This window comes from Candidatus Defluviilinea gracilis (assembly GCA_016716235.1).
GTDB lineage: Bacteria > Chloroflexota > Anaerolineae > Anaerolineales > Villigracilaceae > Defluviilinea > Defluviilinea gracilis.
In genome coordinates this window covers 57,672-173,014 of record JADJWS010000005.1, presented here as the reverse complement: position 1 = coordinate 173,014, position 115,343 = coordinate 57,672, and the positions used below count along the sequence as shown (strand labels likewise).

Sequence of the window (115,343 nt, the reverse complement as noted above, 5' to 3'; positions counted from 1 at the left end):
GCAGGACATTTGGAGATATATCAGCGACGGGTATCTCAAGCAAAAAGCCGTCGAAGGCGAGGTCGGCTCTTCGACGATGCCGCAGAAGATCAACCCGATTGACTTTGAAAATGCGGAAGGAAATCTCGGCGTGGCGAACGCGCTCCTCACCCACTACTCGCAGAAGTTATCCATCTCAAGATTACAGCGCGATCTATCCGACTCAACCGTGCGCAGAACTTTCGGCGTAGCGCTGGGGCATACGCTTCTCGCGTGGAATAACATTATTCGCGGCATGAGTCGCGTGGAGGCGGATGAGGAGAGAATCAAATCGGAGTTGAACGCGCATTGGGAAGTCGTCGGCGAGGGGGCGCAGACGATCCTCCGCGCGGCGGGACGAAGCGACGCGTACGAGTCGCTCAAATCGCAGACGCGAGGACGCGTCATGGATAGAAACAGTTATAAATCGTGGGTCGAAGCGTTAGACGTCCCCGAAGTAACGCGCGCGAAGTTGATGAGTCTAACGCCAGAGTCGTATATCGGCTTGGCGATCGAAATAACAGATAGTGCAATTCGTATTAGCGACTTCAGTCGCTGAATATTGGGACGACTGAAGTCGTCACTACAGTGGAGGCATAATGAGCGTAACAGCAGTGATCGGTTCGCAATGGGGCGATGAGGGAAAAGGGAAGGTGGTTGATTATCTCGCCGAGCGCGCGGACTATGTGGCGCGATTCAACGGCGGGAACAACGCGGGGCATACGGTGATCAACGAATTCGGGACGTTCAAAATTCATCTCGTGCCTTCGGGAATTTTTGCGCGCAACACAACGGCGTTGATCGGCGGCGGCGTGGTGATCGATCCCGCTGTGTTGATCGAAGAAATTGATTTGTTGAACAAAGCCGGCGTCGGCGTGGATGGACGGCTATGGGTCTCGCCGCGTTCGCATTTGATCATGCCGTATCACAAAATCTTAGACGGGCTGTATGAGGAAGCAAAAGGCGCGGGCGCGACGGGAACCACGCGGCGCGGCATCGGTCCTGTGTTTGCGGATAAGGTCAGTTACAACGGAATCCGCTGGACGGATTTTGCGAGCGACGCGTTTGAGTCGCGTTTGCAAATGCAATTGACTTTGAAGAACAAGATCATCACCGCATTGGGCGGCGAAGCGTTGAAGTATGAAGACGTGCGCGAAATGTATCGCGGGTTTTATTTGAAACTGAAACCCTACATCAAAGAGTTATTTCCATTAGTGCAAGACGGTTTGAAAGGGAACAAACATTTTTTGCTCGAACAAGCGATGGGAACTTTTCTGGATACCGATTGGGGAACGTACCCGTTCGTGACGGCTTCGACGACGATTCCCTCCGCCGCTTCGGCTGGACTCGGCATTCCGCCGCGCTACATTACCGACGTGGTCGGCGTGACGAAAGCGTACACCACGCGCGTCGGCGCAGGACCGTTGCCAACGGAAATCCACGACGTTGAATCGGACGTGTACAAAAAGTTTGCCGAAGTCGCCGCGACGACGGGACGCACGCGCCGAGTCGGCTGGCTGGATTTGGAGATCGTGCGCACTGCGGCGCAACTCAGCGGCGTGATCGAACTATGCCTCACGAAGTTGGATGTGTTGAGCGGGTTGAATGAGATTCAAGTTTGCATTGGTTATAAATTAAACGGGAAAGATGTAACATATGCCGATGTGGACGCGTACGGATTGGGCGAAGTCGAATGTGTGTATCAAACGTTCAAAGGCTGGAACGAAGATATCAGCAAGGCGAAATCGTTTGACGAGTTGCCTGCGAACGCGCAGACGTATGTGACGATGATCGAAGACGCGGCGGGAGTTCCTGTCAAGTGGATCGGCACAGGTCCCGAGCGCGAAGCAACCATACGAAGATAAACTCACAATGGAGGCAGGCATGAACAAAAAATTACAGCAGGAATTAGATTTTCAAGTGAAAGAGTTTAGAAAGCTGATCGCGGAATATTGCCGCTTTGAAAGCGTCGCGGCGCAGAACCGCATGATGAAGGAAACCCCTGACTGGGTGGAGAAACTGCTCAAAGACACGGGCTTTGAAACCCGTCAATTGGAAGTGGAAGGTGCGCCGAATTACGTCTATGGAACGCTCAAAGGGAAAAGCGACTTCACCCTCCTGCTGTATAACCATTACGATGTTCAGCCCGAAGCGCCGCTAGAACTCTGGAACAGCCCGCCGTTTGAAACAACCGAAGTGGACGGCAAACTCGTCGCGCGCGGCATCTGCGACAATAAAGCGGAACTGATCTCACGCATCTGCGCCATCCGCGCGTTGCTTGCGGTGAACGGCGAACTGCCCATCAACGTCAAATGGATCGTCGAAGGCGAAGAGGAGATCGGCAGCGTACACTTCGATGCGATGACGCGCCAGTATGGCGACCTGCTCAAAGCCGACGGCACGTTATGGGAAGGCGGCGGCTTCAACGAGAAAGGTCAGGCGGCGATCGCGCTTGGCTTCCGCGGGTTGTTGTATGTGGAATACAGCGTGGAGCAGATGAACGTAGACGCGCATTCGGGCGGCGCGCACGCCCTCCCGAGCGCGGCATGGCGCTTGGTCAAAGCGCTTGCCAGCTTGAAAGACGCAAACGGCAAAGTGTCGATCCCCGGCTTTTACGATGACGCGCGCGAACCGACAAAGATGGAAAAACAGGCATCCAGGGATAACGTTGACCTTGAACAGGAAGCCAGAACCAAAGCCATGTATGGAATCGAGTCGTTCCTCCGCGACCGAAGCGGATACGATTTGGAGATATCCGTCTTTGAGCCGACGGCGAATATCGCCGGTTTCTTAACCGGCTACACGGATCCGGGGATCAAAACCGTCCTGCCTGCAAAAGCCATGGCGAAGATGGATTTTCGTCTCGTGCCAAATCAACGCCCGGACGATATTCTGCAAAAGTTGAGGGCTTATCTCACAGCGCAAGGCTTCGACGATGTGCGGGTCAAGAAATTGGGCGACGGCGATCCGGTGGTCACGCCAATCGAAGACGAGTTCGTCCAACGGATGATCCAAATTGGCAGGGCGTTCACCGAACAGGAACCGGAGATCACGCCGCTGGTTGGCGGAACACTGCCCTTGCTCGGCGCGATGAAAAATAATGTGGGCGTGCTAGGCATCTCTACTTCGGGAAACCCGGCGTACTATGGCAGCGGGGCGCATGCCCCGAACGAACACATCCGCGTGAAAGATATTCCAAGAGCCATCGAGTTCAACGCTTTCATGCTCACTCAACTTGGCGGCATGTAAGCAAAAATACATCACCGGGCATCGCGCGGCTGTTCGTTAAAAATTTTTGCCTGCGGAGCGAGGTCGAGCCGCCGATCTATCGAGTTGATTTTGAACGAGGATATGAACAAGAAACTATGACCGTCACTTTCGCTCACATTCAGCAAGCCGCGGAACGGATCAAACCGTACGCGCATCGCACGCCTGTGTTGACGAATGAAAGCCTCAACGCGCGAGTCGGCGCGCAGGTGTTTCTCAAGTGCGAGAATTTTCAAAAGGTGGGCGCGTTTAAATTTCGCGGCGCGTGCAATGCGGTCTTTTCATTGAGCGACGAGGAAGCGAAGCATGGGGTCTGCACACACTCGTCGGGGAATCATGCGCAGGCGTTGGCGCTCGCGGCGCGGATGCGCGGTATCGCGGCGCACATCGTCATGCCTGAGAACGCTCCGCAGGTGAAGAAGGACGCGGTGGCTGGGTATGGAGGAAAAATTTCCTACTGCGAATCAACTGTACAGGCGCGCGAAGCGACTCTCCGTCGTGTGGCGGAAGCGACCGGCGCGGCGGTCATCCACCCGTTTGACAACGAGCGCGTCATCGCTGGACAGGGAACTGCCACGCTCGAGTTGCTTGATTCGATCCCCGACCTCGACGCCATCATCGCGCCCGTCGGCGGCGGCGGATTGTTGAGCGGAACGTCCATCGCGGCGACGGAAACCAAAAAGGGAATCCGCGTGCTGGGCGGCGAACCCGAAATGGCAGACGATGCGTTTCGCTCATTACACTCGGGGAACGTGTTGCCGTCGGAACATCCGAAAACAATCGCGGATGGTCTGCTCACGTCGCTGAGCGAACGAACATTTGCGATCATTCAATCGCGCGTGGAACGAATCGTCACTGTGAGCGAGCAGGGAATTGTGGAGGCGATGAAATTTATCTGGGAGCGAGCGAAGATCGTCATCGAGCCATCGTCGGCAGTGGCGGTGGCTGTGTTGTGGGAAAAGAAAGTTGATCTCGCGGGGTTGAAGGTGGGAGTAATCTTGAGTGGCGGGAATGTGGATTTGGGCAAGTTACCGTGGGGAAGCCAATCAAATATGCAGGTATAATTTGTGAAAAGCGAGGCACACATGCAACGCACGTATTACACAAAAACTACCATTACAAAAAAGGGACGCATTTCCATCAAAGACCTGCCGTTCAAACCAGGGCAAACGGTGGAGGTCGTAGTACGCAAAGGAAAAAAATCTGCGCGCAAATATCCGTTGCGCGGAAAACCCGTCGTTTATCGTGAGCCGTTTCAAGGCGCGGCAGTAAACGATTGGGAAGCGATGAAATGATCGTTCTGGATACACACGTATGGGTTTGGTGGGTCCACGGGGGAGAACAGCTCACGAAAAATCAAATTAGCGCGATCCAAGCCAACGAAGATGATGTGATCGGAATCAGCGCAATCACCTGCTGGGAAGTTGCCAAACTGGTTGAACTTGGTCGGCTAGAACTGTCCACTCCTGTTGAAAAATGGATCGAGGAGGCTTTGAATTATCCAGGTATCCGATTCTTGGAACTTTCTCCTGAAATCTCGGTAGAGTCGACCCGCCTGCCCGGAGAATTTCATCGCGACCCAGCCGATCAAATCATCGTAGCCACTGCAAGAATTCATAATTGTCCGCTCGTCACTTCGGATGAACGGATTATCGGATATTCGCACATCAAAACAATCTCATAAAATCGTGGAGGCACACATGATCACTTTCATCGCATGGTTAATTTTTGGGGCATTGGCGGGATGGGTTGCCAGCATTCTCACGGGCAAGAACCGCAGGATGGGACCGGTGGCGAACATCGTCGTCGGTATCCTCGGGGCGTTCATCGGCGCGGGGATCATGAACACGTTGGGGATGGCTGTCCCTGTGGGGTTTAGTGTGATGGGATTTTTAGTCGCGGTAGGCGGCGCGGTCGTGATGATCGGGGCGATGGGGTTGATACGGCGCGGATGAGTTGCGCGAAGTGACTGTCATCTTCAAGATGACAGTCACTTTTTTCATCTGCGACAATCGGAGCGATGGGATTAATTCGACGCGGGCGAGTTGCGCCAAGTATAATTCGCCGAAAGAACTCATCCGCTTAAGGAAACTACATGCGCATCCCACAAACAGGATTATCGAAGCAAGAGATACTCTCCACACTGCAAGCCTTCAAAGCGCGAGACATGGATTGGAAAGGCGGGAAGGTTTGGTGTTATGTCTACGACGCGGGGGAAGACCCGAGCGAAGTCACGAAAGAGGCGTACGCGTCCTTCCTGAGCGAAAACGGACTTGACCCGTCGGTGTTTCCGTCCATCTTGAAATTGGAAACCGATGTCGCGCGAATGGTCATCAATTTGCTGCGCGGCGATGCCAACGCGGTCGGTCACCTGACGAGCGGCGGAACCGAATCGATCATGTTGGCGGTCAAATCGGCGCGCGACAAGGCGCGGGTTGAAAAGCCGCAGATCACACATCCTGAAATGATCGTGCCAAGGAACGCTCATGCCGCCTTCCATAAAGCCGCGCACTATTTGTGCGTAAAGCCTGTGGTCGTCGATCTTGATCCAAAAACGCTTACGGTGCAAGCCAGCGACATGGAAGGAGCGGTCAATGAAAATACCATCTTATTGGTTGCTTCCGCGCCGAGTTATTCGCAAGGGATGATCGACCCGATCGCGGAGATCGGCGCCATCGCAAAAAAACACAATCTGTTATTTCACGTGGATGGATGCGTCGGCGGACTGCACCTTTCGTTCATGCGGAAATTGGGCTACGACATTCCCGATTTTGATTTCACGGTGGATGGCGTCACGTCCATTTCGACGGATTTGCATAAATACGGGTATGCCGCCAAGGGTTGTTCGGTCATCATGTACCGCGACAGGTCCATCCGCAAATACCAGATCTTCGCGTGCACCGATACGACTGGATACACGTTGATCAACCCGACCGTGTTGAGTTCCAAGTCTGGCGGACCGATGGCGGGGGCTTGGGCGGTTCTGAATTTTCTGGGCGAAGACGGTTATAAAAAGATCATTCAAAAAGTTCAGGATGCCGCAAAAAAGTTAATGGACGGGATCGACGCCATGGACGAGTTGTACGTCTTGGGCAAACCCGCCATGAGCATGTTTTCCTTCGCCTCCGATTCGCTGAACGTCTATCAACTGGCGGATGAGATGGGCAAACGCGGCTGGTACTTGCAGGGACAGTTCTCCACGCCCGCGATTCCCCGCAACTTGCACATCTCGGTCAGCCAAGGGAACGCGGATAACGCCGAGCTGCTGCTCAAGGATTTGAAAGCATGCGTTGAGATCGTGAAGTCCAAGCCGCCGATCGATTCAGAGATGATCAAAAGCATGATCGCCGCGACACTGCAAAGCCCAGACCCCGAGGCGGCATTCGGTCAACTCGCCGCCAGCGCGGGACTCTCCGGCGCGGAGCTCCCGACTGAGATGGCGTTCATCAATGAAGTCTTGGACAATCTACCCGACGAGTTATGTAACGTGTTTTTGGTCAATTACTTTAATGACCTGTATGTGTAGCCGACACTCTCGCGCTGGGAATGCGGTTCGATTTGCCCGGCAAACCGCGTCGCCTACCTTGACGCAGCGCGACTGCGTCGAGAACTTATTTCTGCGGTCCACCGACGATCATCGCCAAAAAAGGAGTATGTCATGAGCAAGCACAGACGACAGGCAGTCAAACGAACAGGAACGGCGCAAATCGAATGGCTGAAACACCGCGCAGGGTATCCATCACCGGAAGAGCGGGAGCAGATCATCCTCCTGCGAAAAGAACTTATGTTGGAACTCGTCAAACTCATGGCGATGGGCGAAAAGCCCGACAAACACCGGGTCCATCGGCTGGCGGATAAATATGGCGCGCAGGAAGTGGAGCGAGCCACAAAAACGATCGGCGAGATTTTGAATCTGTCGACGCTCATCGCCGACGACGCAAAAAGTTATCGGGACTATCGCCACCGTTATGCGCGTTTCGGCGCAGGGTTGAGGTATTATACGAACAGGGAGAAAGACGAGTTATACGAATCGCACGTCAAAGCCCTCAGAGAGGCAGGCAAGCCGGGTGAAACGAACGAGCTGGACAAACTGCTCTTGTACGGCTGGCGCGATTGGGAAGATATCACGCCGCCCGCCGTTCCGCCGCGCCCGGAGGATTTCAACGCGCCCCAGCCGGCCGCTTATCCAGCGCCGATCAACGAACTGCTCGAATGGGGCGCTGATTTGCACAGATCGCACAAATTCACAGACGAGGCGGATTTCGCGCATTGGAGAAAACATATTCCCGCGCTCACGCGTATGGCGCTGGACCCCGGTCTACTGAACGGTTGGCCCGCAGAGAGGGAAAGCTGGGCGCCCTGGCATGCCATCCATGCGCTCGGCGCGCTGCAAGCATGGGAATCCGCTCCCGCGCTCGCGCCTCTCGCCGACCTTGAGGATGACTGGCTCTCCGATCATCTTCCGCATATCTGGGCAGACATGGGCAGAGAAGTCGAACCGTCGCTCTGGATGATCCTCGAAAATCCTTCCGCCTCAATCAAGCAACGCGGATTGGCGGCAGACAGTCTGCATCAATTGGCTGAAGACAACAACGCAATGGGATATAAAATTGTCAGAGGCTTCGAAAAAATACTCGGAAATACAAAAACGTTCGATCCATCTGTGAACGCGTATTTGATCCACTTTCTGATGAAGATGGGCATGGAGGAAGAGATCAAGCATACGCTCGATGCGGCGTTCGACGAAGGGCGCGTCAACCTCGACATCATCACACCGGAAGACCTTTACGAGGACGACGAAGACATGTAATTCGGATTTGTCGGGCGTCTGAGTTGATTACCGCCAACGCCTATCGATCAAAATGCAAAATCGCCAGATTGCCTTCAAACGAGGCGGCGAGTTGTTCGGGGAGGTTGCCCAGCGTGTCCGCAACTCGTTTGCGCGAGCCGAATCCCGGCACGACGATGAAACTGCTGACGCTTTCCTGTTCGAGCGCGGCAGGTTTGAGTTGGTCTTTCAACGGTTCAACGCTGACGGGATAGTCTGTCTCCATGGCGACGCGCAACGCCTCGATGGATTGCAGGTAACTCGCGTCGGCGCGGATGATCAGAGGGACATTGAGCGCCTGCGCGATTAAAAGATTCGCTTCGATCATACGGCGCAGGGCAATGTGCGGAATGGATTTGCGAGGCAAGACGAACGCGACGCGTTGAGTTCCGTTCAATGGCATCGGTAGTTTGCCGACGATCACGGGCGCATCCGATCCCCAGACGACCTCATCCAAGACGGAGCCGAGGAGCGATTCGCGCAGAGTCCGTTTGCCGCGCCAGCCCATGACGATGAGCGAGGCGTTCTGTTCGGACGCGGTGTATAAGATTCCCTGCGCGTGCGTGGCGGCGAGACGCGGAATCAACTCGATCTCGCTTTCGGGATCTTGCAACGCATCGTGGACGCGCCCGAGCATTTCGCGGTGAAGCATCAAACTATTTTCCTGCGCGCCGCGGTCTTTCGCCACGCTGACGGCGATCACTTTCCCATCGTGGACTTTTGCCAACAATGTCGCCAACCCGACCAACTGCCCCTCCGTTTTGGGATTACTGACGGGAACGAGAATCCGCCCGAAGAGGGGCGAAGGCTGGTCGTCAGCCGAATCAGTTTGAAGTCCCGGAGCGAAGCGTTGCACAAGGAGCGGCGAGGTGATCGAGGTGAGGAGAATCATCAAGATGGCGGCGTTGAAGAGAGTCGAGTCGAAGAGTTGCGTTTGCAGACCGATGACGAGAGTCGGGATGGTGACGGCGGCTTGCGCGTGCGAGAGTCCGTATGCCGTCCAGAATTCGGCTTTGGTGTATTTGAAAATTCGCGCGGTGAGCCATGCCGCGAGAAATTTTGAAACGTATGCGACGATCGTGACGCCGAGCGCGACGACGATGGTTTTTGAGTCGTCGAGGAACGAAAGCGGATCGGTGATCATGCCGCTGTACAAAAGGAACACGGGGATGAAAAATGATTCGCCCATGAACAGCACATGCCCCGTGACGGAACTATGGCGCGGCAATGTGGCGTTGACCGCCAGCCCCGCGAGAAACGCGCCGACGACTTCATGCACGCCGATGAGTTCCGCGCCGAACGCGGCGACGAACAACGCGACGATGATGAATTGAAATTCAACCGCGCGTTCGCTGAAACGTTGGAGGAAAAATTTGCTCAAGCGCGGCAAACCGAAAATGATGAGCGCGGCGAAGATGGCAAGCAGGATGAATAACTCGATGAAGTAACCGACCGTGATGCCGCCGTTCGACGCGCCCAACACAATTGCCAGCACGATGAACGCGCCGATGTCGGTGAGGACGGTCGCGCCTGCCGTCACTGCCACGGCTTCGTTGCGCGTCACGCCGAGGCGCGTGAGGATGGGAAACGCGATCAGCGTGTGCGAGGCAAACGCTGAGCCGAGCAGGATCATGCCGAGCCAGTTCAAGCCGAGCAAATATCCCAGCCCCATGCCCATCAGTTGCGGAAATATAAAAGTGATGACGCCAAACACGACCGCGCGTCCGCGCACGCGCATGAAGGTGTTGATGTCCACTTCCAGTCCCGCGCTGAACATCAAGTACACCAGCCCGATCGTGGACAGGAATTGCATTCGGTCGCCGTCTTCGATGAGTCCAAGTCCGTGGGGACCGATGAGCATCCCGCCGAGGATGATGCCGACGATGCCCGGCAAACGCACGCGCTCTGAAAGCAGAGGCGTGACGAGGATGATCGTCATGATGAGGAGGAAGAATCCTACGGGCTTGTTGAATAGTTCGATCATGGAGTCTCTCCGCGGTTCATATCAATATCACCTCGACCAGTTCGCCCGCGCTCAACCCCGTCGCGTCCGGCGGGATCCGCAACAAGCCGTCGGCGTTTGCCAGCGTGAAGATCAAATTCGATTTTCCGAAGACGGGGTCAGCCTCGTAATTGACGATTGACGATTGACGATTGACGATCAAATTCACGGGACACCAATCTTCACGGCCTGCTTGCGACGGCAAATTTACTGTGAGGCGCGCAGGCACAGTTGGTTTTGGTCTTGGCAACGCGCCCAATAATTTTTCGATCACCGGCAGGACGAATAAATAGCCGTTCACCAACGCGCTGACGGGATTGCCGGGCAGTCCGATCACGGCTTTGCCGTCGCACACGCCTAAAATAGTCGGTTTGCCGGGGCGGGTGTTGATCCCATGAACGAGCGCGCCGGGTTCGCCCAACGAGCGGATGACGTCGGCGGTCATGTCGCGCGTGGAGGCGGACGACCCCGCGGTGATGACGACCATGTCGCATTCGGATAACGCCCGCGCCGCCGCGTCTTTCAACGCCTCGAACTGGTCGCGGATAATCCCGAAGCGTTTTGCCACGCCCCCGCTTTTTTCGATCAGCGCGGACAATGTATACGAGTTGACGTCGCGCACTTGTCCCGCGTGTGGATGTTGACTCGGATCAACAATTTCATCTCCTGTTGAGATCAACCCAACCCGTACTAATCTGCCTACGCGCGCGGAGGTGATCCCCAGCGCGAGCAGTCCGCCAATTTCGGCGGGACGCATCACCCGCCCTTTCGGCAGGATCGCCTGACCCGCAACCACGTCCTCGCCCACGCGGATGACGTTCTCCCCCTCCGCCACCGCGCGGAAGATTTCGATTTCTTGCGATAGACCCGCGAGGTCTTTGGAGACCTCACGGGTCTTTTGCGAATATTCCAACATCGCCACCGCGTCTGCGCCGCCTGGCAACATGCCGCCGGTGTGGATCAACGCGCACTGACCCGGCTCGATCTCAAAGGCGGGCGCGACGCCCATCGGCGCTTCGCCGATGAGCGTCAAATATGCGGGCTGTGAATCGGACGCGCCGAAGGTGTCTCGCGCGCGGACGGCGTAGCCGTCAACGGTTGAGCGTTCAAACTCCGGCAGTGAATGCGGCGCGTGGATGTCTTCCGCGAGAACGCGGCCCACCGATGCGATAACGTTGACGGGTTCCGAATCAACTGTCCCTGCGGGGAGATGCGAGAGGAGGCGGGCGCGGGCTTCATCGGGCGGGAGGAGAGTCAGGAATTCGGGCATGGGGAGGCAAGTCGCGAGATACAAGATACGAGTTACAAGTCAGCGGAGCCAGAAGGTGAGAGTCAGAAAGTAGGTGGCGAGTCCGAAGACGGCGAGCGCGGCGGCGTGGAGGAGAGTCCAGTTGGGTTTGGCGCCGAGGCTGATGTTGCGCAGGAGGAAAATTTGAAAGAGGGCAAAGGGGAACGTGAGGAACACAGACCAGATCAATGAAAGCGAGATGCCGAAGAGCGGCGACATGGTAAAGAGAAAATACGCGAGCAAGACGAAGAGATGATGCAGAGGCACAACGCGCTCCCAGCCGAGGCGCGTGAGGAAAGTGACGCGGTTGTATTTTTGATCTTGCGCAAAGGATTGAAAGTTTCGCGCAATGAAATAGGAAAAGGCAAGGAGGGTCAGTGGAATGGCGAGGACGAGGAAGCGATGAGTTTTGTCCGCTTGAAGCGTGAAGGCGATGGAGGGAATCACATAAGCGAGTTGAATGGCGAGGAGAAATTCCCCCGCGCCGCGATTGACGAAGCGGAAGGGAGGGAGGGAGTGTGTGAAGACGATGGCGAGGGAGAGGAGAAGAAAGAAGAAAGTGGAAAGTGGGAGGGCGTTATTGGCAAAGAGGATGTACGCGGTTAGGGCAATGATGACGATACATGCCAATGATGTGTAAAGATGATTATTGCGGAGGATCTGTCGCTTGGAGCGAGTCTCGTTTTCGAGCAGAGGTTCCGCGTCCAAGCGAAAGACTTCGGGCAAGAGACTCATTGTCGTTTGCGCGAGGAGGACGACCAGCAGTCCTAACCAGAACGGAGCGGCGAGGAATGGTTTGCCGAGGTAGTCGGCGATGCTTGCGCCGAAGGTGTAGGTGAGGGCGGTGAGGAGGAGGTGGAGGGGCATGAGGGGGGAAGTGGTGGGGATTAGAGAATTGGAGAATTAGAGATTGGAGACTGGAGATTGGAGACTGACGATTTACGATTTTGGATTTACGATTTTCGATTGGACATTGGAGAAACGAAGGTGAATGGCAATGAGCGCAGGGTGAATGGAACAAAAGAAAAACTTCGCGGTCTTTGCGGACTTGGCGGTTAATTGTTGTTCAAGAATTGATCCAGCCGCTCCACTGCTTGCGGGAGGTTTTTTCGTCCCAGCCCGATGCGGAAGTGGTTTTTTGAGTCGTCGTAGGCTGAGCCGGGCAGGAGGAGAACGCCGGCTTGTTTCACCAGAGTATCGCAAAAATCTTCTGTGTTGCCCGTCAACAGTTTCGGGAATCCCATTGAGCCAGCGGCGGGACGAACCCATGCAAACAGATTTGAATGACGAGCAAAAAGATCGTCAACGATCTCGAGATTGCTTTTGATGATGCCGACATTCCGCGCAACGAGTTTTTGGCGATTCCGCAGCGCGACCTCGGCAAGAAATTCGCTCGGCGCGGAGTTGCAGATGGTGGTGTAATCTTTCAGCCCAGCCATTTTTTCGTAAATTGACTTGTTCTTCGCCGCGATCCAGCCGATCCGCAAGCCAGCCAAGCCGTAGGTTTTGGACGTGACGCCCAGCGAGACGGCGTGCGCGCCCATGTCCGCGCCGGCAGGGAGTCGAAGCGACGGGTCGTATTCCGATTCGCGGTAGACCTCGTCGCTGAACAATAGCAGATTCTTTTCCTGCGCGAATCTGTTCACCGCTTCAAAATCCGACTTCGACATGAGATAACCCGTCGGGTTGTGCGGCGTGTTGATGACGATCGCCTTCGTCGAAGAGCGGACGAGATGACGCAGTTCGTCCAGGTCCAGCGACCAGTTATTTTCCTCGCGCGCCCGCCATGGGCTGACCATGCACCCCATCCCTTTTGCCACTTCGCTCAGCGATTGATAATGCGGCGCATGGACGATGATGTGGTCGTTCTCTTTCAACGCGGCAAGCATGAACAGGAAGATCGCCTCGCCCGCGCCGGTGTGAACCAAAATTTCTTCGGGCTGGATCGTTTCGTAAATTTTAGCGATCTCTTTTCGCAAAGCAGGATGCCCAAGCGACTCGGTGTATCCCAGCCATGTTTGTTGAAATTTTTCCGCCGCGCCTGCTTCCATGGCAAGCAAATCCGCGATGGGCATGGCTTCGCAGTCCGATGAACAAAGTAAAAATTCCGTATTGAATTCGTACTTGGCGAAATAACGTTCGAGTTTGAAAGGGGAAAGATTCATTTTTTACCACGAAGGACACAAAGGTCACTAAGGTTGGGCAAATCGCGAGCGAATCGCCTTTCCTTAGATTTTCCCTTCGATAAACTCAGGGCAAGCCTTTGTGCTCGTCGTGTCCTTTGTGTTTAAGGTTTTAGAACTTTCTTCATATCACGATAATGATTCTGGTTGTGGATGTACAACATCTTGATCATATCGCGGATCTTGGTCATGCCTAAAAACGGATGTCGTCCTTCGATCTCAAGTTCTTCCTCATTCAACCCCGCCACCCACGCGACAGAGTTCGAGCGGACTTCTTTATATTGTTCCAGCAGTTCGCGCGGCGGCAGGTCTCTTGTCCGTTCTTGTTGCGTTGCGTTATAGCGGTCAATCGAAAAATCATCCGAGGCGCCCTCGCCAGTCGTACGGATGCGCTCGAAGAGTTTGACCAGTCCGCGCTCGGAGGTGACGAAGTGCGAAAGCACATTGCGGACGCTCCACGTCGCGCCTTCGGTGTAGACCTCCGCCTGCCATTGCTCGTCGCTCAAGCCCGCGAAGATGGAATAAAACTTTTCGCCCTCGGATTTTAATTTGTCGGCAAGTTCGTTTATTTCGGACATGATGATTTCTCCTATACAAACGTTTCCGTCCTGAGCGGAGTGAGGAGTGGCGCTGCGGCGCCACGTCGAACGCAGTCGAAGGACGCTCAGCGCGGATCACACCAACGAATAACCACCATCCACAACAATGGTCTGACCGGTAATATACTCGTTCTTGACTAAAAATTCGAGAGCGGATGCAACTTCTTCGGTTCTTGCGGGACGTTTGAGCGGGACTCGGCTGATTAACTTTTCCCACACGTCGGCAGAAACAATGTCCGATTGCAGGACGAAGCCTGGCGCAATGGCGTTGACGCGAATCTTCGGCGCGAGCGCGCGCGCAAGAATTTTGGTCAACGATTCAAGCGCGGCTTTGCTAACGGTGTACGATGGATACCGGCTCCACGCTTTTTGCGCGCCCACATCCGTGATGTTGACGATGAGACCGCCATCGGTCATTTTTTTAGCGCACTCTTGCGCGAGCAAAAACGGAGCGCGGAGATTGAGGTCGAGAGTCGAGTCCCAGGTTTCGAGCGAAAGCGATTCGACATTTCCGCTGGGCATGAAGGCGGCGGAGTTGACGAGAATATTCAGAGATTGGAGACTAGAGACTAGAGATTGAATTTGTTGAGGGTCGGTGAGGTCGGCTGGGGCTAGGGTAACGCGGACGTTGAGCGACTCAAGCATCCCCTGCGTTTGAATCGCTTCCTCCACAGCCGAATGATAATGAAGGACGATGTCGTATCCGAGGCGGGCAAGAGTCAGCACGAAGGATTTCCCCAAACGATGCGCGCCGCCGGTGACGAGTGCAAGTTTTTCCATGGATACGTGTCTACTTGTTTACCTGTTTCCGTGTTTACTTCCTGAAATAGTTTGACACAAAGAACCAAATATTTGCGGGGCGTTCAGCGAGACGGCGCATGAAATACGGATACCATTGCGCCCCGAACGGGACATACACGCGGACGGGATAACCGTCTTTCACCAATCGCTCCTGCAGATCGCGGCGGATGCCGTACAACATTTGAAACTCGATGGCGTTTTTCGGCAAGTTCATTTTTTCGGCGTGCTTCTTCGCAAAGTCAATGCGCTTGTCGTCGTGCGAGGCAATGGCAATGAACGGCGGCGTGCGTCCATCGGCGCTGACGGAATTATTTTCTTTCGCGGTCGTCGCGTCGATCATCACTTTGGCAAGCAAGTCGTAGTTCGCGTCGGTGTCGGCTTTTTTCGGGAAGGCTTTTTCGGGCGGCTCGTTGTACGCGCCCTTGACGAGACGGAGTCGCGCGCCGCTGTTGAGCAGTTCGCGGACTTCGGCTTCTGTGCGAAACAGATACGCTTGTTGAACCAACCCAACTTGATTCGAAGTGAAGCCTCGCTCCAACATGGAACGATACATCGCAAGCGTAATGTCGGTATAGGGCGTGTCTTCCATGTCAATGCGGATGAAGTTATTGCTTTTCTTTGCCTGTTCAAGGATCTTCACGAGATTCTGGCGGCAGGTTTCTTCGTCCAGCCCCATGCCGATCTGAGTCAATTTAATGGAGACGTTGGCTTTAACCCCCGCTTTATCTATTTCCTGTAAAACTTGCACAATGGAGTCTGCCGAGGCGTTCGCTTCTTCGGCGGTGGAGGTGTGCTCGCCCAACTGGTCGAGCGTGGCGTTGATGCCCCTTGCGTTCAATTCGCGCACCACGCGAATCGCGTCATTGGCTGTGTCGCCCGCCACAAAACGCGAAGCGGCTCTCCAGGCAAAGCCCCAACTCGTGATCATTTTTTGCGCCCAGGCGGCTTTGGAAAGATAGATCAAAAAATTTCGCAGCATCGTCCCATCCTGCAAGTGGTTTAAATCTGCGCGAGGTGAATAGAGCGATGCGCAAGATGCGCCGCTATTCTAGCATAAAGATAATTTTGGGTGTGTTATACTTTTTTTCGCACACCGGAGGTAATGTGAGAAACAGAAGTTCGATACCGGTCTTGCGCGGCGTTTCCATCGGATTGTTATCCGTCGCGTTGGTCCTGGTGGTGATTGGCTTGATCGGATACAGTCGCCAGCGGAATAACTATCCCGCCGGTATGACGATCGCAGGCGTGCCCGTTGGCGGCGTGACGCCGCAAATTGCATCGGAACGCGTATTGCAAGTATACTCATCGCCCATCGAAGTTACTTACAATAATTCGAGCATTCAAATTGCGCCCTCGGTGGTCGGCTTCGAACTCGACATGGATTCGATGATCGCCGCCGCCGACCTGGGGCGCACGGGCGGTTCCTTCTGGGGTGGGTTTTGGAACTACCTGTGGCAGCGCCAGCCCGCCCCGGTCGATATCCCCTTAAGCGCCACCATCGACGAAGTTCAACTCACTGCGTATCTACAAAATGAAATTTCCGCGCGCTACGATCAACCACCGACGCCGCCTCAGCCTGTTCCTGGAACTACAACATTCCTGCCCGGCGAACCCGGAACCATTCTCGACATCGACCGCGCTGTGCGCCTGATCGAGGATATCCTGCGTTCGCCTTCCAACCGAAAAGTATCCCTCTCGTTTCAAAAAAGCGTTGCCGCCAGGCCCACCTTTCAAAACCTCGAAATCCTGCTTCAACAAAATATCGACGTCGCGGAATTCGACGGCGTGATCGGTCTATATCTCTTCGACCTGCAAAATGGACAGGAAATCCACTTTGCCATGGACAAGGGTCAAGTCATCTCTACCAATCCCGATGTGCCCTTCACGGCGTCGAGTACTGTAAAAATCCCGATCATGGTTTCGTATTTCATCAAGAACGGGAGCGCGGCGCTGGAGCCAGCCTCCTCCGAACTCATTCTCGACATGATTCGCAAATCCGAAAACCCGCCTGCCGATCGGCTAATGGAAAGCCTCGACGAGTTCCGCGGTCCGCTCATCGTCACCGACGATATGCGCAAAATTGGCTTGGAAAACACCTTCCTCGCCGGGTTCTTTTGCAGCGCCCAGTTTCCCTGCCCACTCCTTGAAAGAATCAGCACACCCGCGAACCAACGCGCCGATGTGGTCACGGATCCCGATTCCTTCAACCAGACCACCCCGTCAGACGCGGGTATGTTACTCACCGACATCTATCAATGCGCCACAGAAAATGGGGGCGCGCTCGTTGCGGCATTCCCCGATAAGATCAACAGCCAGATCTGCCAGCAGATGATCAATTTTCTCGTCTTGGACAAGATCGGCGTGCTCATCGAAGCCGGCGTGCCGGAAGGCACCCAGGTGGCGCACAAACACGGCTGGATCACCGAACCCAGCACAGGCGTTATTAAAAACATCAGCGACGCCGCCATCGTGTACACGCCCGGCGGAAATTACGTCCTCGTCATTTACGCCTATCATCCGGAGCAAACTATTTGGGAGCCGGTCTCCGGGCTCTTCGCTCAATTATCACAAACAGTTTACAACTTTTACAACCTGCCCACCCAGTAGGCGACTTCGTATATAATCCAAACATGAGCGCCGCGCTTGGTCTTTTTCGCCTGCAACAAGTGGATAGCCAGATGGATCAGATCCGCGGGCGACTCAAAGCGATTCAAGAAACGCTTCAAAACGACGGCGAACTGCGCGCCGCCATGGACGCCTTTTCCGCCTCCGAAAACGGATTCAAAACCGCCGAGCGCGCCTTCCAATCGACAGAAGCCGACGTTGAAAAACAGCGCATCAAGATCGAACAGGCAGAATCCAGCTTATATGGCGGACAGGTGCGCAATCCCAAAGAGTTGCAAGACCTGCAATTGGATGTTGCCTCGCTCAAAAAACATCTGGCGACCCTCGAAAACCTCGAACTCAACGCGATGGACACCCTGGAGAATGCAGACCAAGCCATGCAAGCCAGCAAAGCCCAACTCGAACGCGTGCGGGCTGACAAGTCGATTCAATACAACGACTTGACAAAAGAAAGCGAGACGCTCCAAAAAGAGATCGAACGGCTTGATGCCGAACGCAAGGCAGTCACGAGCGGAATTCCTCAACCAGCCATGCTCACCTATGATTCGCTCCGCGCGCAGAAACGCGGAGTCGCCATTACCACCGTCACCGATTCATCGTGCGCGGCGTGCGGCACAACGCTTACGCCTTCCCAGCGCCAGAGCGCCCGCTCCGCCTCGCAATTTTTTACCTGCCCTACCTGCGGGCGTATTTTGTACGCCACTTAGCCCCCATGCCTATTCCGCACATCGACCCTCTATCTTTTGTTATCGGTATGGTGATTGGGATCATACTCTTCAATTTGGCTGGCCGCGCCAAGCCGCTCCTCAACCAAGTTCGAGACAACTTTAAAGAAAACCGCGAAACCGCCAAAGTCCGCCGCACAAGCGGGTTAGAAGACAACCACCGGCGCATCACCTTGCGCCGCGCCCAAGGGATGCATCTCGCCGCGTCGATGTTTGCTCTCGACGAAATTCTCCAGGAGCCTCGTCTCGTCGCGCCACCGGCGCGCGTGGAGCCGGGCATAATCCCTTTGCAGGACGATATTATTTCGCAAACCCTGCCCTACATGCCAGATTGGACCCAACTCGCCGGCGTATACGGCGCGCCAACACTCACACTAGCCGAAAGCGTTGCAGGCGGGTCGAACATTGTCATCGTAGGCGCGGCGGGAGCGGGCAAAACAGTCGCGCTGGCGCGCCTTGCGTCCCTGGCGGCAAACCTCAGGGTTAGAATCGACCCGAAATCTGAAGAAGAAGCGGTTCCTTATCTATATCATGTTGCAGATTTGGCGCTCCCGTTCGATTCAACAAAAGATCCGCTTACCGTTCTCATAAATGTTGTAACAGAATTTGCCCCGATCTTTGATCTCAGCCGCTTGCCTGCCTTTGTCCAGCAAACATTTCAGGGTGGGCGCGCCTTGTTATTGATCGATGGCTTCGACGAACTGGATACGGAGAGCCAAAAACATGTGACGGCATGGTTCAAGGCGCTGACGCACGCCTACCCCAAAGTTCGCATCGTAACGACAGGTTCCACCCATCAACTGAATGGTCTGATCAGCCTGGGTTTCAACCCACTGGCGCTGATTGCCTGGGATCAAAAAGCCGCTTCGAAATTCATCCAACAATGGGGCGAACGCTGGTCGCAGACTATCGCGCTGGAGTCGCGCGCGCAAACGGGACCCGAGCCAGTGGATGCCCTCCTGCTCAACGCCTGGGTAGCCACCGACAATCACAGTCTCACCCCCTTCGAACTGACTCTCAAAGTGTGGGGCGCATACGCCGGTGACAGTTTGGGTCCGGGCGTGCTCGACGCGATCGCCACACACATCCGCCGCGTGGCGCCCGCCGGAACCCCGGTGGCTGCGCTCGAACTGCTCGCCATGCAGGTTGCGCTCACCGCGCAACCGGTGTTCGATCCGCATTCGGCGCGCGCCTGGGTGAAACAATACGACATCGTCGATGACAAACCGATGGAACACGCGGAAACCGTCACAAAAAGCGACAAGGACGAAAAAGCCGCGCTCACCGAATCGCAAAAAATTCGCATCAAGAAATCGAAAGCGGGCAATGCGCCGACCCATGGCTTGCTAAGCAAAATGGTGGACAGCGGTTTGCTGATCTCACACGCCGGTAACAAGATGCGTTTCCTGCATTCGGTGTTGAATGGCTATCTCGCCGGGCAAGCGATCGGCGACAACGAAGCGTATCAAACATTACTCACCCAGCCGGTATGGAATGGCAGGACTGTCACCATGCATTACTTTGCGGCGCGCGGCGACGCTTCCTCACTGGCAGATTCGATGATGAAAGATTCCAGTCTGCCACTGCACGTGCAGTTATTCACTGTGGCTCACTGGTTGCGTGATGCGCCCCGCGAAGCGGCTTGGCGCGGCAAGGTATTTTCCGCGTTGTTGAACATCCTGCAAAGCGAAGGACAGCCACTTGGCTTGCGCGGGCAGGCAATGGCGGCGTTTGTTGCCAGCGGTGACCCCGGCGCCGCCGCGCTCTTTAGGCAGTTACTCAACTCACGCTCGTTTGAAGTGATCCCGCTTGCCGCGCTTGGTTGCGGAGGCATCCGCGATACCAAAGCAATCGAGGCGCTCGAAAACGCGTTACAAGCGCCGGTTGGCGCGGTTCGGCGCGCCGCCTGCCTAGCATTGGTTGCCATCGGCACCGAAAAATCGCTGGAGGCGGTTGCGCGGGCATTATTGCAAGGCGACGAAGAACTCCGCAAAGCCGCGGCGGAAGCGCTGGCGAACGACGCGACAGAGGGGCACGCCGTTCTGCGCGAAGGCGTTACCCTGTCAGACATCATGGTGCGGCGAGCGGTCGTGCACGGACTGGCGCGAATCGAACAACCCTGGGCGATCGAACTCTTGCAAAAAATGCAGGTGGAAGACGATCAATGGGTCGTGCGAAACCTCGCCACACAATATCTCGAACAAGGGAGCAAGCCTGATCCGCGCGTCCCGCAGAAATTGCCCAACCCATCAGACACTCCATGGCTGATCGAATTTGCCGGCAAACAAGGCATGGGCATTTCAAAAAGCGGACCCGCCACCGACGCGCTATTGAGCGCTTTCAAATTTGGGAGCACCGAAGAACGGCTTGCCGCCCTGCCCTATCTCAAGCCGATTGCAAATGAAGGGATTGTCGGCGCGTTATACAACGGCATGTATGGCGAAGACATCGAAGTGCGCGAAGCCGCCTATCTTGCCGCGCAGGAAATTGGCGCGAACGGCATGCGGCTTCCGCATCCCAATCAATTTGGTCTCGGATGATATGCTGATCACAAACGCAAAACTCGTCACATGGGAAAAAGAAAATCGCATCCTCGATGACCATGCCATTCTCATCGAGAACGACCGCATCAAAGAGATCGGCAAAAGCGCCGACCTCGTAAAAAAATATCCGAGCGAAGAAAAACTGGACGCGCGCGGACAATATGTGATGCCGGGCAACATCTGCGCGCACACGCATTTTTACGGCGCATTCTCACGCGGCATGGCGATCCCCGGACCCGCGCCGAAAGATTTCCCTGAGATTCTGCAAAAGTTGTGGTGGCCCCTCGACCGTTCGCTCGACGCGGACAGCATCGAATATTCCGCGCTCCCCTGCCTCGCGGACGCGATCAAACACGGCACGACCACCCTCATTGACCATCACGCCTCGCCCAACGCGATTGACGGCTCGCTCGACATCATCAGCGAGGCAGTCGAAAAGTCTGGACTGCGAGCGGTGCTATGCTACGAAGTGACCGACCGCGACGGCGAATCGAAAATGAAAGCGGGGATTAACGAAAACATCCGCTTCATCAAGAAGACGAAAAGCCCGCTTCTCGCCGCGACGTTCGGTCTGCACGCCAGCCTGACGCTTTCGGACGCCTCTTTAGCCTTGTGCCGCCAAGCCCTCCCCAGCGGATTCGGCTTTCACGTCCACACCGCCGAACACGAGTCGGATGAGTACGACAGTTTGAATAAATCTGGGATGCGAGTAGTTGACCGTTTGCAAAAGCACGGTATCCTCGGAGCGAACACCATCACCGCGCATGGAGTCCACTTCGACGCGCGCGAAATGGAAATCCTCGCCGAAACAAGGACATGGCTTTCGCACCAGCCGCGCTCGAACATGAACAACGGCGTTGGCGTCGCGCAGATCGAGTCGATGATGCGCGCGGGAATCAAAGTTTGTTTGGGCAACGACGGCTTCACGAACGCGATGTGGGAGGAGTGGAAAGCCGCGTATCTCCTGCACAAAGTCCATCACCGCGACCCGCGCCGCATGGGCGGATACGATGTGCAACAAATGGCGGTCTACAACAATGCCGCGCTGGCGAACGTCTTCTTCCCCTCTGCGACCATTGGGCAATTGAGCGCAGGCGCATTTGCAGATATTATTTTTGTAGAGTACCATCCGAACACGCCCATGACCGCGGGCAACATCCCGTGGCACATCGTTTTCGGTTTTCAGCAAAGTATGGTCACGACCACCATCGTCGCGGGCAGAATCCTGATGAAGGATCGCCAACTGCTTACTTTGGACGAAGCGGAAATCTCGGCGAAAGCGCAAGAACTCGCTCCCGCAGTCTGGGAGCGTTATCAAAAAGAAGTTGCAAAGGGATTGTGATATGGACGCATTTCAGGAAAAAGAACCGCTACTCTTAACGATCGCAGTGTTAGGCGGAACAGGCAAAGAAGGCAAAGGACTTGCCTATCGCTGGGCGGCGGCTGGCTACAAAGTGCTGATCGGTTCCCGCTCGTCGGAAAAAGCCGTCACCGCCGCTTCGGAGATCATGCAACTGATGGAAGGTTCGACCTCCATTGTAGGCACATCTAACCTCGAAGCCGCGCAACTGGCAGATATTGTTGTCCTCTCTGTGCCGTACGCGGCGCATCGCGAAACGCTCGAAGGCGTGAAAAATGCGCTCAAAGGGAAAATCCTGATTGATGTAACCGTCCCGCTTGTGCCGCCAAAAGTGACCAAAGTGCAAATGCCGCCCGCCGGGTCTGCCGCGCAAGAGGCAAAGGAAATCCTTGGCGAAGGGGTAGAAGTGGTCGCCGCTTTTCAAAACATCTCGCACGAACATTTGCTCAAAGATGAAGGCGCGGACTGCGACGTATTGGTGACCGGCACCAGCAAGGACGCGCGCGCCGAGGCGCTCAAACTCGTGTCTGCCGCCGGGCTTACAGGGTGGGACGCCGGTCCCATCGAGAATTCGGTGGTGCTTGAAGGCTTGACCAGCGTGTTGATCTACATCAACAAACAATACGGTTCCACTCATGCCGGGATCCGTATCACGGGAGCGAGTCACAAATAACCACTGCGCATATCGCACACCGCAGTTCACAGCATGTCTCTCCGTCTTACCCCCCTCCCCGGCATTCCCCTCATCCGCCACGGCGACAACCTGGCGGATATTGTTGTCGATGCAACACAACGGATCGGGATCAACTTGCAAGATGACGATATCTTTGTGTTCGCCCAAAAAGTGATCTCCAAAGCCGAAGGGCGGACGGTGAATCTGGCAACAGTCACACCGTCGCAACGCGCCATCGAACTCGCCAAACAGACCGAGAAAGACCCGCGCGTCGTTGAGTTGATCCTACAAGAAAGCAACGAAGTCTTGCGCTCCCGCGTCGGCGCGATCATCGTCGAACACAAACTCGGCTTCGTCTGCGCCAACGCGGGGATCGATCACTCGAACGTAGATAACCGTAGTGACGACTTTAGTCGTCAAATACACGATGACTGGGTACTCCTCCTTCCCGCCGACCCAGACCGAAGCGCGGAAACGATGCGAAGCGACATCCAATCCAAAAGCGGAAAACGAATCGGCTGTCTCATCATTGATTCACACGGACGCGCGTGGCGTAACGGCACAGTCGGCGTCGCAATTGGCGTCGCGGGAATCCCTGGGCTGGAAGATCTGCGCGGCAAACCTGATCTGTTTGGATTCAAATTACAAGTGACAACAGTCGGCGTAGCAGACGAACTCGCCGCCGCCGCGTCGCTGATGATGGGGCAAGCCGCAGAGGGAACGCCTGTTGTGCATGTGCGCGGATTTCCATATCCAATGCGCGAAGCATCGCTGAAAGAATTGATCCGCCCGAAAGATCAGGATTTGTTTCGATGATAACCCGTTCGTTCGGCAGTTGAACTGCCGAACGAACAATGAACTTTATAACGCTAACAAGATTCTTATTCACACTTGATAACATTGCCGCATCACAACAAGCAAGGACAACCCATGACAATCCAAACCAAATATCAAGACCTCATCAGCGCCGACTCGAAAGCATTTCTCTATCTCGCCACGCTCATGCCCGACGGGGCGCCACAAGTGACGCCTGTGTGGTTCAGCGCGGACGGAGACTTCATTCTTATCAACACGAACGAGGGTCGCTTAAAAGATAAAAACATGAAGGCGCGCAACCAGGTGGCGATGACCATTCAAGACCCCAACGACCGTTATCGCTACATCGGCATACGCGGCGAAGTTATCGGCTCCACCAAAGAAGGCGCGGATGAACATATCGACATGTTGTCCATGCGCTATGACAATAAACCATGGGGAAAACGCGAAGGGCAAAAGCGGATCATCTACAAGATCAAGCCGACTCATGTCCACGACCACAACTGAACTTCACAACTTCCTGCGGAGTCGCCGCTCGATCCGCCGCTTCACATCGGACCCTGTGCCTGATTCAGTCATCGAGACGATTCTCACCACGGCAACCTTCGCCCCCTCCGCGCACAACCGCCAACCCTGGCGATTCGTCGTAGTGGCGGATTCATCCGCCCGAAAAAAACTCGCCGAAGCGATGGCTGATGATTTCCAACACGATCTCGAAAGCGACGGCATTCCCCCTGAAAAAATTCAAGCGCAACTCAAGCGATCGAAAGACCGCATCATCTCCGCGCCTGTTGCCATTCTCCTCTGCCTCGACATGAGCGAAATGGACTCGTATCCCGACAAACGACGCATCAAAGCCGAATTTCGGATGACTGTCCAATCCGTCGCCGCGGCGGGGATGCAATTGTTATTAGCCGCGCACGCCGAGGGGCTTGGGGGAGTGTGGGCATGTTGGCCTCTTTTCGCGGTAGAGACAATCCAAAAAACTTTAAATTTACCCGAGAATTGGGAGCCGCAAGGGATGTTTTTTGTTGGGTATCCAGAGATAATTCCTGAAGTAAGAAAAAGAAAGCCTCTCAATACGATTATCCAATATCTTTGAGCGAAAGACGTAACGCGACATTTTGAACATTAACAAATTACTCTGACATAAGGCCGGTATAGCGTAAGAGCGGTTCAGAACCGTGAGAGAAACGGTCGAGAAAAGCAAGGACCTGAAATCGCAATTGGTTCACTTGGTCTGCCCAGCGATGGAGTGTAACACTTCCTGCTTCAGCCATTTCCATAATTTTTCAATGGGATTGAGCCAGGAGGCGTAAGTCGGGAACAACAGGGGTGTAAGTTGCTGAGCATGCAAGGCTTCAGAACTGCGGGCAGTTTGTGAACTGGCATCTTGAGCCAGATAGATGCGTGCGCCTGCGGAAAGCGCCCGCAAGCGGAAGTTCCTTTTGCCGATCTTGGTGCGTGCAAATAAGTCCCCGCCCGTGATCCCGTTCAAAACAGCGACCACCTGGTTTTTTCTTGGGGGGGGGGGGCCCCCGCGCCCCCGGTTTTGTTTTGCCATGCGCTGATAGGTTGGCGCTTTTGCGGGACGACGAAAGTAAGTCGTTCATCCATGAACAAGATCACCGCTCGGGTGGTACGTGCTTCTTCAAACGCCTGCAAAATCCTTCCATTGGCTTGGTACGCTGGATGGTGTGGATGAATCCCAAAGCTTGTTTGCGGCTAAAGCCCAGACGTTTCAAAACTTTGTAAATGCCAGGTACACTACAGCCTTGCAAGCGCGCCCCCCCTGCACCCCCGCGCCCCCCCCCCCCCCCCCCCCCCCCCCCCCCCCCGGCCGGCCCCCCCCCCCCCCCCCCCCCCCCCCCCCCCGCCCCCCCCCCCCCCCCCCCCCCCCCCCCCCCCCGAAAAGATTGGCTTTCGACCTCGACCTGTTTTGATTTTCAACCCCCCGCCCCAACGCCCCCCCCCCTGCCAGGGTCAGATGGCTCGCTCCCCTGTGTTGATGACCCCCCCCCCTTCGCTTAGTAAGCAAAAGTTAATGTTCAATATGTCGCCCGTAGGATTTTCATGCCCGACATTCGTTACAAGCGCAACCTGCCGCACATCCATCCCGAAGGCTATCCGTTATTCGTCACAATCCGCCTTGCCGATTCTCTTCCGCTTGAAGTCCTTGCCGAACTCAAAGAACAACGTGAACGCGAATTGAATTCAAGACCAAACATATCTGCATCAGATCGCTACGACATCGAGAAAAGATATTTTGGTCGCTTTGATAAATACCTTGATCGTTGTGAACATGGTCCGCGATGGCTCGAACGGGAAGAAATTGCCAGAATTGTTATGGACAAAATCCTAGACTTGGACAAGAGCCGTTACGATCTTTATACCTGTTCCATCATGCCGAATCATGCACACTTGCTTTTTGATTCTCTCGTAGCGGATCAAAGTAAGCATAAAGGCATGAGCGCAAAATATCCCGTCACTGAAACCCTGCGCTTATTGAAAGGAAGTACTGCAAGATCTTGTAATCTAAGCCTGAAGCGCAATGGTCGGTTTTGGCACCACGAAAGTTACGACCGTTTTGTCAGGGACGAGCAGGAATTGGAACGGATCATCAAGTACATATTGAACAATCCAGTGAAAGCAGGTTTGGTAAAGAAATGGACAGATTGGAAATTTACCTACATCAATCCCGAACTTGGGTCGTGGTAAAACGCGACATAAATGTCGCGTTACGCGTACCGCAACATTTATGTCGCTCGTGCCGAGGGCTGGCATGAAAATCGTTGCTCTCGCGGGCGGAGTCGGTGGCGCGAAATTGGCGCATGGACTCGCCCAGATACTCAAACCTGAAGACCTCACGATCATCGTCAACACAGGCGATGACTTTGAGCATTACGGTTTGTACATTTGTCCCGATTTGGATACGGTCTGCTACACGCTGGCGGGATTGGCAAATCCTGAAACGGGATGGGGGCGCGTGGATGAAACGTGGAATGCGATTGCGAACGCATCCAAACTTGGAGGGTTGGATTGGTTCAAACTTGGCGACCGCGATTTGGGCACGCACCTCGAACGAACGCGGCGATTGAAAGCGGGCGAATCGCTCAGCCAGATCACGCGAGATTTTTGCAAGGCATGGGGTATTGAACACACCGTCCTGCCGATGTGCGACCAGCCAGTGCGGACGATGGTGAACACAGAAGAAGGCGAACTCGCTTTCCAGGAGTACTTCGTTCATCGCAGATGTGAGCCGAAGGTCAAAGGCTTCAGGTTCGAGGGGGCTGACGAGGCTGAACCAGCCGAAAGGGCGAGAGAGGCGGTTGAGTCGGCTGACGCGATCGTTATCTGCCCGTCGAATCCGTGGGTGAGCGTGGATCCGATTCTTGCGACCCTCACCCCGTCCCTCTCCCTAAAAGGGAGAGGGGGCATTGTAGCCGTCTCCCCCATCATCGGAGGGGAAACGGTGAAGGGACCTGCGGCGAAGATGTATCGCGAGTTGGGGATCGAGCCATCGGCGCTGGCGGTGGCAAATCATTACCAAGGAGTGGCAACACATTTCGTCATGGATACCGTCGATTCGCAACTAACAGAAAGCGTAAGGGGTTTGAATATGCGGACTCTTGTAACGAATACGCTGATGAAAAGTCATGAAGATAGAAGGCAATTAGCGCAAGCCATACTCCAGTTTACCGGAAGTGACTCATGACCCTTTGGGCAATCGTCCCTGTAAAGCCTTTACGGCGCGGCAAATCACGTTTAGCGGGCACATTGAATGAAAATGAGCGAACGGAATTAAATCGGGCTTTGTTACAACACTCACTTGAGACGTTGTCCGGTGTTTCCGGCGTGGCTGAGGTGCTGGTGGTCAGCCGCGACCCTAACGCGCTGGCTATTGCCCGCGAACACGGCGCCCGCACGGTGCAGGAAGACGGCGCTCCGCACTTGAACACTGCTTTAAAGAGGGCGACGGTTGTGGCGCAGGTTTATGCCACGCAAGGCGTGCTGATCTTGCCAGCCGACCTGCCGTTAGTGACCCGCGAAGATATCCAGACCTTGCTCGACCGCGCTGTGAAACCCCCGGTGGTGGTGATCGCGCCGGACCGTCACGGCAAGGGAACCAACGCTCTCGTGATTGCTCCGGCGGGACTCATCGAGTATGATTTCGGTGAGAATTCCTTCCAGCGGCATTGCGAACAAGCCAAACAGGCTGGCGCGCGCCTCGAGGTAGTGGAACTTCCTTCGCTGGGGCTCGATCTGGATGAGCCTGAGGATTTTGAACTGGTTAAAAATCTCGAAAGTTCGATCACTTTCTAATTCTGAGGAGACTGCCATGGCTGAACGGGTTGCATTGTATTTGCAGGATTCGCACGATTTGCGCGATGGGTTGGATTACGTCCGCTACGCGGAGGAGAAGGGATTTGAAGCCGTCTGGCAGGCAGAATCCCGGCTGGTGCGCGACGCGATCGTGCCAATGGCGGCGTATGCCGCGGTGACGAACAAACTCAAAGTTGGTTCCGGCGTCATCAACAACTGGACGCGCAACATCGGTCTGCTCGCCGCCACCTTGCTCACCCTTGACGATCTGGCGCCGAACCGGATCATTTGCGGCATCGGCGCGTGGTGGGATCCGTTGGCGAAGAACGTGGGTATCGAGCGCAAGAAACCCCTCCTTGCCATGCGCGAGACCGTGGAGGTGCTCCGCCGCCTGCTCAACATGGAGCGGGTCACCTTTCATGGGGAATTCCATCATGTGGATGGGATCGAGCTGGATGTGGTGCATGGCCGCCGCGAGCCGCGTAACATTCCAATCATGATCGGCGCGACGGGCGATGTAATGATGGAGTTGACCGGCGAAATCGCCGACGGAGCCGTATTGAATTATTGCGTGCCGCCGGAATATAACGATAAAGCAATGGAGCAATTGGAAAAGGGTTTGAAGAAATCGGGGCGAAAAATGGAAGAGTTTGACCGCCCGCAACTTGTCGTTTGCTCGGTGGATGAAGACCACGATAAAGCCATCGATTACACCAAGGAACTACTTTGCCAATATCTCGCCCAACAGCCGCATATCGCAAAGGCGTCGCAAGTTTCGCAGGATGTGATCGCCAATATCCAGTCTATTTTGGGGTGGCCCGCCACCAAGGAACAGATCAACAAAGCCAAGCATCTTGTGCCCGACGAACTTGTGCGCCGCATCACCGCCTCCGGCACGCCGGCGGAGGCAAAAGCCAAGGTGGAGGAATACAAAAAGCGCGGGTGCACCTGCCCGATCCTTTACCCCGTTGGCGGAAATTTCAAATTGTTGATCGATACGTTCGCGCAAGCGTAAGACCAGATCAATCTTGTCCTACATGTTCCCCATCAAATAATCCAGCACAAATTGCAAAGCCGCGTCAGCCGATGCGGCTTTGATTTGTTTTCGGTCTCCAGAAAAACGCCGAGAGCGCGTCCACTCGCCCTGTGGAGCGGCAAGCGCCAGCCACACTGCGCCCACAGGCTTGGATTCTGTCCCACCGCCTGGACCCGCTATCCCTGAGATCGACACGGCGATATCCGCGTCGAGAACCGACCGCGCGCCGCGCGCCATCTCCAGCACTGTTTGTTCGCTGACCGCGCCGAATCGGTTGAGCGTATCCCATGAAACATGCAGGATGGATACCTTCGCTTCGTAGGCATACACAACCACCCCGCCGCGAAAGTACTCCGACGAGCCGGGGATGTTCGTGATGCGGTCGCTGACCAAGCCGCCCGTGCACGATTCTGCGAGAGCGAGAGTTAGCCCGCGTTCACGCAGGAGTATGCCTATTCGATCTTCGGGAAGGGTTTGAATCATAAGACACCGCGCCAAGATGATAAAGTCGTGCCATTATACAGGAGGCGCGCTCGTTCTAGGTTATAATTTTGCGCATGGCTGATTGGGCTGGCAAAACGCTCGGTAGTGTCCATATTGAAAATCTCGTAGCCCGCGGGGGAATGGCGGAAGTATACAAAGGCACGCACAAATCTTATGGGGTGGTAGCCATCAAGGTGATGCGAGGCTTGTTGGAACGAGATTCAGAGCAACTCAGTCGCTTTCAGCGCGAAGCCGAGGTGATTGGGGAATTAAAGCACCCCAATATCGTTCAACTGCTGGATTACAAGGTGGAGGATGAAACCCCGTGCATTGTCATGGAGTATGTGCCGGGCCCGTCTCTCGCCGCGTACATGAAAGCCCTGCATGAACAAAAAAAACGCATCCCCATCGGCATTGTTGCCAAAATCCTGAAGGCGGTCGCTTCGGCTCTCGATTATGCTCACGCAAAAGGAATTATCCATCGCGATATCAAGCCCGCCAACGTCCTGCTCCGTTCGCAAGAAAATTCAGTCGAGCTCAACGACACCCTGCCGATCGACGTGGAACCGGTTCTCACCGATTTCGGACTGGTCCGCCTCCTCGACTCGACCACACACACGACCACCGGCTCCGTTTCAGGCACGCCCGCGTACATGAGCCCGGAGCAATCGCGCGGCGATAAAGTGGACAAGCGCACCGATATCTACTCGCTTGGCGTCATGCTGTATGAAATGCTGGCAGGCGCGGTGCCGTTCCAGTCCGATACCACATTTGGCATGTTGATGAAACACATCAATGAGCCGCCCCCGGTGATCGAGGGTATCTCTTCCGATTTGCAAACTATCCTCGATCGAGCGCTGGCAAAAGACCCATCCATGCGGTATGAAAGCGCGGGCGAATTTGCTCAAGAATTTCTGGCTGTGTTCAACGGGCAAACAATCTCCCCGGGGACGATCCATATGGCGCAAATGGCGCGTCAAATCGCGGCGGAGGCAAAAAAGAAAAAGCAGGCTCCGGCAGAGCGACCGCTCATCCGCTGGCTTCGCATTGGCGCCGAGATCGTCATAGCGGCTGGGTTGGCTTTTGCCCTGTTCCAGTTCATCAATCCACCTACTGTGCCTGCCACCCCCACTCCGGAGCCTGTAGATCTGAATATCCCTGTTGGTCGGATGCGTTTCACCGATTTCAACGGCGTGATGGATCGAGTGACGCTTGTATTTAATAGCGCAGAGCCGCCTGCCGCTGGAACCCGGTACGAGGCATGGCTTAGAAACAACGCGAACGGGAGAGTGCGAAATCTCGGGTCAATCCGTTTTAATACATCAAACATCGGCCAACTCGAATTTACCGATCCCAACAGGCAAAACTTACTGGAGTTGTATGATGAAATATTGGTGACGATCGAGCAGAACAATGGCGTTGCATTAAAACCCTCGACGAACGTTGCGTATTCATCGATATTCCCGGCCGAGGCGCTCGACGCCGCGCGCAACCTGCTGGCTTCCCATTCCAATACCCCCAATCAATACGCCCCCATGCAAGGGCTATATTATTACAGCGGAAGTTATATCACCGGCGCGATCAATGGAGACCCGATCACCCCCGATTTTGTCGGCTTGGTTGAAGCATATCAAAACGGAGACGAAGCAACCGCGCGTTTACGCGCGGAGGATGTGATCAATCTGATCGTGGGCGATGAGAGCGAGCAATATCAGGATTACAACAAGAACGGCATTCTCAACAATAACGATGGCGACGGGTTCGGAAGTTTGCCAAACGGCAACCATCCCGGCTACCTTCAACTTGCCGCGCTGGGGGCGAAAGACGTTGGAGACGCAAGCGATTCCACGCCGAACATGAGGATTTATAGCGATAATATTCAAGTCTGCATCCAAAACATGGAAGGGTGGACCAATCAGTTGCTGCCGCTTGCCCTTCAATTAACAACCACGACGTTCGGACCGGAGATGGAACCCATCATCAACGAAATGTCGTCCTTGGGCAATTATTTATTGCAGGGATTCGATGCCAATCAAAATGGGCTGGTTGAGCCGGTGGAGGGAGAATGCGGCGTAACTCTGGCGTACGAATACGGCTGGAATCTCGTGGAAATGCCGATCTTCATCGGTCCCAATCGCGTTCCCCCAAGCGGAAAGTAAAAAGCCTCCCAAGCGCGGGAGGCTTTTTACTTATTCCTGATGGTGTACGCAGTCGGAGTCAATTCGGCTTTCGTAATGCGATATTTATGTCGCTCTTGCGCAAGAACAGCCTAAACCGCGAGACGCTTGGCAGTCTCACGTTACGACCTTTGCTGTGTAAGGCGAGTTATATCGATCTTTACAGCCCTTGTAAAAGTCGTTTAATTTCGAGAGTATGATTCATTGCGAAGGTGGCGCAGGTAAGCAGGATACTAATGGTCGACAAAGCCATGCCCACGGTCGCCAGATTCTCCTGTGAGGCATCGTTCATAGCCAAATATCCGAGCACAGCGCCTGCAACACACAAAGGCACGCTACAGATCGGTAAAAACCAGCCGCAAAGGCTCATCACGCCAAGAATCAACGACGCGATCGCCAATATGCGCCCGCCACTCCCTCCAGCGGGCGGGAGGAAGATAGGCGCATTCGATTGTTCGTCCATGCGTACTCCACAGAATAAGATTTTGTCGATTATTGCATAGAATTAGCTTGCTTACAACCGCCAAAACTCCCATTCAATGAACCGGCAGTTGATGAAGTAAAATACATCGATGGATATTTCAGAAAAACTACAGGGTATTCTCGATACTCTGCCTGCAAAGCCCGGCTGTTACCTGATGAAAAACGCGGACGGGGCGATTATTTACGTTGGCAAGGCGATCAGTCTCAAGAACCGCGTGCGCTCATACTTTCACGCGGACGCGAGTCATGACGCAAAGACGCGACGGCTGGCGCGCGATATCGTCGACATTGAATGGATTGTCGTCGGATCCGAACTTGAGGCGCTCATCCTCGAGATGAACCTCATCAAGAAACACCGCCCGCGTTACAACATTCGCCTCAAGGACGATAAACGTTACCCGTATATCAAAGTACGCTGGGCGGAGCCATATCCCAAGGTCACTGTGACGCGGCAGATGGTGGAGGATGGTTCGCGCTATTTCGGTCCGTATACCTCGGCGTGGGCTGTGTACCAAACGCTGGATATCCTGCGGAAAATCTTCCCATACCTGACATGCGACCGCGAGATTACCGGGCAGGATAAACGGGCGTGTCTATACTACGACATCAAACTGTGCATCGCCCCGTGTATCGGCGCGGCGTCCCAGGCTTCGTACCGCCAAATGATCTCCGATCTGATGGATTTTCTGAGCGGACACAGCGAGGATATCGTCGCGCGCTTGCAAACAGAAATGGAAAAAGCGGCGACCGAGATGCGCTATGAAAAAGCGGCGGCAATCCGCAACCAACTCAAGGCGATCCAGTCCATCATCGAACGACAGAAGATCGTCTTTGCAACCGATTATAAAGATTCGGATGTGCTCGCCATGGCGCGCAGTGACGGAGAAGCCTGCGTGCAGGTTTTCTTCATCCGCAGCGGCAAGTTGATCGGGCGCGAATACTTTATCCTCGAGGGCACGGAAGATTCCGCCGACGCGCAGATCATGGAGCAATTCGTCACCCAGTTCTATACCGAAGCCGCCAATATCCCACAGCAGGTGATGTTGCCGCAAGAGATCGAAGAGGCGAAGATCATCGGAGAATGGTTGAGGTCAAAACGAGGCGGCGGAAAAGTTGAATTCATCGTCCCGAAAGATGGGCAGCCGAGCGAGCTGGTGAAGATGGCGGCGGAAAACGCCACCGAAACTTTAACCGCCTTGCGCGCGCAATGGCAGGCAGACGCGCACAAACAGGAACAGGCTCTGGCAGAATTACAACAGGCGTTGAATTTGAAAGAGCCGCCCAACCGCATTGAATGCTATGACATTTCCAACACGCAAGGGACGGCGATCATCGGGGCGATGGTTGTATTTACCCAGGGCGTGGCGGACAAAAAGTTGTACCGCAAGTTCAATATCGAGAGTGTCGTCGGCGCGCCGGATGATTTCGCCTCGATGGAGGAAATGTTGACGCGGCGCTTCCGAAGGTGGCGGTCGGCTGAAGAGTCGGCGAGTCAGGTTGGGGCGAAGAAAGACGCGTCGTTTTCCTTCCTGCCGGACCTTGTCATCATCGATGGCGGCAAGGGCCAGCTTGGGCGCGCGGTGGAAGTCCTCGAGAAGTACGAGCTGATGGAGAAAATCCCGATCGTGGGGTTGGCGAAGCAACAAGAGGAAATATTCTTCCCGCACAAATCTGACTCGTTGATGTTGCCGCGTCATTCTCAAGCGTTATATTTGGTGCAACGGATTCGAGACGAGGCGCATCGGTACGGGATCACCGCGCACCGCAAGAAGCGACAAAAAATCGGCATGGCTTCGATCCTGGACGCAATCCCCGAGATTGGACCTGCGCGACGCAAGTCCCTCTTGAAACATTTCGGTTCTGTGGATAAGATTAGAGCCGCCTCGTTGGAGGAACTCTGTAGTATCGTGCCAGAAAGCGCGGCACAATCGATAAAGGCGCATTTGGAATGAGAGAAATATGGGTTGTGGACGACGACGATGAGATGAGTCGCGCGATCGGGCTGATGCTCGAGGTGCTCGATTGCAAGGTGACCGTGTTTAACAACGCGCGCGGCGCGGCGCAGTTGATCGTTTCGGGGAAAAAACCCGACTTGATCATCCTCGATGTGAACATGCCAGAGGTCTCCGGTTTGGACATGCTCGAATTTTTACGACGACGCGCCGATACGGTAAAACTGCCCATCGTGATGCTTTCCTCCGAAGCGGACGACACCGTTGTGGACCACGCGCTTTCGCTTGGTGCTGATGCCTTTGCGTTGAAACCAGTAACTCTCGAAGAACTTGAGAAGGCAATGGCGCGTTCGTTTTATAAAAATCTAGATTTGCGAGTTAATGATGGCTGAAAAGAAACCTAATCGCAGGCAGGAAAAATCGCGCAAGGCGTTGCAAATCGTCTTTGCAGTCTTTACGATCGTTTTGATTCTTTCCATGTTGCTCTCCGCATTTATCGCGCCTCGGTAACATCGTTTTTATGTTGGAAAAGTTCTATGGTCGCGGCAGGATTTGCCGCGAATTATTTTGATTACGGAGCGCGTATGGTTTGCTCCACTCAAGGATGATATGCTCGATAAACTCAAAGGCATCGAAGACCGATACGCGCAAATTGGAAACGAACTGCTCGAAGTCGGCACAAATTATCAACGCGCCGCGGAACTGAACAAAGAGCGCGTGGATTTGGAACCCATCGTCGAAAAGGCGCGCGAGTACCGCCAGGCGGCGAAAAGTTTGGAGGAGGCGAAGGCGATCCTCGAGTCTGAAAAAGACGCGGAGTTGGTCGCGTTGGCAGAGTCTGACATTGCGGAGTTAACTCCGAAAATCGAAATCCTTGAAAAAGAGATCAAGGCGATGCTCGTGCCGAAAGATCCGCGCGACGACAAGAACGTGATCGTCGAAATTCGCGCGGGCGCGGGCGGCGATGAAGCCGCCATCTTCGCGGCAGACTTGTTCCGCATGTACACGCGCTATGCGGACGGCAAACGTTGGAAGAACGAGATCATGTCGGAGAACGCGATCGGCGTGGGCGGATTCAAAGAGGTGATCTTCGAGATCAAGGGCAAGGGCGCGTACTCGAAATTGAAATATGAGTCGGGTGTGCATCGCGTACAGCGCGTGCCAGCGACCGAGGCACAGGGACGCATCCACACATCCACTGCGACCGTCGCGGTGATGGCGGAAGTGGACGAAGTTGAAATTGAGATTCCCGAATCGGATATCGAAATCGAAGTGTATCGTTCCTCGGGCGCGGGCGGACAAAACGTACAGAAGAACTCAACCGCTGTGCGCTTGACACACAAACCGACGGGAATCGTCGTTACGTGTCAGGACGAACGCTCGCAGTTGCAAAATAAATTACGCGCGTTGAGCATCCTTCGCGCGCGGTTGTACGAACTGGCAGAAGAGAAACGCCGCGCCGAAATTGAGTCAGATCGCCGCTCGCAGGTGGGAAGCGGTGACCGCTCGGAGAAAATCCGCACGTACAATTATCCGCAGAACCGCGTCACGGATCATCGCATTGGATTCTCGAACTACAACTTGCCCGCCGTGATGGATGGCGCGATTGATCAGTTCATCGAGGAGTTGTCCACGCGGGATGAAGCGGATCGGTTGGCGGCTTCGGGCGTGGATGAGGATGAATAATTTTCTTACCACGAAGGACACGAAGTACACGAAGGAAAGTGGAAAGTAGATCATGAACAATAACCCCGCGTTCGGCGCAGGCTTGCAACCCTTCATGGGCATTCCATCTTTTATGCGCCTGCCTGTGACGCGCGAGTTGAAAGATGTGGATGTGGCGGTGATGGGCGTGCCGTTCGACAGCGGGACTTCGTATCGCACAGGGACACGATTCGGTCCGCGCAAAATCCGCGAGGCATCGTTGATGATCTGGGGGCATAACTCGACTCTCAATGTCAGTCCGTTGAAAAAATTAAACGTGGTGGATTATGGCGATGTGTCAGTCGTGCCGACTTCCATCGAACACACCATGACCGCCATCACGAACACCGCCAGCGACATCATCAACACAGGCACAACGCTCATCACGCTCGGCGGCGACCATTCGATCGCGCTCCCCCTCTTGCGCGCTCACGCGAAGAAACACGGTCCCGTCTCGCTCGTCCACATCGACGCGCACATTGACACATGGGAATCCGAATTCGAAGAAGTGAAATACAGTCACGGCACGCCGTTTCGCTACGCGCTTCAAGAGGGATTGATCCGCGCAGGCGAATATATGCAGATCGGGATTCGCGGCCCGCTCAGCGGCGAGAACGATTATGCCGACGCGAAGAAACTCGGCGCGCGCACGGTCACGATCCACGAGGTGATGGAAAAAGGCATCCCTGAAATCCTCAAAGAAGTTCACCAGCGGATGAAGGGACCGGTCTACGTCACCGTGGATATTGATTCGGCTGACCCAGCCTTCGCCCCCGGGACAGGGACTCCCGAAGTCGGCGGGCTGACCAGTTATCAACTCCTCCAACTCGTGCGCGGACTGCACGGCTTGAACCTCATTGGCTTCGACCTGGTTGAAGTCTCGCCGCCGTTCGATCACGGCGACATCACGGCGATACTCGCGTCGAATGTTGTGTTTGAGTATTTGTCGTTGATGGCGATAAAGAGCAGGTGATACAACTTTCTTTCTTCTTTCATCTTTCCTCGTTTGAATGAAAGAAGAAAGAGGAAAGATTTCACGGCATGATGGATTCCCCTTCGCTTCTCTCCGACATTTCAGCCCGTCTCGCCTCACTCAGCGACACGCCCACCCTCGACGCGTCTGTTCTGCTGGCTCGCATCGTCGAGCATCCGCGCTCGTGGATTTTGGCTCATCCTGAATTGACTCTCACAAACGAACAACAAAAAGGACTTGATACTTCGCTCTCGCGATTGCAAAATGGCGAACCTTTTCCGTACGTGTTAGGTCGCTGGGAATTTCTTGGATTGGAGTTTGACGTCACGCCTGATGTTTTGATTCCACGACCAGAGACCGAACTGCTCGTTGAGGAAGCCATCGCGTGGTTGCAAAAGAATCCAACAAAACCAAAGGTTGCCGATGTCGGCACAGGCTCAGGCGCGATCGCGGTTTCGATTGCGGTGAATGTTCCAAAGGCAAACATCCTTGCAACCGATATTTCAGCGAACGCATTGCTGGTTGCAAAACGGAACGCGGAAAAACACGGGGTGAACGGGAGGATTGAGTTTGCGGAGTGCGATCTACTTCCCGAGTCGAAAGTCGAAAGTCGAAAGTCCGACCTGCGACCTTTGACCTTTGACTTGATCTGCTCCAATCTGCCTTACATTCCGACAAACACGCTCAAGCATCTTCCTGTTTATCAGCGCGAACCGACTCTCGCGCTGGATGGCGGCGAAGATGGACTTGATAGTTTTCGCAAACTGCTGAACATCGTCCCTGATTGGCTCACGCCGAACGCGTTGATGTTGCTGGAGATCGAGTCCACGCTTGGCGAGCAAACGACGCAACTCGCTCGCCAATATTTTCCAAACGCGCACATCAAACTTCATCAAGACCTCACAGGTCGTGATCGTCTGCTCGAAATTCAATTATGAAAACGAAAATCGTCTCAGCGAATTCACCCGATGCAATTAATCTGGCGCTCGATATTTTGAAGGACGGCGGCTTGGTCGCCTTCCCCACCGACACGGTCTACGGCGTTGGCGCACTCGTCTTTGATGGAAAAGCAATTGAGTCAATTTATACGGCGAAGAATCGTCCCATTGAAAAAGCGATTCCCGTTTTGATCGCGGACGCAGACGACATGGACAAAGTTGGAATGGACATTCCTGACATCGCGCGACGAATTGCCGCCCGCTTCTTCCCCGGACCTTTGACCTGCATCATCCCCAAACAGCCGACTCTCCCCTCAGCCGTCTCTGCCACCGCCACCGTCGGCGTGCGCGCGCCAGACCATGAAGTGGCGCGGTCATTGCTCCGCGCGGCGGGACCGATGGCGGTGACTTCGGCAAATATTTCGGGACAACCGAGTCCCTCCACAGCGGAGGAAGTGTTCGCGCAACTCAACGGACGGATTCCATTGATCATTGATGGGGGAAAAACCCCGGGCGGAGTTCCGTCCACTGTTGTAGATTGCGCAAGCGATGAAATTAAAATTTTACGCGAGGGACCGATTTCTCTCGAAGAGATCAAATCAAAACTCTCATCCTCCATTTAATTCATGTTCAGGTTACGTTAAACTCGCGGACTATAATGATGATTGCATTCTCCTTAACAAACCGTCCGCGGCTCGGGCAAGCCAAGGGCGGTTTGGGTTTAACCCCCACCCTACCCTCCCCCAAATTCAAAGAGCATGAATTTGGGGGAGGAATTATTTATGACAGCGTCCACGTCGGCTGGACGTCCATGTCCATCTCCGAAACCTGACCAGACGCATAACGATAATATCCCGCGGCGGCGATCATGGCGGCGTTATCGGTGCATAACGAAAAGGCGGGGATGTTCACTTTGAATTCAGTTTGTGATTGAAAGGCGGTCCGCAATGCTTTGTTGGCAGAGACTCCGCCCGCGACCAAAATTTCTTTTGCCTTGAAATCGCGCGCGGCTTGCATGGTCTTGTTGAAGAGAATATCAACGGCGGTCGCTTGGAAGGACGCGGCAAGATCAGCGACGGGAAGTTCTTCATTCGTTTTCTTCAACTCGTTGACTTGATACAACACAGCAGTTTTGAGTCCGCTGAACGAGAAGGCGTAGGGATTGTCTAGTTTCGGGTGTGTGAATTTGAAGCGCGTTGGGTCGCCATTCTCCGCGGCTTTCTGAATGGCGGGTCCGCCGGGGAACGGGATGCCCAAGAGGCGACCCACTTTATCGAAAGCCTCACCAGCCGCATCGTCGAGGGTTGAACCGAGGCGTTTGTACGTCAAATGATCGGTCATCAGATTCAGTTCGGTGTGTCCGCCTGAGACGAGAAGCGCCATCAATGGGAATTGCGGCTCGGGAGGAATCGATTCGCCAGCGGGATGAATCCACGCCGAGTACACGTGCCCTTCAAGATGATTGACGCCGACGAGCGGAAGACCGAGCGCGAGGGCAAGCCCTTTTGCCATGTTCATGCCGACGACTAGCGAACCAGCAAGACCGGGTCCGCGCGTGACCGCGATGGCGTCCATGTCGTTGAGCGAGAGATTCGATTTGGCGAGCGCCTGCTGAACAACGGGGATGATGCTCAGCACATGCTGGCGCGAGGCGACCTCGGGGAACACGCCGCCATATCGCGCGTGGATGTCCATTTGCGAGGCGACAGTGGAGGCGAGAAGCGCGCGTCCGTTTTCGATGACGGCGCAGGCGGTTTCATCGCACGAGGATTCGATGGCGAGGATTAGGGTGGAAGAGAGGATAGTCATCAGTGATCAGTGAGGAGTTATCAGTTATCAGTGGGTAGTAATTGGTAATTGGTAATTGGTAATTTATAGGTGACGTAAAAACGAATCGGGGTTGTTCAGGAAATCTTTTGTGAGTTGCACGTGTTCGAGTTCGTTGTATTGTACTCTGCGAATCACGCCGTTGGAAAATTGGAGGATCTGCGCATCGGGGAACGCAAGCAGGATCGGCGAATGGGTGGCGATGATGAACTGCGAATTTTCCCGCATCATCTGTTTGAGCGCGGCGATGAACGTCAACTGGCGCATGGGCGAGAGCGCGGCTTCGGGTTCGTCGAGCAGATATAACCCGTCGGGGACGAAGCGGGATTGGAAGAGGGTCAGGAACGATTCGCCATGCGAGCGCGAATCGAGTCCATCGCCATATCTGCGCTGCATCTCCGCCAGTTGACCTTGATAGGGCATGCTCGCCAACACTTCGGCGTATTTTGATCGTCCCTTGTATTCCTCTTTGACGTTTTGCAATTCCTGCTGAAATTCTTCCTTCGTCTGCCGCATGGACTTGGCGTACCCGAAGAAATCCTCCGCGCGCAGGAAGAATCCTTTGCGTGTGCGCTTCGTCCACGCGAGGCGGAAGTATTGAGCAAGTTTGCGAAGCGGCGCGAGGGATTTATCGGTCCGCACGCTCTCGCTCCCGACTGTGATCGACTCCGCCGCGCAAGCGATCGTTTCAAGGACGGTTGATTTCCCCGATCCGTTCTCGCCGACGAAGAACGTGACAGCCGAAGTAAACTGAATCTCGCGCAGAGATTTGACGATTTCCAACGTGAACGGAAATGAGTCTGTATCGCGCGAACCGAACTCGCGCACGGAAATTGACTTCAGGTGCGGCATGACACACACAATATGGGTTTCATCCGCAGTTAAACTGCGGATGAAACGATGTTACTTCTTCCACTTCTTCATCGGCAAAACGAAATCATACGGATACTCCGCCAATTTCTCGATCTGCCCGTCAGGGCGGACCCACAACGTATCCTCAATACGGACGCCCATGCCCTTTTCGGGATAATACAGCCCGGGCTCGGAAGTAATGACCACCCCGGGCGCAAGCCGTTCGTCATCGCCGGAGGTCAAACCGCTGAAAGGTCGTTCGTGGATATTGAGACCCACGCCATGCCCAAGGCTGTGAACATATCCTTCGATCGGAGATTTTGTGTTGAGCGGGGTTTTATGTCCCTTCGATTCGTAATATTCACACGTCATACGATGGTATTCTTTGAACGGCGCATTCAAGTCAAAATTATCTGCCAATTTGTTGAAGATCTCAAACACTTGATCGTATAACTCCTGCGCTTCGGGCGTGGCATAGCCGAGACTCCATGTGCGCGTGAAGTCGTAATAATAACCGCCGCCTCTTTCCGCAGGATAGATATCGAACACGATGGTTTGACCCAGGCGCATCAAATCTTCCGGGGTTCCCCCGGAGTGAGGCACGCCTGCGTCGCGTCCGATGGCAAAAATAAACCCGGAGGGCAACTCTCCGCCCTTTTCCGCCACCCACAAACGAATCTTCGCATGGATATCGCCAACCGTGAGCGGCGACCCATCCTCTTTCAACAATACCTCATCGTCTCGCACCTCGCAAGCCGTGAGATAGTCGCGCGTTTGGGCAACCACTTCGGTGGTCAATTTCCCCATCTTGCGGATGCGATTCACCTCGGCATCGTCTTTGGTTTCCATGGCGCGGACGATGAGGGAATTCCCAGTCGCTTCGCCCACAATTTCGATGGTCGGCAGCAATTTTTGAAGGTGGGCTAGCACTCCATACGACCAACCCAGGTCATAGGTTCCATACACGCCGACACGCCCGGCAGTCACACCCAATTCACGAAGCATTAACTCGCAGCGCATGGCGGTCGCCAACAACGTATCTTTTCCCGCCTTTTCGAACAAAACATCATAGTCGTATTTGCTGAACGGAACACATTTCAATCCGCTTTTGGCGGCTTCATCGCGCTCCATATCGCCGTGGAACAGAACGGGTTCTGCGCCGCGCTTTTTGATCAGCGTAGCGTGCATGATGTGCCCGCCGCCAGTGAAATAATACATTGGCGGGTTGTGTTCACCATGCCCAAAGATGATGAGGGCATCGAGGTTGCGGGCTTGCATGAGGGTGTCGAGGTCTGATTTCATGGGGCTCCTGGGGTGTAATTGGTAATTGGTAAATGATTATTAGAGAATTGGAGAATTGGAGAATTGGGAGATTGGAGATTAGAGATTGAGCTGTTTGAATTCTTTTCCAATATCATCATTCTCAAAAGTTAACTTCAATGATTTTTTCTTGTCTGTAAATCTTGCCGAGAGACCGATCACATTTTCCGAGTCGTTGAAGAAACTGAGGATGGTCAGCGGGCGTTTCAGGAGCAGTTGCCCATACACTGGAGCAAGTAATAATTTCAAAACGAATTCAACAACCGTTCCGCCGATGGCGCCGACCACCATACCGACGAGTCCGCCGAAGACAAACGGGAAACCAAGAGTTTGCTGCGACGTCCCTTCGGGGGCGATCAACATCGCGGGGATGAATGCGATCACGCCCACGATGAGACCCGCAATTAAAAACGGCACGAGCGTGATATACGTTATGCGTTGCTCTCTTTTCTCGCACTCGGTGCACAACGGCACGGGAAAATCCATCAGCACGCCTTGCCCGCGTTTTTCAACTCCCATGTTCAACTGCAACGGCATCACCGTGTGCTTCGGCTTCCCACAATTCACACAACGATCGGGAAAATTTATCTTCGGCGGATTCTTCGCGTCTTTGATCGGAATTTCAACGGTATGCACGCAACGCCTCCCTCAACACGCGCAACAACGCCTCGTCGTCCAACACCGTTCGCGGATCGAGCAACACGTTGTCGTTTTCCGTCCGCGCGATGACGGGCGGATTCCCCTCGCGCAACTTCGCTAAAAATTTGTCGGGGCTTTTCACTTTCAACGACAAAACAAACGTCGGCATGGATTCTTCTGGCAGACTCCCGCCGCCCACTGTGGATTCGGATTGAATCACCTCCCCCACTCCCAATACACCTCGCCACGCCTCAGCGCGGACTTCGACCTGCTCCGCCGTAAGCGACATCATCCGCACGACGGGGATTTCGCGCTCCGCTTCGTCTTTGAGGTAATGCAACAGAGTCGCGGTGATGCCAGCCAACGAAATTTTGTCTGCCCGCACCGCGCGCGCCAGCGGATGTTTTTTGATCCGGTCAATCAACTCTTTCTTGCCGACGATAATTCCCGCTTGCGGACCGCCGAGCAATTTGTCACCTGAGAAACAAATAATATCAACTCCAGCCGCGAGGGACTCTTGCACGGTCGGTTCGTGGGCGAGACCGTATTTCGCGGTGTCAATTAATGCGCCTGAGCCGAGGTCGTCAATCACTGGCACGCCTGCTTTGTGAGCAGTATCAACAATCTTGGCGAGTTCGGGTTCTTCGGTGAAGCCGACGATCTTGAAGTTACTGCGATGCGCGCGCATGACCAGCGCGGTCGGTTCTTCGAGCGCGTCTTTGTAATCGGCGATGCGGACTTTGTTCGTTGTGCCGATCTCAACCAATTTCGCGCCCGATTGTTTCATCACATCTGGCACGCGGAAGCCTCCGCCGATTTCCACGAGTTGCGAGCGCGGAATGACCACGCGCTTCTTATTCGCCAATGCAGACAGCACAAGCAAAACCGCAGAGGCATTGTTATTGACCACCAACGCAGATTCAACGCCAAGTAATTTTTGCAAAACCGATTCGGCGTGGATGAGACGCGAGCCGCGCTTGCCTGTGTCCATATCAAACTCGAGGTTGGAATAATTCGCGGCGACGGCGTTCATCGCTTGAATAGTGGATGCGGATAACGGCGCGCGTCCGAGATTGGTGTGGAGGATGACTCCCGTCGCGTTGATGACGGGCGCAAGCGAGGGAGTTGTCCATGCGGCGAGGTGGGAGGCGGCTGAGGCGAGAATCGAGTCGAAGGAAGGCGAGGCAGATTCCCCGTCGAGTTTGAGGCGCGCGCGGGTTTCGTCGAGAGTCAAACGAAGCGCGTCCAGAGTCAAGGGGCGGCCAAACCTGATGAGGAGGTCATCCGCATGATGAAGAAGTTGGTCGACCGAGGGGAGGTTACGAAGGCTGGTCATCGTCGATGACGGGCGGACTCCAGCGGGCGCGTTCGCGCAGGCGGAGGAAATATTCAATGGCATACAATCCGCCGGCGAGACCGAGGATCACATATACCGTGACAAGGCGCCCAAGTTGCAACCACGCCAGGGTTGCGCCGTACACGCCAAACCATGCCGCTTGACGAACGATCACATTCGATTCGGCAGGAGGGTTGGCGGGAAAGCGCCGATGAAAAAAATAGACGATGGGCAGGAGCGTGCCGGTGAGCGCAACGATGATGAGCGCGAAGAATAAAAAGCGAAACCCTACGAGCGGTAAGGAATAGTGCACCAGCGCGAACAAGCCACCCCACCCAACCAGCATGAGGATGAGCGCAGAAATTGCGTGCGAGCGAAAATTCTGTGAAGACACGAATCTGTATTTCCTACACGTACGTTAAAATCTGACGCAGGCAGGAACGATGTATGGAGGCGAGAATACACAACCAAACCGAAACCCGTTTTTGAATTTGACAATGAGGAACGGTTCTTGCGCGCCATACTCTACCATGGGGCGTTGCACGGGGAGAACGTCGGGGTTCGAGCCGATCTCGTACGCGTAATCGCCTTTCGCGTTTTGGAGAAATCCTTCCACTTTTTGCAGGGGCGCTGGCAATTCATCGCGCGAGGTTGCTTGCGCGCTCTCGCGCATGAGTTTCTCCATGCGCGTTAGGGAAAGGCGCGTCTCTTCGCCATGGAGCGCAAATAAACCAAGTCCGGAAACGACCGCGAAGCCCATCAAGACCGAAGCCCAGCGCCAAACCGGGGCGGCGGCTCGATGGGGATGCGGGCTGAGACGATCCATCAACCAGCGCACCAGCCAGCCATACGGGATGTAAAAGAACATGCGCGGCAGAAAAACCAGCGCAAGCAGGGCGAACACGCCGCCCAGGTTCGAGGTGGCGGTCATAAAAATCCAGATGGATGTCAGGAATGAGCCCGCCACACCGGTGAGCAGGATGCCGGGGATCGATTCGTCTGGCCATGCGGCGAGCAAACCCAAAAAGCCGAATACGGCTGTTGTCAGGACGATCACGCCCAAACGACCGGGCCAGGGCGTGAACAAGGGGATGCCCGGCATCACCCATTCATTGACGTAGTTTGATGTGACCGCATACCCCAGACCAAAGATCAATCCAATCATTAGCCCGAGCATGCGCTGTGACGATACCTGCATGAGTTCTCCTGTTGTCGGCAAATTATATCAGGGCATCGGGAAGGTATAATCCGAAAGCGCATGGAGGTTCCTATGAATGTGTTAGACGCAATCCGTTTGAAGCGAGCGGTACGAAAATTCCAAGAGACTCCCTTACCGGTAGATGTGATCGACGCGATTCTCAACGCGGGACGGAGATCGCAATCGTCGAAGAACGAGCAGGGCTGGCAGTTCATTGTGATCCGCAACAAGGCGACATTGAAAGCATTATCCGAGTGCGGCGAGTGGGCGAAACATCTCGCGGGCGCGGCGATCGGCGTGGCGATCCTCACCGCCGAACCGACCGCGAAATTTCAGACGATGTTCGACGCCGGTCAAGCCGCCGCGTATATGCAACTCGCCGCATGGGAGTTGGGAGTCGGCTCCGTGCCCGCTTCGATCTACAACGCCGAGTTGGCTCGCCAAATTTTGGGTTTTCCGCCTGAGTGGCATTTGCGCATCGCGCTGTCGTTTGGGTATCCGTTGGAGGAGGCGAAACTCACGTCCGCGCCGAAGAAGGGCGGGCGGAGGTCGTTGGAGGAAATCGTTCATTGGGAGAAGTGGTGAGTGTATAATTGCTTTAGCGAAGGAGCATCGTATGCGATTCAAAATTATCCTCGAAGAAAGCGATGAAGGCGGCTACACGGCTTATGTGCCTTCACTGCCGGGATGTATCAGCGAGGGAAATACACAGGAAGAGGCTTTGAAAAATATTCAAGAAGCCATTGAGTTGTATTTGGAGCCAGTTGAAGATGATTGGATTCTGGACGAAAAGGATCTGGTGCAGGAAATTGAAGTATGAGTAAAGTCCCCAGCCTGTCGTATACGGAAATCATCAGGGCATTACAACGCGATGGCTGGACAGTGATTCGCCAGCGGGGAAGTCATATTCGATTACAAAAAAGAACCGGAGATGAACTACTCAAAATTACCGTTCCTGCTCATCGCCCTGTCAAACGCTCAACCCTTTCACATATCTTGAAGCAGGCGCGCTTGGATGTAGACAGATTCCTTGAATTGGTTTGAACCTGTTTCCATGATGTACAGGTAGATTTCATTCTTGCACCAAAAGGAGCATCCCATGTCAGACAGCGTATACAAGATCATCGAGTTGGTCGGCACGAGTTCGGAATCGTGGGAGAAAGCGGCGTCTGTGGCTGTGGAGCGCGCGGCGAAATCCCTGCGCGACTTACGCATCGCCGAAGTCAGCCAGTTGGATATGGTGCTGGAGGACGGCAAGATCACCGCGTACCGCGCCAAAGTCAAGGTTTCGTTCAAGTACGAAGGCGGATAGAAAATATCTCTCACCACAAAGGCTTGCGCTGAGCTTGTCGAAGTGACACGAAGGACACAAAGTTTTAAAACCTTAGTGCACTTTGTGTCCTTCGTGGTAAAAAAGATTGGGGAAATTAAATTCTGACAGACGCAATGAAGTACAATTGCGGCTTATGTTTCCTGTTGAACAATACATAGCGCAATTCAGCGGCAAGGATATTTCCCTGTCTGTTCATGATCTAGAATCTGGTAGGGAGATCAACCTCCGCGCGGACGAGTCGTATCACCCTGCCAGCACGGTCAAGACACATCTGATGATGGAAGCCTTCAGGCAGGCGCATGCGGGACAACTTTCGCTGGACGATCCGCTCACCATTTTCAACTCCTTCCCCAGCATCGCGGATGGAAGTCCGTATTCATTGAACGCAACGGACGATTCCGAAACCACGTTGTACGAGCGGATCGGTGAGACCGAATCCATCCGAGAACTGACGCGGCTGATGATCGTGCGGAGCAGTAACCTCGCCACGAATATCCTGTTTCAAAGGATCGGCGCAAAACGGATCAACGAGTTCATTGCGGAACTTGGGATTCAAGGCGTCTCTTTCATCCGCGGGATGTACGATCTACCCGCGCTCAAAAATGGAATGAACAACCGCGGCACTGCACGCGGACTCACGCAAACGATGCGGTTGATCGCGGAGGGCAAAATTATTTCTAAAGAAGTGTCGGATGAAATGATCGAAATCCTGCTTGGGCAGGAATTCATTGAAAGCATCCCGCACCTGCTTCCAACAGGAACACGTGTTGCCCACAAAACAGGCTGGAGCGACGATTTTTATCACGACACAGGCATCGTCTTCCCTGCGAATCGAAAGCCGTATGCGATCTCGATCATGACGCGCGGTTTCCCGGAAGACAACGGAGACAAAGCGCACGATTGCATGGCGAACATTTCAAAACTGGTTTATGAACAAATAACAGGAGCAATTTAATTTTGCCACAGAGAGATTTTGAGTTTTTCTCAATGGGCTCAGTGTTCTCTGTGGCTTAATCGCCAAACACTATGATCACACTCTCCTCCCTCATCTACTACCCTGTCAAAGCCTGCCGCGGACATGAAGTGGAAGCATGGAACGTCGAACGCATGGGGCTTGCCTTAGACCGTCGCTTGATGGTCGTCACACCCGAAGGTGAATTTCTCACGCAACGACAGATCGCCAAACTGGCATTGATCACACCGGTGCGGAAAGACGGCGTCCTCACCCTCTCCGCGCCAAACATGGATTCGATCCAAATCGGAATCCGCACATCGGGACATTCATGGCCCGTCAATATTTGGAAGAGCCAAGGAGTCCAAGCCATTGACCAAGGCGAAGAAGCGGTGGAATGGTTATCTGATTTTCTTGGTATCTCCGTGCGGCTGGTTCACATCGCCGATGGCTTCAAAAGATTGGTCAGCCAGGAATACGCGGTCAACGAAGACGACCACACTGGCTTTGCAGATGGGTATCCGATCCTGATCATCTCCGAAGAATCACTGCAAGACCTAAACACAAGGCTCGACACTCCGCTCCCCATGAATCGCTTTCGCCCAAACATTGTCGTCAGGGGATGCGAACCATTCGCCGAAGATACGTGGAACCAAATCCAGATCGGCGACGTTAAGTTTGCCATCGTCAAGCCGTGCGCGCGGTGTGAAGTGACGACAATAGACAAAGAAACGCTCGAACGGAAGAAAGAGCCGCTCAAGACTCTTGGAAAGTATCGCAAGCACGCGCTCGGCGCGATTTTTGGGCAGAACGTCATTCCCCTCAACGAAGGCAGGCTCGAATTGGGAATGAGCGTGGAGATCGTCGCCACCTCTACCAACCAATAAACATTCATGAAATCCAGATTGAGAATCGTTTTTCTCTGCGCCATCGTCTTCACGCTGGCATGTCAAATATCGACCACCCCCATCATCGTAGCCACAGAGACACCCACCATCACGCCCGGTGGTCCAACGCTCACGCCCAGCCCAACGATCACATCAACGTCCTACCCCACGCCCGTCCCCGTTGTGCGGATCGACGCCGGCGACAAAGCCCTTTTTTACGGAGATTTTGACGCGGCGCGACAACATTACCTCAGCGCGTATAACGATACATCCGACAAAGATATCAAAGCCGCCGCGCTGTGGGGGCTGGGTCGCGTCGAACTCACCGACGGACGCTTTGAACCCGCCATCGAAAAACTCACAACGCTGACCACCGAATACCCCGAATCGACCTATTCCGCCCGGGCATATTTTCTGATGGGACAAGCCTACTACGGACTTGGACGATTTCAGGAATCTGCCAACGCCTACAACATGTATTCGACGCGCGTCCCCGGCGTGCTGGATGCGTACGCGCAGGAATACCGCGGCGACGCGCTCATCGAAATCAAGGATTACACCGGCGCCATCAACGCGTACACCTCCGCGCTAAACGCTTCGCGCCTCGATGGAGGCTTGACTCTCCAACTCAAAATTGCGCAAGCCCGCGCAGACTTCGGCGATTACGCCGGCGCCCTCGCCTTATACGACCAGATCGCCAATTCGACCACAAACGATTTTGTCAAAGCCCAAATCGATCATCTGGCTGGCAACGCCCACCTCGCCCTCGGTCAAACCGACGCGGCATACACTCGCTATCTCCACACGGTTGAAAATTACCCCCTCTCGATCTACTCATACCTGTCGCTGGTCAAACTTGTAGACGCAAACGTCCCCGTAAACGATCTCGATCGCGGCTTGGTGGACTATTTCGCCGGGGCATACGATGTGGCGCTGGTCGCCTTCGACCGGTATATCAAAGCCAACCCAACTCACGACGGCACCGCCTCCTATTACCGCGCCCTCACCTTGCGAGACCTGCAACGGAACCAGGAAGCCATCGACGCGCTGGACGCGTTCATCAAATCCTACCCATCGCACCCTCGCTGGACCGAAGCCTGGGAAGATAAATCCTTTTTGGAATGGGCGGCGCAAGGAGACTATCAGGCTGGCGCAAAAACCCTGCTCGACTTTGTCGCCGCAGTTCCCAATTCCAGTCAATCGCCCTCCTTCCTCATGACCGCGGCGCGCGTGACCGAACGCGATAACCGGCTGGATGAAGCGGCGCAAATCTGGGAACGGGTTGCAAACGAATATTCCGCCAGCGAGCACGTGTCAGACGCGTTGCATTTTGCCGGCATCACCCGTTATCGCCTCGGAGACTTGCCCGGCGCGCTGATCGTGTTTCAACGCGGACTGTTGCTCGCCACCCTGCCAGAAGACCGCGCCCGCGCGCTTCTCTGGGTTGGCAAAACGCAACAACAACTTGGCGACGACACGGCGGCGCGAGAGGCGTGGCAACAGGCGCAAGCGATCGATTCGACCGGTTATTACAGCATCCGCGCGAGCGACCTAATCTTGGGAGACTCTCCGTTTAGCAAATCGGTCACGATCATTGAACCTGATCTTGCAGTGGAGCGAAAGAATGCCGAAGCCTGGATGCGCATCACCTTCAACCTGCCTGCCGAAACGGATTTCGCCGGTCCCGACGCCCTCGCCAACGATCCGCGCTTCGTGCGCGGCACAGAATTATGGGAACTCGGCATGTACGACGAAGCGCGGCTGGAATTTGAGGCATTGCGCGAATCGGTCAGCAATAACGCGGTGGATAGCTTCCGCCTCGCCAATCATCTCCTTGAGATCGGGTTATATCGTTCCGCTATCTTTGCGGCGCGCCAGGTGCTGTCGCTGGCTGGGCTGGAGAGCCAATCCGCTTCATTAGCCGCGCCGCCGTATTTCAACCGCATCCGCTATGGGTTCTATTACCGCGACCTGGTGATGACAGAATCGCAAAACTTCGGGTTCGACCCTGTGTTCATCTACAGCGTGATTCGGCAGGAAAGTCTGTTTGAAGGGTTCGTCAAGTCCAATGCGGGCGCGCACGGCCTAATGCAGATCGTCGCCCCAACCGGCGCTCAGATCGCCGGCGAACTTGCGTGGCCCCCCAACTATGACGAACAGGATTTATACCGCCCGAATGTCAGCGTCCGCTATGGGGTGTATTATCTCGAAAAAAATAAAGGGTTGCTAGGCGGCAATTATTACGCCGCGCTCGCCGCTTACAACGGCGGACCCGGCAACGCCCTCGCCTGGAAGCAACTTGCCGGTGACGATCCAGACCTTTTCCTCGAGGTGACGCGCTTTGAAGAGACGAGAAATTACATCCGTTTGATTTACGAGATCTACAACGCCTATCGATTCTTGTACAGCCCGAAGTAACGCCGGCGCGCAGATTCGATTCTGGCAAAGATACGCGGACGACGCCGCCTTTCACCATTCAGAGCAATAAGCAATGCAAGTCCAGCGGGTATAATCAAGGCAATAATCTCTACTGGAGGCTCCATGACCGACCTTGCCATGTTCTCGCTCAGCGACGAGCATAAGATGATTCAAAACGCGGCGCGCGATTTCGCCCAAAAAGAGATACTCCCTGTTGCGGCGGAGTTCGACGAGAGCGGCGAATTCCCGCGCGAGACCATCAAAAAAATGGGCGCATTGGGATTCATGGGCTTGGAAATTCCAGAAGCCTACGGCGGCGCAGGCATGGACACGCTCGCCTATGTGCTTGCCCTCGAAGAGATCTGCAAAGCGGATGCCTCGCACGGCGTGATCATGTCGGTCAACAACTCATTGTATTGTCACGGCATCATGAAGTTCGGCACGGAGGAACAGAAGAAAAAATTTGTGACTCCCATCGCTTCGGGAAAATCCATCGGCGGGTATTCGCTCACCGAACCTCAAAGCGGATCGGACGCGGGAACGATGAAATCGCGCGCGGTCCGCGACGGCGACCACTACATCTTGAACGGCCGCAAGTCGTGGGTCACGAGCGGACCGGTGGCAGATTATTTTGTCGTCTTTATGATGACCGACCCTACGAAGAAACAAAAAGGCGTGAGCGCATTTCTAGTGGAAGGCAATACGCCCGGACTGATACGCGGAAAGAAAGAACCGAAACTCGGCATCCGCGCCTCCGCGACGAGCGAATTGATCTTTGAAGATTGCCGCGTCCCTGCCGAGAATTTGTTGGGCAAAGAAGGCGAGGGATTCAAGATCGCCATGACCGTGCTGGACGCGGGTCGCATTGGGATCGCGACGCAAGCGCTTGGGATCGCCGAAGCGGCTTACGAAGCGGCGAGACAGTACGCCGTCACGCGCGAAGCGTTCGGTCAGCCGATCGGTCAATTCCAGGGGACGGGATTTAAAATTGCGGACATGAAGACGCGCATCGAAGCGTCTCGCCTGCTCATTTACAATGCGGCGATGGCAAAAGAAAAATCTAAAAAAGACGGCGGTCGATATTCGCTGGAAGCCTCGATGGCAAAATTATTCGCAAGCGAAACCGCGATGTACGTGACGCATCAAGCCGTGCAAATTCACGGCGGCATGGGTTACAGCAAAGAGTTGCCGGTCGAGCGTTATTTCCGCGACGCGAAGATCACAGAAATTTACGAAGGCACGAGCGAGATCCAGCGGCTCGTCATTTCGCGCAGTGAACTGGGATTGAAGTAGAGCGCGATGAAAGATTTGATCGTTAGGACCAAAATAATATGGACGCAGATAAACGCTGACTCCGCTGATTCAAAAAGAAAAATCTGCGCAATCAGCGTGTATCAGCGTCCTAATTTTAAGAGCGCAAGGTAGCCTGATGAAAGCAGCGCTTTTTCGTCAGCATGGGGGACCGGAAGTTTTGGAATATGCCGATTTTCCCACGCCCGAACCGAAGCCCGGCGAAGCGTTGATCCGTCTGCGCGCCGCGTCGCTCAACCGCATGGATGTGATGGTGCGCAATGGCTGGGCTGGTTTGAAATTGGAGTTGCCTCACATCAACGGCGCGGATGGTGCGGGGGAAGTGCAAGAGATTAGAGAAGTAGAGAATAGAGGAATAGAGAATAGAGAACTGGAGATTGGAGATTCAGTCGTCATCAACGCGAACCTCGGATGCGGGCAATGCGAATTTTGTTTGGCGGGCAAAGACAACATGTGCTTGCGCTGGCATCTGCTCGGCGAGACCGTGCGCGGCACGTACGCGGAATTTATCTCCATTCCCATCAAACAGTTATACAAACTCCCGAAGGGATTCAATTTTCATCAAGCCGCTGCGTCCGCGTTGGTCTATCAAACCGCGTGGCATTCACTAGGTACTCGCGGGAAGATTCAAAACGGCGAAACAATCCTCATCGTCGGCGCGGGAGGCGGGGTGAATACGGCGAGCATCCAGATTGCAAAATATCTCGGCGCGAAGGTGATTGTCGTTGGCTCTAATTCAAAGAAACTTGAGATGGCAGAATCCATCGGCGCGGATGTTTTGATTGACCGCTCAAAAGAAGAGGATTGGTCGAAAGCGGTTTACCTCGCCACGAATAAACGCGGCGTGGATGCCGTTGTAGACAACGTCGGCGCGACCTTCATGATGAGTCTGCGCGCGCTCCGCAAAGGCGGACGATTGCTCACCGTCGGCAACAGCGGCTCGCCAAAATTTGAAATTGACAATCGCTACCTGTTCGCCAAACACCTCAGCATCCTCGGTTCGACGATGAGCACGATTGCCGAGTTCAACGAAGTGATGGATCTGATCGTCGCGGGCAAACTCAAACCCGTGATGGACAAAACCTTCCCGCTCAAAGAAGCCGCCCTCGCGCAAGAACGATTATGGAAAAACGAAAACTTCGGCAAGATCACGTTGGACATCCCATGACTTTCCTTGTTAATTCCTTTGTGTCCTTTGTGCCCTTCGTGTTTAAAAAATTTTCCACAAAAATGATTAAACGCCACTGGTTTGAAATTGTTTTAGTCATCGTCGTCATGTCCATCAGCGTCTATGCCGCGCTCTCCGACGCGCAGAATTTTTCACTGCGTTGGTTCACGCGCGACGACGCCTATTACTACTTCAAAGTGGCGCAAAACATCAGCGAGGGACACGGCTCCACGTTTGACGGCATCAACAAGACGAATGGCTATCATCCGTTGTGGATGTTAATTTGTATTCCAATTTTTTCATTGGCAAGGTTCGATCTTGTCCTCCCCCTCCGCGTCCTCCTGCTTGTGATGAGCGCGTTGCAAGTTTCGACCGCGATCCTTTTCTATCGCTTGCTAGGCAAAGTCTTCGCGCCAGCCGTCGGCGCGTTTGCCGCGTTGTTTTGGGTGTTCAGTTTCGACGTCCTCACCAACATCTATCAACAAGGACTCGAATCAGGCATCGCGGCATTCTTCGTCGCCCTTTTGCTATACAAACTTTATGAATTTGAAACTAATCTTCGAGATCAACAAGGAACAACAAAACAAATTGTCACACTTGGGCTGATCGGCGCGTTGACAATTTTCAGCAGGCTCGATCTGGTTTTCTTCGTCGCGCTCGCCGGGCTTTGGGTCGCCTTTCGCGCTCATCCGCTCCGCTATTTTCTTCCGCTCGACATCACAGCCGCCGCCGCGTCCGTGTTCCTCGCCTTCCTCCTCCGATTGAGTCTGCCCGAATATTACGACTACTCGAACGCCGCAGTCGTCATGGCGGCGCTTGCGTTGATGATCAAAATTCCGCTGACGTTTTTCTTCGGCTTGTGCGACAAACACACTCTGGCAGATGTTCGCAAGTGGACGCTTCGCCTCTTTCTCTCGACTGCGGCTGGGTCCGCCCTCGTCGGCATTCTCATGCTTGCGGTTCCCTCCGCCAGCGGATTCCCCCGCTCCGTCATCCTGCTCGACTTTGGATTCACGATCCTCTTCTTCGGCATTCCGCGACTCGCGTACACACTTCTCCGCGCGAAAAATGAAACAAGCAACGATACAGTGAATCCGCTTTCTGAACTCAAACAAAATTGGCAAGCATGGATGAAAGACGGCTTTGCATATTTCGGCGTTGTCTTCGGCTTGCTCGGCGTTTACATGCTCTGGAACAAACTCGCCGTCGGATCATTCTCCCCTGTCAGCGGACAGATCAAACGCTGGTGGGGATCGTTCCCCGCGCGCGTGTACGGCGGCGCGACGCGCAGTCCCTTCGATTTCTTCGGCATCAACTTTCAGGGCGACGGACTCGCGTGGACTCCGCTCACGAACACCCTCGGAAATTTCGTCCAGCGATTCTCAAATCGCACCGCCGAGATCGAAATCTATTATTGGTATGCGCTGGTCGCCGCTTTCATCGTCTTTTTCCTGTTTCTGTTTCTCAACAAAGAAAAAAGCAGAACGGCGTTGATTCACCTGAGTTTTATTCCCATCGCCTGCGGCTCGGTATTGCAGACTCTCTACTATCACTCCAGCGGCTACTCCGCTTTCAAAGAATGGTATTGGATCACGCAACGCATCGGCGCGGTTCTGGTCATCGGTCTTGCTTTGGGCATGTTACTCGCGCTTGTGAGAAGGATCAAACATATTCACCGTACCGCATGGGTCATCACGTTGCTCTTCGGCTACTTTATGGGACAAATCTATTGGGCGGGAATCAAACTCACGATGCAATACAACCGCTGGTCAGCAGATGTGCCGATGATGGAGATCGCCACGCTCCTCGAAGCGAATACCGAGCCGGGCAGTCTCATCGGCTTCACGGGCGGCGGCAATGTCGGCTACTTCATTCAAGACCGCGCCATCCTCAACATGGACGGGTTGATCAACAGCCCCGAATACTTCGAGCATTTGCAAAACGGCACAGCGGGCGAATATCTCGCCAGCCTCGGCTTGGATTATGTGCTGGCAAACCCCGGCATCCTCGACCGCCAACCCTATGAGGGGCAATTCAACGAATATTTGCATCCCACCAGCGTTTCCTACGGCGGAAAACAATTGCTACAATACGAGCGACCAAAATGACAAAAACGCGTCTTGCCGCCATTCTGCCTGATCCACTTTTCCTCAGCGACTCATGCCTGCCAATCGTCCCTTCGGTGTAACCCTGCTCCTATGGCTGGTGTTAATTCCATCAGCATGGGGCGCTTCGCGCGCCGCCGCCGCCCTACGCTGGTGGGATGTGTTGGTGGAGTTCGACGCAAGCCTCAGCCCCGCCTATCTCGCCTTGACCGGCGTCATCTGGGCGATCGTAGGAATCGCGCTATGTTGGAGTATCATTCGCCGGGACGCGTCGGCGCGGATGAGGGTGGCGTCCGCCGCTGGCGTGTGGCAGGCGCACTTGTGGGTCGAACATGTTTTTTTTCAGTCGGCGCGGGCGAACTTGCCGGTCGCGCTTCTTACATCGGCGGTCATCCTGTTGATCGTGGCTGTCATCCTGTTTCACACAAGCACGATCCGATATTTTTCAAAAAGCGAGGAACATGAACAAGCAGACCAATCTTCAAAAACTGTATGACCTCAAGGCAAAATCCCGTTTGGGCGGCGGCGAAGAGCGCATCAAGGCGCAACACTCAAAAGGGCGGCTCACCGCGCGCGAACGCATCGAACTTTTGGTGGACAAAGGCTCGTTCCGCGAAATGGACTCGTTCGTCCAACACCGCACCCACGATTTCGGGTTAGACAAACAAAAGTTCATTAGCGATTCGGTGATCACCGGTTGGGGCACCATCGAAGGCAGGTTGGTGTATGTTTTTTCGCAGGATTTCACCGTGTTCGGGGGAAGCCTCGGAGAAGTGCACGCGGAAAAAATTTGCAAGATCATGGATATGGCGATGAAGTCTGGCGCGCCTGTGATCGGGTTGAACGATTCGGGCGGCGCGCGTATTCAAGAAGGCGTGGTTGCGCTGGCGGGCTATGCCGATATTTTTTTACGGAACACCATGGCATCGGGGGTCGTCCCGCAAATTTCCGCCATCATGGGGCCGTGCGCCGGCGGCGCGGTGTATTCTCCCGCTCTCACCGATTTCATCTTCATGACGCGCAACACCTCGTACATGTTCGTGACGGGACCCGATGTGGTCAAAGCCGTTACCCACGAGGAAGTGACGCAGGAGGAACTGGGCGGCGCGAGCGTGCATTCGGAAAAGTCCGGCGTGTGCCATGTGGCGGCAGACAGCGAAGCCGATACGTTGTTCCTGATCCGCAAAATGCTCGGCTACCTGCCGCAGAACAACATGGAAGATCCGCCGTTCCTCGTCACCGACGATCCACTGCGTATGGACGAGACCCTCGACGGCATCATCCCCGATGATGCGAACAAGCCGTACGATATCAAAGACGTGATCCGCCCGATCATGGATGGCGGGCAGTTTTTCGAGATCCATGAAAATTACGCGCAAAACATCGTGGTTGGGTTTGCGCGTCTGGGCGGTCATTCGGTGGGGATCGTGGCAAATCAACCCGCCGTGCTGGCTGGAGTGCTTGATATCGACGCCAGTGAAAAAGGCGCGCGCTTCGTTCGCTTCTGCGACTCGTTCAACATTCCCATCATCACATTCGAAGATGTGCCAGGCTTTTTACCGGGCACCAACCAGGAACACCATGGCATCATCCGCTCTGGCGCCAAGTTGTTATACGCCTATTGCGAAGCCACCGTGCCGAAGTTGACGGTGGTCACCCGCAAGGCGTACGGCGGCGCGTATTGCGTGATGTCGTCCAAACACATCCGCAGTGATATAAACCTTGCGTGGCCCTCTGCCGAGATCGCCGTGATGGGACCCGATGGCGCGGTCAACATCATCTTCCGCAAAGAATTAGAAAAAGCAAAGGACCCCGTAGCAAGGAAAGCGGAATTGGTGGCGGATTACCGCGAGAAATTCGCCAGCCCCTACGTGGCGGCAGAACGCGGCTACATCGACGATGTGATCGAGCCGAAGGAAACTCGCCCGCGCTTGATCAACGCGCTGGAAATGTTGAGCAACAAGCGCGATACCAACCCGGCGAAGAAACACGGGAATATCCCACTCTAGGTTTCAGGTTTCAGGTTTCAGGTTTCAGGTAGTTGGAATGTGAAACTTGAACCATGCGGAGCATCCATGTTCAATAAAGTATTAGTAGCAAATCGAGGCGAGATCGCGGTGCGCATCATCCGCGCATGCAGGGAGCTGGGCATCGACACCGTGGCGGTCTACTCCGAAGCCGACCGACGCGGGCTACACGTCCGCTTTGCGGATGAGGCATACCTGCTCGGTCCCGCGCCTTCGCGCGAATCCTATTTACGCGCGGACAAGATCATGGACATCGCCCGCAAAGCCAATGTGGACGCGATCCATCCGGGCTACGGCTTCCTTGCCGAGCGCGAATCGTTCTCAGCCATGTGCGAAGAAGCGGGCATCGCATTTATCGGACCGAAACCCTCCTCCATTGCGGCGATGGGAGATAAAGCCGAAGCCCGCGCCACCGTCATCAAAGCCGGTGTGCCGGTGGTGCCGGGCACCGAAGATGTGGGCAACATGACCGACGACGAATTGCTTGCTAAAGCGACAGAGATCGGCTTCCCCTTATTGATCAAAGCCACAGCCGGCGGCGGAGGCAAAGGGATGCGCGAAGTGACCAACCTGGAAGAAATGCCGACCCTGCTCGCCTCTGCCCGACGGGAGGCTGAATCGGCATTTGGGGACGGCAACGTCTACCTCGAAAAATTGATCATCGACGCGCGGCATATCGAAATTCAAATCCTCGCAGATAAGCATGGCAACGTGATCCACCTCGGGGAACGCGAATGCTCCCTACAGCGGCGTCACCAGAAATTGTTGGAAGAAGCGCTCTCCTCCGCGTTGGACGACGATCTCCGCGCGAAGATGGGTGCGCTGGCTGTGAAAGCCGCCAAATCGGTGGACTACGTCAACGCGGGGACGATCGAATTCCTGCTCGACAAGAACAAAAACTTCTACTTCCTCGAAATGAACACGCGCTTGCAAGTGGAGCATCCTGTGACCGAAATGGTGACCGGCATCGACATCGTCAAGGAACAACTTCGCATCGCGCGCGGTCGCCCTTTGAGCTACGCACAAGACGAGGTGCAATTCAACGGTCACGCTATTGAGTGCCGCGTCAACGCCGAGGACCCCTACAACAACTTCATGCCGTCCACCGGGCGCATCACGCACAGCCTGCTCCCCACCGGTCCCGGCGTGCGCGTGGATACGGGGGTGTATCCTGGCTTCGAAATTACGCCATTCTACGACCCGATGATCGCCAAGTTGATCGTGTGGGGCGAGACGCGCGCGCAAGCCATCTTGCGCATGCGCCGCGCGCTCGAAGAGTATCGCATCGTCGGCGTGCGGACGAACATCCCCTTCCACCAGACGATGATGGATTCGCATCGCTTCATGGGCGGGCAATACGACACGCGTTTTGTGGAGGAACGCTTCTCGATGGAAGATGCGGAGGAAAATCGCCAGGATTTTTCCGAAGTCGCGGCGATCCTCGCCACGCTGGTTGAACACCACGAAACCGAAGTGTCATCGCAATTCGTGCAACGCAACGAACGAGATGCCAGCAACTGGAGGTGGGTCAGTCGCTGGGAAAGGATGCACAGGTAAACCATGAAATACGTTGCCACAGTGGAAGGCAAGGACTTCCTCGTCGACATCATCGACGAAAAACACGTCAGCGTGAACGGCAAGACGTACGAGATCGACTTCGTCACCGTGAGCGGACAGCCGGTCTACTCGCTGATCGCAGACGGTATGTCGCACGAGTCGTACATCGCGCGCGGCGATGAGAATTGGCAAGTGCTCCTGCGCGGGCGGTTATATCCCGTGGTTGTGGAAGACGAGCGCGAGAAGCGCTTGCGCGCCGCGGCAGGCGGGGGCGTCGCCGAAAGCGGCGAGTTCAACCTCAAAGCGCCGATGCCCGGGTTGGTGGTGGCAGTGCCGGTGGAAGACGGGCAGGAAATCAAAAAAGGACAGGTGCTTCTCATCCTCGAATCGATGAAGATGCAAAACGAGTTGAAATCACCGCGCGATGGGAAGGTCAGCCGCATCAGGGTCAAGCCTGGCGAAAGCGTGGAGCAAAAACAGGCGCTGTTGAGCGTGGTTTGATTTGATAGAGAGTGAATGGCAGTGTCTACCAAAACGTTTTTAACCACAGAGCACGCAGAGAACCTTGAGATTTTTTCTCTGTGGCGAAGAGGATTTTTACACACTTGTTTCGCCACTTCCGTAATTTGTAATATGCCCTAAAACGCCGTATACTGAAACCAGGCAAACTCTGAAAGGACAAACCTCATGCATAACCACCGTCATTCGCTTGAATGTATCCTCCCGGAACACATGCTGGAGCAGATCGCCACCAAAGGTTCCGACGCGCAGAAACAAATGGCAATGGACAACATCAGCGTTGTCTATCAATTACGGGCAGAACGCGCCATGCGCGCCAGCCTGGCTGATTTGTTCGCCCCCACCATGCCACGCGCCGCGGAGGGCGGCAAGGAACGCATCGTCTACGATGTGAAGCGCGGCACATCCCTGCCCGGCACAGCTGTGCGCCGCGAAGGCGACCCTGCCAGCGCGGACGCGGCGGTGAATGAAGCGTACGATGGGAGCGGCGTCACCTACGATCTGTACAAAGATGTGTACGGGCGCAACTCGATCAACAACAACGCCATGCGGCTCGACTCGAGCGTGCATTACCGCACCGGCTACGATAACGCCTTCTGGGACGGCAAACAAATGGTGTACGGCGACGGCGATGAAAACCTGCCCGCGGAGGATCGTCTGTTCAACCGCTTCACCATCGCCATCGATATCATCGGACACGAGCTTACGCACGGCGTCACGCAGTTCGAAGCCAAGCTCGTCTACTCGCAACAGCCGGGCGCGTTGAACGAGCACATGTCGGATGTGTTCGGCTCACTGGTGAAACAGTATCAATCGCGCCAGACCGCCGCCGAAGCGGATTGGATCATCGGCGCGGGTTTGTTCACCTCCAACGTGAACGGCTTCGGCATCCGCACGATGAAAGCGCCCGGCACGGCGTACGACGATCCCGTGCTCGGCAAAGACCCGCAACCCGCGCACATGAAAGAGTATGTGAACACGGCGAGCGATAACGGCGGCGTGCACATCAATTCCGGTATCCCGAACCACGCCTTCTACCGCGCCGCGATGGAGATCGGCGGATACGCGTGGGAAAAAACGGGGATGATCTGGTATGTGACCCTGCGCGACAAACTTGGCGAAAATTCTAACTTTCAGCAATGCGCGGACCTCACGCATCAGGCGGCGGGAGAGTTGTTCGGCAGTGGGAGCCTTGAGCAACAAGCCGTCAAAAACGGCTGGGCGGGAGTCGGCATCGCCATCGGCGGCGAAACGCCCGAGCCAAAAGGCTGTCTCGAAGCGACACTGCGCTTCCTCGGCGCGGCGTAAGTAAGCGCATGCCATTCTTCGGACGCTGTCGCGCGGGAGACCTTTCGGAACGCGAGGCATCCCTCAGGATGAAATAGCAAGGAGTTTCAAATGGACGTGGAACGAATCAAATTCGAACGCACCGGAGGGTTTGCAGGCATCCGCCTCGCGGCAGACTTCGACGTGAGCGACCTGCCCGACGATCTCTCGCAGACCTTGAGGGAGTTGCTCGACGCCCTCGATTTCCCCGAACTTCCCGCGAAACTTACAAGCGGCGAATCCGTGCCCGATGCATTCACGTACGTCATCACGGTGGAAGCGGGGAAATGGCATCACACGGTCATCACCGGTGACGCGCCCGAGGATGAGAAAATGCAGGAACTGTTGGAGCTACTCAATCGACTGGCGAGGAAGAAAATCAAAAAGCATTAAGAACAAGCCCCCGATAATATCGGGGGCTTGTTCTTCCGCGCCGCCACTCCCTGCGCCACGAATCCCGTCCCCCAGATGATGGCGACGAGGAAGAGGAGGAGGTCTGCTTTGAGACGCATGAGGTGGAAGGTCTTATAATTTGTTGTTGGATTGTGAGGAGAGATTTATAATGCTGTACATAGGCAATTATACAGCCTGTAGGCTGGTTAAGACAAAGTTGGCAAGAACCTTCGGTAAAAACCTAAATACGTTTTCCAAAATTAAGTTTCGTCTTCAATTAGCGTTTGCGTTTTCAAAATTAAGTTTCGGGTTTTTAGCAAAATTTCTGTTTCAATAAAGCCAAGTCTTTTAGCAGTGGCGTTTTCCAAATCTTTCGTGTTTTCAAATTGTGTCGGGGCTTCTAAATCAGCTTATGTTCTTCGGTCAAGGTTTCGGTTTGTAAAAGTTTTGATTGGTAAAAATTCATTCTATGGCAAAGTCATTTTTTGGCTTTGCATGGTTTTCAAAATGGGCTTCAAGGTTTTTCGTCGTGGCTTTGGTTTGCAAAAGTTCGTTTTATCAACAATGTCACTTTTTGGCTTTGCATGGTTTCCAAAATTGACTTCAAGTTTTTCAATTAAGGTTTTGGTAAATTGGGTTCGGGCTTTTTTTGTCAGGTTCAGCAAATCAGGTTTTGGCATTTTCAAAATTCGGTCATTGTTTTTTGGGCAAAATCATTGTCAAAAAGTTTGTCGGGTGTAAAATCTAGTCAAGTTGGTTGTGGTTCTGGTTTATCGGCAAAGAGTCTGGCATTCGTCGGTTCTTGCCAACAAAGCGTGCAGCGGATTTTTGGGAGTCTGCGGCTTCGAGAAGCATTTTTCTCGCTTCAAGTTTTTTCTACATCTCAAGCCTTTTCCCAGCCCGCCCAAAATCCGCTAACGCAAACCGTTGGGTGCTTGCCATTTGAATAGTAATCGGTATGGAAAACATAAATTATCCTTTCGTGATTTGGGCAGGTTTTGGGGTAATTGGTTGGTTTATTCTTGGAAGAAATCAATCAAAATTCCTTTTTGATGATTTGGCTGTTACAACTATCGTAACAGTCTTGATGGCATTTTTGCTTCCCATTTGGGGCGGTCCAATTTTTTTGCTCATAGTCTTATTGACACCCAATAAAAAAGTATGCGTTCATTGCAAACGAGTAGTTCCTGAGAAAGATGATATTTGCCGTTACTGCCAAGAAAGTTTTGATGTTTTACCATCTGAATTAGAAACCATAGCAAAAAATGACGAGAAAAGAAATCAAGAGATGGTAGAGTTGTCAACAAAATATGGCAAGTGGGATATTTATGCTTTGGCGTTGTTCTTTATCTCTGTCCCAGTAGTAGGTTATATATCTTGGTTGGCATTGGTAAAAATTAGCGATTTTCGATATTCTTTACTACCTCAATCAAATTACATGTTCTTGCCATTGCCTATATCATGGGGAATCATCGCTATATTTGTTGGTATTATCGGTTCAACCATACTTATGTACTTAATCATTCGTCTTTTGTTGGGAGATAAGTATTCAGAATATCAAAAATTTAACACGATGAAATCATCAGGAAACACAAATAAAACCTTTTATATTTTCTTTGGCGCATTCACATTACTCTGCATCATTGCATCAACTTTAATGCTTGATTACTACACAGTGGCATATCCAGATAAATTGGTTATCAATGAACTCTGGAATATAGGAGAAAAACAATATTACACTGACGTTGCTTCTATTCTTAGTTCAAAGCAGAAAAAGGAAGGAAGTAATCGCTTGGTATACATTGTCAAATTTACGAATGGATATAGATTGTCAACAAGTTGGGAAACAAATGATAGAGACCCTGAACAAATAAACAGTTTCATGGAGTATGTATCAGAACTAAGCGGTATTAAAATTAAAAATGTGCCAGCATTTACGGATGATGAGTTGCCATAATACAGTTTTCAGCAAACCCGCTCCCAACATTGCGCGCACCGGGCAAGTGCGGGCTTTGCCCTCACTTGAAGAGATTCAGCGCCTTCGGTATTTTCTATTTTTGGCTTTTATCTGCCAATTCCCGCACTTGCCAGTAACGCTTGCCGTTAAACTTTTTCAAAGAAATACAATTGAACCAATCCATTCTCCACATCGCCCTCGTTGTCCGTGACTACGACGAAGCCATTGCGTTTTACACTGAGAAACTTCACTTCACGCTCGTCGAAGATACCTACCAGCCCGAGCAGGACAAACGCTGGGTGGTGGTCGCTCCGCCCAACTCAACAGGGACAACCATTCTCCTTGCGAAAGCGTCCACGCCAGAGCAGGAATCCTTTATCGGGAATCAAGCAGGCGGCAGGGTATTTCTCTTCCTCAACACCGACGATTTCTGGCGCGATTACAACGAGATGGTATCGAAGGGAATCAAGTTCGTCCGCGAGCCGAAAGAGCAGCCGTATGGGATGGTCGCTATGTTCGAGGATCTGTATGGAAATTTGTGGGACTTGTTGCAGGTCAATAAGACGCATCCGTTGTTTGGACGGTGACGTGCGAGTGTTACAATTGATCGAGGAATTGACCCCCTTCCCGTCCTTCCCCCAAATCAAAATCGGATTTGGGGGAAGGGGAACAGATATTGCTAATGCAAACAATAAAAACCTCCGAACATGTGCTTACCCCTCCCCCATTTCCGTTCTTTGAAATGGGGGAGGCAGGGTGGGGGTCGGGGCTCTAAATGTACAACCTCCCCAAAATTGCCGAAGAAAAAGATGACGTGCGCGAAGCCGTCCTTCATGCGCGCGCGTACAAACCTATTTACGTCAAGATCAAAGTCAACTACGGATGCAACCTCAAATGCGAGATGTGCAAGCACTGGCGCGAGACGCGCGAGCCGCCCATCTCGATGAATCGCTTCCGCGAGATCATCTCCGAACTTGCAGAACTCGGTTGCAAGAAAATCCACTTCTCTGGTGGCGAGCCGATGCTTCGTCCGCAATTGCCTGACTTGGTGGAGCACGCGACTCAACTCGGGATGCGCGTCACACTCACGACGAACGGCACGCTGATTGATAAGGTCAAAGCCAAGCGACTCGTCGAAGCGGGTCTGCGCGGCGTGAACGTTTCGATTGACTCGCCGCTCCGCAAGATGCACGAAAAGATTCGCGGTGTCGAAGGCTCGTTCAAGCAGACGACGAAGGCGGTCTCGTTATTCAACAAATATTCACACAAAGGGAAATTGACCGTCCGCATCAACACAGTTGTCGGGCGATCCAATTATCAAACGCTCGCCACGCTCCCCAATCTCGCGCACGAACTCGGCGCGGACGGGATCAACTTAATCCCTGTTGACGATCACTGCGGCGAGCATTTGTCCATGCGGAAGAAAGACATCGCGCTGTACAACTCCGAGATCGCGCCGATCATCGAACAACGCGCCCAGGAACTGGGAGTCAATATCGCAGACGAGGATGCGTTCCCGTTTGGGAGAGGCGACTCCGAGGTCCGCTTGGGACGCGCTGGGCGATACGCATTCGGCTACTACAATAAATTTCCCTGCTACGCGCCGTGGACGCACAGTCTCATTGATTTCAACGGTCTCGTCTATGTGTGTTGCATGACGCGCGAACAAATCAAACCGCTGGGCGATGTGCGAAAACAATCCTTCACCGAAATATGGGAAGGCGCGGCGTATCGACAGATCCGCTTGAACATGCACCCGCCCGCGCTCAAGCCCTGTCAACGCTGCGATGATTTTGTTGTGGAGAATAAAAAGATTTGGGAAACGATTGGTCCGTATTAATTCTTTAAACACAAAGGACACGAAGTGCACAAAGTTCTTAAGCGTTAAGGCTTTTATTCCTTCGTGGCCTTAGTGTCCTTCGTGGTAAAAAACTTAACTCAAATCAGAAAACATATCCGCGCGGTCATCATCATCCCACGCGCTCGCTTGATTGAACGTATGCAGGTCGGCGGCGGTGAACGTCGCGGCAGCAATCGGCAACGCAACGGGCATATCTAGTCCCTGCTGACACGCCAAACATACTCGTCCCTCGCGCGTATTGTTCGTATGCTCATCGCAAAATCCGCGCCCGCATTTGATACACTTCCCCAACGACGGGTTGTCGCAACGATGCGGCACCAGATAACCGATCACCATTTCACATTGCACTGCGGATGTGTCTGCCATGAAAATTGCTCTCCTCACTGAAAAGTATACACCCGACATCGGCGGACTGGCAATCTCGTCTGAGCGACTCGCGCGCCTGTTAGCTTCTGCTGGATATGAAGTCCGCGTCTTTTCTCCGACGGGCAGTCTGCCCCCCTCCGAACAGCGGACTCTCCCTTCAAGCGGAGTCGTCGTCACGCGCTTCGGCTCACACAAACGCGCAGACGATACGCTCGTTGACTGGTTCGACCTCATCGTCGAAGAACACGCCCGCGAACCCTTCGACGTGCTTCACGCCTACTTCCTCACGCAAGCAGGATTCATCGCAACTCTTGCTGGACGATACTTGAACATCCCAAGCGTCGTCTCGATTCGCGGCAACGACGTAGACCGCGCCGCATTCGACCCTGCGAGATTCTCGCACACGATGTTCGCGTTGCAACATGCGAACGTAGTTACTGCCAACGCGCAAGAGTCGATTCGCAAAGCCAGAGCATTTTTTGATAGAGAAATCATTTTGATTCCAAACGGCGTGGATGCGAATCATTTCAAGCCGATAGATAAGAATCTCGCCTTAGTTGAGTCTCTCGGACTCTCCAGCCATGTCACCCTGAGCGATAGCGAAGGGTCTCCACGTCCAAACGAAAAGACTCTTCGGTCGCTAACGCTCCCTCAGAGGGACATGAATCCTGTAATCGGCTTCGTCGGTGAATTGCGCGAGAAAAAAGGGATGAAGACTCTCCTCTCTGCCTACGCGCAGGTCAACGCGAGACGCCGCTGCACCCTGCTGACGGTGGGAGAAATTCGCCACGGTGAAGACAGCCAAACCTTCGAACAGATGCGGGCGTCCATCCCCGAATCAAATATCGTAGTCACAGGCTACGTCTCGCCCAACGACCTGCCCGCGTATTATTCGTTGATTGACGTCTTCGTTCATCCGTCTCTGCACGATGGGATGCCGAACGCAATTCTCGAAGGGATGGCGTGTGAACGAGCCGTGATCGCAACGCCTGCTGGCGGGACAAAAGATATTGTGGAGGATGGAAAGAATGGTATGCTTGTCAACGTCAATGACGCAGACGCGCTGGCAGAAAAAATTCTTGCGTTGTTAGACGACCGTGAGAAACGCGAATCACTCGGTAAAAGCGCGAGAGAATTTGTGATGAACAATTTCAAACCAGAAAAAGAATTGAAAGCAAATTTGGAAGTATATCGAAAACTTGGGTTGAAAGTGTAAACCACCTGTTGCCATGTCATTCTGAATACTATGAAGCCGTCAAGGTTTTTTGAAAAACCAGGGGATTGACAGCAACATAGTTGGGAAGGTAGGGTTGTTGCGAGCGGACGACAGCACAAGCAATCTTGAGGATCTTGTTTTGGATGTTGTTGAGGCCAGTTTTTGTGCTTGCCATCCGCGACTTTGCGGTAAAAGTATTGCTGAAACTGCTTTTTGTGCGTACGCACGGAGCAGGCCGCCAGATAAAGGAGTTTGCGTAACTTTGGAGGTCCAAAGTGTCGTGAAGTTGGAGCCGAGTAGACGGAAGAGCCACTTTCATGCTTGATCGGGCAGATGCCGATGAAAGCCGCCAAACTTCTTGGATCGAGTGTTTCCTGCATGAGGATCAGTAAGTGAGCGGCGAGTTGCAGCCCGATGCCAGGCACCGTCATGAGCAAGAGCAGGGTCTGTTTGAAGGTTGGATCGCTTTCAATCAAACGACGGATTTCCTTATCGATCTCTTTGATGGACTTGGTAATCTGCTCGATCATGTTCTGGTGAGAGTGCTTGGCAAGTTCAGACGAGACCTTCTTGCGGTGGATCGCGTGCAAGGCGTTCTTATGTCCCGTCAACTGTACCGAAAAGTGCTGGCGCGTGGTCAACAGTAGCTTGACTTGCTCCAAAATCTCGGCTCTCGGTTTCCACAAGGAGAGTTTGTCCGCATAGCGGCAGGCATACTCGGCGATATACTGGCAGTCCAGTTCATCGGTTTTGGAAGCGTTCACAGGAAACTTGCGCTGGATGTTCAACGGCGGTTCGACCGCCACCGAATAACCACTGGCATATAGGAAGTATGCCAAGCCTTCACTATAGACGCCTGTCGCTTCCATACACACCACGGTGCTTTCGGTCTTCAGGTTGTGTTCCTGCAACCAGCCGAGAAAGGAGACGAAACCATTTTCGTCATTCTCGAATTTCGTTGGTTTGACCGTGACTTTCCAAGGCTGTGTTCCAACACTGGCCATGAAAGAAGCGGATGCAATATCGACACCTACAAAGGATACAAATGTTGTCATTCTGAACCTCTTTTGGACTTGGGTATTGGGTTTGCCAACTTGTGAACGTGCATTCTCCATTACTAGCCTTTCAGGCTTGAATACTGATCAAGCATAGTTCACAACAAGGGCTGGGTCTGCTTCAGAATTTGAGTTTGACTCGGCGTTTGCCTCGTGAGCGGCTCTAGACTTGTTCAGCCCTTGTTTGGCAACTCCAATACTACTTCAAGTCTAATGGAGCGGAGCGAAGAATCTACGACATCGACGTAGAGACTCTTCGCTGGCGCTCAGGGTGACATAACATGAAAAGGAAGTCCACATGGCATATTATTTGGTCACAGCCAAACCGATTCAATCGAAGATGAACGATCTGCGCAAATGGCTCGACTCGGGCGAGATCCGCGCGATGCGCCCGTTTGGTAACGCCTTGCAAATGGGACTCGACAACGCTCGCTGGCAAACCGAAGGCATAGCAATTTGGGAGGAGGAAGATTATTGTGTCCCGCCGCTGGCACAGGAACGTGCCGCAGTTCTGGATGACTATTTCACTGAATTGAATGTTCAATATGTGAGCAAAGGCGAAGGGTGGAAACGAATCGAACCTTTGAAGATGCTTTGGGAGAAGAATGACTAAACTTTTTGAATCGACAAACTCCGTCAAGTCTGAGTTGAACAAGCAAAAATATATCGCTTCTGGCGAGATCGCCACGATTGTGTACCTCGCGCAGAAGTTAGGAAAGCCGCTCCTCACCGAGGGACCTGCAGGCGTCGGCAAGACGGAACTCGCCAAAGCCATCGCAGGCGCGACGGGACGGGAATTGATCCGCTTGCAGTGTTACGAAGGGTTGGACGAATCGAAAGCGTTGTACGAATGGGAATACTCGAAGCAATTGCTGTACACGCAACTCCTGCGCGACAAGTTGAACGACACCCTCGGCAAAGCGGACTCGCTATCCGAAGCCGCGGATAAACTCGCCAAAGAAGAAGATGTTTTCTTTTCTGAACGCTTCCTCTTGCAGCGTCCATTGTTGAAAGCGATTTTGAGCGAACAACCATCTGTGTTGCTGATTGACGAAATTGACCGCGCCGACGCGGAGTTCGAAGCCTTCTTGCTCGAAGTATTGAGCGACTTTCAAGTGTCTGTGCCAGAGTTGGGAACGTTGACCGCGAAGCATCGTCCGTTCGTGATTCTCACATCGAACAACACGCGCGAACTTTCCGAAGCGTTGAAGCGGCGCTGTTTGTATCTGTTCATTGATTACCCGACATTACAGGAAGAACTTGCAGTCGTGAGACTCAAAGTCCCAGATTTGAATCCGAAACTGGCGCAACAGGCTGTGGAGTTTGTGCAACGCCTCCGCAAAGGAGACATGCGCAAGTCCCCGTCCATCAGCGAGACATTGGATTGGGCGAACGCGCTCGTCGCGTTGAACGCATCCAATTTGGATAAGGACACGCTCGAGGATACGATCTCAGTTTTGTTGAAACACGAAGCCGATTTGCAAAAGGCGAAGCGGCAATTTATCAATCCGCCACCGCCGCCTAAGCCGAGGGCTGACGATCTCGGGAGATTTACAAATAATTAGTTTTTCTCTGCGGAGAACAACGAAAATTAACCGCAAAGAGCGCGAAGCACGCCAAGAAAACCTTTTTAAATCTTTGCGGCCTTAGCGTGCCTAGCGGTTCAAAAAAGGTCGAATATGGAATCTCGCATCCTTCAACTCATCTCAGCCTTACGCGCGAGCGGGGTGCGCGTATCACTTGCCGAATCTGCCGAGGCGTTTTCGGCGGTGGATATCATGGGGATTCAAGACCGCGAAGAGTTTCGGTTATCTCTGCGCGCCACGCTGGTCAAAGATCTGAAAGACATTCCCGTTTTCGATAAATTATTCCCATTGTTCTTTGGGACAGGGACGCCGCCAATGATGGGCGGAAATCCGTCCGACGATATGACGCCTGAAGAGGCGCAGATGCTGGCGGACGCGTTGCGGCAGTACACGGAGAATCTCCGTCAGCGGATGCAGAGGCTTATGAGCGGCGACCAGCTATCCCGTGCGGAGCTGGAAGCGTTGGGTCAGATGGTCGGACTGAATCAGATGGACGACCTCCGTTATCAAAATTGGATGGCGCAACGGATGATGCGCGCGCTGGCGTTCCCCGAAGTCCGCGAGGCGTTGAAAGAGTTGATGGAACAACTCCAGCAGATGGGTATGAGCCGCGACCGCGTCGAGCAAATGCGAAATATGATTCAGGAAAATTTGCAGGGCATGCGAGAACAGATCGAACAATTCGCGGGCGAACGCATTGCCGAGAATATGAGCGAGCGACCGTGCGGCGAAGGCGTGGACAATTTGATCAACCGTCCGTTCCACGCGCTGAGCGATGCCGATAAAAAAGTTTTGCAAAACGAAGTGAAGCGACTCGCCGCCATGTTGCGAACGCGGATCGCGTTGCGGCAAAAGCGCGCCAAAAGCGGACAACTCGACCCGAAGGCGACCATCCGCGCGAATTTGAAATATCACGGCGTGCCGATGGAGATCAAACACAAAGACCGCGTGCGCAAACCGAAGATCGTGGTCATTTGCGACATCAGCACCTCGATGCGATTTTGTTCAGAATTGATGTTGAGTTTTCTTTTTGCACTGCAAGGACAAGTACGCAAGACTCACGCGTTCGCGTTCATTGATCATCTCGAATCGATCTCGGAGGATTTCAGCGGCTCGAACGCGGACGAGGCGATCGCGTCCGTTTTGTGGCGGATGCCCAGCGGAAGTTACAACACCGACCTCGGCTGGTCGCTCAACGATTTTCAAAGCGAATACATGGACACGCTCAACGGGCAGACAACGCTCATCGTCGTCGGCGACGGGCGCAATAATTATTATGATCCGCGCCTCGACATTTTCTCCACGATGAGCCGCCGCGCCGCGCGGACGATTTGGCTGAATCCCGAACCTCCATATCTCTGGCACGGTGACAGCGACATGCCCAAGTACGCGCCGATGTGCAACAATGTGTTGAAGGTCAGCAATTTGAGGGAGTTGGCAGAGGCGGTGGATTCGTTGTTGGCGGGGTAGTTCAGTGAAAGTGAGCAGTGATCTGTAAACAGTTATCAGTTGGGTTTATAATTTGGGAGGATACACGACATGGAAACCATCGAATTCGAATGGGACGATGAAAAAGCCGAAGATAACGTTAACAAACACGGCGTTAGTTTTGAAGAAGGAGCGACCATCTTCAACGACCCGATGATCGCTACGGTGTTTGACCCCGAACATTCAAAGCGCGAAGAACGGTATATTTCCATCGGGGTTTCCGTTCAAGGTCGCCTATTAGTCGTTGTGCACACCGAACGAGAAGAAAGAATTCGATTGATCAGTTGCAGAAAAGCAACGAATGGTGAGAGAAAAACCCATGAAAACAACTAACAAGAAAAAGAAAAATGACGAAATGCGCGCTGAGTACGATTTCAGCAAAGGCGAACGTGGAAAATTCTATCGTCCGCTGGAAAAAGGCTATACCGTTCGCGTAAATCACAAAGATGGAACGACCACAGTCAATCATTACGCGCTAACGGAGGGTTCTGTATTACTTGCTCCCGACGTGCGCGAGTATTTCTCTGATTCGCAAGCGGTCAACGAAGCCTTGCGCTCTTTGATCCGCTTGACAGAGAAAATGCCCGCGCGAAGATACAGCACACAAAGGTCAACCGCGCGGCAGGTGGCGGAAAAGTAGCACGATGACAGCGACATGCCCAGGTACGCGCCGATGTGCAACAATGTGTTGAAGGTCAGCAATTTGAGGGAATTGGCAGAGGCGGTGGATTCGCTGTTGGCGGGGTAGCATTTATGGAGAAAAATGGAAATCGATATTGCTCTCTCGAATGCAATCAAAAGCTTAGATGGCTTGTCTGTTGGCGACTCGTTTGGCGAGCTATTCTTTCGTCGTTCTCCGTTCGAGACGGCATTCGCCGATCTACCACAGACTTTTTGGAACTGGACAGATGATACACATATGGCTCTGTCTATTGTCGAAATTCTCAAGGAGTTCAACCGAATCGATCAAGACGAATTGATTGCATTGTTTGCCAAAAGATACAAGCAAGATCCTAATCGCGGATATGCGGGAGGCGCCCATCGCCTGCTAGGTAAAGTTGCAAAAGGAGGGAGCTGGCGGGACATTTCTCCGACCCTGTTCGGCACTGGCTCTTTCGGAAATGGCAGCGCCATGCGCGTCGCGCCGATTGGCGCTTTCTTCTACAGCGATCTTGATCGAGCAAAAAAGGAAGCGGAATTATCCGCAGAGGTTACTCATTACCACAGTGAAGGGAGGGCTGGGGCTATAGCAGTCGCGGTCGCCGCCGCGATTGCAACCAACCGACCATTTCCAAAAGGAAATGACTTTCTAAAGGCTGTGATTCCCCACATTCCCGATGGAGTGGTAAAGACTAACACCGAGTTGGCAATGCAAATTCCATCCGACGCGATCATTGACGCAATGAAACAACTGGGTTCAGGAGAAAAAGTTTCAGCGCAAGATACGGTTCCATTTTGTTTGTGGAGCGCCGCGCACCATTTGGATGATTTTGAAGATGCATTATGGAATACAGCCAAGGGCTTGGGAGATGTCGACACTACATGCGCCATCGTCGGTGGGATCGTAGCTTTATCGGCACCTGAAATTCCTCAAGCATGGCTTGCTCGACGGGAACCTTTGGGATTAACTTTTTAACCATTCAAATTTCAATTCAACCAGTCGTATAATCCTCCTCATGGCAAAAGCAAGCAAGCCCAAACCGCCAGCCGACGACGAAACATCACAACTCTACAACATTCTCACCCGCGCGAACCAGATCGCCAGCAATACCGAGCTGGACGATCTCCTCAACCAGATGCTCGACCTCATCATCGAGGTCTGTGGCGGGAACGCAGGCACGCTTTACTTGCTCGACTCGGAACAAGACGAACTCATTTTCAAAGTTATTCGGGGACCCAACAGCGACCACAGTTTAATCGGCAAACGGATCAAAACGAACGCGGGCATCGCAGGCGCGACGATGGCACAACTCGATCCGCTCGTGATTGAAGACCTCGCGCGCGATCCGCGCTGGCAAAAAGTGTCGCGCAGTTCAGAGGGGCTTCGCAACGTCATCTCCACTCCCCTGCTCTTGCGCGGCAAACCCATCGGCGTCGTGCAAGTTTTCAATTATTCCCACACGCCGCTACAAATCATGCAGATGCTCGGCGCGCGGATGGCATCCGAGATCGAGAAAGCGATGTTGCTGGAAGCCAGTCAACAACGGACAGCGCGACTCGAAGCGTTGATTGACATCATCGGGATCATCGGTTCGAATCTGGACCGCGACCTGGTTCTCCACCTCATCGTTCGCTACGCCCGCGACTTGCTCCACGCCGAACACGCGTCGTTATTCCTCATTGACGAAGAGCGCAACGACATTGTCTTGCACATCTCCTCAAGCGAGTCGAAGGTCCCCGCGCTGCGCGTCCCACGCGGACAGGGAATCATCGGCGCGGCAATCGAAAGCGGCGACATCATCTTCGTTCCAAATGTTCACGCAGATGATCGACACTTCAAAGACGCTGAACCCATCACGGGAATCACAACCACCTCATTGATCGCTGTTCCTCTCATCACACAAGCGGTTCAACTCGGACAGGAACTTGGGTCCGCCCAACCGCAGATCATCGGCGGGCTTGAAGCCATCAACCGCGTGGACGGCTACTTCACCACCGAAGATGCCGATTTACTACAAACGTTGGCAAAGCAAGCCGCGACGGTTTTCCAGATCGCCAAACTCTACGGCGACGCGAACGAACTCTTCCTCGACACGATCCAAGCCATGGTCGCCTCCATCGACGCGAAAGACCCGTACACGAACGGACACTCGCAACGCGTCAGTGAATTTTCGGTTGCCATTGGCAAACAAATGAAACTCTCTCCTGAGATCATCCATCAACTGCGGATTGGCGCATTACTCCACGACATCGGCAAGATCGGCATCCCCGATACCATCCTCAGCAAGCCAGGTCATTTGACGGAGGATGAAATCAACACGATGAAACAACATCCCGCCATCGGAGCGAGCATTATGCAAAACGTGCGGCTGTTGCGCAACGAAATCCCTGCGCTGGCGGAACATCATGAACACATCGATGGGACGGGTTACCCAAACCACCTTACGGGCGACCAAATTTCACTGTTCGGAAGAATCGTCGCCGTCTCCGATGTGTTCGACGCGCTGACCTCCGACCGTCCCTACCGCGCCGCGCTCGACGTGGAGGAAGTCTTGAACAAAATGCAAAAAGATTCGGGTTCGCATTTCGACGACGCATGCGTGCAGGCGCTCATCAAAGCCTATCTCGCGGGCGAGATCAAAACACAAAAAGACCGCGCGGCATAAACGATTTTGTAAAGCGATTCGCGCTTTTGCTGGCTTCCCCATTCGGCAATCGCTTGGTAAGATACCCCCCATGCCTAAAATTCTCATCGTGGACGACGATGTCACCATCACCAACTTGATGCAAGTGCTTGTCAGCATGAACGGACACCAGCCGACGACGGTCAACGACAGCCTGAAAGCCATGGAGACTGCTCATTCTGTGAATCCCGACCTGATCACGCTGGACTTGATGATGCCCGACCTGACAGGTTTTGAATTGTGCGAACTCCTGCGTAACGATCCAAAGTTTGCAAAGATTCCGATTGTGATCGTCAGCGCGAAGGATGATGCCGAAAGTAAAGCGAAAGCCAAAAGCGTCGGCGCGACGGATTACATCACCAAGCCCTTCGGCATGGATGAGTTCATCGGCAAGATCAAATCTTTGACGAGTTAACTACTTTAGACCTCACAGGTCTTGAAGACCTGTGAGGTCTTTCTGTTTGGTGTACACTTGGGGACATGCCGCCACTTCCCCTCTTTAAACATACTTTCACAGTTCCACAAAGCGCCATTGACGAGTATGGTCACGTCAATAACGTGATCTACGTGCAATGGATGCAGGATGCCGCCACCCGTCACCCGCAGGCGATTCCCGAATTCAAGCAACCCGAAAATACGGGATGGTTTGCGCGCGAACATCGCATTGAGTATCTCGCGCCTGCTTTTCTCGGCGATGAACTCGAAGTCCGCACGTGGATCGCTGAGGAAAAACTTTCGCGAGCGGTTCGCAAGTATGAATTCGTCAGGACGGCTGATAACAAGGTGATTGCCAGAGGCCAGACGTTGTGGTTCTTCGTCAACCTAACTACAGGCAGACCTCTCCCAATCCCCGCTGAAATCATGGCATTATTTCCGATTGTTCCCGACGAAAATCCCACATGATTCATCCTGCGTATTGCTGCCGCAGAGTCACGAAGACGCCGAGAAAATATTTTTATTATTTCTCGGCGTCTCTGTGGCTTGACCGTGTAACGTCAATTATTTACTCGCGTTCCAGGCTGTTCTTGCGCAAGTGCGACATAAATGTCGCATTACGAGAGACAGTAACGTCAATTATTTAACCAGGATTATTTTTCCAAACGTGCGCGGATCGGTGTAGATGCGTGTCGCCGAAGTGGACAGCATCACTTTCTGCTGTGTGCTCGCGCTGTCCGTGTCGCTGAGGCTGACGTTCATCCCAAATACCGCCCCTTCGGAAAGGGTGATGTCTTTGAGGAGCTCCTTCGGGATGAATACCTCCAAAATGTAGCCATCCTCGGTTTGGACCTGAGCCTGCTGGATCGCAATGACGTTCGAGGCGTCGGGTCCATTGAACCAAGCGAAGGCAATCGGGGGAACGCCGGCAAAATCGCCGACCGAGACGCCGATCTGGTAATCGTCGTTGTTCATGCCCGGGTTGTTGTAATCTTTTTCGAGTTGCGTATCAAACTGCCACTCGGCATAATCTCCGTGCCAGAGATCGGTATCGGCGACGGTTTGATAATGCACGTCGTCCACCACCTTGAGGGCAAAATACAATCCTTCCTCAGACCAGCCTTGCCAGACTTCGGCGGATAAGTCTTGCGGTCCCTTCCAACTATCTGGCGCGACCGTATGAGCGATCTGCGAGGCGTCGTTCAAGACGAAACTCGGCTCGGCGGACCAATCGTCTAATTTGCCGTCAATTGTGATTCCGCTGATCCTATGGAGTTCCATCGTGAAGGGGCGCGGAACTAATAACGCATTGGGGCCTACCGTCGGGACGATATGAGGCAAGCCGCCCTTCTCAAACCCGGTCTGGATCGCGTCCAGCATATCATCGTCGCCTTGACTCAATTCCCAGATCATCACGCCGCCAAGTCCCTGATCTTTTGCGTAGCCCGCTTTTGCGGCAATCGATTCGGGGTCTTCGTAACTGATGAAGATTTTCGTGGAGGGGTTGTACAACCACGGAACCTGCGACTCGTCGTTCCAATAGCGGGTATACGTTTCAAAGTAATCGGCTTTGAGTTCGGTATAGTAAAAAGAACCCGCTTCGTATTTACCGGGCGCGCCGCCTGTATTGGACTGGAACAAACCGTTATTCTCTTCAGGCACGCCCTGCCATCCATGTCCATAGAACGGGACGCCTAACACGATCTTCTCCGGCGGGATGCCTGCAGTCAAGTAGTTGCGGATGCTGGCATCCACCGTTTGAGAGGCGCTGCCGGGGTCGCCGGATGAACTATACAGCGGAGCATTGAAATTCGTCTTGGCTTCCCAAAGTCCGTGCAGGTCATACGCCATCACGTTGATCCAGTCGAGAGACTGACTCAACTTCGCCCATTCATAGTTGGAGTTGTTATCGCCCCCGCCCGGCGCGGCAATCGTCAGCAGGTACTTCTTGCCGTCCGCTTTGCCGAGTTCATCCAATTGACTGCGGAATTCCGCCAACAACAACGTGAAATTCTCTTTATCTTCCGGGCGCGCCCTGTCGGGTTCCTCGCCGCCGCTGACCGGGTATTCCCAGTCAATGTCAATACCGTCGAAGACACCTTTGTATTGTTTGAGGAACAAGTCCACGCACGAAGCGACGAACGCCTTGCGAGATTCGTCCGTCAGCGAGGCGTCGGAGAAATTTTCCGACCAGGTCCAGCCGCCTATTGAGATCAGCGTTTGAATGTGCGGATATTTTTCTTTCAGTTGCAACAATTGATTGAAGTTTCCATGCAGAGCGGTGGGATCGGTTGAATCGTCTTTCCCATTGACGCTTTCTTTCGCGGTGTATATCCGCCCAGTATCGGCGGCTATATCGCCAAGGACGCATTTGCCATCGTCAGTCACATTGGCAAATGCGTAATTGATATGAGTGAGTTTGTCCGCTGGGATGCTGGAGACGAAATAGCCTCGTTGATCGGCAACCCATTGGGCATAATATCCGACCACGCGTTTGCCTTCGGCTAAAGAAGGCGTTGAGTTACAACCGCTCAGAATATTTGCCATCAACAACACCAATAGGACACAACTTATTTTGCGCATGCTTTATCCCTTCATGACGATCGGTTTGGTTTGATTCGACTTCAACAGATTTTTCCCAACACATTGGAAAGGAGTGTATCACAAGCATTCTGAAAAAACCTGACAGGTTTCCGCATAACGGTTATTAATCGCGCTCTGCGTCCACGGTATGATTTCTGATGGCAACGACACGCGTAAAACTTGTCAGGTTTTACGCCAGCAGTTTCTGATACACCTTCAACAACTTCTTCTGCGATTCGTGCCATGTGAATTTCGTGAGCGCCCGTTCGGAGGCGGAGTCGGCTAATCGTTTCGATAAGTCGAAATCGTCGAGCAAGGTCAACGCTTGTTTTGCAAGATCATCGGGGTCGTTCGGCGAAAACAACAACGCGTCCACATCTTCGCGGGCGAGTTCGCGGACGATGGGCAGATTCGACGCCAACAGCGGACGCCCGCCCGCCATGTATTCCAACACCTTGATGGGACACGCGCCTTGCGTGACGTTGCGGTCGTTGAACCCCAGCGGGGCGACGCAAATGTCCGCGCTGGCGATCAATGCTGGGATTTCATGATGCGGCACGGCAGGCTGGACGATCACGTTCTCTTCGACGCCCAGTTTGCGGATCTGCTTCGCTAAAAATTTTCTCTGCCTCGAACGCCCGCGCCCGACGATGTGGAGTCGAACCGCTCGCTGTTCGAGAATCTTCGGCAAGGCTTTGACTACGACTTCGAGTCCCTGCCAATCGGCGAGGGTGCCGATGTACAACAACGTGGGGATTCGTCCCTCGCGGCTGGGCAACGGCGAGGCGGAAAAATCCGAAGGGCTAACTCCGTTCGGGATGACTGTGACCAGCCTCAAGGGGAGTCCGAGCGAGGCGATGTAGTCGCGCGTCACATTCGAGGGGCAGATGATCGCATCCGAAAGATGAAGAGTCGCAATCTCCTGTTCTTTGATCTTGGTCAGCAACTCCGAATCGATTCCAGGGTAATGATATTTGAGTTCAATCGAGGGAAGTCCGTTGACTTCAAAGAGGGTTTTGTAGCCGAAGCGTTTTTTGTTCTGCGCGATGGCAAGCCCATCCCAGATGTTTCGATAATGCGCAACATCGTACTCGTGATGCAAGGCGAGATGGTTGAAGACCGCCTTTCCAAAATGCGTGGCGCGCGCCAAAAAATTTTGCGAGACGTCTTGCGAGATGCGCGTGACTCGCGCACCTTCGATCGCGTCTTCGGTCGGGAGCGCGCCGTCATTCGGCGTAACCAAATGGACATCAAATTGCCCATTGACCAACCCGCGAATGTTATGCAAAATATGTGTGGACGCGCCCTTCGGGCTGGGCACGACATCGAAGGCGGTATAGAGTACGCGAGGCATGACAAGATTATAAACGAGGAGATTCTATGGAATTTGTTTTGTGCGGAGGCTTACTATTTGCAGTGATCGTGTTCTTCTATTTATTGAACACCGCGCGCAAACGCGTCAGCGAAACAACGTCGCTCGGCAAAAAACAACTCCTGCCTGTTTACATCTCGCTCGCCGACAAGCCCACCTCTATCATTCAAGGGATGAACAAACTCCGCTTCGACGTGAACAAAACGGAAAAGGCGGGCGACAAATGGCGTTGGATTCCCATGATGATTTTTTTCGCAGGCATTGGCTTGATGCTCATTGACGGCATCCTGCTTTTGCTCGGATATTTTTCGTTCGTCTTCACGGGCGGCGGCATCGCGTTGTGGATCGCCGCCATTGTGATGGCGCGCGGATTGCGGAAAAGCGATTCGTACGACATCTCGACTCGCTACAACGGCACGCGCGACATCCTCTACACGCTTCGCGACGACCTCAAGCCTGACTCGACCTACTTGGGCCATCTCGACCTTACAGGTTCCCTGCTCCCCACCAAAGTAGCGCGTTCCGCCAACGACGCGCAAGGGCGCACGACCGAATACTTCCGCGACGAGTGGCTCGCGCTGAAAGCAAAACTGTATGACGGTAGTATTCTCCGCGTTTCGGGAATCCAAAAATCGAAGAAGCGAAAATCGTATTGGAAGCGCAGTCGCATCAGCGGCAAGATGAAGAGCAAGCCTGAAAAGTTCAAAGGCACCGCGCACGACTTGAAAGTCCGCATCGTGCCGAACCCCGAAGTGTATAAAATTGCCAAGACCAGCGACGAGTTCAAACAGGGACTCAACATCGGCAAGTTCACCATTAGTCAATTAAGCACCGAAGGCGGCATGGTCTCGTTCGTCGCCAATTCACCTTTTGAAGAAGTGGAACATGAAAACATCTTGCAAATCCTCAAGTCGGCATACACTCTCCTGCAAAGAAAGGCGGCGTAAATGAGTCGCAAAATTATCCCGTTCGTGGTTGCATTCGTTCTGGTCTGTCTCGTGATGGTGGTTGCCGCGTTGTTCTCGTTCAGCGGACTGGCGAAGGCGGAGAAATTCGGCGCGTCGCAAATCTGGTCGCAGAGTTACGATACCGCCGAAAGCATGAAGGTCATCAACTTGATGGGCGATGACAACGACGAACTCTTCATCCAAAACGCGCAGAACGTGACCATCTTCGATGGCGGTGGAAATATTCTGTTCACGAAAGACTATCAATACCCGAAGACCACGCTCGGCGACGTGAACGGCGACAACCGCGAAGATGTGGTGGTCTTTTATCTCGGCGACTTGGGTTATTCAGTGGACACGATCATTGACGGACAAGCCACCACGCTCGCGCAAAGCCTGACTGTCGGACTCCCCGCGCGCGTTGCGATCCTACGCTTCCCCTCTGGACCTCAAATTGTCCTCGGCGATTCTGGCGGCGGACTTCAATCGTTGAGTCTCAGCGGTCAACCCTTGTGGAATTACTCCGTCGGCGGCGAAGAGATTCGCGGACTCGACGACGCGCTCATCAACGGTCAAACACATCTCGCCGCCGCGTCGCATGACGGCTCGGTGGTGGTTTTAGATGAAGATGGGCAAAAAGTTTGGGAGGCGGACCTGGAGTCCCTGCGGAGGATGCGCGCGTTCGACTTCAACTCCGATGGGAACAGCGAAATCCTGACGGGCGGCGAGTTCGGCGCATTCGTCGCATTATCCGCACTGGATGGGAGTCAAATTTATTCGCAAAGTATGGGACAGGCAGTGTCCGAGATCCGCGAAGTGGAATTGAACGGCGACCCGTCGTCGCGCGAGTTTGTGGTCGGCGGGAAAGACGGCGGCGTGTGGGCGTTTTCGATCAACGGCGGCGCGGTGAATCAAATGTGGACGGGTTCGCTTTCGGACAAGGTCACTGAAATTTCTGGCATCGACGTGGACGGCGACGGCGCGGAGGAAGCGGTGATCGGCGACGATAGCGGGACTGTGGCTGTGTTCACGGGCGACGGCTCGCGCAACAATTTAGAAAATCACAGCACGGGCATCACGCGCATCGACGTGGGCAGACTCAACGGCGAACGTTATGTGGTGATCGCGGATTATAACGATGTGCAAGTGAACAAGGTCAATTTCAATTCGATACCAGGATTTCAATACACGCCGTTGGTCGTTGGCGTGATCGTTTCGGCGTTCATTTTGATCATCGCGGCGATCCTTGCTTCGATACCGAAGAAACCTGAATTGAAAGTGTCGTTCCAAGATAAAAGCAGGGAATCGCTCGAAGCCGAACGCCGCATGTTGAAAGAGTCAATTGCGGATGTGGAACGCTTGCGCAAATCGGGCGAGGTGACAGGCGACGCCTACCTTGCGCGACTCAAACGTCTGCGCGGCGATCTCGCGGACAACGAAACCGCGTTCAAAACTGCGGGCTTCCCCATCAAAGTGGAAACGATCCAGTGCCCCAACTGTGGCGGCACGCTCGAACTCGGCATGGACAAGTGCGAGTATTGCGGACAGGTGTTGTTGTCGTAGGAGTAAACAGATTTCATCAGGCACGTATCCCAAAATACTCAGGAAATAGAACCGAAGCTGTAAAGCAGAAGTTAAACAAGACAGACACCCTATGGCGACGGGTGTCTGTCTGTTTTCAAGGATGTTTACCGTATCGTTGTTTGGTTATTTGTCAGCGCGGATTATTGCTCGTGTACAACGCCAGCATATTTCCTGTTGGGTCTCGAAAGATGCCAAACCAGCCAAAGCCGGGAATCTCCTCTTTGGCGCGCACAACCTTGCCGCCGAGTTGTTCCACTTGTTTCAAATCGGCTTCGATGTCGTCGCTGTCAATATAAACGATCACTTGTCCCGCCGGGAATTCTTGCGAAACGTTGGGGAATCCGCCGCTGGAAACGGCATCGCCTGATTCCCACAGGGTGTAATTCATTTCAGGAATCGGCGTGATCTTCCACCCGAACAACTCCCGATAGAACGCTCCAGCCGCGGCTTGCTCGGCGGCGGGAATTTCAACATGGACAATATTCCGTTTGGACATGGTTACTCTCCTTTTTGGTTGACGCGATTCTAGAATATATGTTCTAACCTGTCAAGCGTCAGATGTGGGAATGCTATGGCTTTACCAAAGTAGAGAAAAAGGTGTGGTGAGTAGGGCAAAGGCTTGTGAGATGTGCGCGGCAAACCAGCGACGGGCGTGAGCGGCATTATGAAATTTAGCCTGTCGAATGAGAGCCAAAACAAGATTGTTGAGGGGCCATGACTTTTCCAGTATTGCCGACAGTCATGCAGTAGCATCTTCTTTGAAAGTGACATCTCTGCGATAATGCAACCCGGTCTCAATGCCCCAATGGGCGCGGCAATATGCAAGAGGCGGGCGGGAGTGGCTTGGGTACGGGTCAAACTGGTAATGCCGAATTCGATTTCATGGGAAGTACGGTAGCAGCGTCCAGAACGCCACCATTGGAATTGACGTTCCAAACGGTAGACTTGCGCCAGACCCGTCGAATAGGGGTGAGCTTTCACTGGTGGTCATCGTGCGAGTTTCAAGGCGGCCATGCCCTTTGTTGACTTTTTGAGCCGTGAGGAAATCGGTCTGGATTTTCCCCAAAACCAGGCTTCGGATATTCAGGGGCAAAGAGTTGCTGAATGTGTTGGTATAAGTGCAATGATTTTCCTTGACTGGCAGAACATAGTCGCCGCCTTGGGCCACAATCTGAGTGGCTAGGGCTCTTTGAGTGTGAATCGCATCTGCGGTGACCACTTTGTGTGAGATTTCCACAGGGTGTAGGGCTTTGGAGGCTTTCGTGATTTCATTTTCTTTGCGACCCACTTCCACCTGCGACAGTACTTTTGCCTGTTCCACATCATAGACCTCAACAAATATTCTCCCGCCTCTTCATCCTTCTTGCGCATGCCGGCACCGCCTTCCCATCCAGCGCATACACTTCCCCCCACCACCCTGTTACCCCCCACCCAAGCTGCTCCTGATGGCCCAATCCGCAATTTCCATCGGTCGATCACGCCACACAACTTTGCCAGCACAATGATCATCAGCACAGTTTCCAGACGGTAACGCTTCCCGGCCGAACATCCGTTACCCCCCCTCCCACCCCCCCTCGCCCACCCCCCCCCCCCCCCCCCCCCCCTCCCCATTTTAGTCCTCCTGGTCTTTTGCTTGTCTCTACTCGCAATTGTACCGAGAAGGATCTACTTTTTGCTCTTTGTCAACCTACTTTGGTAAAGCCATAGTGGGAATGCGGAGGAGAGGCGACCCAGATGTAAGGCGGGGCGAAGCGCTATTCGTATTTGAGCGCCAGCACGGGGATCATCGTCGCGGCTCGCAGGGCGGGATAGAGTCCAGAGAACATCCCCACCAGGGTTGAAAACACGAGCGCGAAGATGGGCAACCAAAGCGGGGTAGACACCGCAATGCTCAGCGGCGCGCCTCCCTGCTCGCCGGCTTGATTGGCGAGATAAACACTCGCAAGCACATTGATCCCTTGCGAAGCAAGCCAGCCAATGATCACGCCGCCCAGCCCGCCAAGAAACCCGATGCCCGCCGCTTCGCCCAAAAAGATGGCAAGCACATCGCGGTTCGTCGCGCCGACCGCTTTCATCAAACCGATCTCGCGCGTGCGCTCAAGGATCGACATCGCCATCGTGTTGGCGATGCCGATCGCCGCGACAAGCAACGCGATCGCGCCAACGCCGCCGAAAATGATCTGAAGAGCGATGAAAAAATTATTGATGCCTTCAAGGAACGATTGCGGCGTAAATGCTTGAAAGCCCATCGCTGTGATCTGGTCGGCGATCTCGATCACTTTATCCACGTCGCCAACTTTGACGATGACCATGCCGTAGCCGTCTTTGTTATAGTTGAAGCGGCGGCTCTGCGACCACTCGTTGAGCAGTTTTACCTGTTCGAGCGGCATGTATACCGTAAAATCGGATTCGCCGCGCGTTTCTTTTAGCACGCCCGTCACGCGCAAAGCAATGTTCTTGCGGATTTCGTTCCCATTGGCGTCATATTTGAAAACGATCATCTGCACTTGCTGGTCGAATAAATCTGGCGGAGGCGGAATCTCCTGCCCCGGCCGAACATTCGGGTCGTAAAAACTTTGCGGGACGGTAACGCCGATCACGATTCTCCCGCGACCTAGTTCTGTTGTGCCTTGCTCGGCTGTATCGCCCAGGTCGGCGACATCGTCTGTGCCGATGCCGATCACGTTGACATACGATTCCATCTTTTGAAATTTCATCAACGCGCCAGACATTATATACTCGCGCGGAATGACGGATTCAACCCCGGGGATGGCGCGAAATTCCTCCAACACGGAATTGGTCAGCAGTTTCACCTCATCCGACGCGGGAAAACCTCCGCCTCCTCCCCCGCCTCCGCCTGCTTCAACGTAGACGCCTTCACCGCCGTACGAGGGACTCACTTGAATCTGCGTCAAGTCGCCGATGCCGTATAACTGCTCGGTGGCTGTTTGTTGCAATCCGACTGCCAACGAAACAAGGATCACCACCGCCGCGGTGCCGATGACCACGCCTACAGCGGTTAACGCGACGCGCGCTTTGCGGCGGCTCAAATTTCCAACAACAAGACGAAGCAGATCGAGAAAATTCACGGACCGCCCTTGCCTCCGCCGCCGCCACCAGCGGGAACGCCTTCTTCGATGACGGCGCCCTCCTCAAGCGGAGCCGATTCGACGCCTGCTGGCGGCGAACTATCCAAACCAAGAAGACCGAGGATGAATCGTTTTACCTTTTGCCAGAATGTTTCTGCGGCTGGCTCTTCGACGCCTCCGTTGTTCGGGTCAACGGTCGGTTCTTCGATGACCATCTCCTCCACTTCAACTTCGAGGGTCTTGACGATCGTGCGCGGTTTATTGAAATCGTCCACGTATTCGATGGTGACGGTGAGTTCGTTCGTCCCTGCCTGCTCGGGCGTGAATAACGCGTCGATGGTGAAGAACGCCCCCAAGTCGAGCGAACCGACGAGTCCCGTGTTGCCTTCGAGGAAACCGGAATCCGATTCGATCTTCACATTTCCCAGCACCGCAGAACGCCTGCCCACGTTGACGATTTGAATCGGCAGAGGTCCGGGCTGACCGGTGAACAACACGCCGGGCGGTTGGTAAAAACTTACATCCAGATTCGGCAGGCTGTGAACAAGCAAGGTGATCACCTGCTCGTCGTTGACCACTTCGTTCTTATCGTTGAGATATGAAAATGAAATTTTCATCGGGTAGGCGCCGGGATTCGTGGACACGTTGACGATGAGACTTTGCGTCGCCTCGATCGCACCGCCCGCGCCGAGATCTCCCAGCGATTGCACATTCGAAGCGCCGACTGGCGCGAAGTTCGCAAAATCTCCTCCGCCACCCGAGACCCCGCCGGGTTGCGGAGTCCCGCCGGAGGTGCCGCCCGAACCGCCGCCCACGATCATGGTGATGCGCTGGGCTTTGGCATTCCCTACATTTTGAACGTTCAATTTGAGGGCAAACTGTTCGCCGGGTTGAAGCGGATCAATGTCTGTTGAGTAGCCGGTGATCACCAACTGCGAACTCTTCACGCCTGTGGGCGTGGACGTTGCCGCCGCAACTCCGCTGGAGACGCCGCCGGTTGCGGTGATCGAGAGCGTGAATTTATCCGAATACGATGCGCCTGAGCTGTCGTAATACGTGAGCGTGAGATCGACGACGACGATCTGCTGTCCGTAAATTTGACCGCTGACTAAAAAGGTCTGCGCCAGATTGGCGTTGTTACCGGCATCTACAGTTCCCAAAACAGACACGCCACCATTTTTAAGTGGCACGAGATCAGTGGAGGAAAGGACGGCTTGCGTGCTGTAAGCGGTTGCCGTCCCTGCGTTTTGGAGCTCGATGCTCAACTTGAATTCGGCATTCGTTTGAACGCTCCCCTTTGTCGCTGTTGCCTTGACCACCATCTGGGGGCGGACAAATGGAAGCGGCGTATTGGTAGAAGTTGGGACAGCAGTGGTTGGGACAGCAGTGGTTGGAACAGCAGTGGTTGGAACAGCAGTAGTTGGGGTTATCGGTGTGGAAGCAGTAGACGTTCCTGTAGGTGGCTCCGTAGCCTGAGCAAATACGTCAAAATACCCGCCAGCGCTGAACGAAAACGCCAACGAGATCAACACGATGATGGATGTAAACCGAGAAATTTTATTTTTCATTTTTTCCTGCACGTAAAAGTTATTCAACGCTCATCGCTTCCAACGCGGCGGCTTCGTATTCCGCTTCGCTAACGACGTGACCATCGAGCAAATGGATCTTGTGCGTGGCAAAGCGCGTCATGCGCGGGTCGTGCGTCACCACCAACACCGTGCGCCCGGCTTTATGCAGATCCGACAACACATGCATGATCGCGCTTCCACTCGTGGTATCGAGGTTGCCGGTCGGCTCGTCTGCCAAAATTAATTTGGGATCGTTGACCAGCGCGCGGGCAATCGCGACGCGTTGTTGTTGCCCGCCCGAAAGTTCGGAGGGACGGTGATCGGCTCGATTCCCCAGCCCAACCTGATTCAACAACCCCAGCGCCCGCTCCCGCCTCAGCGACGGGGCGACACCGGCGAATTGCATCGGGAACGCGACGTTATCCAACGCGGTCATACTCGTCACCAGGTTAAATGATTGAAAGACGAATCCCATTGTGCGGCGGCGAAACAATGCCAACGCATTTTCATCCATTTCGTCGAGGCGTTCGCCCTCAATAGCGATCTCGCCTGAAGTTGGGCGATCCAGCCCGCCAAGGAGGTAAAGAAGCGTGCTCTTTCCCGATCCCGAGGGACCCATCACCACAGTGAACGTCCCCTCCTCGATCTGCACATCCACCCCATCCAACGCGCGGACGATCTGCCCGCCCATCTCGAAATGTTTTTTCAACCCGACAATGCGAATGAACGACTTACCCATGTTACCCAAAGCTTGCGATTGCCGCGCCTACGCCCGATTGAATGGCGATGAGGATCAATACAACAACGATCACGCCCATCAATGCTTTGCCTTTTGGCAAGCCGTCCACCACTGCAAAACCGATCCCGAGCAAAGCGATATTCCAAAATAGGAAAATATCGGTTCGTGCCAGAAAGTGATACATGAAACCCTGCTGAACAAATCCCGAAAGTCCGGGGCTGGCGATCTCATGCCCCGCGATCAACATAAAGAACGCTTGCAATAGATCGCGAACAATGAACGGAGCATTCGCCCAGGCAACGATGTTCAACGCGCTTTGCGTCGAGCCGCGTCCGCCGAGCAATGTCGAAACCAACCGCATGATTCCCGCGAAGATCACCCATCCAAGCCAGAGCAAAATCAACGCGCCAATCGCCGGCAAAACGTAATTGACCAAGGGACCCTGAGAGGTCTGTTGCGCTTGAAGATAACTCTCCTGCATTTCCGGCGACCAAAACTCCCAATCGGGCGGGAACTCAACCACGCCATTCAGCGAGGCTTGCGTTTTGAGGTAGCCCACGACGATCACAACCAGGATCGACGAAATGGACAAGATGAGCATCGGAGTCAACCAAGAGCCTTGCCGGTCGGAAGCCATAGGCGAGAACGCTTCGCTCGGACGCAACATCATGGTTGCCAAACGAGGGAGATCGATCTTTCGCGCGGATTGTTTTTCAAAGGGTGTTTCAGTCATAGGATTTAATCGATTCTAACACGCCTTGAAGCGCCTTTCGTGGAACGAAAAAGCGGCTGGAAATGTTCCAGCCGCTTTGCATCTTTTTTACAGTTCAAACAGGTCGTTTTTTACGCGAAACTTCCCCTCTACAGGAGGATATGCCCGCATGTAATCGTCATGTTCTCCGAGGATGCGCGAAAGGATGCCGAACAATCCGCGGCGCATCTGACGTCCACCCTGCGAGGCGTGTTGCTCGCTCGCTTCGCGCTTGATGTCTGTCACCGAACGAATATTGATCCGGGCATGGACAGGAAAATCAACGATCAACTCCGTCAGGTCAATATCCTTGTTGCGACCCCACTTGCGAGGGTCTTTTCCAAGTAACGGCATCAAACGCGCTGACCATTTGAGAAGCCATTTCGGAAAGACATGGTAGTAGAGCGCGCTTGGTTTGAAGGGCGCCCCAGCCTCAGGGTGGAAAGACGCGTCGTTTGCTTTTTCGAAGGCAAGCGTTGTGGCGCGTTGGATGTGAATGTGGTCGGGATGTTTGTACCCGCCAATGGGATCGAATGTGATGACAACTTCGGGCTTAAGTTCGCGGATGTATTTCACAACGCGTCCCGCCACTTCGTCGATCGAATGCGCAACTTGCGCGTTGGGATGCTTGTTATCTTCCGAGCCGGGCATCCCCGAATCGCGGTAGCCTAGAAAGAACACTTCTTTCAATCCGAGAATTTTCGCGGCGCGCATCAGTTCATCGGTACGCATTTCAGCGGTGTCTTTGAAGCCTTTCATGAATTCTTCATCCGCCGCGCCGACCTCGCCGCGCGTGGCGCAGACATAATATGTGTCAACTCCTTTTCGGTGATACAGAGCCAACGTGCCGCCCAAACCGAAGGTTTCATCATCGGGGTGGGCTAGCACTGCTAGAATATTTTTGGTCATGGATTTTTCCTCGTTTGCATAGACGCAGGATCAGCTCGGAAGTTTACCTCCGCAAGAAGGTGGTTTTGAAAAGCAAATCGAATGAGGAAACCTACCGAGAGGGCGGATTATCTAAAAAGAAATTCTCTACCGTACATGAGAAGACTTTTACCGCAAAGCACGCTAAGGCCGCCAAGTTAAAAAGCGTTCTTTGCGGGTGTCGCATGGCGCCATGGCGACACTTAGCGGTGCAGATGTACGGTAGAGAGAAAAGAAAATGTCTTTCCTTTGTTATGAACTAGCCACCTGACAGTTTGTTTTTTTGGACGCAGAAAAACGCTGATCGACGCAGATTTTTGTGAAACCCATCTAAGGGTCTGTAAATTAATAACTTCCCGCGTTTTTGCTCGCTCGCAGTTGCACTGCGAGCGGGATGCACGATTTGCCAAGCAAATCGAACTGCATCTCAACAAGGAATTTATATTTTTACGAACCCTACAAGGTCCATCAGAATCAGCGTTTTCAGCGTTCACGCCGCACTGGCGCTCGGCGCAAGTGTCAGCGTCCCATTTTGAAACTGTCAGGCAGGTAGGTTATGAAATAGCCCGGTAAACATAAACCAAAAAGACATCCTTTCGCGGATGTCTTTTTTTGATTCTGAAAATCTTTACTTGATCTTGAACATATGCATCAACTTCATCGCCAGGTTCAAATCGCCGCCTAATTTCAACTTTCCCTGCATGAAGGCTTGCATGCCATCCAATTCGCCTGTGAAGAGTTTGACGTAATCTTCCGAGTCGGCGGTGAGCGTCATCGTCGCCGCGCCGCTGGGAGCGCCTTGCGCCACGTCGCACTTCCCATCGGCGATCTTCGCGTTCCAGTCGCCTGCTTCCGCGCCTGTGAATTTGAAGTGGATGGTGGCATTCACGCCCTGTGCCTTTTCAGGCAGGAACGCGCCAGGCATTTTTTCCATGAGTTGTGATACGGTGAGGGGCATTGTTTAGTCTCCTAGTTTGGTAGTTGGTTAGTTTATTAGTTCAGTGATCAAAGGTCGAAAGTCAAAAGTCGGCGGCCTTCGACCTTTGACATTCGACTCAGTTCTGAAGGTTCTCAAACACCGCCGCCGCGCCCATGCCGCCGCCGATGCACATGGTCACCATACCATACTTGGATTTGCGGCGAGCCATTTCGTAGATGAGTTGCGTGGTGAGTTTCGAGCCTGTGCATCCCAGCGGATGTCCCAGCGCAATCGCGCCGCCGTTGACGTTGACCTTGCTCTCGTCAATCTCCAACGTGCGGATGATCGCCAGCGACTGCGCGGCGAAGGCTTCGTTCAATTCTATCAGGTCAATATCGTTCAGCGTCAGCCCCGCGAGTTTCAACGTTTTCGGTATCGCCACGATGGGACCGATCCCCATCAATTCAGGCGGGACGCCTCCAACGGCGAACGAGACGAATCGCACCAACGGCTTGAGTCCAAGCGCGTTTGCCTTCTCCGCAGACATGACCATCACCGCCGCCGCGCCGTCGGACATTTGCGACGAGTTGCCCGCAGTGACGACTCCATCTTCTTTGAATACAGGCTTGAGTTTGGATAACGCTTCCATGCTCGTATCCGCGCGCGGACCTTCGTCGCGCTTCACGGTGAAATTCTTTTTGACGGGTTTTTCATTCCCATCGAGTTCCGTGATTTCAACATCCAGCGGCACGAGTTCGGGATCGAACAATCCAGAGTTGACAGCCTTCGCCGCTTTCTGATTGCTCTTCAACGAAAACTCGTCCTGGTCTTCGCGGCTGACTCCGTACTTGACCGAGACATTCTCTGCCGTGAGTCCCATATTGGTGTAGTACTGCGGCAGGTCTTGTGCGAAATATGGATTCGGCGAGAACTTGAATCCCGCCATCGGCACCATCGTCATGGACTCTGCTCCGCCCGCGATGCCGACTTCGATCTGTCCCGATTGAATCGCATACGCCACATGCGCAATGGACTGCACACCCGAAGCGCAATAACGATTGATCGTCTCAGCGGGGACAGAGTCGGGCAAGCCAGCGCGTAAGGCGATCATGCGCGCCATGTTGAGTCCCTGCTCGCCTTCGGGGAAGGCACAGCCGATAACCACGTCCTCGATCTGGGCGGGGTCAAGATTCGGCGTCCGCTTGAGCAAGGCTTGGATGGTCGCGGCAGACATCTCATCGGTACGAACCGTGGCAAGTCCTCCGCGTTTGGCTTTGCCGACGGGAGTCCGAACGGCGGATACGATTACAGCGTCTTTCATAAAATCTCCTTCGTAGAAAGTGGAAAGTAGAAACTATCCACCACTTTCCACTTTCTAATTTCTAAGTGGTTTTCCCGTCTGCAAAATACTCCACATCCGCGCCTGCGTTTTTTCTTCACCGAACAGCGACAGAATCGCTTCGCGTTCGAGATCGAGAATATATTGCTCGCTCACCCATTGACCGCGCGTGAGTTCGCCGCCGCACATCACGTAGGCGAGTTTGCCCGCGACGTGATGATCGTATTGCGTGATGTAGTGACCTTCCTTGAACATCCACGCGCCGATGCGGATTGCGGCGAGCGCGTCGCGTCCAGCGACATAGATGAGTTCGGGCGCGGGCGGTTTATATCCCGCGGCGATCATGTGCAGGACTTCGTTCTTCGCTTCGGCGAGCAGATGACTGCGATTCATCACGATGCGATCGGCTGGCAAAAGAATATTCATGCCGCGCGCTTCCTCCGCGCTCGTGGCAACTTTGGCTTGACCCATTTGCAGAAACGCTTTTTGCAGCGCGGCGAGCGGCTCGGCATTTTCGACTCGCATCACAGGGTTGACGATGCGCCGCAGCATTTCTTTCGTGCCCGCGCCCGCAGGGATGACTCCCACGCCGAGTTCGACGAGTCCGATGTAGGTTTCCGCCGCGGCAACCACGCGCGAGGCGTGCATCGTGATCTCGCATCCACCGCCAAGCGTAAGCCCCGCAGGCGCAACGACGATCGGCTTCGGCGAATAACGCATCCGCATGTTCATGTCTTGCAATTTGCGCACTGCGCCGTCGAGCATATCCCACATGCCTTGTTGCGCGCCGACGACCATCATAAATAAATTCGCGCCCGCGCTAAAATTTTCGCCTTCGTTGCCGATCACCAGCCCGTCAAAATTTTCAAGCCGCTCAAACGTCTCGACCGTCATGTTCATCACATCTTCATCGAGCGAGTTCATCTTCGTGTGAAATTCCAAACACGCCACGCCATCGCCCATATCGCGCAACGTCGCGCCCGCATTTTGCGAAACAACTTTCGTGCCTCTCAGCATCACCACGCTTTCAAGTTTTTTCAACTTGACATACTTGCCCTTCGCCGCATCATACACAGAAACCTTCTCACCATTTTTATATTGATAAAACGACTCGACGCCGTTCTTCAACATCGCGCCGACCCACTTCGCCGCAGGATAGCCCGCCTCTTTCATCCGTTTGACTGTCTCGCGCACCCCAAGCATGTCCCACGTCTCGAACGGTCCCGCCTCGTGCATGAATCCCCAGCGGACGGCATCGTCAATCGGCTTCACCGTATCGGCAACTTCGGGGATGATGGACGACGCATACTGGAAACCTTGATACGTCAACGCGCGGACTAACTGCGCCGCTTTGTCGTCCGCTTCCCCCTTCGGGGACGGCGCAAGCATGACCTTCAGCCTGTCTCCCAATCCCTCGACATCTTTCGCCGCTTTGACCGATTCGAATCTCGGCTTCGTCGGCGCGACGTGTTCGAGAGTCTTCAAGTCCAGCGACCAGAATTCTTTTTTACCTTCAGAGTTGCGAACTTCTTTATAGAAACCAATTTTGGTTTTATTCCCAAGCCACTTGCGCTCGATGAGAGTCGAGATCAACTTGTTCGGCGCTTCGGCATTGAGATATTCCTGCCCCAACTTGTCATGCGGAATCAACGGCGCAAGATTTCGCCCCACGAGGTCCCACACGTCAATGCCGACCAAGTCCATCAAGCGGAAGGACGCCGTCTTCGGTCGTCCCATCAACGGACCCGTGAGCGCGTCCACTTCATCTACGGTGTAGTCGTTCTTCAAGAAGAAGTCCAGCGCAAACGCGCCCGTTCCAAAAGCGACTCGGTTGCCGATGAAGTTTGGCGTGTCCTTGCACAACACGATTCCTTTACCCAAACGATATTCGGCGAACCAAGAGATAAACTCGACAACCGCTTTATCCGTGTCTTTTGTCGGGATGACTTCCAGCAACTTCAAATAGCGCGGCGGGTTGAAGAAATGCGTCCCAAGAAAATGCTTCTTGAATTCCTTCGAGCGTCCCTCGGCGATGTCATTTACAGGGATTCCCGAAGTGTTCGTCGAAACAATCGCCGTTGGCTTACGCACTTCATCTATGCGAGCCATCAATTCCTGCTTGATCTTCAAATTCTCAACAATCGCCTCAACGATCCAATCCGCCTCGCCCACCGCGCCGAAATCGTCGTCGAGATTCCCCAATTTCACCAACGACTTCAACTCGTCCGCCATCAAATTGGCAGGTTTGGCTTTGAGGCAACAATCCCAGCCGTCTTTCACGATCTTGTTTTTATCGCCATCTTTTGCGGCAATATCCAGCAACGTCACAGGCACGCCCGCGTTCGCCAAATGCGCCGCAATCGCCGCCCCCATCGTCCCCGCGCCGATGACTACTGCTTTGTGAATTTGATATTTCATAATCACCTCGTTTCAATCATGCTTTGGTGGTCGAGACCACCACTATTCAAAAGACAAACTTGATTACCAAACTTACCTTACACGCGTTCAATCCCGAAGGGATGACAGAATTATAGAAATGGAGCAAAACATCACCAAATCCCGAAGGGATGATATAAATTTTCACAGAACGCTATGACACCCCTTCGGGGTTGACGAGCCTGTATCATGAAAATCTATCATCATTTCACTCCTTCGGAGTTTTGATTGCTTGCGCTCAAACAACACGAACCAAAACAAATCATCCAACGAAATTATGTATGCTTACCTGTGGTTTCGACCGCCTGCGCTCAACCACCGAGTACACAAGTCTCCAATCTCTAATCTCAATTCTCCAATTCTCTCAATTCTCCAATTACTATTTACCAATTACCACTCACCTCAACTCCGCTCCCGAATACCCCAATATCTGCCTCGCCACCACGAGACGATTGATCTGCCCCGTCCCCTCGTAAATATCTGTGATCTTCGCGTCGCGCATCCACTTCTCGGCGAGGAACTCGCGGCTGTACCCAAGCGGACCCAAAATCTCGACGACCTTCTGCGTGATCTTCGTCGTCACATCGCCTGCCTTCACCTTGCTCATCGAAGCCTCGAGCGCGTTCGGCTTTTTGTTGTCCGCCATCCACGTCGCCTTGATGACCATCAGCCACGACGACTTGAGCATGATCTCCATGTCAATCACATCCCGTTCGATGGACGTCAATTTCTGACGCGGCAACCCATAACGGATTTTGACTCCGCTCTCGGCGAGTTTCTCTTTCAGGAAATCGAGAGCGGCTCTTGCCACGCCGACGCCTGTCGCGGCGACGAGGGGACGAGTCGCATCGAACGTCGCCATCGCCTTTTTGAATCCCGCCATGTTCTTCTCGACGGTGGGACTTCCAAGAATATTCTCGAATGGGACTCTTGCGTCCACGAGCGAGATCGCCGCCGTGTCGCTGACTCGGATTCCCATCTTGTGTTCCAACTTGACGACCTTCACACCCTTTGTCCCGCCCTCGACGACGAACGCCCGCATCCCTGCCCGCCCCGCCGAGGGATCAATCGAAGCCCACACGACGATGAAGCCGCGCCCGAGTTTTTCATATTCGGTGAACGACTTGTCGCCGCCAGTGACGAAGATCTTCTCGCCGTTGATCACCCATTCGTTGGTCTTTTCGTCCAACACCGCGCGCGTGCGGATGGCGGAATTGTCCGAGCCTGCGCCCGCCTCGGTGATGCACATCGCCGCGAACGTGGGTTTGTCCCCGTTGAAGCGTGATAAAAATTTCGCACGCTGATCAGCCGTCCCTGCGGAGTGAACCGCCGCCGCGCCGAGTCCGCCGCCTGGTAAACAGTGATACATCCCCACGTCACCCCACGACAACGCCTCCAACTGCGCGGCGATCAATTGATATCCGATCGGCGGTCGCTTTTCTTTTTCAGCATCTTTGCCGTTTCCATTTTCTTTCGGCGCGAGCGAACTTCCGCCCATCGCTTTCATGGCAGAGTGCATGAACTCGATGTAGTCCCAGGGAATCTCGTGTTCGTGCTCGTCGAAGTAACGCGACTTCGGTCGCATCATCTCCTCGGCGACAGTTTTCAACACAAACTGCGCGTTGGTAATTGGTTTCGGCGCTTCAAATTCGATTGGCATGATTCCTCCAGATTCCACTTTCTACTTTCCATCATGGGCGAGTAGAAAGTGGAAAGTAGTTTTATACGATTGCAAGTCCGGTGAACATTGCGAATCCGCGTCCATTCCTCATCCACATCTCAACAGGATGTTCGCGGATGTAGCCATGTCCGCCGAGAATTTGCACAGCGCGGTCGGTGACCATCATCGCCATATCCGCCGCGCCAGTGGATGCGAGATACGCTTCGTTGCTCGCGCCTTCGCGTCTTTGGTCCAACTTCCACGCGGCTTCCCACGTGAGCAAACGCATCGCTTCGATCTCCGTCCGCATCTCGGCGAGCATGAACGCGATGGCTTGCTTCTGCGCGATCTTCACGCCGAACGCCTCGCGCTCTTTTGCATAGTTCATCGAATATTCAAACGCGGCATTCGCAACGCCGACAGCTGTCGCGGCATTGGCGATTCGCATCGAAGCGAGCAGGACATCAAAATCGTGACCCGCCGCGCCGCCGAGTCGATTCGCAACAGGGACTTTCACATCCTCCAACTTGACGCGATACATCGGCAGCGCGTTGAGACTCATCAACTTCTCGCGCTCCTCGCCGATGGACAACCCCGCCGCTTCTTTTCCGACGATGAAGGCTTGACTCTGCCCATCGAGATTCGCGTACACGAGCATGGATTCGGCTCCCCTCGCAAACGGGACAAACGCCTTCTCGCCGTTGAGAACATAATTCTCGCCCTGAAGCGTCGCTGTCGTCTTCAAATCGTTCGGGTCGAAGTCAAAAGCATACTCAATCAACGCGGCAGTGAACGGACTCCACTCGCCCGCAACGATCTTCGGCAGGTATTCCTTCTTCTGCTCTTCACTGCCCGCCAGCAGAATCGGCGTCGCAAACAGACTCGGAGTCATCACCGCCAGCGTGCCAGCCAGGTCGCCGAACGCCATCTCTTCGATTGCCAGCGCGCCAGTTATTGCACTGCGTTCACCAAATCCGCCATAGGATTCGGGAATCGAGGCTTGCAAGAGTCCAAGTTCCCAGCCTTTGCTGATCAGTTTCTTCGGCAGTTCGTTGCTCTCCTCCGCATCATGCGCGGCGGGACGCAGATCGTTTTCGGCGTATTTCTTCACCGCGTCCATGAGCATCTGTTGTTCTTCAGTCGGGTCGAATGAGTACATGGATTTCCTTTCGGGGTACAGAGGTAAACAGGTAGACAAGTAAACAAGTACACACGTGTCTACATGTCTACCTGTATACCTGTTTCCTTGTTTACGTTTCTTTCCAATTCCTTCAACAAAACATCTTCGCCGCCCATTCTGCGATACATCGGCGGCAATCCCTGCTCCACTTCATCGGCGTTGACCACTTCAATCATGTCATGCTCGTAGAAATATTCAACGTACGCGCCTGTCTTTTCAACGACGAGCAATTGGCTATATCCCTCCGCTTTGCCATACACCGCCACGGAAATTTCGGCGACAGTGAGCGGCTCCGCAAGCGCATCCACAGCCTTGCTCATGCGGCGGAGGATATTTCTATGTGTCGCGTCAATTTTTTCGGGGAGGTTCGTGATGACTTCGTCGTGACCGTTCAAGATCAAACGCGTTCCGTTTGCCCAAGCCTGCAATCTCTCAAGCGAGTCGAGGTAGTGACTCAGTCCGTTGTATGCGCCGATGGTTTCTGGGAACAAATGCGGAGTGACGCCTTCCACGACCATGTCGCCGCAGAAGACGACATCGTCCAGCCGCATCGCCACGTGACCCGCGCAATGTCCTGGCAAATGGATCATCTCAAATGGACCGACTCGCATGTTTTGCGACTCGTATGTCAAGTCCACGGGAACGGATTGATAGAGGCTCTTCGTGAAGCGGTAAATGCCGAGGAGCGAATCACGCGTCTCTTCAGCGAGTCCAGCCGACGTCAGGAAAGAGGCGACGCGGGTACTCATCAACGCAAGGTCTGAATCGTGATGCGCCACGGTTTGCACATCCAATTCGTGACATCCGATGACCGCGTTCGTAAGCGGTTTCAATTTGGAGAGTCCGCCGTAGTGGTCAATGTGCGCGTGAGTCAAAAGGATGTGAGTTAAATCAGATGGAGCGAGTCCCGCTTGCTTGAGTCCGTTCAGCAAATCTTCGTGCGAGGTGTCTGTCCCCGAGCCAGCATCAATGAGATACGTTTCGTGAGCGTGTTGAACAACATACGCATACGCCCAAAAATTCGGGAAGACTTGAAGCGGAAGGCGAAAGATTCTTGCACCGCCCGCAGACTCAAAGGTGGCGAACGATGCGTTCATTTCAACAATCCGTTCAGCAACAAGTTGGAATATTCGTCGGCGATCTCTTCGATGGATTTGTCGCCGTCGGGCGAGTACCACGTGATCGTCCAATTCAATTGCCCCAGCAACGCGCGGACAGCCATTGGCGGGTCGTCACATTTGAAAATTTTCTTGCTCACGCCCTCGGCAATCACATCTTTCCAGAGCGATTCGAATTTATCGCGGCTGGGAATATGACGCGCATGTTGCCTGCGCTCGAGGGCGCGGTGTTCAAAAAGCAAAACTGCGGCGAGGTCCACATTCTCTGCCAGGATCTGCAGATATTGTCGGATCATCAACCGCAGTTTCTTGTCGGCGGAAATAGTTTGTTCGGTGATGGCGGAAATCTTGTCGAGGAGCAATTGCAGGGCGCGGTCTAAAATTTCGAGCAGAATTTCCTGCTTGGATGAAAAATGGTGATACAGGCTCGCCTTGCGTAGATGCACGGCGGCGGCAATATCTTCCATGGACGCGCCATGATAGCCTTTCTGACGAAAGACCTGCGCGGCGGTTTCGATGAGTTCGTCTCGTGTCATGATTTTCCCTACCGAACGGTCGGTTCGTGGTATAATACTGCGGAAGCAACGAAAGGTCAAGGTCGGTTGCAATTGCCGCAGGTTACAGATTTGCAACGAGGATAACTTTCAATGAAATATTTCATTACAGGCGCGACAGGTTTTGTGGGCGGCGAGATCGTTCGGCAACTCGTCAAAGCAGGGCATAACGTCCGCGCTGTTGTGCGTGACCCGCAAAAAGCAAAATGGATGGAAAAGCTCGGCGTCAAACTGCACAAAGGTGATGTGACCGACAAAGAGTCCATGCGCGAGGCGATGACAGGCGTGGACGGCGTGTTCCATGTGGCGGGCTGGTACAAATATTCGGCAAAGGCGAAAGACAAGCAGGACGGCTACAACATCAACGTGCATGGCACGCGCAACGTCCTCGAGTTGATGCGGGAATTGAAAATCCCAAAGGGCGTGTACACCAGCACCTGCGCGGTCAACTCCGATACCAAAGGAAAGATCGTAGACGAGACGTATCGCTTCACTGGCAAACATCTCACCCAGTACGATCGCACAAAAGCCGCCGCGCACGAAATCGCAAAAGACTTCATCGCAAAAGGACTACCATTGGTCATCGCCATGCCCGGAGGCATTTACGGACCTGACGATAAATCTCCCATGGGAAATGGCATACGAGATCTCTTACAAGGGAAGTTTCCTGTGATCCCAACGAAATTCGGCGTGTGCTACGACCACATAGAAGACACCGCGCGCGGACACATCCTCATGATGGAGAAGGGCAAGATCGGCGAAACATACATCATCGCGGGCGAACCGCACACGCTTGTGGAAGTCTATAAATTTACGTGCGAGATCGCAGGCGTGAAAATGCCGACAATCGCGCCGTATCAATTGATGAAGATACTCTCTGTGCTTGTAATGCCCATAGCAAGATTCATGCCTGAAATCTATTCCCCGGACGCCCTGCGCTCCCTTGCGGGCGTGACCTATTGGGGCGACAGCAGTAAAGCCAAACGCGAACTGGGACTGACACAACGTCCCTTCCGCGAAGGCTGGGGAACGCTCATCCGTCACGAGATGAAACTACTTGGAATGTAGCAATCACTCGCAGGTTTGGAATCAGAGAGCCGCTTTCCAGCAACTTGCGTGACGATCATCCGTAAATAACAATGCTATAATTTGATTATGACAACTCCGCCAACAAACCCCGAACCCACTCCGCGCACTCCTGAACAGATCGAACAGGAGAAGCAGATGAAACGCCTGATGATCGGCGTGATTATTGGCGCGGTCATCATTCTGGTCGGACTCGTCGCCGCCATCATCGCCCTGATGCAGCCCTCAACGCCCACCGATCGCATCCGCGACGTGTTCATCATCGTGGTCGCGCTTGAATCGCTTGTCATCGGAGTCGCGCTCATCGTGCTGATCGTCCAACTCGCCAGCCTGATCAACCTTCTGCAAAACGAGGTGCGCCCCATCCTCAAAGCCACCAGCGAAACGGTCAACAACCTGCGCGGCACGGCAGAGTTCCTCGGTGAGAATGTCGTCGAGCCTGTCGTCCAACTCAACGGCTATCTCGCGGGCTTATACCGTATGTTAGAATTGATGGGACTTAAGAAAAAATAGAAATCCGCGCTGAGCGGAGTGAAACGAAGTCGAAGCGCATTTTCTGGCAATACGTCCTTCGACTACGAACTGGGAATATCACCCAGTTCTCCGCTCAGGACGAAACTTAACTGCTAACCCCAAGGAGGTTACCATGTCTGATCGTGATGAATTCGGAGCCTTTCTCGTAGGCTTCATCGTCGGTGGACTCACCGGCGCAGTCGTATCCCTGCTCTTTGCCCCGCAATCCGGCGAAGAGACCCGCGCGTTGATCAAGGACAAGTCCATTGAACTGCGAGATCGCGCCCAGCACACCACGGAAGAAGCGCTCGCCCGCGCCGAAGCCGCCGCCGCCGAAGCCCGCGCCCGCGCCGATGAACTTGCCAGGCAAGTGCGCGAACGCGGCGGTGAAATGTACAACACCGCCCGCGAACGCGGCAAAGCCATCTACGACGATGCGCGCGAGCGCGGCAAATCTGCCGTCGACTCGCTTCGCAAAGGCAAAAAGTCCGAAGGCGAAGAAGCCGCCGCGTAAGTTTCACCGAAACAATGAGACGAGGGTTTGGCGCAACCAAGCCCTCGTTTTATTTGACCTCTCGCATAAGTATCTCTAGCGTAGCCACAGAGTCCACAGAGACCTTTGAGAAATACTCATTTTCTCTGTGTTCTCTGTGGCAGAAATGACTTTCGCAAGAGATCTATTATGAAAGCGCTCCTCCGTCTTTTCTTCAAACTTCTCTACCACCAGTTTGCATTCACGTACGACCTCGTCGCCGCGGCTGTTTCATTCAATCGCTGGAAGGACTGGACGCGGGAGATTCTCCCTCTCATCGAAGGGACTCGGATTCTCGAACTCGGCTACGGACCTGGACACTTGCAACGCCTCTTACGACGGGACGGCTGGTTCGCCGTAGGAATCGACGAGTCGCCTCAGATGACTCGTCTCGCGCGGCGCAACACGAATGGCAACGCAAATCTCACGCGCGGGCTGGCGCAACACCTCCCCTTCGCGAGCGGATCATTCGATACCATCGTCTCAACCTTCCCATCGGAATACATCTTCGACCCGCGCGCATTGGCAGAGGCGCGAAGATGTCTCATGGACAGAGGCAGGTTGATCGTCCTGCCTGTGGCGATGCCGAAGAGCCGATTGCTCGAATGGGTGTATAAGGTCACAGGCGAGGCTCCCTCCGAATCGGAGGAAATCGTCAAGAAAAAATTGAAAGAACCGTTTGCGAAAGCAAAGTTTGAAACCGAAATTATCATACGCGATGCGCAATCAAGCCGATTGTTCATCATCATTGCAACAAGAATCTATTCGTAAGGCTGACTTAAGTCGGCAGTAGCCAAGCAAGGAGAAAGAATGTCGAAAATATTTCGTGAGCCCGTAAATAGTCTCACCCATTGGGCGGGCGCGTTGTTCGCGCTTGGAGGGCTGGTCGCGCTGTTGATCATCGGCTGGGACACGCCCGCCAAAATTATCTCGCTCGCAATTTACGGCGTGAGTCTCATCGCCATGTTTTCCGCAAGCGCGACGTACCACATGGTGCGCGTGAAAGACCGCGCGCTGGAAATTTTTCGCAAAGTGGACCACGCCGCCATCTACCTGCTCATCGCAGGGACGTATACGCCATTTTGCGTCAACGCCTTCGAAGGCTTCTGGAAGTGGGGCATGTTGACCATCATCTGGTCTCTGGCGTTGATCGGGATCATCGTCAAGGTGTTTTACATCCGCGCGCCGCGCTGGCTGAACGCGGGGATTTATCTCGTAATGGGCTGGCTCGCGCTCGCCGCGGCGGGACAAATGCTCGCGGCTCTGCCCGCCTGGGTGCTGACGTGGCTCATCATCGGCGGCGTGCTGTACACGCTCGGCGCGGTTGTGTACATCACGAAAATTTTCAACTTCAAGCCCGGTGTCTTCGGCTTCCACGAGATGTGGCACATTTTTGTGCTATTTGCCGCCGCCGCGCATTATGTGGCGGTGATGGGAGTGGCTATTTAAAACAAATGACGACCATTTCAAATCAAGGCGATTAGGTTATGAGTCGCCAAACCATTGTTAGCCGTTTACTTTATCTTCGCAACTGGGAGCTTGTAAATATTTTCCTCTTGCCTATTTTCTTGTACAGGGTTCTCACGTTGTTCAGTGTCAAAAACTGGCAACCTTATGCGTTCGGCATGTTCATTGTTTGCTTTATTCTAATGCAAGGCGTTTTTTATTGGCATCTAAAACTTCAGACTATCGTTAATAATGAAATATCATTGCCGCCTTATTTTCGACAAACCTTCTTGTTTTTCAACACGGCAAATATTGCTCTATTATTAATTTACCCCATAGCAGCGACAAGCAGTGAACTAATGCCATTCATAAATTTTCGAGTTTCGCTTGGGGCAAATGCGCTTTTTATTTTTGCGTTCCTTGAATACATAAATTATTATCACCATCAACTTAGTCACGATAGTTTAAACGACATTCGGTATTTAATGAGACACAGAATAATTCGGAGATCTCCGTTATATACCGATTTACAGCGAAACAAGAAATAATCTTCAAAGCGAATTTCGAGCTAACACGGAGCCAACTCATAGAGGGGATTCTGTGGCTTCGGCAAGCATCTTCCACCCTCACATGCTTTTTCTATCCCATCTACCACTAACACAAACCAACGACTGTCACCCGCATTCACTTCAAAATCTGAAACAGATTGCTGTAATCATCCGTCCATAATTGGATGTCAGTAGAATATCCGCTCAAATCAACAGCGTGATCTTGAATAGCAGGACTTGCAAGCACCGCAGGGTCGCGGGCGAGAAGAATCCAATGAGAGGCATAGCCGCCGTTTTCGTCGCCTTCGTAGTTGACGCGCACCATGCTCAAGCCATAAAACTTTGCTAATTGCCAGAACACGGGTTGCAGATCGAGATGTAAATTCGTGATGTGCGCGGCAATGATGCCGTCAGGGGCGAGATGTTCGAGATACAACGCAAAGGCTTCTTTCGTGACGAGGTGAACGGGGATCGAGTCACTGCTGAATGTGTCCAAGACAAGCACATCGAAATTTTGCGCCTCCCCTTCGGCAAGTTCGCGCTCGAGGGATATTCTCGCATCGCCGAGGACGGTTGTGATGTTCGCCTCGCTGTCTTTCAAGAACGAAAAATAATCTCCCTGCCCTTCTGCCAGATCAATGACCACTGGATTGATTTCATACAAACGATACACGTCGCCGGGTTGACCGTAAGTCGCAAGAGTCCCCACGCCGAGACCGAGCAAGCCGACGCGCATGTTCTTCCCGTATTTCGGATGATTCAAGATCGCCAGCCCCGCTCCACCATCGCGGACATAGTACGTAGTGGGCATGTCGCGCAGACTTGGATTTGTGAATTGAAGTCCGTGCACGGTGATCCCATGCGACATGACGAGCGCAGGTTCGTTCGAGCCTTCCAGCGAAATGCCGCGCACACGAATCACGCCGTAGAAATTTCGCTTGGAATACAATGCGCCAGAGTAGACGTTGCTCAACACAGCCAGCATAAGAGTGACAAGCGCGAATATGACAAAAACAAATCTTGCTTTCTGTGTCACTTTCAGGGATTGGAGTTCTGCAACCGAGGAGCGGCTTACTCCCGAAAGTAGAGACCCTTCGCTGGCGCTCAGGGTGACATGCCTGATGTCGCGCAGAACGGTCAACGCGATGGCAACCGTCATTGCCAGACCGACGAAGAACTCCCAGTAGCCGTTGAAGATGGCGGGGGCAATGAGGCTAACGAACAGTCCGCCTAACGCGCCGCCGATGGAGACCATCAGATAAAAAGTTGTCAGGTGGTCGGCGTCGGGGCGGAGGAGATATAACTCGCCGTGACACAACATACACGCGGCGAATAACAACAGGCAATACGCGCCGATCTGCCAGTAGATATGCAACGCGGTCGCATTGAGCATGACGAACAGGGTCAACGCGAGGGAGATGAAAAATAAGATGGAATAAATCTTTCGATGGTAGCCGCGCCCTGAAAAGGTCAAGATGAACGATAGCAAGTAAATGGTCAGCGGCAAAATCCACAGGAAGGGAATCACTGCCACCTCTTGCGAAATTTGGTTCGTGACCGAAAGCAGAAACAGCGACGCGGTCGCGCTCAACGCCAGCCATAGCGTGAACAAGGCTGGGGATGGGCGTCCGCTCGACGAGGGCGAATCAACTTCCACTGGGGAAAGAGGCGACGCGCGTCGTGAGCGAATCGCGATCCAAACAGCGAAGAGTCCAAAGAGCGCGAATCCGATTGACCACATCCATCCTTGCGCGCGCAATGTCAACAAAGGTTCGATCAATGCGGGGTAGGCGAGCAAGCCGAGCAGTGATCCGAGATTCGATAACGAATATAAACGCGCGTAGGATTGGCTTGGAAAGATTCGGCTAAACCATGCCTGCATGAGCGGGCCGTTCGCGGCGAGAATGAAATATGGCAAGCCGACGGACACACTGAGCAATGTGAAAATATGGATGATCGGCGCGGCGACGTTTTGCGGCTTCCAACTTGAGTCGGGTGTGATGGGCGATGTCCATGCGAACGAAAGGGCGATTAGAACCGCGATGGAAAAAAGAATCAACGCGATGTGGATGGAAGTTTGCAAATGTATTTTCACGCGGCGAATGAGCCAATAGGCGTACGCATACCCGCCTGTGAGCAAGGCTTGAAAAAATAACATCGCCGTTGTCCACACGGCGGGCGCGCCACCGAACCACGGCAAGATAAATTTTCCGATCAACGGTTGGATCTGAAAAAGAAGAAACGCGGAAAGAAAAATGCTGAACGCAAATGAGATGAACATGCGCCGATTGTACCCCGCCCGAACTTTATTCGTCGGGGTCTGCGCGACGCTCCGACAGCAACGCGGGATTTCATGTACAATCGTGCCATGCGATTACTTGAGATCATCACACCCATCCTGCTCGCCGTTCATCTGCTATGGCGCGCGCCGCGCCCAATGATGGTTCGTTATCTGCCGCTACTCGCGCTCGCGTTGATTCTGATCCATTTTGTTGTTGAAGGTTATCGCTGGCAGATGATTCCATTGTATGCGCTGACGATCATCTTTTCGATTCTTGTCATCTTTCATGTGGAAATAAAGTGCATCGCTTCATTTCTAACGTTCATCCTGCTCGCACTCGCGACGGCTCTTCCTATCCTTCTGCCTGTTCCGCGCATCGCCAATCCCAGCGGACCTTACACCGCCGTCGGCACGCGCATCTACGAATTGACGGATGACTCGCGCCGCGAGATCTATTCGGGCAAAGACGAAGCGCGTCGCTTCATGATTCAAATTTGGTACCCGTCTGAAGCGGACTCATCCGCCAAGCGCGCGCCGTGGATGACGGACGCAAAGATTTACGCGCCCGCAATTGCGAGCCACATCGGTCTGCCTTCGTTTTTCCTCGATCATCTTGCGTTGGTAAAAATCCCCGCATACAAAGAAACTGAAGTTGCCCGTAGAGAGAAATCGTATCCCGTGATCCTATTTTCACACGGTTGGAACGGATTCAACGCGCAGAACACCGAGCAAGCCCTTGAACTCGCCAGTCACGGATACGTTGTGGTCGGCGTGCAACACACCTACGGCGCGGTCGTGACGGTTTTCCCAAATGGCGACGTGGCGTTGAACAACCCGTCGGCATTGCCTCCCGACGAAACTCCCACCGCGGAGTACGAAGCGACCGCGCAAAAATTGGTTAATCAATGGGCTGGCGACTTGGGGTACACGCTCGACGTGTTAGCCGTGATGAATAGCAGTTCGCAAACTCCGTTTGCAGACAAACTTGATCTCTCCCACGTCGGCGTCTACGGACATTCCACCGGAGGCGGCGCGGCGATCCAATTCTGCGGCACGGACTCGCGTTGCATCGCCCTGCTCGGCATGGACCCGTTCATGCGTCCCGTTTCATACGAAGTGATTGACAACGGAGTGACTCAACCGTCGTTCTTCATGTTCAGTCAGGTCTGGGCAGACGAGGTTGACAGCCGCAACAACGAATTGTTCAATCGGTTTTATCCAAACGTCAAACAACCCTTCGGCGTGATCAAAATTGAGGGGACTGCCCATTACGATTTCACCGACCTGCCTCTGCTTTCTCCTCTCGCCCCGCAACTTGGACTGAAAGGTCCGATCAACGGGAAACTCGTGACAAGGATTGTAAATGACTACTTGCTTTCTTTCTTCAACGCAACATTGAAAGATGGACAGTTTGACAATTCAAGCAAATATTCCGAAGTGAAAAAAATTCATTGATCCCATCGCAAGACTTTGTCGGTAATAAGACAAAGTTGGACGCTGAAAAACGCAGAAAGCGCAGATTTTTTCTCTCTTTTAATCGGAGTGAATCAGCGTTCATCTGCGTCCTAAAAATTATTTCCGATAGGGTCTAATATCAAGGAGAAAAATGGACACCAAACCCGCGCTCGAATCAAAACTTGTTCAGGAATTTGTCGCTGTTGCGCACAGCGACTTGAACCGCGTGAAAGAGTTGCTCGCGCAGGAACCCGCCCTCGTCAACGCAACATGGGACTGGGGCGGCGGCGACTTTGAATCCGCTCTCGGAGCGGCTGGTCACATGGGCAGAAAAGATATCGCCAACTTTTTACTGGAGCATGGCGCGAGAATTGATCTTTTTGTCGCCGCGATGCTGGGCAATTTGGAGATCGTCAAAGCCGCGCTGACCGCCTACCCTGAGGCAATCAACACACCGGGACCGCACGGCATCCCTTTGATCGCCCACGCCAAAGCAGGCGGCGAAGATGCGAAAGCCGTATTGGAGTTTTTAGAATCGCAGTTAAAGTAAATCTCCTACCCAAGAATGAACTTCCTGCCACGGATTACACGGATTCACACAGATTAAAAAAAATCCGCGCTAATCTGTGAAATCCGTGGCTAAGGTTTTGATTCAAGAACCCGCCCTCATCGCCCGCCTCTTGATCGCGGCGCGAAAAATACGATCCAGAAAACCGTCATGCCCCGCCGCGTCCCATGAGATCGGCAAGTCGGAGTGACTGCGGTCGTTGGGACCGTAATACAAAATTCCGCAGTTGGGATTGATCTCGATGATCACGATCTCGCCGTTCGGTCTCACGCGCAGGTCAAGCCGCGCGTATCCGTTCCCATCCATGGCAAGGAAAAATTTGCGGCACACATCTTGAATTCGAGCGGTGAGCGCATCGTCATTCAGCGGGATAACAAAAATATCAAAACTGTACCATTTGGCGGCTTCGTGTAAAAAGGTTTCGCCTTCAGGGAACAACACTTCCGCCGGGGAATATGCAAACGGAGACTGGGCATCGTCCGCGTTTTCAACGACCAGACAAGAGAACTCCCGCCCTTCGATAAACTCCTCCACGCGGGCTGATCCGTAGGCTTCGGACATTCGCTCAAATTGGATTCGTAATTCATCAGGATTCGTCACGCGCGATTCCTTCGTTAATCCCGCGCTGGCAAAACTATTCGGATGCTTCACGATCAAGGGATACGAAAGTCCATCCGCCTGTTTCAAATCTTCGAGCGACTCGGCATGGAATCCGCGCGCAAAACGGATTTGATACGCCTCCGCCGCCGCTTGCATTTCCTCCCGCGTGGAACGATAGAATTTCGACTCCGCGCCTGTGAACGGAAGGTTCAATTTCTCAAGCGCTTGAACGAATTGCAAACCCGAACTCTCCTTTGCATCCTCCCCCTCATAAATATTCAAGTACACATCATAATGGCGCGAGTGTGACAACTCGGTTATGAACTCGGTTACGGGCGGAGCAACCGTGACATAATCCCAATCGTAATTTTTGAAGTAAACCTCAGGGTTGAAATCCTCGACCTTTTCGTCGGTCAACAGGCAGACACGCATACAGCCTCAACGCGCCGCGCGCATTGCCTGTCGCAGTTTTGCCACGCGGAACATGCGGTCGAAGAAAACTTTGTAACCGCCCTCGTCGTACAGGATCATAAAATCAGCGGGACCGAACTCATCGGGGCGAAGCATGATCGCGGGGTTCGGGTTGATCTCAAGGATGAACATCTCGCCGCGTTCATTCATCCGCACATCGCAACGCCCATAACTCACCGCGCCGATGGCTTGATACATCCGCACGCCAATATCTTGCAAGCGCGGGATCAACTCAGGGTCAGCGACGCGCGCAAAGTTGAACGGGAGCGACGTGTCCCATTTCACAACCGTGTGCCAAAATTCTTCGCCGGGCGGAAACACCAACTCGGTCGGCGGATACGCGATCGGCTTGCTGAAGTCATCGGGGTTATCCACGACCAGCACATTGAACTCCCTGCCGACGATAAATTCCTCCATCCGCGCTGCGCCATATTCTTTGCAGACGCGCTCCACTTGCGCCAGCACTTCTTCGAGCGAATCGCACCGCGACTCTTTGATCATTCCCGTGCTTCCATAGCTCTGTGGATGCTTCACCATGATCGGATATCGCAGTCCCTCGACAAGTCGCTTCGCTTCGACGGGCGAACTGACCCGGTATCCTTTGGCGAATCCAACCCCGTGCGCGTCGGCGGCGGCTTGCATCTGCTCGCGCGTCGGGTCGAAAAATGTTGAGTCCGCGCCTGTGAACGGAAGGTTCAACTCTTCCAACGCTTTGATCACATCGACTCCCTCGTAGCCTTCTTCGTCGTGATCGTCTTTTTCATAGCCTTCGCACAAGTTGATATACACATCGAATTCATGGCGGGCATCGAGCGCGCGCAACGTATCGATGATGGGATTCGTCATCGTGACAAATTCCCAGTCATACCCTTCCATGAATTGCGTCGGGTTGAAGTCTTCGATCTTTTCATCGGAGAGAATGCAGACTCGCATGAATCACCTCGCGTAGAGATTTGATTCATTATCGCACAACTTTCAATTCAAAGACAAATTTATTAAGGCTGAACCATGATGCGCAAAAGTATAATTCCGCCTATGAACCGCAAAAACTCCTCGATAATTTTTCTCGCGCTTGGACTCGTCTTCCTCACCATTGGACTATCCACCGACAACACCGCGTTTTCGTGGATTGCAATTGTGTTCGTTTTATTGTCTCTCGTGATGGGTGGACGATGGATGAGACCAAGAAGGTAGTTGAATGTCACCCTGAGGGAGTGGCGCTTCGCGCCACGACCGAAGGGTCTCTGCTTGTCGCGTCTGAGATGCTTCGCGGAGTTTATCCTGAGCCTGTCGAAGGGCTCAGCATGACATGACTCAATAAATTATTTCGTCTTCGTCACTTTATGGATCGTGCGCGGCTTTTCGGTATCGAATCCCTTTGCCAGTGTGAGATGATAGGCGAACAATTGCGCTGGCAAAATTGTGACCAGCGGCGAAAGCCACTCTGGCACATCGGCGGGAATGGACAGGGGAATTTGAGCAAGCGATAACGCGCGTTTATCGTTCGAGATCACAACCAATTCCGCTGAAATATCTTTTTTCAACCGTTGAAGCATCTGCAACATCGAATTAAACACCTTCCCCTTCGGCGCGACGGCAAAGACGGGGTAGCCGCTCTCCACCAGCGCGATCGGTCCGTGCGCAAAGTCGGCGGAGGAGTACGGCTCGGCGATGATGTACGATAACTCTTTCAACTTCAACGCCCACTCGAACGCGGTGGCGTAATTGAATCCCCGCCCCAGCACAACGGTCTGGTCAATGTAGCGATAGCGCTGCACAGCCTCGGAAATATAATCGTGATGCTTCAAAACAGATTTCATCCAACCTGCAACCTGTTTCAACTCGCCCCATTGCTTTTGATTTCCGTTCAGCGCGGCAGACAACATCGCAACCGTCATCAACTCAGTGGTGTAGGTCTTCGTCGCGGCGACGGCTTTCTCCGCGCCCGCTTGAATATCCAGCACGAAGTCAGAGACATGCGCGAGCGGCGAGTTTGACTCATTTGTGATCGAAAGCGTCAGGCACCCCTGCTTCTTCCCCTCTTCCAATACCGCCACAATATCAGGCGACGCGCCCGATTGCGAAATACCAACAACCAGGGCGTTTTTTAGTTTCGGCGGGCGGTTGTAATACGTGAACAGCGACGGAGTCGCCAGCGCGAGTGGCAATCCATTCATTGCGCCGAGCAGATAATTCGCGTACCTGCCCGCGTTATCCGAAGTCCCGCGCGCGGCGAGAAAGACATAGTCAACACCGTGTTTTCGAATGGCAGTCGCAACACGCTCAATGTTCTTTCTCTGCGAGGCAAGCAAGCGTTTGATCCGTTCAGGTTGTTCGTTAATCTCGGAATACAGCGTCATGTGTGGTACCGTCCAATTTCCTCGGCAAGCGGGGCGAACAGTTCGATCTTCCACGGTTCCACGCGCGGCGCGATCGAACACGCCGAACTCAAAATATATCCGCCGCCCGGCTTGCCGATAATAATCCGTTCCGTCGCTTCGGCGATCACTTGTTCCTTTGTAGTGTATTCAAGAAGCGACACCGAATTCATATTGCCCTTCAAAAACATCCGCTGACCCACGCCCTTCTTCGCATCTGCCAATTCCACGTTGCCAAGCGGATGCGGGTCGAGCGTGTCAATGCCCATCGTATGCGTCTGCTCCATTAGATCGAGTCGGTCGCCGATCTTGCCGCACGTGTGCGTGTACACCGGCGCGCCGCAAGCGCGAACGGCGTCTGCCAATTTTTGTTCATACGGAAGGATGTATTCCGCGTACATCTTTGGGGATAAGAACCCGCCGCCCGCAAACGCGGATGAAATAAGCACCGCGTCAACCCCATGTCGGGCTTGAGCGACCGCCCAGGCAATCGTCGCGTCTGTGAGACGGTCCAACAACGCCTTCACCTTCTCCTTGCTCTTCACTAATCCGATAATCGCGTTCATGTATCCAAACAACTCGAGATAATGCGTGAACGGCGAGAAAACTTCGCCATGCACCGAAACTTCGCCTCTTGTTTTCTCGCGGACAAGGTCGATCGTATCAAAAAAATAATCGGGGATTTCGTTCAGCAACCCGGTATCCGCTTTGCCCTCGATCCACGGCACATGATAGGTATTCCAGAGATAGCCGGGGAATTGGTCAACATCCTCCAAATGGTCTGGATCAAGCACCCCCAAGTCGGCGCGAGGTGTGAGATCGGGGCGGGCGGTGTAAACGTATTGGGCGTTGTCATCCCAAGGGATGACGGTCACGTGCCCGTTTTTCCACGTCACAAGTTCGCCCTTCTTCGTCTTCTCTACGCTTTTGATCTGGTTCAAAAATCCGCGGGGTCGCCCCGGCAGGTTGATCAAAATCCCATCGAATTGATAGCGCCTTTGCATCGTGACGAGGGCTTCGGCAAAGCCTTCACTGCTGAACCAGATTTCATGCGGGGCAAGACCGGCGTTTAAAAAATAATGTCCCAACGCCAATTGGCACATGACCGGGACACGGTCGGCTTCTTCGTGGCGCATGGCAAGCGCCATGCGTTCCCTGCCGTTCATGCCTAGCCTTTCACAGCCCCGGCGGTAAGCCCTTTGATGAATTCGCGCGCCAGGATCATATACAAGATCAGCATAGGCACCGCCGCCAGCGAGAGGACGGCAAGCGCGCGCGTCCAGTCGGTGCGATATTGCCCGAAGAGCAGAGAGACGCCCAGCGCCACCGTGCGCGATTCCTCCGCGCGGATGAACACGAGCGGGAACCAAAAGTCGTTCCAGATTTTTATCATGTTGAAGATCGCCACCGTCGCCAGCGCGGGGCGCATAAGCGGCAGGACGATGCGGGAATACACCTGCCATTCGGTCGCGCCGTCTATCTTCGCCGCCTCGAACATTTCGCCGGGCAACTCTTTGATGAAGGCGGTCAACACGAAGGTTGCGATTGGCATCCCCATGGCAACATACACAGGGATGAGACTCCAATAAGTATCCTGCAAATTGAGCGCCTTGATCAGCCGCACGAGGTCGAGCGTGCCGAGGCGGATGGGAATCATCAAACCGGCGATGAAAAATACGTACAGGAAACTGGAGACCGGCGATTTCCACTTTGCGAGCGCGTACGCCGCCATCGAGCCGATGAAGAGGATCAGCCCGAGCGCGATCGCCGTCACAATGAGGGTGTTGATGAAATACAGGTCGAACCGTCCGTTATTCCAAGCTTCGCGATAGCCGTCTAACGTGAAAGTTTCCGGCAACCCGAACGGGTCTTTGAAAATCTGCTTCTGCGGTTTGAAGGAATTTACCACGAGAGTCCAGATCGGGAACAGGACGATAAGCGACCAAATGCCAAGAACAATATAAGTAAATAGCAGTTGGGGTTTATTCAAACGCATCGCGCGCCTCCTATTCCGTCGCCTGCTTGCGAGAGAAATACAGCCAGAACAGGACGCCCGTCATTAGAATGGCAAACGTCAGGGTGGCGATTGCCGCGCCCATGCCCATATTTGGAATGCCGACAGGGTGTTCGCCCGCGATCCCCGTGCGGTAGAACAGGGTCGCCAACAAATCGGCTGAATACGATGGTTCGCCTTTCGCGCCTGCCATGGCATAGATGACATCGAAAGCGTTGAAGTTATCCACGAAGGTCAAAATGGTGACCACGCCGATCACCGGTTTCAGAAGCGGGAACTTTATCTTCCAGAAGATATTCCACTCCGATGCGCCGTCGATACGGGCGGCTTCGAGCAATTCGTCCGAGATACCCATCAGCCCGGCGAGGAACATTACCGTGGGCATGCCCACCCATTGCCAGACCGAGGTCAGAGAAATAACCGGGAGGGCGAGGTTTTCGCGTCCAAGCCAGGGGAGCGCCAATTCCCTTAACCCCATGGCGATGAGCGTCTTATTTACCGCGCCCCAGTTCGGGTTGAGGATCAACGTCCATAAAAAGCCAGTGACCAGCACCGATAAAGTCGCGGGGGCAAAGATCACTGTGCGAAAGAAATTCCTGCCTCGAAATTCCGACGAGAGCAGGTTGGCGAACAACAAGCCAAGCGTATTTTGCACAAGCATGTGAATGGCGAAAAAGACGCAGGTGTTGGTAAACGCGTTGAAAAATTTCTCGCGCCATAATGGGTTGGTAAATAAGTCCCTGTAATTTTGCGAGCCGACAAACGTTGTCGGGTTATAGCCTTCCCCTTGATACAGGCTCAAGCGCAGTGAGTCGAACAATGGTCCCGCCATGAACACGAGGTACATTGCCACGGCGGGCAATAGGAATAAGAGCCATGTAATTTTTTGGCGGTTCTTTACGCTGAACAGGTCTGGCGCGCGAGTCATGGTCTCTCCTTTTTATGGTTATACAATCGGCAGGGATGGGAAACCCATCCCTGCCTTTTATTGTACGCTGAAACGGCTGATTACTTGCAAGCCGCGGCAGGTTCGTACCAAGCCGCCACATCAGCATTGAAAGCGTCGGCGGCTTCCTTCGGGGTCTTCTCGCCCTTCAACACGGCGATCACGTTGTTGTTGAGGGAGGTGTAGGCATCCACGCTGCCGGAGGGCGCGGCGAGGAGTTTTTCCCACACGAAGCGAATGTCCACGCCTTTGGCGGCTTTGTTGAACGCCATGAAGTCGGCGCTGATCGGGTCGCTGAGGGTCGGAATCTCCTTGGTCAGCGGGAAGAAGCCTGGCAGGTTATCGCCAAGCAATCCGGCAAATTCAGGCGATTCGAGGAACTCAAGGAAGAGCATGGCCGATTCGAGGTTCGGGGATGCGGCGTTCGCGCCGACAGCGGCATCGGTATGGAAGGACACATAGGTGTCTTTGCCTGCGAGCGCGGGCGGGTAGAACACGCCCCACTCAAAGTCGGTGGCGTCTTTCTTGATCGGACCGATGCTCCAAGAGCCGTCGAATAACATGGCGGCTTGTCCCTGCGCGAAAAGCTGGCTGGCGTCATAGTAACTGACCGCTTCAAAGCCTGTCGGCAGGTAGGGTTTCAGATCGGCAATCTGCTGGAAGGCGGCGACCATTTCGTCGCTGTTGAAACAGCGTTCGCCGTTCAGGTACGCCATGCGCCCATCGTAACCGCCGATATCGCTGGGGATGAGTTGCATCATCACAACTTCGTTGATATCCCAGGCGTCTTTTGTCCCGTTCGCAAACGGTATCACGCCCGCGTCTTGCAGGGTCTTGGCGGCGGCCATCAGGTCTTCCCAAGTGGCGGGAATCTCAATGCCATTGGCGGCGAAGAGGTCTTTGTTATAGTAAATGCCATGAGATACGGCGATGATCGGCACCGCATACGGCTCGCCGTCATCGGTCGCCCACGGAGCGCGGGAAGCGGCAGTGAAGCTATCGTTGATGCCGGGCAGGTCTTTCAAAGAAGCGATGTAACCCGCATCGAACAGTTCGCGCCCGGTTGCGAAGGAACGCACGAAGAACAAGTCGGGACCTGTGCCGGTCTCGAGTTGGGTGCGAAGCGTGGCATTGTAATCGGGCGGGTTGGTCGGGTCGAATTTGACGGTGATGTTGGGATATTTCTCGTGGAACGCGGCATTGATCACGTCCCAGGCGGCAACATCATCCACGCGCCAGGAGCCCAGGGTGAGGGTCACTTCAGCGGCTGGCGCTTCTGTGGCGGGAGCCTCAGTCGCAGGCGCCTCGGTAGCGGGAGCCTCAGTGGCTGGCGCTTCTGTGGCAGGCGCCTCGGTAGGCGCGGGGGTGCCGCAAGCCGAGAGCACAAGGCTCGCCAAAATCAAAGCAGATAACAAAACGAACAGTTTCTTTTGCATTTCTTCTCCTATATATTTTGAACACGTTACAAACAGACTTCCGGTTACTTTTGACGCAATGGTTTCCTTACTCGCTCCTTTCAGGTTGTCTTATCAAGCGGCAGCGCACACTGCGCTTCGGCAACTCGCCCGCAACCTTCCTGTGTAATATGACGCATGAGTTGCGTAACAAGATTCGCAAGAGCGCGAATCCGACAGGACATTCACTATTCCACTTCGATCGATTCAGAGAAATTATGTAGACGGGACTCCGCGCTTCACCCGACAGTGGGTATGGATACCGGTAGTCGGCCGGTCATCTGGATGCGGCCAAACAAGGCTTTCGCGACGGCGCGCATGGACGGCTCCATAATGCCGTACGCGGCAACGTACGCGGAGACTTGCGGAAAGGCGGCAAGGTCATACGGGAGACGCATGGCGATCACAATCGTGGGCTTGCCAAGATTCAAGAGCGCGCGCGCAAACCCGGCTTGCTTCTCTTCGGCATAGGCGTTGATCGTGCCAACGACGATCACATCATATTCACGGACACGCCCCAACACTGAGGCCGATTCTGCCTCAGTGGGCGAATACGGGATGACGAACTCATCTGTGCGAGCGTGATAGTCCCGAATAGACTCTGCCAGTTTAGGCTGAATGTACGATGACGTGTCCGCTGGCGTCAGGTCTTTTGGCTGGGGAACGATCACCGCAATGCGTTGGTCCGATTCGAGTTTGAGCGGCAAATACTTTTCACGATCGCGCACCAGTGTGATGGATTTCTCCGCAATCTCTTGAGCAACCCGCATGTGTTCGGCAGATCGAATTACCGCGAGATCATGCGAGGCTGAATTCTCGGCGATCCATTGTTTCAAGCGTGAGATCCGCGCGGCGGACGCTTCCAACTCGCCCAGCGTGAGTTGACCAGACTTGAATCCTTCCATCAGGCCTTCGAACGCGCGGGTCTGATCTTGTGGGTCGCTGGTATTGAGCAACAAGTCTGCGCCCGCTTTCACCGCGCGCACAGATTCCTCGCGCAAAGCCTCGCCCTGACGAATCGCTTTCATGTCCATCGCGTCGGTGACAACGACACCATCGTAGCCGAAATCGCGGCGCAGTAGACCGTTGATGATGTTGGGAGATAAGGTGGCGGGAGGAGGGTTTGCGCCGTCCAGCGAAGTGATTCCGAGGTGCGCGGTCATCACCATTTTGGCATCCGCTTTGAAGGCGGCGATAAAAGGAGGCAATTCTACGGCGCGAAGTCGTTCGAGAGAGTGTGGCACAGTGCCAAGCCCGTGGTGCGTGTCGCTGGCGGTATCGCCGTGACCGGGGAAGTGCTTGACCGTGGCGGCAACTCCTTGCGATTGAATTCCTTCGATCATGGCCGCGGTCAGCTCCGCAACCAGACGAGGATCTTCGCCAAAGGAGCGCGCGCCCACAACGGGATTCTGCGGGTTGATGTTCACATCGGCGCAGGGCGCATAATTGACGTTGATGCCCAGCGCGGACAATTCGCGCCCGAGCACTTCGCCCGCTTTGCGCGCGAGTTCTGCGGAGCGTGTGGCGCCCAACGCCATATTGCCGGGCAGGGGCGTGCCGTCGCCCACCGCCATCAACTGCCCTCCTTCCTGGTCGGTAGCGATGAGGAGGCGAGGCAGGTCGAGGTCGCGCGCGAGGCGTTGCAGGGCGTTGGTCAACTCGCGCACTTGGGAGGGAGTCCCGATATTTAAACTGCGGAAGTATGAAATCCCGCTGGGGTGGTATTTTTGGAACGCTTCGATAATTTCAGGCGAGGGGGTCTCTTTGCCGTGAAACGCGAATAATAGTTTTTGCCCGATGAGATGTTCGATGTCCACGCTTATCCTTTCAAGCCAGAGACCACTACGCTTTCGAGAATGTAGCGCTGGGCAAGGAAAAAGACAACGATGAGAGGCACGGTGGTCAGCACTGCCGAGGTCATGATGGTGGGCCACGGTTGCGTCGTCAGGTTGATGTTGTATAGGGTGGACACGTATACGGGCAGGGTGTACAGGTCGATGGTTTGCAGATAG

Annotated in this window: 112 protein-coding genes and 1 pseudogene (2 of these 113 cut by a window edge); 68 read left to right on the top strand and 45 right to left on the bottom strand. The window is 53.9% G+C overall.

The window, feature by feature from the left end:
* From purB to IPM31_17770, 9 genes are all read left to right on the top strand, one after another.
* Window positions 1–577, top strand: the 3' end of a protein-coding gene (gene purB / locus IPM31_17810) for an adenylosuccinate lyase (protein MBK9008831.1). It extends 758 nt beyond the left edge of the window; 577 of the gene's 1,335 nt are visible here — the last part of the coding sequence; its start codon lies off the left edge, out of view; it ends in the stop codon at window positions 575–577.
* A gap of 40 nt (window positions 578–617) precedes the next feature.
* Window positions 618–1,883 (top strand): adenylosuccinate synthase, encoded by a 1,266-nt coding sequence (locus tag IPM31_17805; GenBank protein ID MBK9008830.1) that lies wholly within the window; start codon window positions 618–620, stop codon window positions 1,881–1,883.
* 19 nt (window positions 1,884–1,902) lie between these two features.
* Window positions 1,903–3,267 (top strand): M20/M25/M40 family metallo-hydrolase, encoded by a 1,365-nt coding sequence (locus tag IPM31_17800; GenBank protein ID MBK9008829.1) that lies wholly within the window; start codon window positions 1,903–1,905, stop codon window positions 3,265–3,267.
* Between the two features lie 116 nt (window positions 3,268–3,383).
* Complete coding sequence (locus IPM31_17795; protein MBK9008828.1) at window positions 3,384–4,349, top strand: pyridoxal-phosphate dependent enzyme; 966 nt, start codon at window positions 3,384–3,386, stop codon at window positions 4,347–4,349.
* A gap of 21 nt (window positions 4,350–4,370) precedes the next feature.
* A complete protein-coding gene (locus IPM31_17790) occupies window positions 4,371–4,580 on the top strand; it encodes a hypothetical protein (GenBank protein MBK9008827.1) in 210 nt (69 codons plus the stop codon).
* On the top strand, window positions 4,577–4,969 hold the full coding sequence (locus IPM31_17785; GenBank protein MBK9008826.1) for a type II toxin-antitoxin system VapC family toxin: 393 nt from the start codon (window positions 4,577–4,579) through the stop codon (window positions 4,967–4,969). The genes IPM31_17790 and IPM31_17785 overlap by 4 nt, the downstream gene beginning before the upstream one ends.
* Before the next feature lie 19 nt (window positions 4,970–4,988).
* Window positions 4,989–5,240: a GlsB/YeaQ/YmgE family stress response membrane protein gene (locus tag IPM31_17780; GenBank protein MBK9008825.1), complete on the top strand. Its 252-nt coding sequence runs from the start codon at window positions 4,989–4,991 to the stop codon at window positions 5,238–5,240.
* A 140-nt stretch (window positions 5,241–5,380) separates the two neighbouring features.
* Window positions 5,381–6,811, top strand: a complete 1,431-nt coding sequence (locus IPM31_17775; protein MBK9008824.1) for an aspartate aminotransferase family protein — start codon at window positions 5,381–5,383, stop codon at window positions 6,809–6,811.
* A gap of 132 nt (window positions 6,812–6,943) precedes the next feature.
* Window positions 6,944–8,095, top strand: a complete 1,152-nt coding sequence (locus tag IPM31_17770) for a hypothetical protein (protein ID MBK9008823.1) — start codon at window positions 6,944–6,946, stop codon at window positions 8,093–8,095.
* A 40-nt stretch (window positions 8,096–8,135) separates the two neighbouring features.
* Here IPM31_17770 and IPM31_17765 read toward each other — a convergent pair whose 3' ends face one another.
* The 7 genes from IPM31_17765 to IPM31_17735 form a co-directional block, all read right to left on the bottom strand.
* Entirely contained in the window at window positions 8,136–10,097 is a 1,962-nt protein-coding gene (locus IPM31_17765; protein MBK9008822.1) for a cation:proton antiporter, read from the bottom strand.
* A 16-nt stretch (window positions 10,098–10,113) separates the two neighbouring features.
* Window positions 10,114–11,385: a molybdopterin molybdenumtransferase MoeA gene (locus tag IPM31_17760; GenBank protein MBK9008821.1), complete on the bottom strand. Its 1,272-nt coding sequence runs from the start codon at window positions 11,383–11,385 to the stop codon at window positions 10,114–10,116.
* 39 nt (window positions 11,386–11,424) lie between these two features.
* A complete protein-coding gene (locus IPM31_17755; GenBank protein MBK9008820.1) occupies window positions 11,425–12,270 on the bottom strand; it encodes a prenyltransferase in 846 nt (281 codons plus the stop codon).
* A 188-nt stretch (window positions 12,271–12,458) separates the two neighbouring features.
* Complete coding sequence (locus tag IPM31_17750; GenBank protein MBK9008819.1) at window positions 12,459–13,568, bottom strand: aminotransferase class I/II-fold pyridoxal phosphate-dependent enzyme; 1,110 nt, start codon at window positions 13,566–13,568, stop codon at window positions 12,459–12,461.
* Window positions 13,569–13,690: 122 nt separating this feature from the next.
* A complete protein-coding gene (locus IPM31_17745; GenBank protein MBK9008818.1) occupies window positions 13,691–14,164 on the bottom strand; it encodes a maleylpyruvate isomerase N-terminal domain-containing protein in 474 nt (157 codons plus the stop codon).
* A 96-nt stretch (window positions 14,165–14,260) separates the two neighbouring features.
* Entirely contained in the window at window positions 14,261–14,965 is a 705-nt protein-coding gene (locus IPM31_17740; GenBank protein MBK9008817.1) for an SDR family oxidoreductase, read from the bottom strand.
* A 34-nt stretch (window positions 14,966–14,999) separates the two neighbouring features.
* Complete coding sequence (locus IPM31_17735) at window positions 15,000–15,965, bottom strand: proline dehydrogenase family protein (protein ID MBK9008816.1); 966 nt, start codon at window positions 15,963–15,965, stop codon at window positions 15,000–15,002.
* Between the two features lie 125 nt (window positions 15,966–16,090).
* On the opposite strand from IPM31_17735, the gene IPM31_17730 reads away from it, so the two are divergent.
* The 8 genes from IPM31_17730 to IPM31_17695 all read left to right on the top strand — a co-directional run bounded on the left by IPM31_17730 (window position 16,091) and on the right by IPM31_17695 (window position 24,830).
* Window positions 16,091–17,593, top strand: a complete 1,503-nt coding sequence (locus IPM31_17730; protein MBK9008815.1) for a serine hydrolase — start codon at window positions 16,091–16,093, stop codon at window positions 17,591–17,593.
* A gap of 23 nt (window positions 17,594–17,616) precedes the next feature.
* Window positions 17,617–18,318 (top strand): hypothetical protein, encoded by a 702-nt coding sequence (locus IPM31_17725; protein MBK9008814.1) that lies wholly within the window; start codon window positions 17,617–17,619, stop codon window positions 18,316–18,318.
* Between the two features lie 5 nt (window positions 18,319–18,323).
* The gene (locus IPM31_17720) at window positions 18,324–20,876 is read left to right on the top strand and encodes a HEAT repeat domain-containing protein (GenBank protein MBK9008813.1); all 2,553 of its coding nucleotides are present in this window, start codon (window positions 18,324–18,326) and stop codon (window positions 20,874–20,876) included.
* A gap of 1 nt (window position 20,877) precedes the next feature.
* Window positions 20,878–22,221, top strand: a complete 1,344-nt coding sequence (ssnA, locus tag IPM31_17715) for a putative aminohydrolase SsnA (protein MBK9008812.1) — start codon at window positions 20,878–20,880, stop codon at window positions 22,219–22,221.
* Between the two features lies 1 nt (window position 22,222).
* Window positions 22,223–22,912 carry an NADPH-dependent F420 reductase gene (gene npdG, locus IPM31_17710; protein MBK9008811.1) on the top strand — a complete coding sequence of 230 codons (690 nt, stop codon included), beginning with the start codon at window positions 22,223–22,225 and terminating at the stop codon, window positions 22,910–22,912.
* Between the two features lie 33 nt (window positions 22,913–22,945).
* Window positions 22,946–23,728 carry a coenzyme F420-0:L-glutamate ligase gene (gene cofE, locus IPM31_17705; GenBank protein MBK9008810.1) on the top strand — a complete coding sequence of 261 codons (783 nt, stop codon included), beginning with the start codon at window positions 22,946–22,948 and terminating at the stop codon, window positions 23,726–23,728.
* A 114-nt stretch (window positions 23,729–23,842) separates the two neighbouring features.
* Complete coding sequence (locus tag IPM31_17700) at window positions 23,843–24,235, top strand: PPOX class F420-dependent oxidoreductase (protein MBK9008809.1); 393 nt, start codon at window positions 23,843–23,845, stop codon at window positions 24,233–24,235.
* Window positions 24,216–24,830, top strand: a complete 615-nt coding sequence (locus IPM31_17695) for a nitroreductase family protein (GenBank protein MBK9008808.1) — start codon at window positions 24,216–24,218, stop codon at window positions 24,828–24,830. The genes IPM31_17700 and IPM31_17695 overlap by 20 nt, the downstream gene beginning before the upstream one ends.
* A gap of 129 nt (window positions 24,831–24,959) precedes the next feature.
* On the opposite strand, the gene IPM31_17690 is transcribed toward IPM31_17695, so the two are convergent.
* Window positions 24,960–25,292 (bottom strand): transposase, encoded by a 333-nt coding sequence (locus tag IPM31_17690; protein ID MBK9008807.1) that lies wholly within the window; start codon window positions 25,290–25,292, stop codon window positions 24,960–24,962.
* A gap of 509 nt (window positions 25,293–25,801) precedes the next feature.
* On the opposite strand from IPM31_17690, the gene IPM31_17685 reads away from it, so the two are divergent.
* The 4 genes from IPM31_17685 to IPM31_17670 all read left to right on the top strand — a co-directional run bounded on the left by IPM31_17685 (window position 25,802) and on the right by IPM31_17670 (window position 29,066).
* Window positions 25,802–26,446 (top strand): transposase, encoded by a 645-nt coding sequence (locus tag IPM31_17685; protein MBK9008806.1) that lies wholly within the window; start codon window positions 25,802–25,804, stop codon window positions 26,444–26,446.
* Window positions 26,447–26,510: 64 nt separating this feature from the next.
* Window positions 26,511–27,443 (top strand): 2-phospho-L-lactate transferase, encoded by a 933-nt coding sequence (locus IPM31_17680; GenBank protein ID MBK9008805.1) that lies wholly within the window; start codon window positions 26,511–26,513, stop codon window positions 27,441–27,443.
* The gene (gene cofC / locus IPM31_17675; GenBank protein ID MBK9008804.1) at window positions 27,440–28,051 is read left to right on the top strand and encodes a 2-phospho-L-lactate guanylyltransferase; all 612 of its coding nucleotides are present in this window, start codon (window positions 27,440–27,442) and stop codon (window positions 28,049–28,051) included. Before IPM31_17680 ends, cofC begins: the two co-directional genes overlap by 4 nt.
* 16 nt (window positions 28,052–28,067) lie before the next feature.
* Window positions 28,068–29,066 (top strand): LLM class flavin-dependent oxidoreductase, encoded by a 999-nt coding sequence (locus IPM31_17670; GenBank protein MBK9008803.1) that lies wholly within the window; start codon window positions 28,068–28,070, stop codon window positions 29,064–29,066.
* A gap of 18 nt (window positions 29,067–29,084) precedes the next feature.
* Here the strand turns inward: IPM31_17670 and IPM31_17665 are convergent, their stop codons facing one another.
* A complete protein-coding gene (locus IPM31_17665) occupies window positions 29,085–29,570 on the bottom strand; it encodes a CinA family protein (GenBank protein ID MBK9008802.1) in 486 nt (161 codons plus the stop codon).
* 74 nt (window positions 29,571–29,644) lie between these two features.
* Between IPM31_17665 and IPM31_17660 the strand changes: the two genes are divergently transcribed.
* The gene (locus IPM31_17660) at window positions 29,645–31,729 is read left to right on the top strand and encodes a serine/threonine protein kinase (GenBank protein ID MBK9008801.1); all 2,085 of its coding nucleotides are present in this window, start codon (window positions 29,645–29,647) and stop codon (window positions 31,727–31,729) included.
* Between the two features lie 178 nt (window positions 31,730–31,907).
* Here IPM31_17660 and IPM31_17655 read toward each other — a convergent pair whose 3' ends face one another.
* Window positions 31,908–32,210, bottom strand: a complete 303-nt coding sequence (locus tag IPM31_17655; protein ID MBK9008800.1) for a DUF4190 domain-containing protein — start codon at window positions 32,208–32,210, stop codon at window positions 31,908–31,910.
* A 109-nt stretch (window positions 32,211–32,319) separates the two neighbouring features.
* On the opposite strand from IPM31_17655, the gene uvrC reads away from it, so the two are divergent.
* The 6 genes from uvrC to IPM31_17625 all read left to right on the top strand — a co-directional run bounded on the left by uvrC (window position 32,320) and on the right by IPM31_17625 (window position 38,420).
* Window positions 32,320–34,182, top strand: a complete 1,863-nt coding sequence (gene uvrC, locus IPM31_17650) for an excinuclease ABC subunit UvrC (protein MBK9008799.1) — start codon at window positions 32,320–32,322, stop codon at window positions 34,180–34,182.
* On the top strand, window positions 34,179–34,574 hold the full coding sequence (locus IPM31_17645) for a response regulator (GenBank protein ID MBK9008798.1): 396 nt from the start codon (window positions 34,179–34,181) through the stop codon (window positions 34,572–34,574). Before uvrC ends, IPM31_17645 begins: the two co-directional genes overlap by 4 nt.
* Window positions 34,575–34,791: 217 nt before the next feature.
* The gene (gene prfA, locus IPM31_17640; protein ID MBK9008797.1) at window positions 34,792–35,868 is read left to right on the top strand and encodes a peptide chain release factor 1; all 1,077 of its coding nucleotides are present in this window, start codon (window positions 34,792–34,794) and stop codon (window positions 35,866–35,868) included.
* A gap of 52 nt (window positions 35,869–35,920) precedes the next feature.
* Window positions 35,921–36,859, top strand: a complete 939-nt coding sequence (speB, locus tag IPM31_17635; protein MBK9008796.1) for an agmatinase — start codon at window positions 35,921–35,923, stop codon at window positions 36,857–36,859.
* 68 nt (window positions 36,860–36,927) lie between these two features.
* A complete protein-coding gene (prmC, locus tag IPM31_17630) occupies window positions 36,928–37,797 on the top strand; it encodes a peptide chain release factor N(5)-glutamine methyltransferase (protein ID MBK9008795.1) in 870 nt (289 codons plus the stop codon).
* Complete coding sequence (locus tag IPM31_17625; protein ID MBK9008794.1) at window positions 37,794–38,420, top strand: threonylcarbamoyl-AMP synthase; 627 nt, start codon at window positions 37,794–37,796, stop codon at window positions 38,418–38,420. The genes prmC and IPM31_17625 overlap by 4 nt, the downstream gene beginning before the upstream one ends.
* Before the next feature lie 157 nt (window positions 38,421–38,577).
* Here the strand turns inward: IPM31_17625 and tsaD are convergent, their stop codons facing one another.
* From tsaD to IPM31_17590, 7 genes are all read right to left on the bottom strand, one after another.
* A complete protein-coding gene (gene tsaD, locus IPM31_17620; protein ID MBK9008793.1) occupies window positions 38,578–39,606 on the bottom strand; it encodes a tRNA (adenosine(37)-N6)-threonylcarbamoyltransferase complex transferase subunit TsaD in 1,029 nt (342 codons plus the stop codon).
* Between the two features lie 63 nt (window positions 39,607–39,669).
* Window positions 39,670–40,476, bottom strand: coding sequence for an AAA family ATPase (locus tag IPM31_17615; protein MBK9008792.1), 807 nt, complete (start codon window positions 40,474–40,476; stop codon window positions 39,670–39,672).
* A 51-nt stretch (window positions 40,477–40,527) separates the two neighbouring features.
* The gene (locus tag IPM31_17610) at window positions 40,528–41,778 is read right to left on the bottom strand and encodes an aminopeptidase P family protein (GenBank protein ID MBK9008791.1); all 1,251 of its coding nucleotides are present in this window, start codon (window positions 41,776–41,778) and stop codon (window positions 40,528–40,530) included.
* A gap of 78 nt (window positions 41,779–41,856) precedes the next feature.
* Entirely contained in the window at window positions 41,857–42,432 is a 576-nt protein-coding gene (locus tag IPM31_17605; protein MBK9008790.1) for a hypothetical protein, read from the bottom strand.
* Window positions 42,419–43,771, bottom strand: coding sequence for an L-seryl-tRNA(Sec) selenium transferase (locus IPM31_17600; protein ID MBK9008789.1), 1,353 nt, complete (start codon window positions 43,769–43,771; stop codon window positions 42,419–42,421). The genes IPM31_17605 and IPM31_17600 overlap by 14 nt, the downstream gene beginning before the upstream one ends.
* Window positions 43,755–44,165 (bottom strand): hypothetical protein, encoded by a 411-nt coding sequence (locus tag IPM31_17595; GenBank protein MBK9008788.1) that lies wholly within the window; start codon window positions 44,163–44,165, stop codon window positions 43,755–43,757. The genes IPM31_17600 and IPM31_17595 overlap by 17 nt, the downstream gene beginning before the upstream one ends.
* Before the next feature lie 24 nt (window positions 44,166–44,189).
* Window positions 44,190–44,969, bottom strand: coding sequence for a hypothetical protein (locus IPM31_17590; GenBank protein MBK9008787.1), 780 nt, complete (start codon window positions 44,967–44,969; stop codon window positions 44,190–44,192).
* A 72-nt stretch (window positions 44,970–45,041) separates the two neighbouring features.
* Between IPM31_17590 and IPM31_17585 the strand changes: the two genes are divergently transcribed.
* The 16 genes from IPM31_17585 (at window position 45,042) to IPM31_17510 (ending at window position 60,965) form a co-directional block, all read left to right on the top strand.
* Window positions 45,042–45,554, top strand: a complete 513-nt coding sequence (locus tag IPM31_17585; protein MBK9008786.1) for a nitroreductase family protein — start codon at window positions 45,042–45,044, stop codon at window positions 45,552–45,554.
* Window positions 45,555–45,585: 31 nt separating this feature from the next.
* Entirely contained in the window at window positions 45,586–45,789 is a 204-nt protein-coding gene (locus tag IPM31_17580) for a type II toxin-antitoxin system HicB family antitoxin (protein MBK9008785.1), read from the top strand.
* A complete protein-coding gene (locus IPM31_17575; GenBank protein MBK9008784.1) occupies window positions 45,786–46,013 on the top strand; it encodes a type II toxin-antitoxin system HicA family toxin in 228 nt (75 codons plus the stop codon). Before IPM31_17580 ends, IPM31_17575 begins: the two co-directional genes overlap by 4 nt.
* A gap of 55 nt (window positions 46,014–46,068) precedes the next feature.
* Window positions 46,069–46,281 (top strand): dodecin domain-containing protein, encoded by a 213-nt coding sequence (locus IPM31_17570; GenBank protein ID MBK9008783.1) that lies wholly within the window; start codon window positions 46,069–46,071, stop codon window positions 46,279–46,281.
* Window positions 46,282–46,435: 154 nt separating this feature from the next.
* Window positions 46,436–47,257, top strand: coding sequence for a serine hydrolase (locus IPM31_17565; GenBank protein MBK9008782.1), 822 nt, complete (start codon window positions 46,436–46,438; stop codon window positions 47,255–47,257).
* 71 nt (window positions 47,258–47,328) lie between these two features.
* Window positions 47,329–48,141 (top strand): MOSC domain-containing protein, encoded by an 813-nt coding sequence (locus IPM31_17560; protein MBK9008781.1) that lies wholly within the window; start codon window positions 47,329–47,331, stop codon window positions 48,139–48,141.
* A 6-nt stretch (window positions 48,142–48,147) separates the two neighbouring features.
* Complete coding sequence (locus IPM31_17555; GenBank protein ID MBK9008780.1) at window positions 48,148–50,559, top strand: tetratricopeptide repeat protein; 2,412 nt, start codon at window positions 48,148–48,150, stop codon at window positions 50,557–50,559.
* A 165-nt stretch (window positions 50,560–50,724) separates the two neighbouring features.
* Window positions 50,725–51,852, top strand: coding sequence for an acyl-CoA dehydrogenase (locus IPM31_17550; protein ID MBK9008779.1), 1,128 nt, complete (start codon window positions 50,725–50,727; stop codon window positions 51,850–51,852).
* A gap of 136 nt (window positions 51,853–51,988) precedes the next feature.
* The gene (locus IPM31_17545) at window positions 51,989–53,038 is read left to right on the top strand and encodes a zinc-binding dehydrogenase (protein ID MBK9008778.1); all 1,050 of its coding nucleotides are present in this window, start codon (window positions 51,989–51,991) and stop codon (window positions 53,036–53,038) included.
* A gap of 62 nt (window positions 53,039–53,100) precedes the next feature.
* Window positions 53,101–55,146: a hypothetical protein gene (locus IPM31_17540; GenBank protein ID MBK9008777.1), complete on the top strand. Its 2,046-nt coding sequence runs from the start codon at window positions 53,101–53,103 to the stop codon at window positions 55,144–55,146.
* Between the two features lie 52 nt (window positions 55,147–55,198).
* The gene (locus tag IPM31_17535; GenBank protein MBK9008776.1) at window positions 55,199–55,639 is read left to right on the top strand and encodes a hypothetical protein; all 441 of its coding nucleotides are present in this window, start codon (window positions 55,199–55,201) and stop codon (window positions 55,637–55,639) included.
* Window positions 55,605–57,152 carry a methylmalonyl-CoA carboxyltransferase gene (locus IPM31_17530; GenBank protein MBK9008775.1) on the top strand — a complete coding sequence of 516 codons (1,548 nt, stop codon included), beginning with the start codon at window positions 55,605–55,607 and terminating at the stop codon, window positions 57,150–57,152. The genes IPM31_17535 and IPM31_17530 overlap by 35 nt, the downstream gene beginning before the upstream one ends.
* Window positions 57,153–57,218: 66 nt before the next feature.
* On the top strand, window positions 57,219–58,727 hold the full coding sequence (accC, locus tag IPM31_17525) for an acetyl-CoA carboxylase biotin carboxylase subunit (GenBank protein MBK9008774.1): 1,509 nt from the start codon (window positions 57,219–57,221) through the stop codon (window positions 58,725–58,727).
* A 3-nt stretch (window positions 58,728–58,730) separates the two neighbouring features.
* Window positions 58,731–59,228, top strand: a complete 498-nt coding sequence (locus tag IPM31_17520) for a biotin/lipoyl-binding protein (GenBank protein MBK9008773.1) — start codon at window positions 58,731–58,733, stop codon at window positions 59,226–59,228.
* Between the two features lie 231 nt (window positions 59,229–59,459).
* Entirely contained in the window at window positions 59,460–60,554 is a 1,095-nt protein-coding gene (locus IPM31_17515) for a M4 family metallopeptidase (protein MBK9008772.1), read from the top strand.
* Window positions 60,555–60,644: 90 nt separating this feature from the next.
* Window positions 60,645–60,965, top strand: a complete 321-nt coding sequence (locus IPM31_17510; GenBank protein MBK9008771.1) for a hypothetical protein — start codon at window positions 60,645–60,647, stop codon at window positions 60,963–60,965.
* Window positions 60,966–61,432: 467 nt separating this feature from the next.
* On the opposite strand, the gene IPM31_17505 is transcribed toward IPM31_17510, so the two are convergent.
* Complete coding sequence (locus tag IPM31_17505; GenBank protein ID MBK9008770.1) at window positions 61,433–61,645, bottom strand: hypothetical protein; 213 nt, start codon at window positions 61,643–61,645, stop codon at window positions 61,433–61,435.
* A gap of 278 nt (window positions 61,646–61,923) precedes the next feature.
* Between IPM31_17505 and IPM31_17500 the strand changes: the two genes are divergently transcribed.
* The 3 genes from IPM31_17500 to IPM31_17490 all read left to right on the top strand — a co-directional run bounded on the left by IPM31_17500 (window position 61,924) and on the right by IPM31_17490 (window position 64,762).
* Window positions 61,924–62,922, top strand: a complete 999-nt coding sequence (locus IPM31_17500; protein ID MBK9008769.1) for a hypothetical protein — start codon at window positions 61,924–61,926, stop codon at window positions 62,920–62,922.
* A gap of 170 nt (window positions 62,923–63,092) precedes the next feature.
* Window positions 63,093–63,509: a VOC family protein gene (locus tag IPM31_17495; protein ID MBK9008768.1), complete on the top strand. Its 417-nt coding sequence runs from the start codon at window positions 63,093–63,095 to the stop codon at window positions 63,507–63,509.
* A gap of 188 nt (window positions 63,510–63,697) precedes the next feature.
* Entirely contained in the window at window positions 63,698–64,762 is a 1,065-nt protein-coding gene (locus tag IPM31_17490; GenBank protein ID MBK9008767.1) for a radical SAM protein, read from the top strand.
* Between the two features lie 93 nt (window positions 64,763–64,855).
* Here the strand turns inward: IPM31_17490 and IPM31_17485 are convergent, their stop codons facing one another.
* Window positions 64,856–65,149, bottom strand: a complete 294-nt coding sequence (locus tag IPM31_17485) for a hypothetical protein (GenBank protein MBK9008766.1) — start codon at window positions 65,147–65,149, stop codon at window positions 64,856–64,858.
* Between IPM31_17485 and IPM31_17480 the strand changes: the two genes are divergently transcribed.
* The 11 genes from IPM31_17480 (at window position 65,148) to IPM31_17430 (ending at window position 74,741) form a co-directional block, all read left to right on the top strand.
* Entirely contained in the window at window positions 65,148–66,365 is a 1,218-nt protein-coding gene (locus tag IPM31_17480; protein MBK9008765.1) for a glycosyltransferase family 4 protein, read from the top strand. The genes IPM31_17485 and IPM31_17480 overlap by 2 nt on opposite strands.
* A 392-nt stretch (window positions 66,366–66,757) precedes the next feature.
* Entirely contained in the window at window positions 66,758–67,012 is a 255-nt protein-coding gene (locus tag IPM31_17475) for a hypothetical protein (protein MBK9008764.1), read from the top strand.
* 706 nt (window positions 67,013–67,718) lie between these two features.
* On the top strand, window positions 67,719–68,033 hold the full coding sequence (locus IPM31_17470) for a hypothetical protein (GenBank protein ID MBK9008763.1): 315 nt from the start codon (window positions 67,719–67,721) through the stop codon (window positions 68,031–68,033).
* On the top strand, window positions 68,026–68,985 hold the full coding sequence (locus IPM31_17465) for a MoxR family ATPase (protein ID MBK9008762.1): 960 nt from the start codon (window positions 68,026–68,028) through the stop codon (window positions 68,983–68,985). Before IPM31_17470 ends, IPM31_17465 begins: the two co-directional genes overlap by 8 nt.
* A gap of 126 nt (window positions 68,986–69,111) precedes the next feature.
* Complete coding sequence (locus IPM31_17460; GenBank protein ID MBK9008761.1) at window positions 69,112–70,476, top strand: VWA domain-containing protein; 1,365 nt, start codon at window positions 69,112–69,114, stop codon at window positions 70,474–70,476.
* 69 nt (window positions 70,477–70,545) lie between these two features.
* Window positions 70,546–70,827, top strand: coding sequence for a BrnT family toxin (locus IPM31_17455; GenBank protein MBK9008760.1), 282 nt, complete (start codon window positions 70,546–70,548; stop codon window positions 70,825–70,827).
* A gap of 22 nt (window positions 70,828–70,849) precedes the next feature.
* On the top strand, window positions 70,850–71,134 hold the full coding sequence (locus IPM31_17450) for a hypothetical protein (GenBank protein ID MBK9008759.1): 285 nt from the start codon (window positions 70,850–70,852) through the stop codon (window positions 71,132–71,134).
* A gap of 123 nt (window positions 71,135–71,257) precedes the next feature.
* Window positions 71,258–72,130, top strand: a complete 873-nt coding sequence (locus tag IPM31_17445) for an ADP-ribosylglycohydrolase family protein (protein MBK9008758.1) — start codon at window positions 71,258–71,260, stop codon at window positions 72,128–72,130.
* A 40-nt stretch (window positions 72,131–72,170) separates the two neighbouring features.
* On the top strand, window positions 72,171–73,820 hold the full coding sequence (locus IPM31_17440) for a GAF domain-containing protein (protein ID MBK9008757.1): 1,650 nt from the start codon (window positions 72,171–72,173) through the stop codon (window positions 73,818–73,820).
* A 70-nt stretch (window positions 73,821–73,890) separates the two neighbouring features.
* Window positions 73,891–74,253, top strand: a complete 363-nt coding sequence (locus IPM31_17435) for a response regulator (protein ID MBK9008756.1) — start codon at window positions 73,891–73,893, stop codon at window positions 74,251–74,253.
* 65 nt (window positions 74,254–74,318) lie between these two features.
* Window positions 74,319–74,741 (top strand): acyl-CoA thioesterase, encoded by a 423-nt coding sequence (locus tag IPM31_17430; protein ID MBK9008755.1) that lies wholly within the window; start codon window positions 74,319–74,321, stop codon window positions 74,739–74,741.
* A gap of 171 nt (window positions 74,742–74,912) precedes the next feature.
* On the opposite strand, the gene IPM31_17425 is transcribed toward IPM31_17430, so the two are convergent.
* Together IPM31_17425 and IPM31_17420 are read right to left on the bottom strand one after the other, a co-directional pair.
* Complete coding sequence (locus IPM31_17425) at window positions 74,913–76,856, bottom strand: hypothetical protein (GenBank protein MBK9008754.1); 1,944 nt, start codon at window positions 76,854–76,856, stop codon at window positions 74,913–74,915.
* A 190-nt stretch (window positions 76,857–77,046) separates the two neighbouring features.
* Window positions 77,047–78,210, bottom strand: coding sequence for a glycosyltransferase family 4 protein (locus tag IPM31_17420; GenBank protein MBK9008753.1), 1,164 nt, complete (start codon window positions 78,208–78,210; stop codon window positions 77,047–77,049).
* 26 nt (window positions 78,211–78,236) lie between these two features.
* On the opposite strand from IPM31_17420, the gene IPM31_17415 reads away from it, so the two are divergent.
* Both IPM31_17415 and IPM31_17410 read left to right on the top strand, forming a co-directional pair.
* Window positions 78,237–79,175, top strand: coding sequence for a hypothetical protein (locus IPM31_17415; GenBank protein ID MBK9008752.1), 939 nt, complete (start codon window positions 78,237–78,239; stop codon window positions 79,173–79,175).
* The gene (locus IPM31_17410; protein ID MBK9008751.1) at window positions 79,176–80,738 is read left to right on the top strand and encodes a PQQ-binding-like beta-propeller repeat protein; all 1,563 of its coding nucleotides are present in this window, start codon (window positions 79,176–79,178) and stop codon (window positions 80,736–80,738) included. It begins immediately after the preceding gene.
* A 151-nt stretch (window positions 80,739–80,889) separates the two neighbouring features.
* On the opposite strand, the gene IPM31_17405 is transcribed toward IPM31_17410, so the two are convergent.
* The 14 genes and pseudogenes from IPM31_17405 to IPM31_17340 all read right to left on the bottom strand — a co-directional run bounded on the left by IPM31_17405 (window position 80,890) and on the right by IPM31_17340 (window position 97,021).
* On the bottom strand, window positions 80,890–81,255 hold the full coding sequence (locus tag IPM31_17405; protein MBK9008750.1) for a VOC family protein: 366 nt from the start codon (window positions 81,253–81,255) through the stop codon (window positions 80,890–80,892).
* Window positions 81,256–81,639: 384 nt separating this feature from the next.
* Window positions 81,640–82,080, bottom strand: a complete 441-nt coding sequence (locus IPM31_17400) for an ISAs1 family transposase (GenBank protein ID MBK9008749.1) — start codon at window positions 82,078–82,080, stop codon at window positions 81,640–81,642.
* A gap of 433 nt (window positions 82,081–82,513) precedes the next feature.
* A complete protein-coding gene (locus tag IPM31_17395) occupies window positions 82,514–83,848 on the bottom strand; it encodes an ABC transporter permease (GenBank protein ID MBK9008748.1) in 1,335 nt (444 codons plus the stop codon).
* Window positions 83,849–85,176: 1,328 nt separating this feature from the next.
* Window positions 85,177–85,308 (bottom strand): annotated as a pseudogene (locus IPM31_17390) (CAP domain-containing protein).
* Window positions 85,309–85,435: 127 nt separating this feature from the next.
* Window positions 85,436–86,155, bottom strand: a complete 720-nt coding sequence (locus IPM31_17385; GenBank protein ID MBK9008747.1) for an ABC transporter ATP-binding protein — start codon at window positions 86,153–86,155, stop codon at window positions 85,436–85,438.
* Between the two features lies 1 nt (window position 86,156).
* Window positions 86,157–86,888: a YIP1 family protein gene (locus tag IPM31_17380; protein ID MBK9008746.1), complete on the bottom strand. Its 732-nt coding sequence runs from the start codon at window positions 86,886–86,888 to the stop codon at window positions 86,157–86,159.
* A gap of 87 nt (window positions 86,889–86,975) precedes the next feature.
* Window positions 86,976–87,815 carry a PIG-L family deacetylase gene (locus IPM31_17375; protein ID MBK9008745.1) on the bottom strand — a complete coding sequence of 280 codons (840 nt, stop codon included), beginning with the start codon at window positions 87,813–87,815 and terminating at the stop codon, window positions 86,976–86,978.
* Between the two features lie 646 nt (window positions 87,816–88,461).
* Window positions 88,462–88,791 (bottom strand): SCP2 sterol-binding domain-containing protein, encoded by a 330-nt coding sequence (locus tag IPM31_17370; GenBank protein ID MBK9008744.1) that lies wholly within the window; start codon window positions 88,789–88,791, stop codon window positions 88,462–88,464.
* Window positions 88,792–88,888: 97 nt separating this feature from the next.
* Window positions 88,889–90,073 carry an acetyl-CoA C-acyltransferase gene (locus IPM31_17365; protein MBK9008743.1) on the bottom strand — a complete coding sequence of 395 codons (1,185 nt, stop codon included), beginning with the start codon at window positions 90,071–90,073 and terminating at the stop codon, window positions 88,889–88,891.
* A gap of 54 nt (window positions 90,074–90,127) precedes the next feature.
* Window positions 90,128–92,509 (bottom strand): 3-hydroxyacyl-CoA dehydrogenase/enoyl-CoA hydratase family protein, encoded by a 2,382-nt coding sequence (locus IPM31_17360; protein MBK9008742.1) that lies wholly within the window; start codon window positions 92,507–92,509, stop codon window positions 90,128–90,130.
* Window positions 92,510–92,924: 415 nt separating this feature from the next.
* The gene (locus IPM31_17355) at window positions 92,925–94,187 is read right to left on the bottom strand and encodes an acyl-CoA dehydrogenase family protein (protein ID MBK9008741.1); all 1,263 of its coding nucleotides are present in this window, start codon (window positions 94,185–94,187) and stop codon (window positions 92,925–92,927) included.
* A gap of 61 nt (window positions 94,188–94,248) precedes the next feature.
* Window positions 94,249–95,346, bottom strand: a complete 1,098-nt coding sequence (locus tag IPM31_17350) for an acyl-CoA dehydrogenase family protein (GenBank protein MBK9008740.1) — start codon at window positions 95,344–95,346, stop codon at window positions 94,249–94,251.
* 59 nt (window positions 95,347–95,405) lie between these two features.
* The gene (locus IPM31_17345; protein ID MBK9008739.1) at window positions 95,406–96,464 is read right to left on the bottom strand and encodes an MBL fold metallo-hydrolase; all 1,059 of its coding nucleotides are present in this window, start codon (window positions 96,462–96,464) and stop codon (window positions 95,406–95,408) included.
* A complete protein-coding gene (locus tag IPM31_17340; protein MBK9008738.1) occupies window positions 96,461–97,021 on the bottom strand; it encodes a TetR family transcriptional regulator in 561 nt (186 codons plus the stop codon). The genes IPM31_17345 and IPM31_17340 overlap by 4 nt, the downstream gene beginning before the upstream one ends.
* Window positions 97,022–97,132: 111 nt before the next feature.
* Here IPM31_17340 and IPM31_17335 point away from each other — a divergent pair, with 111 nt between their 5' ends.
* The 5 genes from IPM31_17335 to IPM31_17315 all read left to right on the top strand — a co-directional run bounded on the left by IPM31_17335 (window position 97,133) and on the right by IPM31_17315 (window position 100,619).
* Window positions 97,133–98,107, top strand: coding sequence for an NAD-dependent epimerase/dehydratase family protein (locus IPM31_17335; GenBank protein MBK9008737.1), 975 nt, complete (start codon window positions 97,133–97,135; stop codon window positions 98,105–98,107).
* 87 nt (window positions 98,108–98,194) lie between these two features.
* Window positions 98,195–98,638 carry a hypothetical protein gene (locus IPM31_17330; GenBank protein ID MBK9008736.1) on the top strand — a complete coding sequence of 148 codons (444 nt, stop codon included), beginning with the start codon at window positions 98,195–98,197 and terminating at the stop codon, window positions 98,636–98,638.
* Window positions 98,639–98,771: 133 nt separating this feature from the next.
* Window positions 98,772–99,152, top strand: coding sequence for a YtxH domain-containing protein (locus tag IPM31_17325; GenBank protein ID MBK9008735.1), 381 nt, complete (start codon window positions 98,772–98,774; stop codon window positions 99,150–99,152).
* 168 nt (window positions 99,153–99,320) lie between these two features.
* Window positions 99,321–99,941 carry a methyltransferase domain-containing protein gene (locus IPM31_17320; protein MBK9008734.1) on the top strand — a complete coding sequence of 207 codons (621 nt, stop codon included), beginning with the start codon at window positions 99,321–99,323 and terminating at the stop codon, window positions 99,939–99,941.
* Between the two features lie 39 nt (window positions 99,942–99,980).
* Window positions 99,981–100,619, top strand: coding sequence for a hemolysin III family protein (locus tag IPM31_17315; GenBank protein MBK9008733.1), 639 nt, complete (start codon window positions 99,981–99,983; stop codon window positions 100,617–100,619).
* Window positions 100,620–101,300: 681 nt separating this feature from the next.
* Here the strand turns inward: IPM31_17315 and IPM31_17310 are convergent.
* The gene (locus IPM31_17310; GenBank protein MBK9008732.1) at window positions 101,301–103,445 is read right to left on the bottom strand and encodes a ferrichrome ABC transporter permease; all 2,145 of its coding nucleotides are present in this window, start codon (window positions 103,443–103,445) and stop codon (window positions 101,301–101,303) included.
* Between the two features lie 87 nt (window positions 103,446–103,532).
* On the opposite strand from IPM31_17310, the gene IPM31_17305 reads away from it, so the two are divergent.
* Window positions 103,533–104,900 (top strand): hypothetical protein, encoded by a 1,368-nt coding sequence (locus IPM31_17305; GenBank protein ID MBK9008731.1) that lies wholly within the window; start codon window positions 103,533–103,535, stop codon window positions 104,898–104,900.
* 151 nt (window positions 104,901–105,051) lie between these two features.
* Entirely contained in the window at window positions 105,052–105,450 is a 399-nt protein-coding gene (locus IPM31_17300) for an ankyrin repeat domain-containing protein (GenBank protein MBK9008730.1), read from the top strand.
* A 102-nt stretch (window positions 105,451–105,552) separates the two neighbouring features.
* Here the strand turns inward: IPM31_17300 and IPM31_17295 are convergent, their stop codons facing one another.
* Together IPM31_17295 and IPM31_17290 are read right to left on the bottom strand one after the other, a co-directional pair.
* Window positions 105,553–106,500 (bottom strand): hypothetical protein, encoded by a 948-nt coding sequence (locus IPM31_17295; GenBank protein ID MBK9008729.1) that lies wholly within the window; start codon window positions 106,498–106,500, stop codon window positions 105,553–105,555.
* A 6-nt stretch (window positions 106,501–106,506) separates the two neighbouring features.
* Window positions 106,507–107,472: a hypothetical protein gene (locus IPM31_17290; GenBank protein ID MBK9008728.1), complete on the bottom strand. Its 966-nt coding sequence runs from the start codon at window positions 107,470–107,472 to the stop codon at window positions 106,507–106,509.
* Window positions 107,473–107,574: 102 nt separating this feature from the next.
* On the opposite strand from IPM31_17290, the gene IPM31_17285 reads away from it, so the two are divergent.
* The gene (locus IPM31_17285) at window positions 107,575–107,733 is read left to right on the top strand and encodes a hypothetical protein (protein MBK9008727.1); all 159 of its coding nucleotides are present in this window, start codon (window positions 107,575–107,577) and stop codon (window positions 107,731–107,733) included.
* A gap of 128 nt (window positions 107,734–107,861) precedes the next feature.
* Here IPM31_17285 and IPM31_17280 read toward each other — a convergent pair whose 3' ends face one another.
* The 7 genes from IPM31_17280 to IPM31_17250 form a co-directional block, all read right to left on the bottom strand.
* Entirely contained in the window at window positions 107,862–108,899 is a 1,038-nt protein-coding gene (locus tag IPM31_17280; GenBank protein MBK9008726.1) for an SIS domain-containing protein, read from the bottom strand.
* Complete coding sequence (locus tag IPM31_17275; protein ID MBK9008725.1) at window positions 108,896–110,083, bottom strand: hypothetical protein; 1,188 nt, start codon at window positions 110,081–110,083, stop codon at window positions 108,896–108,898. The genes IPM31_17280 and IPM31_17275 overlap by 4 nt, the downstream gene beginning before the upstream one ends.
* A 2-nt stretch (window positions 110,084–110,085) precedes the next feature.
* Complete coding sequence (locus tag IPM31_17270; GenBank protein ID MBK9008724.1) at window positions 110,086–110,913, bottom strand: carbohydrate ABC transporter permease; 828 nt, start codon at window positions 110,911–110,913, stop codon at window positions 110,086–110,088.
* A 10-nt stretch (window positions 110,914–110,923) separates the two neighbouring features.
* Window positions 110,924–111,859, bottom strand: coding sequence for a sugar ABC transporter permease (locus IPM31_17265; protein ID MBK9008723.1), 936 nt, complete (start codon window positions 111,857–111,859; stop codon window positions 110,924–110,926).
* Between the two features lie 80 nt (window positions 111,860–111,939).
* Window positions 111,940–113,313 (bottom strand): extracellular solute-binding protein, encoded by a 1,374-nt coding sequence (locus tag IPM31_17260; protein MBK9008722.1) that lies wholly within the window; start codon window positions 113,311–113,313, stop codon window positions 111,940–111,942.
* Window positions 113,314–113,570: 257 nt separating this feature from the next.
* Window positions 113,571–115,148: a glycoside hydrolase family 3 C-terminal domain-containing protein gene (locus IPM31_17255; GenBank protein MBK9008721.1), complete on the bottom strand. Its 1,578-nt coding sequence runs from the start codon at window positions 115,146–115,148 to the stop codon at window positions 113,571–113,573.
* A gap of 2 nt (window positions 115,149–115,150) precedes the next feature.
* A protein-coding gene (locus IPM31_17250) for a carbohydrate ABC transporter permease (GenBank protein MBK9008720.1) crosses the window boundary here: on the bottom strand, window positions 115,151–115,343 show its final stretch. 650 nt of this gene lie beyond the right edge of the window; 193 of the gene's 843 nt are visible here — the last part of the coding sequence; its start codon lies beyond the right edge, outside the window — the gene reads right to left on this strand; it ends in the stop codon at window positions 115,151–115,153.

Coding starts and splice junctions, on each gene's coding strand:
- IPM31_17615 (MBK9008792.1), bottom strand. CDS start 40,476: ATGCCGCACCTGAAGTCAATTTCCGTGCGCGAGTTCGGTTCGCGCGAT.
- IPM31_17370 (MBK9008744.1), bottom strand. CDS start 88,791: ATGCCCCTCACCGTATCACAACTCATGGAAAAAATGCCTGGCGCGTTC.
- IPM31_17385 (MBK9008747.1), bottom strand. CDS start 86,155: ATGGGTAAGTCGTTCATTCGCATTGTCGGGTTGAAAAAACATTTCGAG.
- IPM31_17515 (MBK9008772.1), top strand. CDS start 59,460: ATGCTGGAGCAGATCGCCACCAAAGGTTCCGACGCGCAGAAACAAATG.
- IPM31_17320 (MBK9008734.1), top strand. CDS start 99,321: ATGAAAGCGCTCCTCCGTCTTTTCTTCAAACTTCTCTACCACCAGTTT.
- IPM31_17765 (MBK9008822.1), bottom strand. CDS start 10,097: ATGATCGAACTATTCAACAAGCCCGTAGGATTCTTCCTCCTCATCATG.
- IPM31_17625 (MBK9008794.1), top strand. CDS start 37,794: ATGAAAACGAAAATCGTCTCAGCGAATTCACCCGATGCAATTAATCTG.
- IPM31_17510 (MBK9008771.1), top strand. CDS start 60,645: ATGGACGTGGAACGAATCAAATTCGAACGCACCGGAGGGTTTGCAGGC.
- IPM31_17405 (MBK9008750.1), bottom strand. CDS start 81,255: ATGTCCAAACGGAATATTGTCCATGTTGAAATTCCCGCCGCCGAGCAA.
- npdG (MBK9008811.1), top strand. CDS start 22,223: ATGGACGCATTTCAGGAAAAAGAACCGCTACTCTTAACGATCGCAGTG.
- IPM31_17545 (MBK9008778.1), top strand. CDS start 51,989: ATGAAAGCAGCGCTTTTTCGTCAGCATGGGGGACCGGAAGTTTTGGAA.
- IPM31_17720 (MBK9008813.1), top strand. CDS start 18,324: ATGCCTATTCCGCACATCGACCCTCTATCTTTTGTTATCGGTATGGTG.
- IPM31_17490 (MBK9008767.1), top strand. CDS start 63,698: ATGTACAACCTCCCCAAAATTGCCGAAGAAAAAGATGACGTGCGCGAA.
- IPM31_17365 (MBK9008743.1), bottom strand. CDS start 90,073: ATGAAAGACGCTGTAATCGTATCCGCCGTTCGGACTCCCGTCGGCAAA.
- prmC (MBK9008795.1), top strand. CDS start 36,928: ATGATGGATTCCCCTTCGCTTCTCTCCGACATTTCAGCCCGTCTCGCC.
- IPM31_17550 (MBK9008779.1), top strand. CDS start 50,725: ATGATTCAAAACGCGGCGCGCGATTTCGCCCAAAAAGAGATACTCCCT.
- IPM31_17305 (MBK9008731.1), top strand. CDS start 103,533: ATGCGATTACTTGAGATCATCACACCCATCCTGCTCGCCGTTCATCTG.
- IPM31_17485 (MBK9008766.1), bottom strand. CDS start 65,149: ATGGCAGACACATCCGCAGTGCAATGTGAAATGGTGATCGGTTATCTG.
- IPM31_17380 (MBK9008746.1), bottom strand. CDS start 86,888: ATGACTGAAACACCCTTTGAAAAACAATCCGCGCGAAAGATCGATCTC.
- IPM31_17610 (MBK9008791.1), bottom strand. CDS start 41,778: ATGAAATCAGACCTCGACACCCTCATGCAAGCCCGCAACCTCGATGCC.
- IPM31_17750 (MBK9008819.1), bottom strand. CDS start 13,568: ATGAATCTTTCCCCTTTCAAACTCGAACGTTATTTCGCCAAGTACGAA.
- IPM31_17580 (MBK9008785.1), top strand. CDS start 45,586: ATGCGATTCAAAATTATCCTCGAAGAAAGCGATGAAGGCGGCTACACG.
- IPM31_17315 (MBK9008733.1), top strand. CDS start 99,981: ATGTCGAAAATATTTCGTGAGCCCGTAAATAGTCTCACCCATTGGGCG.
- IPM31_17575 (MBK9008784.1), top strand. CDS start 45,786: ATGAGTAAAGTCCCCAGCCTGTCGTATACGGAAATCATCAGGGCATTA.
- IPM31_17585 (MBK9008786.1), top strand. CDS start 45,042: ATGAATGTGTTAGACGCAATCCGTTTGAAGCGAGCGGTACGAAAATTC.
- cofC (MBK9008804.1), top strand. CDS start 27,440: ATGACCCTTTGGGCAATCGTCCCTGTAAAGCCTTTACGGCGCGGCAAA.
- IPM31_17680 (MBK9008805.1), top strand. CDS start 26,511: ATGAAAATCGTTGCTCTCGCGGGCGGAGTCGGTGGCGCGAAATTGGCG.
- accC (MBK9008774.1), top strand. CDS start 57,219: ATGTTCAATAAAGTATTAGTAGCAAATCGAGGCGAGATCGCGGTGCGC.
- IPM31_17430 (MBK9008755.1), top strand. CDS start 74,319: ATGCCGCCACTTCCCCTCTTTAAACATACTTTCACAGTTCCACAAAGC.
- IPM31_17725 (MBK9008814.1), top strand. CDS start 17,617: ATGAGCGCCGCGCTTGGTCTTTTTCGCCTGCAACAAGTGGATAGCCAG.
- IPM31_17425 (MBK9008754.1), bottom strand. CDS start 76,856: ATGCGCAAAATAAGTTGTGTCCTATTGGTGTTGTTGATGGCAAATATT.
- IPM31_17340 (MBK9008738.1), bottom strand. CDS start 97,021: ATGACACGAGACGAACTCATCGAAACCGCCGCGCAGGTCTTTCGTCAG.
- IPM31_17670 (MBK9008803.1), top strand. CDS start 28,068: ATGGCTGAACGGGTTGCATTGTATTTGCAGGATTCGCACGATTTGCGC.
- IPM31_17265 (MBK9008723.1), bottom strand. CDS start 111,859: ATGACTCGCGCGCCAGACCTGTTCAGCGTAAAGAACCGCCAAAAAATT.
- IPM31_17275 (MBK9008725.1), bottom strand. CDS start 110,083: ATGAACGGCAGGGAACGCATGGCGCTTGCCATGCGCCACGAAGAAGCC.
- IPM31_17295 (MBK9008729.1), bottom strand. CDS start 106,500: ATGCGTGTCTGCCTGTTGACCGACGAAAAGGTCGAGGATTTCAACCCT.
- IPM31_17505 (MBK9008770.1), bottom strand. CDS start 61,645: ATGCCAAAACCTGATTTGCTGAACCTGACAAAAAAAGCCCGAACCCAA.
- IPM31_17735 (MBK9008816.1), bottom strand. CDS start 15,965: ATGCTGCGAAATTTTTTGATCTATCTTTCCAAAGCCGCCTGGGCGCAA.
- IPM31_17785 (MBK9008826.1), top strand. CDS start 4,577: ATGATCGTTCTGGATACACACGTATGGGTTTGGTGGGTCCACGGGGGA.
- IPM31_17445 (MBK9008758.1), top strand. CDS start 71,258: ATGGAAATCGATATTGCTCTCTCGAATGCAATCAAAAGCTTAGATGGC.
- IPM31_17300 (MBK9008730.1), top strand. CDS start 105,052: ATGGACACCAAACCCGCGCTCGAATCAAAACTTGTTCAGGAATTTGTC.
- IPM31_17350 (MBK9008740.1), bottom strand. CDS start 95,346: ATGTACTCATTCGACCCGACTGAAGAACAACAGATGCTCATGGACGCG.
- IPM31_17665 (MBK9008802.1), bottom strand. CDS start 29,570: ATGATTCAAACCCTTCCCGAAGATCGAATAGGCATACTCCTGCGTGAA.
- IPM31_17520 (MBK9008773.1), top strand. CDS start 58,731: ATGAAATACGTTGCCACAGTGGAAGGCAAGGACTTCCTCGTCGACATC.
- cofE (MBK9008810.1), top strand. CDS start 22,946: ATGTCTCTCCGTCTTACCCCCCTCCCCGGCATTCCCCTCATCCGCCAC.
- IPM31_17540 (MBK9008777.1), top strand. CDS start 53,101: ATGATTAAACGCCACTGGTTTGAAATTGTTTTAGTCATCGTCGTCATG.
- IPM31_17450 (MBK9008759.1), top strand. CDS start 70,850: ATGCGCGCTGAGTACGATTTCAGCAAAGGCGAACGTGGAAAATTCTAT.
- IPM31_17560 (MBK9008781.1), top strand. CDS start 47,329: ATGATCACACTCTCCTCCCTCATCTACTACCCTGTCAAAGCCTGCCGC.
- IPM31_17805 (MBK9008830.1), top strand. CDS start 618: ATGAGCGTAACAGCAGTGATCGGTTCGCAATGGGGCGATGAGGGAAAA.
- tsaD (MBK9008793.1), bottom strand. CDS start 39,606: ATGACTATCCTCTCTTCCACCCTAATCCTCGCCATCGAATCCTCGTGC.
- IPM31_17535 (MBK9008776.1), top strand. CDS start 55,199: ATGCCTGCCAATCGTCCCTTCGGTGTAACCCTGCTCCTATGGCTGGTG.
- IPM31_17685 (MBK9008806.1), top strand. CDS start 25,802: ATGCCCGACATTCGTTACAAGCGCAACCTGCCGCACATCCATCCCGAA.
- IPM31_17500 (MBK9008769.1), top strand. CDS start 61,924: ATGGAAAACATAAATTATCCTTTCGTGATTTGGGCAGGTTTTGGGGTA.
- IPM31_17790 (MBK9008827.1), top strand. CDS start 4,371: ATGCAACGCACGTATTACACAAAAACTACCATTACAAAAAAGGGACGC.
- IPM31_17415 (MBK9008752.1), top strand. CDS start 78,237: ATGGAATTTGTTTTGTGCGGAGGCTTACTATTTGCAGTGATCGTGTTC.
- IPM31_17740 (MBK9008817.1), bottom strand. CDS start 14,965: ATGGAAAAACTTGCACTCGTCACCGGCGGCGCGCATCGTTTGGGGAAA.
- IPM31_17660 (MBK9008801.1), top strand. CDS start 29,645: ATGGCTGATTGGGCTGGCAAAACGCTCGGTAGTGTCCATATTGAAAAT.
- IPM31_17795 (MBK9008828.1), top strand. CDS start 3,384: ATGACCGTCACTTTCGCTCACATTCAGCAAGCCGCGGAACGGATCAAA.
- IPM31_17530 (MBK9008775.1), top strand. CDS start 55,605: ATGAACAAGCAGACCAATCTTCAAAAACTGTATGACCTCAAGGCAAAA.
- IPM31_17690 (MBK9008807.1), bottom strand. CDS start 25,292: ATGGCAAAACAAAACCGGGGGCGCGGGGGCCCCCCCCCCCCAAGAAAA.
- IPM31_17410 (MBK9008751.1), top strand. CDS start 79,176: ATGAGTCGCAAAATTATCCCGTTCGTGGTTGCATTCGTTCTGGTCTGT.
- IPM31_17440 (MBK9008757.1), top strand. CDS start 72,171: ATGGCAAAAGCAAGCAAGCCCAAACCGCCAGCCGACGACGAAACATCA.
- IPM31_17280 (MBK9008726.1), bottom strand. CDS start 108,899: ATGACGCTGTATTCCGAGATTAACGAACAACCTGAACGGATCAAACGC.
- IPM31_17800 (MBK9008829.1), top strand. CDS start 1,903: ATGAACAAAAAATTACAGCAGGAATTAGATTTTCAAGTGAAAGAGTTT.
- IPM31_17290 (MBK9008728.1), bottom strand. CDS start 107,472: ATGCGAGTCTGCATTCTCTCCGATGAAAAGATCGAAGACTTCAACCCG.
- IPM31_17700 (MBK9008809.1), top strand. CDS start 23,843: ATGACAATCCAAACCAAATATCAAGACCTCATCAGCGCCGACTCGAAA.
- speB (MBK9008796.1), top strand. CDS start 35,921: ATGAACAATAACCCCGCGTTCGGCGCAGGCTTGCAACCCTTCATGGGC.
- IPM31_17360 (MBK9008742.1), bottom strand. CDS start 92,509: ATGAAATATCAAATTCACAAAGCAGTAGTCATCGGCGCGGGGACGATG.
- prfA (MBK9008797.1), top strand. CDS start 34,792: ATGCTCGATAAACTCAAAGGCATCGAAGACCGATACGCGCAAATTGGA.
- IPM31_17590 (MBK9008787.1), bottom strand. CDS start 44,969: ATGCAGGTATCGTCACAGCGCATGCTCGGGCTAATGATTGGATTGATC.
- IPM31_17260 (MBK9008722.1), bottom strand. CDS start 113,313: ATGCAAAAGAAACTGTTCGTTTTGTTATCTGCTTTGATTTTGGCGAGC.
- IPM31_17465 (MBK9008762.1), top strand. CDS start 68,026: ATGACTAAACTTTTTGAATCGACAAACTCCGTCAAGTCTGAGTTGAAC.
- IPM31_17420 (MBK9008753.1), bottom strand. CDS start 78,210: ATGCCTCGCGTACTCTATACCGCCTTCGATGTCGTGCCCAGCCCGAAG.
- IPM31_17745 (MBK9008818.1), bottom strand. CDS start 14,164: ATGTCCGAAATAAACGAACTTGCCGACAAATTAAAATCCGAGGGCGAA.
- IPM31_17645 (MBK9008798.1), top strand. CDS start 34,179: ATGAGAGAAATATGGGTTGTGGACGACGACGATGAGATGAGTCGCGCG.
- IPM31_17310 (MBK9008732.1), bottom strand. CDS start 103,445: ATGTTCATCTCATTTGCGTTCAGCATTTTTCTTTCCGCGTTTCTTCTT.
- IPM31_17775 (MBK9008824.1), top strand. CDS start 5,381: ATGCGCATCCCACAAACAGGATTATCGAAGCAAGAGATACTCTCCACA.
- IPM31_17325 (MBK9008735.1), top strand. CDS start 98,772: ATGTCTGATCGTGATGAATTCGGAGCCTTTCTCGTAGGCTTCATCGTC.
- IPM31_17760 (MBK9008821.1), bottom strand. CDS start 11,385: ATGCCCGAATTCCTGACTCTCCTCCCGCCCGATGAAGCCCGCGCCCGC.
- IPM31_17480 (MBK9008765.1), top strand. CDS start 65,148: ATGAAAATTGCTCTCCTCACTGAAAAGTATACACCCGACATCGGCGGA.
- IPM31_17285 (MBK9008727.1), top strand. CDS start 107,575: ATGAACCGCAAAAACTCCTCGATAATTTTTCTCGCGCTTGGACTCGTC.
- IPM31_17565 (MBK9008782.1), top strand. CDS start 46,436: ATGTTTCCTGTTGAACAATACATAGCGCAATTCAGCGGCAAGGATATT.
- IPM31_17455 (MBK9008760.1), top strand. CDS start 70,546: ATGGAAACCATCGAATTCGAATGGGACGATGAAAAAGCCGAAGATAAC.
- IPM31_17770 (MBK9008823.1), top strand. CDS start 6,944: ATGAGCAAGCACAGACGACAGGCAGTCAAACGAACAGGAACGGCGCAA.
- IPM31_17600 (MBK9008789.1), bottom strand. CDS start 43,771: ATGACCAGCCTTCGTAACCTCCCCTCGGTCGACCAACTTCTTCATCAT.
- IPM31_17655 (MBK9008800.1), bottom strand. CDS start 32,210: ATGGACGAACAATCGAATGCGCCTATCTTCCTCCCGCCCGCTGGAGGG.
- ssnA (MBK9008812.1), top strand. CDS start 20,878: ATGCTGATCACAAACGCAAAACTCGTCACATGGGAAAAAGAAAATCGC.
- IPM31_17335 (MBK9008737.1), top strand. CDS start 97,133: ATGAAATATTTCATTACAGGCGCGACAGGTTTTGTGGGCGGCGAGATC.
- IPM31_17470 (MBK9008763.1), top strand. CDS start 67,719: ATGGCATATTATTTGGTCACAGCCAAACCGATTCAATCGAAGATGAAC.
- IPM31_17570 (MBK9008783.1), top strand. CDS start 46,069: ATGTCAGACAGCGTATACAAGATCATCGAGTTGGTCGGCACGAGTTCG.
- IPM31_17755 (MBK9008820.1), bottom strand. CDS start 12,270: ATGCCCCTCCACCTCCTCCTCACCGCCCTCACCTACACCTTCGGCGCA.
- uvrC (MBK9008799.1), top strand. CDS start 32,320: ATGGATATTTCAGAAAAACTACAGGGTATTCTCGATACTCTGCCTGCA.
- IPM31_17345 (MBK9008739.1), bottom strand. CDS start 96,464: ATGAACGCATCGTTCGCCACCTTTGAGTCTGCGGGCGGTGCAAGAATC.
- IPM31_17435 (MBK9008756.1), top strand. CDS start 73,891: ATGCCTAAAATTCTCATCGTGGACGACGATGTCACCATCACCAACTTG.
- IPM31_17355 (MBK9008741.1), bottom strand. CDS start 94,187: ATGCCAATCGAATTTGAAGCGCCGAAACCAATTACCAACGCGCAGTTT.
- IPM31_17555 (MBK9008780.1), top strand. CDS start 48,148: ATGAAATCCAGATTGAGAATCGTTTTTCTCTGCGCCATCGTCTTCACG.
- IPM31_17375 (MBK9008745.1), bottom strand. CDS start 87,815: ATGACCAAAAATATTCTAGCAGTGCTAGCCCACCCCGATGATGAAACC.
- IPM31_17270 (MBK9008724.1), bottom strand. CDS start 110,913: ATGCGTTTGAATAAACCCCAACTGCTATTTACTTATATTGTTCTTGGC.
- IPM31_17695 (MBK9008808.1), top strand. CDS start 24,216: ATGTCCACGACCACAACTGAACTTCACAACTTCCTGCGGAGTCGCCGC.
- IPM31_17330 (MBK9008736.1), top strand. CDS start 98,195: ATGACAACTCCGCCAACAAACCCCGAACCCACTCCGCGCACTCCTGAA.